Below are 83327 nucleotides of genomic sequence, written 5' to 3' on the forward strand. Positions count from 1 at the left end.
GGGGCCGGGATTTGCTCTACAACCGTTTGGAAAAGAGCATCCATGTTTTCGTCTTGCTTTTCTGGCGATAAGGATGCCGTCCCATTTATAGCAGAAGTGTAGACAACCGGAAAATCAAGCTGGTCTTCATCTGCTCCTAAATCGATAAACAAATCAATGACTTCATCCACGACTTCATTCGGCCGGGCTGCAGGACGATCAATTTTATTCACGACTACAATCGGTGCCAGCTTTTGCTCAAGTGCTTTTTTCAAAACAAAACGCGTTTGCGGCATGCAGCCTTCGTAAGCATCGACGACAAGAAGAACACCGTCAACCATTTTCATAATCCGCTCAACTTCGCCTCCAAAGTCGGCGTGTCCTGGCGTATCCATGATGTTGATACGTGTCCCTTTGTAATTGATTGCTGTATTTTTTGCTAAAATGGTAATGCCTCTTTCTTTTTCAATCGCATTCGAATCCATTGCTCTTTCTTGCACAGTTTCATGTTGCAAAAATGTGCCAGATTGTTTTAAGAGTTCATCCACTAATGTCGTTTTTCCGTGGTCAACGTGGGCAATGATCGCAATATTACGCAACTCTTCGCGTACAGTCATGTTTTTTCTCTCCTTCTATGTTAAGCCCATTTTGGTCATCCGTACTGGAAGGCATGGGCAATCATGGATGAAAGGTTCTCTCTCATTCAGGCTTTTAACTGTACAAGTATACCACAAATTGAGCCCCGTTCCTACTTCAATTGCTGAAGAATGTCGTAAAGATCGTGATTCGAAATGTTTTCCGTTTTGTCACAGTCTTTACTTTCCCTTTTTCGCGGATCACGGTACACTAATCAATAGCGAGGGAAGGAGGCCCGTTTTGAAAAAAGAAAATCTATTGTTTTTAACGCTTTCAATTATAACGGTATTGTGCATTATGGCAATTGGCGTTGCAGTGGCAGAGCGGAGTCTCGTTATAGCCATTGTTGCGATTTTAGGTATTTTCCTTTCAATGGGACTCGGCTTTAGCCGCAGAAAAAAAAATGAATCGAATCATAACTCTTTTTAAAATGAAAAGAGAGCCACTGACCGGTCAATGGCTCTCTTTTTTATGGCGTTTCACAATCGTCCCTGTTGCTTCTTCTAGTGGTCGAATAATAGCGCTCACATCTTGGTCTCCGTACTTTTCTTTTGCCTTTGCGACTTTTTCAGCCCCTAATTTAACGACGTCGAGTGGCATGCCAATGTCGTCTGCCAACTTTAAGGCCAAGCCGATATCTTTATGAAGCAAGTTAATGGAAAAACGGGCTTCAAACTGCCTGTCCAAAATCGCATTTACTGCCCAGTCCATGCTTTTGGAAAAGCCAGCGCTTCGCTTAATAACTTCGTAGGCAACTGCCGGATCAACACCAGCTTTTTCTGCCATGACATAACATTCTGCCAGCGCCGACTGATGAACGCCAATAAGCATGTTATTGAGCAACTTTACCGTCGTGCCGCTCCCTGTCTCGCCAACGCGGACAATGTAGTCGCCAAATGCCTTTAACACAGGCAGCGCCCTTTCGTATGCGTCTTCCTCGCCTCCACACATAATCGTTAAATTGCCGGCTTCTGCTCCCATTGGCCCACCGCTAATTGGTGCATCTAGAAACGAAGCTCCTTTTTCTTTTAAGCGGCTGCTCGCCCATTCGTTGGTCGCACGGTCCACAGTGGAATGGTCAATGACGATTTTGCCTGCGGAAGCACCGGCAATAAGTCCGTTCGGACCGTCATACACATCATGAATCGTTGACGGTAGCGGCAAACATGTCATCACAATATCAACGGTTTCCATTAACGCTTTTGGCGAGCTCGCTTCCACAGCGCCAAATGCAAGCGCTTTTTCAATCGGCCCACGGCTGCGGCTGACAACATATGTCTCATAGCCTGCCTCCACTAAATGGCGCGTCATCGGCAACCCCATTGTTCCCAGGCCAATAAATCCTACTTTCATGTGCTCTCCCCCTTATGCAAGTACGTGGATACTAATGTTTCATGCAAAGACGGTTTTGCGGCAACGATTGACCCTCTTTCCAGCAGCGACAATGCCTCTCCATTAAAGCGAGTTGTCTTGCATCCTGCTTCTTGCAACAAAACTGCACCGCCAGCATAATCCCATGGGGACAATTTTGGACTTATGTATGCATCCAGTAAACCGCTCGCTACATAAGCCATTTCAAGGGCAGCAGATCCATAACTGCGTGTTCCCCGGCATGTTTTAGCGATGTCTACCAAGTCAGGCTGGATCGGCAAGTTGTCCTTCACAAGCCAATTGCCATTAATGCCGATTACGGACTGAGCTAACTCATTTCCTTTCGCAGGCGATTGTTTTCTGTCATTGATGAAAAAGCCAACGCCTTCGATTGCGTGAAACAGCTCGCCTGACATCACATCATAAACAAGCCCGACTTTCCCTTTTCCGTTTTCGTAAATGCCTACAGAGATCGCAAAATTTCGTTTTTGATGGACAAAGTTCATTGTGCCGTCAATCGGATCGATAATCCAGACAATGCCATCTAGCGTATCAAGGCGATCGGCAATCCCTTCTTCGCCAAGGAAATGATGGGTTGGATACGTGGCTACAATATTGTCATAAAAAAACGATTCCGTGCTTTTATCCACATCGGTTACCAAATCATTAGGACCCGATTTGGCATCAATGTGAAACGGCCGGTGAAGCGCTTGCTTAATTGCGTCTCCCGCCTCAACGATCCACGCACGTGCTTGCCTTTCAAGTTCTACCCATGTCGTCTCCATACAAGCCTCCTATATCTTATCTACTGTTGCTTCTATTATGGCATAAATTGAAAACAAAACAAACGGAAAGGCAAAACAAGCGATTTGATCTTTTTTCTTCATCAAGCTATCCTATAGACGAAAGGAGTGTATACGTATGCCGCTACCTGGGTTTACAAAATCAGACTTTGAGACATTTTTAATCGATGGTCTAGAGGAAAGAATGGCCGCAATCCGTTCAAATATACAGCCAAAATTCCAAGTGATTGGCGCAGAACTTAGAGACGAGCTCTCGACGCTATTAGGGAATGAGATGTTTTTGCACATTGCCCAACATGCAAGGAGAACGACAAATCCACCGAATGATACGTGGCTTGCTGTTGCAGGCAATAAACGGGGCTACAAAAAACACCCCCATTTTCAAGTCGGGTTGTTTGATGACCATCTCTTTATTTGGCTAGCGTTTATTTACGAGCTGCCGGAAAAAGGCAACATCGCCAAAACCTTTTTGGAAAACAAACCGCTTATAGAAGAGGTCGTCCCTTCTGATTATGTTGTTTCCGTTGACCACACAAAAAAAGAAGCAAACCCACTGTCAGAGCTTGATTTAACCCAATCTCTTGAACGGTTCCGCGACGTCAAAAAAGCAGAATGGCTCGTTGGACGCCATTTTGCAAAAGGGAGCGAAACAGTCGAGAATGGCGAGCAGCTTATGGAGGCGATTCGCCAAACAGTCAAAACGCTGTTGCCTCTTTATCAGCTCTCGCTTACAGCTGGTGCCCCTACACGTTGACGAAAAGCCAGTCGATTCTTGTCCGACTGGCTTTTATCGTTAGCCTTTTATAAGTTCATGTTCGGCTGCTTCCAGTGCTCGCTTCACGATTTTATAACAGGAAATACCTAGTTGTTCATCTACTTCCCGAAAAAGCTGTTTTTCTTCAGACTTTGCAGGGATTACCCCTTTGAACCGGTTATAGTGAGCCTTGATTTCCCCGGCGGTCACGCCTTGCTCTACAGCAAGCGCGATACAGTCAAAAAACTCAGCGACAACGACAATCTCTTCTTGTGACCAGTCGTACCTAATCGGAATATTCATGTCCATCCCCCTTTCCTTTTTTCTATCCGTAGGCAAATGCGCTCCATTTTGCTATACTCTTCTTGTTTGCTTTGTATAAGCTTCAATTTCCTTAAGTGAGGTGGCCTTCATGGGACACGACCAAGAACAAACCCCGTTATTTACGGGTTTAACCGAATATGCCAAAAAAGAGCCAATCCCTTTTCATATACCAGGCCATAAACGAGGAGCAGGCATGGACGCCGATTTTCGCACTTTTATAGGCGAAGAAGCGCTGTCCATTGACTTGATTAACATTGCCCCTCTCGATGACTTACACCATCCTCATGGCATTATTGATCAATCTCAGCAATTGGCAGCCAAAGCATTTGGAGCTGATTATACATTTTTCTCTGTACAAGGCACAAGCGGGGCCATCATGACTATGATTATGAGCGTATGTGGGCCAGGCGATAAAATTATTGTCCCTCGCAACGTTCATAAATCCATTATGTCAGCGATTATTTTTTGCGGGGCATTGCCTGTGTTTATCCATCCAGAACTCGACTTTGAACATGGGATTGCTCACGGGGTAGCGACAGAGTCAGTTGCCAAAGCGATACGCGCTCATCCTGACGCAAAAGCCGTCCTTGTGATCAACCCTACTTACTACGGATTTACTTGCGATTTAAAGGCGATTGTCGAATTAGCCCATCAAGCGGGCATTCCTGTACTTGTTGATGAAGCACACGGCGTACACATCCATTTTAATGAGCGTCTGCCGGTAAGCGCAATGCAAGCAGGAGCAGACATGGCAGCGACGAGCGTGCATAAATTAGGAGGTTCGCTGACACAAAGTTCCATATTAAATGTTCGTGCCGGGCTTGTATCCGTTGAACATACAACGGCCGTTATGAGCATGCTGACAACCACATCGACTTCTTATTTGCTCCTTGCCTCCCTGGATGCGGCGAGAAAACATCTAGCTACAAAAGGAGCCCAACTCCTCGATGAGACCATCGACTTGTCGACTTGGATGCGCCATGCAATTAATGAGATTGACGGACTATACTGCCTTGGCAGCGAAAAACTCCATGGATCCGCTGTATTTTCCCATGACCCCACGAAGCTGTTAATTTCTTTAAAAGGCTTAAACATTTCTGGTTTTGCCGCAGAAGTTTGGCTACGGGACCATTACAATATTGAAGTTGAACTTTCCGACTTGTACAATATTCTTTGCATCATTACCATTGGCGATACAGAGGAAAAGCTTGCTTTGTTGCTGAGAGCATTAACGCAACTGGCGCTGGAATTTTCTTCAACAGCTAATCGTTGTGCGTCTTTACCCGTCCATGTCGCCAATATTCCAACGCTTGCCCTTTCGCCGCGTGAAGCCTTTTATGCGCAAACAGAAACAGTGCCATTTGATAAATCAGTTGGCCGGATTATTGCCGAGTTTATTATGGTCTATCCTCCAGGCATCCCTATTCTTAGCCCAGGGGAATTGATCAGTGAAGAAAACCTCGCTTATGTAAAAGAAAACTTGAAAGCTGGCCTTCCTGTCCAAGGTCCAGAAGACGCTACACTTTCCAACTTGAAAGTGATTAAAGAGCAACGCGCCATTCGATAAAATACGCACGTGCGTGTTGCTAGTGTTAAGCGAGAGTAGAGAAGCACAAAAAGCGTGCTGAAAATCGGACAGTTTCAGCACGCTTTTTTTGTTCTATTTAACACATTTCCAAAAGAAGCCCCTACTTCAAGCGACCTGCAAGTGTGATAAATGGTGGGTGGTTCACTCTGCATAAAAAACTAATTTGTCTCTAAGTTCTTCTTCATTTTCTGCATCCATTAGCGATAAGGCACTATCGCCGTAAGAATCTTCGTAATAAGGGTCTGCCCCGTAGTCAAGCAAAAGCAACGCTGTGTCATAATCATCGTAATAAACGGCGGAAACGAGGGGGCTATCATCTTGAAAATAATCATTTGGATCCGCACCCGCCTCAAGAAGCAATTCTACTAGCTCTTTGTTTTCATAAAAGGTTGCATGATAGAGAAGCGAGTTCCCATAACGGTCCATTTCGTTCACGTCAAAATTGCCCGTTTGCAAAAGTTGTTTCACTTTTGCATGGTCTTCTGCAATGACAGCTTGGAACAATGGCGACCTGTCGCTAGAACTTCTATCGACGGCGCCCCCAACATTTGTCGTATCCGTACTGCTCCAATTAAATTGCTTGTATCCAATAGAAAAGGATGGATCGAATTTATCATCAAACAATCCGTATGTGAGAGAGCCGAACACAATTGCGAGCAGGACCGCCCCATACACAAACACGCCACCTATAACGACCAATCCAATTCCGAGAACAATCACACCGTTATTTTGTCTATAAACACTGACTTCTTGTTCGTTGGCAAACAGAGCAATGGATTGAATCCGTTTTGGTAGCCTTGGGTGTGTCGACAACACTTCACTAAGCCAAACCGCTCCGTTTGAATCGGTTTCGATTTGTTGTCTAAACGCTTCCTCATTTAACTCTGGCGCTAAACGCTTGCCAATGCTAAAAATCGCTAAAGCCCGTTTTGCAGCAGCCACATTTCCTGTAAAGTAAGTAGCAGCACGGTCGCATGTATACTCACATGAGCGGCTATACGCTTGTGCTAAAAAAGGAATGAGCTTAGCTGGTGCAATAAGGACATTTTTCCATACATGATTGCGTTTCATATGGGTCAATTCATGGGCGATAATAAAATCGAGTTCCGCTTCACCAGCTCCCCTGGCAAGGTCAAATACGTCAGAGGTGAGTAAAATCATATGCTTGCCCCAAAAACGTGTTGCGAATGCGTTCATGAGACCTTCCGCTTCAACGACAAACACATCAGGTACGTTCTCAACACCCATCTTCTTTGAAATCGCGACCACACGCTCATAGACATCGCCAAATTGATGTTCGTGAATCCGGACGCCGTTCCCACGAATAGATCCGATTGCTAATAATTGAGTGACATACAAGATCGCAAAGACAGTCAATACAATAGCGATGCCAATAATGGAGATGACTGCAAGAATGTAGACGAGAATGCTAAATAAGAGGCAAATAATAAAATAGGGTGTCTCTCGTGGTGACTGAATAGCTGATTCATTCACTTGGTTCTTCCTTCTTTCCTCATGGTGATATTTGAACGCTATTTAGTATACGATTCGATAAATAGCGACACAATCCAGCATCGTCACATTTTAGAAATCCTTTAGAATTCGCCTAAATACCCGCATCAATAGAATTGGTTAATTGGAATCTATTTGAAAATAAAACGTTTATCTAAAAAGAAGTCAGCGCTTATGCGTAAACAATAAAAACACCTTGCAGTCATTCTTGCAAGGTGTTCATTATCGTCTATTTATTTGCGAGCGTTTCAGTCGTTTGTTGCTGGCAACGTGAGCAAGATGATACCGCGTACAAACGGCTGACTTTTTCCCCTTCGAAATGCTCCACGGCTTCATTACAATGTTGGCAAACAATTGTACCCACTTGCATCGCTCCTCTTCATTAGGTTGGAATCGCTTTCTATTGCTTATGTTTATAATAGTATGGCTCATTTAATTCGTCAAGGCTCTTTAGCATGTCACATTAAAAATAAATAAGCCACCCAGTTCGGGTGGCTTGAGCATTAGTTTAATTGGGCGGGGTCGACAAAGTCATAGCCTTTGTCCCGCAAACCAGTAACAATTTCTTCAAGAGCGCCTGCCGTCCATTCACGATCGTGCATTAACAAATTAGCGCCATTGGTAAGAAGTTCAGTATGGACCATAATGTCGGCGATGGCTTCTTCGCTTTGATATTCGCTTTCCCAATCATAACCATATGTCCAATTCATGTTTAGCATGCCTTCTTCCTCAACCAGGCTACGGGAATACTCCGTATTAATGCCATGAGGAGCCCTGAAAAAACGGGGGCGTTCGCCAATTACGTCTTCGATCCGGTCATTTAGTTCGACAATTTCTTGTTGCTGCACTTCCTCTCCCACATCATCAAGCTTTTGATGGCTCATTGTATGATTGCCGATGGCAAAACCCATGTCGTGAATTTGTTTGAGTTCATCCGCCCCCTCTTCATCCTCAATAAAATGGCCATTGACAAAAAAGATCGCCGGCACGTCGAGCTCTTCCAGTGTTTGCGCCATTTCGAGTCCGTAGGCATCAGGAGCATCGTCAATCGTTAGAAGCACCACTTTTTCATTAGCGTCTGTACCTTCAATCGGCTCTACTGTCCAGCTGTTTGAATTGATTTCGTATAAAGGTTCACTATCCTGATCCTGCTCTTCGACTTCATTTTCTTCTGGCTTTTCAAGATCCTCGCTGCTATTTTCATCTTCTGTCATAGCGTGCTCTTTGTCGCCTTCGTTCTCGTTTGCCTCTGTCGCCGTTTGCGATGAGTTATCAGACTCATTTCCGCAAGCTGTTAGCACGAGCAAGCAGACGGGAACTGCCAACCATTTTTTCATGTTAGTTCTTCCTCCCCTTTCAGTTGTAGCCATGTTAGCAAAGATTGCCTTCATCCGACAACTGGAAAGCCAACCATATATTTTGATAAATTGCGTTTATTCGCCCAATGAAGCGGGTATGATAAAGCGATCGCGATGAAAATCGGCGTATCTTCCCTTGGATTGTTTGCCATCCTATGGTATGATGACGACTTGTGGACAACAAGGAAAGGTTGAGATTGTACAAATGAAACAAACAACTTCAGTATTTGGAACGGCTGTTGCAATTGCAAGCGCCTTTATCCTTTGGGGAGTGTTTTTCCCTCAAAATATGGCGACCGTAATGGACTCCATCCAAGGCTTTATCTCATCTGAACTTGGTTGGTTCTATTTGCTCTCTGCCACTTTTTATGTAGGCGTGGGCATTTACTTAATTTTTAGCCCTTATGGAAGTATTAAACTCGGTAAACCTGAGGAAGAACCTGAATATAGCTATATGACATGGTTTGCATTTCTTTTTACAGCCGGCATGGGCATCGGCCTTGTTTTTTGGGGAGCGGCTGAACCACTGTCCCATTATTTTGCTCCTCCAGATGCTGCACCAGGCACGCAAGATGCAGCTGCCCAGGCGATGCGGTATGCGATCTTTCATTGGGGCATCCATCCATGGGCCATCTATGCTGTTGTGGCGCTGGCACTCGCCTATTTTCAGTACCGTAAAGACGAGCCTGCTTTATTTAGCTCGACATTCCGGCCGCTCATTGGCCACCGCATTACAGGGCCGCTTGGCAAGGTCATTGACGTCTTTGTCGTGTTCGCGACCGTTTTTGGAACGGCGACATCACTTGGTTTCGGAGCCGCGCAAATTACAGCCGGTCTTCGCTATTTGTTTCCTGCATTAAATTCGTTTTCCGATAATGTATTTCAGTTGGTTGTCATTGCCATTGTAACAATTCTCTTTTGTATTTCGGCGGCAACCGGCGTCGACAAAGGCATTCGCATATTGAGCAATTTTAATGTACGACTTGCTATTATTTTAATGGCCTTTGTGTTGCTTCTCGGTCCGACCAGTTACATAATGGGCGTTTTTACACAAGGCATTGGCAGCTATGCCCAAAACTTTTTTGGCATGAGTTTTAGCATGGATGTTTATAACCCAGAATCTTCTTGGGTGCAAGAATGGACATTGTTTTACTGGGCATGGTGGATTTCGTGGTCCCCTTTCGTCGGGGCATTTATTGCCCGTGTTTCACGAGGGCGCACAATTCGCGAGTTTGTCATTGGCGTTATCGCACTGCCGTCTTTGTTCGGCGCTTTTTGGTTTAGCGTATTTGGCGGCTCTAGCATCTTTTTTGAAAACGAAACAGGTGCCCTTTATGGGCAAATGCAAACAGGCGGCACGGAAATGGCATTGTTTGCCTTGCTTGAGCAATTCCCATTGACCTTTTTCGTTTCCATTCTTACCGTCATTCTAATCGCCTCCTTTTTTGTAACATCAGCCGACTCGGCAACGGTCGTGCTCGGTATGCAAACAACTGGCGGCCTTCTAAATCCGCCTAATGCGGTAAAGTTGGTGTGGGGCGTTATTATTTCCGGAACAGCTGCTGTACTACTGCTAACAAGCGAACAAGGTTTGGCCGCGCTGCAAACGGCATCGATTATTGGTGCTTTTCCGTTTGCTGTGATTATCATTTTAATGATTGTGTCGCTTTTTAAAGAACTCCGCAATGAAAAAGCAGCACTGGCAGTAAACCGTGAACGGCTCCGGCAAGAGCGCCTAGCTTTGCGCAATGAACGGGAACGCATTAAACGGGAACAGATGTTGCTTCGCAAAGAACAACAAAAACTTCGGCAACTAACAAAAGACAAGAAGAAGGACAGAAAAAAAGACTAACTTGGTGTGCTCCTAGATGCAATCGATCTAGGAGCTTTTTTTGCGATATTTACAATCGATTCACAGTCGTTTTACATTTTTATGACGCTAGAAAAAGACTGTTTTCCTTATGCTAAAATGGATTTCAGTTATTGCTGCGACTGCTTATTAACCAAAAAGGAGGAGAAGAAATGCAAAATAAAGGGGTACGCCTTCTGTTCATCGGCTGTTTCATCTTTTTTCTGCAAGGCTGTTCCATTTTACCTGCCTTTTCGTCTCCTCAGCTGCATTCTAACGAGAAAGAGGATCCCGTTACGCTTATTTTTTCCGATCCTGACAGACTTTCAGATGAAGCCAATTACTATGACGCGGTATTAGCAGTCCAACAGGATTTAGGAGAACAGGTAACAGAGTTAGTCATTTGTGACGCAAGCGAGCGCCATATTATCAACTATTATGACATAGATGAATTTCCAGCGATGCTTGTTTATAAGGGTGATGACGAAAAACTGCGCATTTCCGGCAAACACGACATCACAGACTTATACGCCCGGCTTGAAGGAGCCTTAAAACAATAAAAAAGAGCATAGCCACCGCGAAAAGCGTTGGTTTTGCTCTTTTTGCTCTATTACGCTTTTGAATCAAATGCGTCCCGGAGACCATCGCCAATAAAGTTAATGGAAAGAACAGTAAGCAAAATGCATAATCCAGGGGGCAACCAAGCTTCTGGATTGTTGCGTAGCAAGCGGACGCTTTGTGCTTCTGTTAGCATATTTCCCCATGTCGGTGTAGGTTGAGGCACGCCGAAACCGATGAAGCTTAATGCTGATTCGGCGACAATCATCGTCGCCATGACAATCGTTGCATTGACGATGATCGGTCCGACCGCATTAGGTAAAAAATGCTTGCGGATGATACGCCAATCGGAACAGCCGATACTTCGGGCGCTTAACACATACTCCTTTTCACGAATGGAAAGAAACGTACCTCGTAAAATTCGGCAAACTTGCGGCCAGGATGTAATCGCGATAACGAGAATAAAAATCGGTACTGTCGTCCGTTCTAGGATCGCCACAATCGTCATAAACAGCAAAATAAATGGGAAAATAAGGACAATGTCCGTAAAACGCATAATGACAGAATCGATTTTCCCGCCATAATAACCAGCAATTGAACCAAGTGTTCCGCCAATTAACACCGTAAACAACATTGCAAAAAAGCCAACCGTAAGAGAGATTCTCGCGCCATAGACAAGCCTTGAAAAGTTATCGCGGCCAGAACCGTCTGTGCCTAACCAGTTTTCGCCATCTGCTTTCGCTTCGATTTTGCTGAGCTGGGAAGCAGTCGGATCATGTGTCGCAATGACATCAGCAAAAATAGCGACCAACACGATAAACGATAAAAAGACAATGCCCGCTAGAGCCAATTTATTTTTGCGAAACCGGCGAAAAGCTAGGACCGTAGGGCTGACGCTTTTTTCTTCTGACAATGTTGGCGTCGGAGGGGACACACTCGGTGTTTCATTTAATCTCGGTTCCATTCTTCGTTCACCTCAATCAAGTCGAATGCGCGGATCAGCCACCGCATAAAAGATGTCTGCTAATAAGTTTCCGACTAAAACAGATAAGCCAATTAACAAGTTAATCGCCATAATGACTGGATAATCGCGATTGGCCATGCCGGATAAAAATAACGTGCCGATACCTGGATAATTAAATACGGTTTCGACAATGAACGCGCCGCTCAATAGCACGCCGATTTCCATACCAAGTAGCGTAATAATGGGAATCATCGCATTGCGGAGAGTATGCTTGTACAAAACCGACTTTGCGCCAACGCCTTTAGCCCGAGCAGTGCGGATAAAGTCGCTCCCTTTTACATCAAGCATTTCTGAGCGCATATACCGCATAAAAATCGCTGTACTTGATAAACCAAGTGTAAGGCCAGGCAAAATTAAGTGCTGAATCCGGCTCACAAAAGCATCAAACCCCGTTAAATTAGGGGAACCGATCGACCCTTGTGTTGGAAACCAACCAAGCCCAAAAGAAAACACATAAATCGCCAGCAATCCGGCAAAAAAGTTTGGCGTCGCTAGGCCAATAAAGGCAAATGACGTCGCCGCATAATCTAAAACAGAATATTTTTTACGTGCAGAATAAATACCAATTGGAATCGACACAATGAGTGTAATTAAAAGCGCAAATGCGCCTAAATAGAATGTATTGCCGAGCCGTTGCCCGATTAGCTCGCTGACAGACCTACCGGTGAAATGAGTCGACATCCCTAAATCGCCTGTCACTGCCCGTTTGAGCCAGCTCCAATATTGAATATGTACCGGATCGTTCAATCCTAATGCTTCCCGGCGTTCCTCAATTACTTCTCGTGGCGTATTTGGGTCAATCACTTCTCCACTCAACGCGTCCCCTGGAGCAAGGTATGCAAATAAGAACACGATTACTGATAAAATGAAGACCATTGGGATAAACTGCAGAACACGCCTCACAATATATTTAAGCATCCGGGCCACCTCTCTTATTCCAGCAAATTGAAGAAAGTTGAAGCAGCTTTTACAGCTGCTTCAATGTGCAGACACGCGCTATTCGGTTAAGTGCCACTCATGTGTCTCGTCTTTGAAGGTAAACGGTTTGATCGTCAAGCCTGCCAGACGTTTGTTGTACACATGAAGTTCTGTTTCAGCGTAAAGCGGAACTGTATAAGCATTGTCAATAAAGAGTTGTGCCCATTCTCCGTATTTTTCTGCACGGAACTCTTGGTTGTCAAATGCCAATTCTGGATTAACCGCTTCTTGCAACAATTTTTCTTGCTCTTCGTCAAGGAAACGCGAATAGTTATAACCTGCTGTGCCGCCATTAATTGGCCATGGGTCTGGGTCGCCAGAAGAAAGGGACCAACCTGCTAAGAATAAATCGACATCCGTGTCGTTTTGCTCAATGATTTCAAAATGAGCTGGCGCCTCACGCGGTGTATTTAAATTGACTTGAATGCCAACTGCCTCTAGCTGTTCTTTCATTACAGGCGCGACTTGTTCACGTACTGGGTTGCCTGTTGGATAATCTAAGTTGAGAACGAGTTCATTGCCGTCCGGATCTTCGACAAAGCCGTCGCCGTTGACATCTTCATAGCCTGCATCGGCTAGCTTTTGCTTGGCAAGGTCTGGATCATATGCTAAGCCTTCAACCGCATCAGGGTTGTATGCCCATGACGCACTTGGAAATGGCGCATCCAATAATTCACCGTGGCCACGTAAAAAGCCGTCAATAAATTCCTGACGATTGATCGCGTGCACAATCGCTTGGCGGAGCTCAACATCTTGCAGTTTTTCGTTTGGCTCCCAAGAATCTGGATTAGTTAGACTGTCATTAGGGCCATGATTGATTTTCATGCCTAAGTATTGATAGCCTAGCTGCGCTTGTTCAAAAACAGTCAAATTATCATTCCCGTCAATCGTATCGACATCAGCAGCTGGAAAATCCCGAGGCACGTAATCGAGCTCGCCTTGTTCCAACATCCCTGCGACAACAGAAGCAGAGACAACATTCCACGTGATCGTATCTAGTTTCGGCGCGCCTTTATAGTAATCTTCATTGGCGGTTAATACGTATTGCTCATTCTCAAGCATTTCAGTCAATTGGAACGGTCCTGTGCCAATCACTTCGCCAGCGTTAATCGACCCAGCATGAGATGGAATGTCAGCAACTGGCACGTCGCCAAATATGTGCTCAGGAATAATATCCATTGATGTATCGGCTAGTGCCTTTACACTCGGTTCTTCAAAAATAAATTTAACTGTATAGTCATCTATTTTTTCAACGCCAGCAAATGTGTCGCTTTCGCCGCTTACGTAGCCTTCATAGCCAGCAAGGGTGTTTACATAGTTTTGGCGTATCCCACCTGCACCGGCATAATCGGGATCGGCCATGGCCGTAAACGTAAAGACGACGTCATCGGCAGTAAAATCTTCGCCATCATGCCACTTTACATCTTCACGCAAAAAGTAAGTCAACTCACGGTTGTCATCACTAAATTCCCAGTCTTCTGCCAATTCAGGAATGAAATTAAATTCTTCATCTTGTTGGACAAGACCTTCATGAGTGATTTCAAGAATATGAGAGTCATACATAGATGTGTAAAAAATCGGATTGAATAAATTGTCTGGTGGTGACATCATTCCAAGATTGACATTGCCGCCTTCTACGGCCTCTCCTCCGTCAGTGCCTTCGTCTGAACCGCCAGTATCGCTGTTGCACGCAGCTAGCGTACCTGCAAAAGCAGTTGCCAGCAAAAACGTGTAAAATGGTTTTTTGTTCAACACAATTTCCCCCTTTTCTTTCATGAAACAAACCTTTTGTTCATTTAAGCTTGCTTGAATTGATTGAGCACCACCTCCTTCACTTAAAGTGAGCCATTATACTGGTGATGGGCTTGAATCCGTATAAAGATGGCAGGCGACAAAATGGCCGTCCTTTTGCTCCGTCATTTCTGGGCGTTCGTGTTTGCAACGTTCGTAAGCATGTGGGCAACGTGTATGAAACGCACAGCCTTTTGGAGGATTCGCCGGGCTTGGCAATTCTCCCTTCAAGGAAATCTTCTCTTTTTTAACTGTGACATCGGTTGAAGGCACAGCGGATATAAGTGCTTCCGTGTAAGGATGAAGCGGCGTTTCATACAAAGAGTCTTTCTGTGCAATTTCGACAATTCTACCTAAATACATAACGGCGACGCGGTCGCTAATATGTTTAACGACGCTCAAATCATGGGCGATGAACAAATACGTAAGTTGAAATTCATCTTGCAAGTCTTTCATCAAATTTAACACTTGTGATTGAATCGAAACATCCAACGCCGATACCGGTTCGTCGCCGATAATCAGTTTGGGCTTAGTGCTTAGGGCACGGGCAATGCCGACTCGTTGCCTTTGCCCACCAGAAAATTCATGTGGGTATTTATTGTAAGACGACTTCGGCAAACCAACAGTCTCTAGCAATTCTTCAGCCCGTTTTTTCCGATCCGCTTTTGTATTCATTGTTTTATGTACAAGCAGTGGCTCTTCAAGCAATTCACCAATCGTCATGCGAGGATTTAACGAAGCATACGGGTCTTGAAAAACCATCTGCATATCACGGCGATAAGGACGCATTTTTCTATTTGAAAGATTTGAAATTTGCTCCCCATTAAAATAAACTTCGCCTTCGGTTGGATCAAGCAACCTTAAAAGCATTCGCCCTAGTGTTGATTTGCCTGAACCAGATTCGCCGACAATACCAAGAGACTCCCCTTTATAGACGTTTAACGTAATGCCATCTACTGCTTTTACATAGCCGACTGTACGTCTAATCACGCCAGCTTTTATCGGAAAATGCATCTTTAACCCTTTTGCTTCTAGTAGCACATTGGACATTAGCTGATCGCTCCTTCTTTAAGCCGCTGCTTGTCAGGTTCTACACTGCCTTCTTTGTATAAATAACAGCGCACATCCCTCGTTTTGCTTACGTTCACTAGTTCAGGCATCGCTTCTGCGCATAATGGAGTGGCAAACTCACAGCGCGAGGCAAAGCGGCAGCCTTGTGGAAAACGATGGGCTGGCGGAACCATTCCGCTTATGGCCTCAAGCCTATCTTTGTTGTCTTCAAGCTTCGGCATACTTTTCAGCAACCCTTGCGTATACGGATGGAGCGGATTCGTAAACAAATCATAAGCAGGCGCTTCTTCCACGATTTGACCCGCATACATAACAAGGACGCGATCAGCTGTTTCAGCGACAACGCCAAGGTCGTGGGTAATCAACAGGATTGAAGACTGAAACTGATTTTTTATTTTTAACATTAAATCAAGAATTTGTTGTTGGATGGTGACATCAAGAGCCGTAGTGGGCTCATCCGCTATTAACAGCTTTGGGTTGCATGATATAGCAATGGCAATCATGACCCGTTGCCGCATCCCTCCTGAAAGTTGATGAGGATATTGTTTCATGCTTTCCTCGGCGCGGGCAAAGCCAACTAGCTTTAACAGTTCGACTGCCCGTTTATGCGCTTGTTTTTTTGAGACTTGTTTATGTTTTCTGATCGTTTCAATTATCTGATTTCCGATTGTAAAAACAGGATTCAAGGAAGTCATCGGCTCCTGGAAAATCATCGCGATTTGTGCGCCGCGGATGTGATCAAGTTGTTTTTCTGTTCGCTTTAACAGTTCTTGTCCTTCAAGCTGGATCGACCCCTCTACTTTTCCAGGTTCATCCACTAATCCCATAATCGACATGGACGTCATGCTTTTTCCGCTGCCCGATTCCCCGACTAGCGCTACCGTTTCATTTTCATGAATGGTAAACGTAACGCCGTCTACTGCTTTAACAGTGCGTGATTGGTTCAAATGAAAGTATGTTTTCACATCTTGCAGTCGAAGTAAAGGCTCTGCCATGTTTATCCTCCATCAGTACTAGGTAAATTTTGTGATAAGTATAGCACAAACGAATGATTTTTCGGCAAGTTTTTTTCTGTTTTTTTATTTTTCTTAATAGATTTTCTCACATTGCTTTTCTCTAAACGCAAAAAGCCCTTTAAGGAGAACCCTTAAAGAGCTTTTTATTTGCTATTTACAATGTATGAATTGGCGTGCCTAGGGCAACTTCAGCCGCTTCCATCGTAATTTCGCCAAGCGTAGGATGCGCATGGATGGTTAATGCAATGTCTTCAGCTGTCATGCCTGCTTCAATTGCTAAACCGATTTCAGCGATCATATCTGATGCATTTGGCCCAGCGATTTGTCCGCCAATAACAAGGCCGTCTTCTTTACGTGTAACGAGCTTCATAAAGCCGTCAGCATCGTTTAAAGACAAAGCGCGGCCATTTGCAGCGAATGGGAATTTCGCCACTTTAACGTCATAACCAGCTTCTTTTGCTTGTGCTTCATTGTAGCCAACTGTCGCCAATTCTGGCTCAGAGAAGCAAACGGCAGGAATGGCGAGATAATCAACTTCTGAAGGTTCGCCGCTGATCGCTTCTGCTGCTACTTTAGCCTCATAAGAAGCTTTATGGGCAAGAGCTGGACCTGGAACAATATCGCCGATCGCGAAAATGTTTTTCACGCTCGTGCGGCCTTGCTTGTCTACTTTAATATAGCCACGGTCATCCATTTCTACCCCGATGCCTTCAAGGCCGATTTCCTCAGTGTTCGGTTTACGGCCAACTGTCACAAGGACGTAATCAGCTTCGATCACTTTTTCTTCGCCTTTGATTTCGGCTGTTACTTTTACGCCGTTATCCGTTTCTTCCACGCCTTTGGCCATTGCTTCTGTATGGAACGTAACGCCATTTTTCTTCAACTTGCGCTCAACAAGTTTTGCCATTTGTTTTTCGAAACCAGGCAAAATTTGTTTTGTGCCTTCAAGAACGACAACTTCTGATCCAAGGTTTGAATAGGCACCTGTTAGCTCAATTCCGATATAGCCGCCGCCAATGACAACCAATTTTTTCGGCACTTCTTTTAAAGCAAGAGCGCCTGTGGAATTAATAACGCGATCTGTGTATTTGAAGTTTGGAATTTCAATTGGGCTTGAGCCAGTCGCGATAATGCAATGTTTGAACTTGTACGTGCTTGAGCTTTTCTCATCCATAATTTTCACAGTGTCTTCACCGGAGAAATAGGCTTCGCCACGGATGATTTCGACTTTGTTGCCTTTGAGCAAGCCTTCGACGCCGCCCGTTAGCTTTTTCACAACAGAGCCTTTCCATTCTTGGACTTTCTCAAAATCAATAGCAACGTTTTCAGCGCGAATGCCGATGTCTTCAGAAGACTTGGCAAGATGAGCGCGGTGCCCAGCTTGAATTAACGCTTTTGATGGGATACAGCCGACGTTTAAGCAAACGCCGCCAAGGCTGCCTTTCTCGACAATGGTTACTTTTTGCCCAAGTTGCGCAGCACGGATCGCCGCAACGTAACCTCCTGGGCCGGAGCCAACTACGAGTGTATCTACTTCTTGTGCGAAATCTCCAACAACCATCTGTTACCCCTCCATTAATAGTAATTGTGGGTCGTTTAGCAAACGCTTGATTTGGTTAAGCGCGCTTTGTGCTGTCACGCCATCAATCAAGCGGTGGTCATAGCTAATTGACAGTGCCAGCATAGTGCCCACAACAATTTCGCCGTCTTTTACAACAGGCTTTTCTTCAATACGGCCGATGCCTAAAATCATGACTTCTGGGTGGTTAATAATTGGCGTAAACCATTGTCCTCTTGCTGATCCAAGGTTGGAGATCGTTGCCGATCCACCTGACATTTCTGCACTTGACAGCTTGCCTTCACGGGCTTTTCCAGCCAACTCGTTAATTTCATCAGCAAGCGCAAAAATAGACTTACGGTCAGCATCTTTGACGACAGGAACTACGAGGCCTTGCTCAGTGTCTGCTGCAATTCCGACGTTAAAGTACTTTTTGTAGACGATTTCGCCTGCTTCGTCATCAATTGACGCATTTAAAGCCGGATATTTGCGAAGAGCGGACGTCAAAGCTTTGACGACATATGGAAGATACGTCAGTTTCGTGCCTTGGTCTGCAGCAATTTGTTTGTACTGTTTGCGATGGGCAACAAGGGCTGACACGTCCACTTCGTCGAGATGTGTCACGTGTGGAGCCGTATGTTTTGAGTTCACCATTGCTTTTGCAATCGCTTTGCGGATGCCTTTAAGCGGTACGCGCTCTTCCAACTGCTCGTTTCCGCCAGCTTGTGCTGTAGCTGCTGGTTTTGAGGAAGCAGTCTTTTCTTCTTCTTTCGGAGCCGCTGCTTCTTCCGTTTGCCCGCCTGATGCAAAGGCATCTACATCCTCTTTTAATACGCGGCCATTTTTGCCTGATCCTTTTACTTTAGAAATGGCAATGCCTTTTTCACGAGCATATTTGCGAACAGAAGGCATGGCAATGACGCGTGAACCTTCTTCTTCATCGCTTTCTTCAGAAGAAGATTGTCCTTTTTCAGGCTCAGAGGCTGCTTGTTTTTCTTCTTTCGGCGCTTCCTCTTTGCTTTCTTCTTCAGCGTCATCATCGCCAGAGCCATCATCAATGACTAAGATGACATCGCCAACATAGCTTGTCGTGCCTTCTTCCACTTTCACTTCAAGCACTTTTCCATCTACTGGAGAAGGAAGTTCAACGACAGATTTGTCATTTTGCACTTCAAGCAAAATGTCATCCTCTTTGACTTCATCCCCTTCTTTTACAAACCACTTCACAATTTCGCCTTCGTGAATTCCTTCACCCACTTCAGGCAGTTTATATTTATAAGCCACGGCTAAAACGCCTCCTTCATTATAACTCTAAATCATCTTCTATAAAAGAAAGAACGATACTGGTTTTTCCCCAGCTTCGTTGCTTTCTTTTTAATCGCTTATTTAGAAGTTGATAACTTCTTTAACTTTTTCTACGATCGTCTGGTGGTTTGGCAGCCATGCATCTTCAGCAGCAGCAAATGGATAAACCGTGTCTGGAGCTGTAACTCGAAGCACCGGCGCTTCCAAGGAAAGAATCGCCCGTTCTGTAATTTCAGCGACAATATGGGAAGCCACCCCTGCTTGTTTTTGTGCTTCTTGGACTACAATCGCGCGGTTTGTTTTTTCAACTGAAGCGACAACGGTTTCCACGTCAAATGGGCTAATGGTCATCAAGTCGATCACTTCTGCCTCAATGCCTTCCTGCGCAAGCTCTTCTGCTGCTTTCAAGGAAGCTTGAACCATTGCTCCATAGGCCACAATCGTGATGTCTTTTCCTTCTCGCTTAATATCCGCTTTGCCAAGCTCAATGGTGTATTCCTCTTCTGGCACTTCTTGGCGGAATGAACGGTAAAGTTTCATATGCTCTAAAAACACGACCGGGTCATTATCGCGGATCGCAGAAATCAATAATCCTTTTGCATCATAAGGGTTTGATGGAATAACGACTTTTACTCCTGGCGTTTGCGCCATTAAACCTTCGAGAGAATCAGAGTGCATTTCTGGCGTTTTTACGCCACCGCCGAATGGAGAACGTACGGTAATCGGCATCGTTTGTTTTCCGCCAGTGCGGTAACGCCAGCGTGACATTTGTCCAGCAATTGAGTCAAACACTTCAAACACAAAGCCAAAGAATTGGATTTCCATTACTGGCCGATGGTCTGTCAGTGCAAGGCCAATTGCCAGGCCGCCGATTCCAGACTCGGCAAGCGGCGTATCAAATACTCGGTCTTCGCCAAATTCTTTTTGCAAACCTTCTGTTACCCGGAAAACACCGCCATTTTGGCCAACGTCTTCCCCGAATATGAGAACATCTTCGTTCGTTTTTAATTCATTAGCAAGCGCGTTCGTGATCGCTTGAGCCATTGTCCAGTTACCCATAAGTTACTTCGACTCCTTTGCCGTATACTCTTCCAATTGTTCACGAATGTTTACAGGAGGGTTTTCAAACATAAAGCCAAGCAAGTCAGTTACTTTTTGTTTAGGCGTTTTGTCTGCTTCTTTCACCGCAGCTTTAATTTCTTCTTTTGCTTGTTCAACCACTTCGTTTTCTTTTTCTTCACTCCACAAGTTTTTGCTTTCTAAAAACTTACGGAAGCGAATAAGTGGGTCTTTTTTGCCCCATTCGTCTTCTTCTTCAGAAGTACGGTAGCGAGTCGGGTCGTCACCAGAAGTAGAATGAGCGCCATAACGGTACGTGAGCGTTTCAATCAATGTCGGCCCCTCGCCAGCAAGCGCACGTTTGCGGGCATCGCTTGTTGCTTTGTAAACAGCAAGAACGTCCATGCCATCAACTTGGATGCCTTCGATTCCAGCGGCAACGGCTTTTTGTGCTATTGTTTTTGCTGCTGATTGTTTTTCCACTGGAACGGAAATCGCAAAACGGTTATTTTGAACAACAAAAACAGCAGGAACATTGTAGGCACCAGCAAAGTTCATGCCTTCATAAAAGTCCCCTTGTGAAGATCCGCCATCGCCTGTATACGTGATGACAATGTTGTCTTTTTTCTTCCGTTTTAGCCCTAGAGCAACCCCTGCTGTTTGTACAATTTGCGCGCCAATAATGATTTGCGGCACAGCAATGTTTAGGCCGTCAGGAAATTGGCCGCCATGGAAGTGGCCGCGAGACCATAGAAACGCTTGATAGAGAGGCAAGCCATGGAAAACAATTTGCGGAATGTCCCGGTAGCCAGGCAAAATCCAATCGTCTTTTTCAAGGGCAAATTGAGAGCCAAGCATGGATGCTTCCTGACCGCCCATTGGCGCATAGAAGCCTAAGCGGCCTTGGCGGTTTAAAGAAACGGCCCGTTGGTCCCAGATGCGCGTATAAACCATACGGCGCATTAACTCTTGTAATTGCTCATCGCTTAAGTCAGGCATTGCTGACTCATTCACGATTTCGCCTTCCTCATTCAAGATCTGGAAGGTTTCAAATTGTTCTTCGACTTGCTCAATTGTTTTCGTACTCAATTTGTCCACCAATCCTTTCGTTAGTAAGCGGTAATTGTTCTTTATATCCATGACCTAATGCATCTATAAAATCCCCATTAGCATGCCCAAACCTAAAAGATACATTACCGCGGCTGGCCCCTTTTACACAAGCCATTGATACGGGGCTGAGCATTCGTTCAACTGTTACAAAAAAAATTGCTTATCAGTAGTACAACTCACCTTATGACATAAGTCTACATGAAAAGGAAACAATGCGTCAATCCTTTTGCTTGCTTTCTTTATTTCTCCCTAAAACAAATGATTAATTAGTAAGAAAATGAAACTGTGTTATACAATATCGAGACGGTGAACTAATACAGATACAAGATGTGCGCTTATTCAAAGCGCACATCTAAATCTGACGCTTCGTAAAATGCTTGTTTTGCGTCGTTGTATGTATTTGTATGTTCATTAAATAAGTCCGTCGCCTCTTGAAACTCCTCATATTTGGCGTTCGTTTCCTCTACTTGGTTTGTTAACGTCTCGACATCAAGGTCTTCTGTTTTTAACAAATTGTAAAGTTGTTCGTCTAGGTCAAGCGTCTCCGCATACACTTCATGCAATTTTTGATAACTTTCATAGCGAGCTTCCATCGCTTCTTTAAGAGTTTGTCCCAATTCAGCAAGCGGTTCCTCTTCCAAAGCAGCGAACGCCTCATTTGCTGCTGAAAATTCTTCGTACCCTTCTTCAATGCTTTGTTTCTCGTTGGCAGACAGTTCTCGCCTTGTTTCGATGGACGCAATCGCCTCATCAGCGAGAGAAACGATTTCTTCGAACTGTTCCATGTCCAGTTCCATTATTTGATTATATAAGTCAGCCTCATGTTCCTCGGCCTGAACGAGCGGTTCTTGCTGCACTTCAAACCCTTCTTTTTCAATTTGCGCAGCATTTTCTAAATGGTCATAAATGGTTTCCGTTACGTTTTCGCCACAGGCAGTCAGCAATAAAATCGATCCTACGCCGATTGTCGCAAGTTTTGTCTTCGACACATTTTCTCCTCCTTCGACGATTTAAGCTTTTTTCGCCTAAATACCACATTATCGGACATGGTCAAATTTGGCAAGATGCTTCAACTATTTTCTGAAAAACTGGGCGAATATCCAATCGTTTATTAGGTGGAGGCATATGATGTGTATTGAATCGCCTAACATATTTGCGATGACGAAAAAGGAGGAATTTTTTTATGGGTTACGGATATGGTGGTTACGGCTACGGCCCTGAAGCTTATGGTGGTTATGGTGGTTATGGTTATGGCTGCGGCGGCTACGGCGGCGGTAGGGGCTTTGCCTTAATTGTCGTTCTGTTTATTCTCTTGATCATTGTCGGCGCATCTTGGTTCGGCTACGGCGGCGAAGAACAGTGCGGCCCAGTAGGCCCAGGACCTGGCCCTCACAAATAACGCAAGCCATATGTGCGAGCAGCCTGTCGTCTGCTCGCTTTTTCTACTTGCGCCTGCTACTGAATATCCTTAAACTATATAGAGAAAATAAGGAGTGGTACATATGATTACGATGGACGACATTGTTCGCGAAGGCAATCCAATTTTACGTAAAGTCGCTGAGCCGGTCGAATTGCCATTAACAGATGAAGACAAGCAAACATTGGTCGACATGCTCGAGTTTATTAAAAACAGCCAAGACCCTGAAATCGCGGAAAAATACGGGCTCCGTCCTGGCGTAGGCTTAGCTGCGCCACAAATCGGCATTTCTAAACGGCTATTTGCCATCCATGCCACAGATGAAAACGGCAACCTCTACAGCATGGGAATCGCCAATCCGAAAGTCGTTAGCCATTCTGTTGAAACCAATGAACTTGAAAATGGCGAAGGTTGTCTCTCTGTTGACCGTGACGTTCCCGGCCTTGTGCCTCGGCGTGCCCGTTTAACGATCACTGGAGTCGACCATGAAGGCAACGACGTGCGTATGCGCTTGCGGGGATATATTGCCATTGTTTTTCAACATGAGTTGGATCATTTAGACGGCATTATGTTTTACGACCGAATTGAGGGACTCGAAGACCCTTTCAAAAAACCATTGCCTGGATTTGCGCTTTAACAGCTGCCAACAATTCCCTCGATTCTTCAATGCCTACGTGCATACACTACATGTACAAGGGCATTGAAAAGGAGTGGAACGGGATGTTAAGAAAGTGGCGGAAAAAACTAGTCAAAGGTTGCCGAAACCTCCTGCCGAAGTCATTATTGCTTGACGTTTAATGAATGTCGAACTTGGAAAAACTAAGAAAGCCAGCCTTTCAATCAGGTTGGCTTTTTATCATTGCAGCAGGGAATAAAGGAAACCATTCAAATATAAGCGAACTTCTATTATAATGGAAGGACTACATTTAAAGGAGAGGTAAGAATGATTTTTAAAGTTTACTATCAAGAAGATGCCGCGCAGATGCCTGTACGGGAACGGACAAAGTCATTGTACATAGAAGGCGAAAGCGAAGCAGACGTCCGCCTTAAGTTGGCCAAGCAAAACTTCAACATTGAATACGTAACAGCTGTAACTGGAGCATATTTAGAATATGAGCAGGCAAACAGCGACTTTAAGGTCGTGAACATCTAACCATGAAACAAGTAAAAAACAACCAAACAGCTGTTTTCGCTTTAGGCGGCTTAGGCGAAATTGGCAAAAATACGTACGGTGTTCAGTTCCAAGACGAAATTATTCTTATTGATGCTGGAATTATGTTTCCTCAAGACGAGCTTCTTGGCATCGATTATGTCATTCCCGACTATACGTACTTAATCAAAAATCGGGACAAAATCAAAGGCTTGTTTATTACCCATGGCCATGAAGACCATATCGGCGGAATTCCTTATTTGTTGCGGGAAATCAACATTGATGTCTATGGCGGCAAGCTTGCACTCGGCCTCTTAAAAGGAAAACTTGAAGAACACGGCTTGCTACGCAGCGCTAAGCTTCACGAGATTGCAGAAGACCAAGTCGTCAAATTCACGAAAACATCGGTGTCGTTTTTCCGGACAACCCATAGCATTCCTGACTCATACGGCGTTGTTGTCAAAACGCCACCAGGAAACATTGTCCATACAGGCGATTTTAAATTTGACTTTACTCCTGTTGGCGAACCGGCAAATTTAACGAAAATGGCGAAAATCGGCGATGAAGGCGTACTTTGCTTGCTGTCTGACAGCACCAATAGCGAAATTCCGACTTTTACAATGTCCGAACGAAAAGTAGGCGAAAGCATCAACAACGTTTTCCAAAAAGTCGATGGGCGCATTATTTTTGCAACGTTCGCTTCGAATATCCATCGCTTGCAACAAGTGATCCAGGCCGCAGTTGACTACGGCCGCAAAGTATGTGTATTTGGCCGTAGCATGGAATCAGCCATTACCATTGGCCAAGAGCTTGGCTACATCAATGCGCCTAAACATACGTTCATTGAGCACTCACAGTTAAACAAACTCCCTGATAACAAAGTAACGATTCTTTGTACAGGAAGCCAAGGTGAACCGATGGCAGCCCTATCACGGATAGCTTTTGGAACACACCGCCAAATTCAAATTATTCCAGGGGATACGGTTGTGTTTTCTTCTTCGCCAATTCCAGGAAACACGCTTAGCGTTGGAAAAATCATCAACCAACTATACCGTGTTGGCGCAAATGTCATCCATGGCCCACTTAGTGATATCCATACTTCTGGGCACGGCGGGCAGGAAGAACAGAAACTGATGTTGCGGCTTATGAAACCGCAATACTTCTTACCCATCCATGGCGAATATCGGATGCTGCGCACTCATAACCGCCTCGCTCAAGACTGTGGCGTTAAAGAAGAAAACTGTTTTATTATGGATAACGGCGATGTTCTCGCGCTCCATCCTAATGAAGCAGGGGTCGTCGGCAAAATTCCGTCTGGCTCTGTTTATGTGGATGGGAATGGCATCGGCGATATTGGCAATATTGTGCTTCGTGACCGCCGAATTCTCTCAGAGGAAGGCTTAGTCATCGTTGTCGTTAGCTTAGATATGAAGGAATTCAAAGTCACAGCTGGGCCAGATATCATTTCCCGCGGTTTTGTGTACATGAGGGAATCAGGCGATTTGATTCATGAAGCCCAAAAAATGCTCGCTAAACATTTAAACAGCGTCATGGAAAAGAAAACGTCTCAGTGGTCTGAAATTAAAAACGAAATGACCGAGCTTCTCGGACCATTTTTGTACGAGCGTACGAAACGCAAACCGATGATTTTGCCGATTATCATGGAAGTATAACAACAAGCCTGCTGACAATGAAAGCCATTGTCAGCAGGCTTGTTTAGCAGCTATTAGTTGGCAATAAAGTCTTTTTCAAATGCATAAATGGCTTTTTTTGGCCCGAGCAAAACAAGTACGTCCTCTGCTTGAATCACTTCATTGGCCTGAGGAGCAGCCATCAACCTCCCTTGCCTGCGGATAGCAATAATCGTACAGCCGTAAAGGGCGCGTATGTTAAGATCTTGTATCGTCTGCCCTATAAGTGAAGGCGTTGCTACTGCTTCAATGATCGTATCCTGAGACGATAGCTCGATGTAATCGACAATGTTGGCGGATAAAAGGTGATGGGCAAGCCGCGCGCCCATTTCCCGTTCAGGATGAAGGACGCGGTGGGCGCCGATTTTTTTCAACACTTTTTCGTGATGATCGGTTTCTGCTTTTACACAAATGTGTTTAACGCCCATTTCGCTTAATAATAACGTTGCCAAAATACTCGCTTCAATGTCATTGCCGATTGCAACTACAACATGCTCATACAACGGGATGTCTAGTTCCCTTAATACTTGCTCGTCTGTAGCATTGGCGATCACCACTTGTGTGGCAATGTCACGAAATTCGTCTGCCTTGGTTCGGTCGCTATCAATGGCCAGTACATCAGCGCCTTGCTCCACTAACTCTTTGGTGACACTTCCTCCGAAGCGTCCTAAGCCGATAATCGCAAACTGTTTTTTCATAATGGCCCTCCGCTGCTCAATCGTAACTTGACTGTACCAAACAATCGGCCAATAAGCAAAGACGCCCCTCCTTAAAAAGAGGCGCGCGTCTTTGCTTATTTTTCTTCTTTAATGCCGAGTACTCGGTTCACACGTTTGGTCAGCATTTTCATGCCGCCGCCTCCTGCTTGGAAGTGGCGCAGCTGCCCTTCTTTATCGAACACGTAGTAAGCTGGCACATATTCATTTTCAAAAGCATCTGTCAGCTTATGTTCACTATCAACAAAGATTGGTTGAGTGATCCCATGCTCATCGGCAACTTGTTTGATCTCATCAATGTTCAAGTCTTTTTCAGACCGCGGCATATGGACAGCAATGACATTTAGCTCGTCTTTGTATTGGTCACGAAATTCATTGACATTTGGCATTGCCTCTTTACACAAGCCACAGCTAATGGACCAAAAGTGGATGAGCGTTGGTTTGTCGCCAATTAAGTCCCCTTTCGCTACTTCTCCATTCAGCCATTCAGTCGCGCCTGTCAATTCTGGCATTTCCGACCGTAGTTTCAAAGCCATCTCGTTTCCCTCCTGTATAAAAAGCGCACACGCTCGAAACTTATTCTTTTTCCGAAAAACAAAGGCCTAACAACACGCTAGGCCCTTGCCACTATTCCTTTAAAGCGTAGCTTGTCCAGGCTTCCAGTTTGCTGGGCAAAGTCCGCCAGTTTGTAACGCTTGTAGCACGCGCAACGTTTCATCAACGTCACGGCCGATGTTGTTGTGGTTCACTACAGAATACATCAATTCACCTTCTGGGCTAATGATGAACAACCCACGTAGCGCCACACCTTCATCTTCAATTAACACACCATACTCTCTTGAAATGGCATGGTTTGTGTCAGCAGCAAGTGGATAAGCCAAGTCGCCTAATCCATTGTCATCACGTGACGTATTAATCCACGCTTTGTGTGTATGGATCGTGTCTGTAGAAACACCAATTACTTCAGCGTCCAAGTCTTCAAATTCGTCGTAGCGGTCGCTCAACGCCGTAATTTCAGTCGGACAAACGAACGTGAAATCCATTGGATAAAAGAATAACACTGTCCATTTGTCATTTTTCATATTTTCTTCTAAGCTAACTTTACCAAATTCTTTGTTTGGCAACACTGCGTCCATTTCAAAACGAGGTGCTTGTTTGCCAACCATACGTTTTTCAGTCATAAGTCTAACTCCTCCTTTGCAAATCCAATACAATCATTATTATAACGGGCTTGCTTTTTGGAGTCAATGTTAATTGAGAATGAATTTAATCTAGAAACATAAATCTTCACATTCCTGCCTTACTTACATAGCGGTCTTTGAAAGATTTGTCGATTTATGCTATTCTCAACAAAGCAATGATATTGAGGAAGGAGCGGGTTATCAGTGAACAGTACTATTAACGAATGGCTTTCCCATCCGCTTGTGCATACCGTTTGGAAAATTGCGCTTGTGGTCGTCATTTTTTTCATCGTCCGCGCCTTAGGGCGTAAACTGATCGCCGGGGCATTTAACCGTTCTATCCGCGCCTCACAAGCTCGACTGAAAACGTTAAAAAGCCTGACTCAAAATGTATTTTCTTATGTGTTGTTGTTTATTGTAGCAATGACGATCTTAGAAATACTCGGTTTCAATTTAGGGCCGATTTTAGCTGGTGCAGGTGTTGTAGGGCTTGCCGTTGGTTTCGGCGCACAAGGCCTTGTAAGCGATGTGGTGACTGGCTTTTTCTTATTGTTAGAACGTCAGCTTGAAGTCGGCGATTATGTGACTGCGGGCGGGGTGGAAGGGATTGTCGAGGAACTCGGCTTCCGCACGACGTTGATTCGCGGTTTTGACGGTACACTCCACTACGTGCCAAACCGCAACATTGCCAATGTGGACAACCATTCCCGCGGCAATATGCGTGCCCTCGTCGACATTTCCATCCCAGCTGGGCAAAAATTAGACGAATCGCTAGCAATGGTGAAAGAGGCACTAGAAAACTTTAGCCATCCAGCTATTGTATCTGGCCCTGACGTGTTAGGCGTCGAAAGCGACGATTTAGCGACGACGACAATCCGTGTGATTGCCAAAACGGATAATATGGAGCAATGGGCAGTGGAACGCGAAATCCGCCAAGCGATCCGGCAACGATACGATGCCTTTTCACAATCAGAAAATGAATAAAAAAAATACCAGCAAAAGCTGGTATTTTTTTAGTGTTGAGTCACAATTTCGTCGACACGTTGGCCGATTTCTTCTGCACTTAAACCTTCTGCGTGGATAATGCTCATTTGCCCAGGAACACTGATGCCGGCAACATCCGCATTTCTTCCAGAAACAATACAGCATTCGCAGTCTTGCCCGTCTTGTTCATTTTCAATTTGTACAACTTCATAGCCTTTAGACTGAAGCTCTTGCTGTACATCTGACAAATTGGATTGTACCCCTATTTTAGCCATATGGCACCCCCTCGTTTATTTCCACATTAGTATGCGCTGCAAACGAAGGCTTTATACCATGCTTATTAGCGGGGCTTTTTCGCGCTTAAAAAGGCGACCATATGCTCGATGGCAATCCCAATCGCTTCTTCGCTTGGTTGCAGGCGGCTATCATGCAAGCCGTACGGGCTATCAACGCCAAGCCAAAACATGACGCCGGGGTATTGTTTTAAAAAGTAGCCAAAATCCTCCCCTGTCATTGCTTCTTCTGCCTCTACAAACGTAATGCCTTTTCGTGTTTTTGAGAAAGCGGCAAACGCTTCTGCCAATTCTGGGTCATTGTAGACTTCGCAGTAATTGGAGCCGTAATCAATCGCAATCTTGCACGCAAAACTTGCCTCTATCCCAGCAGCAATCGCTTCAAGCCTGCTTTTGACAACTTCCATTGATGCCATCGACAGCGTCCGAATCGTCCCTTCTAACCGGGCCGTTGCGGCAATGACATTCTGTTTCGTGCCTCCTGCTATAACGCCGAGTGTTACAACTGCTGAATCAAGAGGATCAATGTTGCGTGCGACGACCGTTTGCACTTGTGTAACAAAATGGGCACAAGCAACCACCATATCGTTCGCTGTATGGGGATAAGCCGCATGCCCGCCTTTGCCCTGAAAATCAATAAAAAGCTCAGATGTATTGGCAAACAATAACCCTGGTTTCGTGGCGATTGACCCGACAGGAAGGTTCGGGTCAATATGGAGTGCATAAATTTCATCGGGCTGCCAAGCACCTAGTACATCTGCTTCTATAATCGGTTTTGCTCCTCCTGGCCCTTCTTCTGCCGGTTGAAAAATAAACAGCAAATGGCATTCTGGTTCGTGGCTGGCAAAATGGTCTAGCAAGCCAAGGGCAATCGTCATATGGAAGTCATGCCCACAAGCATGCATCGCTCCTTCATGCTTAGAGGCAAATGAATAGCCTGTTTCCTCGGTAATAGGCAGCCCGTCCATATCGGCTCTATAGGCAATCGTATAGTCTTGTCTGCCTTCGACGCGGACAAACACGGCTGTTTTCCACGTTTTGATTTGCAGGCGCGTTTGCTCCATGTTTGAAATGGTGTCTAAAAGGAGTTGTTGTGTTTTAAATTCGTTAAATCCGAGTTCAGGAATTTGATGAAAAGCACGCCGTATGTGAATGAGATCGTTCATCTTCATGATGCCACCACTCCGTCAATTTGCGCCAATGCGTTGCGGAAGTGGCCAGCAAACGTGTCGACTTCGGCTTTTGTAAGCGTAAGTGGCGGAAGCAAACGAACGATCGTTTGTTGGGTGACGTCAATGAGCACCCCTTGTTCCATCATCATTTGTTGAAGTTTTTTCGTGTTTTCCGCCGTTAATTTGGTCGGCAAGCCAATCATCATCCCTTTGCCGCGGAACGCTTCTAAAATGTTTGGAAATTCCCGTTGCAACTTTGTTAATGTATCATGCAAGTAGGCTGCTGTTTGTTGGCTAGCAGTGAGGACGCCTTGTTGCTGGAGCACACGGAGCACGGCAAGGCCGAGCGCACAGCTTAATGGCGAAGGAGCAAACGTCGTACCGTGGTCCCCAGGGGAGAACAACCCGCTCCAATCCTGCTTGACAATGATGCCACCAAGTGGCAGCCCTCCGCCTACTCCTTTTGCAAACAGGACAACGTCTGGGCTTAAGTCGGCATGCATGTAGGCAAACAACTTGCCTGTGCGCCCCATACCCGTTTGGATTTCGTCCATGCAAAATAGCATGCCTTCCTGATTACATAACGCCTGTGCTTCTTGTAAAAATGAATGGGATAATGGGATGACTCCCCCTGAGCCAAGCACCGGTTCCATAAGCAGTGCAGCAGGCTTGTTCTTTTTGATGACTGCTCGCAACTCATCGACATTTTCCCTCTCCACTTCATAGACAGGCAAATCATGTTTCGGAAAGTCTTGGTAGACGCCTTTTTGCCGCGTTAGTTTTAACGCGCCTAACGTTCGGCCATGAAAACTATTTTTTAAAACGACAATGCCTCGTTTCGCTGTCTTTTGTGCCATGCTCCATTTATGGATCAACTTAACAGCCGCCTCTGTCGCTTCAGCGCCGGAATTCGCAAAAAACACTTTGCCGCCAAGCGTAGCCTCACTCAGTTGTTCGGCAAGCTCAACCGCCGGCTTGTTTACATACAAGTTGGAAATATGCAGAAATTTTTGACCTTGTTCTTGAAGAGCCTTTATCACTTCAGGGTGAGAGTGGCCAACCACATTGACAGCAAGACCTGTAATTAAGTCTAAATAGGATTTGCCATTCTCATCAATTAAATAATTGCCTTCTCCCCGGTCTATAACAAGGGGCAACCGCCCATACGTCCCCATAATCGCCGCGTTATCCCGCGCAATCCAGTCCACTACCAATCCACTCCTTTTTTATGAAAACAGCTTTGCCTAAGGGCAAAGCTGCACACGATACGTTATTGGTCTTCATTTAAACGGCGAAGCTCCAGCTTTATTTCCGTTTTGCCTTTTGTTTTCTCATCAATTTCTTTAATCACGCGTGCTGGCGTCCCAGCAACTACTGTATTGGCAGGAACGTCTTCTGTTACAATCGCACCAGCTGCTACTACAGCACCAGCGCCTACACGGACACCTTCTAAAATGACGGCATTTGCGCCGATGACAACGCCGTCCTCAATGATAACAGGAGAAGCTGATGGTGGCTCGATAACACCAGCCAACACAGCACCAGCACCAACGTGACAATTTTTCCCGACAGTCGCACGCCCGCCAAGGACAGCATTCATGTCAATCATTGTTCCTTCGCCAATGACAGCGCCGATATTAATGCTTGCCCCCATCATAATAACGGCCCCTTTTCCAATTTCCACTTGGTCGCGAATAATGGCGCCTGGTTCAATTCGCGCTTCTACTCCTTTTAAATCGAGGAGCGGAATTGCTGAATAGCGGCGGTCATTCTCAACAACAGTATCTTCAATCAACGCAGCATTTTCGTTAAGGACAGCTTCAATCTCGCTCCATTCGCCAAAGACCACGCCCGTGTTGCCATTTATAAATGACTGCACGCCTTCGCCAAAGGAAAGGTTGTCAAGTTGACCCTTTATGTAAACTTTTACAGGAGTTTTCTTTTCAGATTTAGAAATAAACTCAATAATTTCGTTTGCATCCATCATTTTCATGTATGTAGCCTCCTTTGTTCTGTCATTATGATAAAGTGTCACGCTTAAAATTGCAATGGACTAGCTTAAAATCGCTAGAAAGAACGTCAGTGAAAACAAACTGACAAGTGTGGTGACGAGCGTAATCGAGGAGACAAGTTTTGGTTCTGAATCAAACTGGACCGCATACATCACGATTGTGGCCGCGCTTGGCATTGCCGCCGATATAATCAACACTTTGCTAAGGATTTCGCTAATAGGCAAAAAGGAAACGATCACAAACGCGACAACAGGGGAAATCGCCATCCGTATGACTGTCGCAACGGTCAGCTTTTCCCACGCAAACCCACGCAATGGAATCATTGCTAGTTGCATCCCTAAAATTAACATTACCGTCGGAATGGCCGCCTCCGCGACGATATCAATCGGTTGAAAGAGGTTTGGCGGCAGTGCGACGCCACCTACATTGAGTCCGAGTGCTAGAACCGTTGCATACGTTGCTGGCATTTTTAAAACCGCTAACACGGCCCCTTTCATAGCGGCTTTGCCTCTAGCTGCGTAATACACGCCGAAAATATTCATGATAATCGATTGCAACACCATAAATGAAACAGCGAGGTCAAAGGCACCCTCGCCATAAGCAAATAATATAATCGGCGTTCCGTAATTCCCTACATTCATAAAGGAAGTGGCTAAGATCATCCCGCTTTCTTCACTGAGACTTAGTTTGCGCAGTTTTGCATACCCTTTTGTAATGACAATTAACGACGCAAGCAAGAGAAGGGCAAACAAGGCCATATAGGCATATTGGGCGTCAAGATTCCCAGTATAAAAAGTACGAAAAACGAGGCACGGCGTCATAATATAAATCGCTACAGACGACACCGAACGTATGTCGAGCATAAACGCCCGCTGCAGCAAAAAACCTGCTGCAAAAATGGAACAAACGGGCAATACGACTTGCAAAAAAATCCCCATCAGAACACCTTCCTTAAAAACAAAAAACGAACGAAAACGTCCGTTTGCCTCGCTCTTATGCTTTAGAATAGTTGTGGCACAGGCAAGAAAACGTATTGCCCATAAACACGTTTCTTCGCATCTCCCCTCGCCATAAGCGCTCAGTCTGCGTGTGTTGCCAACGTTGTCAGCAACACACACGAACGAACACTTTCGTTTAAGAGATAATTTCCTCAATAAACACCGTATTCTCTTGAGCCAAATCAATCGTTTGCACTGTAATTTGTTGTCCTCCATTATTCGTATGCAAAATATGAATAACAGGGCGTTGCGGCAAACCGCTATTTTGGCTTACAACAATGCCGTGCAAGCCGTTGGACAACACGACTTGGCTTCCAGTTGGATAAAGGGCCACGCTCCGCAAAAAGTCATTCATAAACACATGGCTAAAACGTTTATTCGTAAAAGCCAACATAAATTCGCATGCTTCCCCAGGTTCCATTAATGCTTCTCCGTTACGCCGGTGGGTCAAATGGTCAAACGCGTTGGCGATCGCTACAATTTGCGCAAATTCATGGACAGCCGAAGCAGCCACTTTGCGGGGATGGCCTGTTTGCGAAAAGTCCTCATGGTGGCATAAGGCAACATGGGCGACAACTTTGCCAAACTCAGCGACCGTTTTCAAAAAGTTGTATCCTCTCCACGTATGGTCTGAACCATGCACAACGCCAGGCTCGTCATAGGATGCAGGCAGCACTTTTCCGATATCATGAAGCAGAGCAGAAATCGCCAGTTGCTCTAGCTTTTTATCTGAATACCCGTGCCGGGCACCGATCGTAGTCGAAATAAGGCCAACCATAAGCGCGTGGGCATAAAGAGAATCGCTTCCGTTTCGAATAAACTGAAGAAATTCCTGTGCTTTGGCGGTTTCCACTACTTTTTCCATCACCGCTAACACACGCTCTTTCCACTCCTCTTCCCCATAGCCAATAAAACGAAGGGAATCTTCTTCAAAAATAGAATCGATTTGCGTTTTAGGAGACGCCGCCTCCTCTTCAAAATTGCTTTCCTCTGGAAGATCAAGGGGCACTATATGGACACCAAATTTTCGCAATCTTGCAATATGGTTAGCTGTTAAAGAAGCCCCTTTACTTAGCAGAACCTGGCCGTCCATGGAAAATATCTCTTTCCCAAGGGATGCGCCAGGCAAAACATCTTCAATGTTGACATACCTCATACAAAGATACACCTGGCATCGCAACCAGGCCCCTCCTCTTTTTCAAATTACGTCACGAATGATTGCCTTTTCATTATAACGAACTCTTGTCCCGAAAGAAAGGGGAAACGCTAAAACGCCCTTCGGTAAAGGCATCTAAGCTAAAAAACCTTGCTGTTAGGCAAGGTTTCAAACTATAGACGAACGCTCGCATCCTTCATTGCTCCCCTCGGCTCCAAGCGTTCTCTATTCGTTCGGCTAAGATGATTCGCCAGCTTTTTGAAACTGTTCATCATCTTGTTGATCTAACACAACAATTGGCTTTAAGACAGATATTCCTTCGTCCTTTAAAATATCGAGAATGTCGTAGTTAATTTCCTGTTTAATCTCATGCCATTCAGACCAAGCGACTGTTTTCGTAAAGTAATATACAAAAATGTTATAGCTCGATTCACCAAATTCGTCAAAATAAACCATGACTGTATCTTGGACAACGCCAGGATGGTTAAGAATCCGTTCGCGAATCTCCTCCACGGCTCTTTGCAACTCGAATCTTGTTGCTTCTTGACCGACGCCTATCGAATAGTTTACACGCCGCATATTCATTTCCGACCAGTTGGTAATTGCTTCGTTAGACAACGTTTTGTTCGGGACAATCACCACCGCATCCGCAAACGTGCGGATTTTCGTGCTACGAAACGTGATGTCTTCTACAACGCCTTCAACAGATGGCGTAGAAATCCAATCCCCTTTTTTAAAAGGCTTTTCCAAAATAATAACTACACCGCCGAACAAATTGGCAACCGTTTCTTGGGCAGCTAACGCAAATGCTAATCCGCCAAGACCAAGGCCAGCGATAAATCCGTTTACGTTCACGCCCATCGCTGACAAGCAAGCAACGATTGTCAAAGCAATCACTACGAAACGAAGAATGTTTGAAATAAAGGGAACGAGCATATGGTCGTCTCTTAAATGCAATTTTTGTTTGGCAAACGCCATAAATGTCCCATGAGTGGAAACATAATTATAGAGCCCCCAACCGCCAAGCACAATCAATACACTGCCATAAACGTTGTTTAGTAAGGCCAGTTCTCTCATATTGATGCCCAGCGCATTTAAAGCAACGTAAGTGCCGATCACGATAAAAAAGACACGCAACGGCCGCTCAAACGAAAGGAGCAGCTGCGTTAAAAGAGACACATTGGTTTTTTTCGCAGTCGCTAAAATGACTTTAAACAAATACTTCGTGAATAGTTTGCGAAACAGGAGAAAAATAAGAAACAGCCCGATTGCTGTGAGCAGGTTCATCCACGGAAACTCAATCAAATAGTCCGTTATGTTCTTCCAGATGGTGTTCATGGCAAAAACCTCTCTTAACAAAATGTACCGCTTCATTTTAACATGATCTAGTGGACGAGGCTATTGCAAGAGTTGCCGTAGCAGCTTGCCAATGTGCGAGCTAGTTACTAGCCCATCGCTATCCAGCGGGTAAAACTCATTTGAAAATTCTTCGTTTCGAGGCACTGCCTGTCGTTTGATTGCCTCCTTTCGGCTTGCCCACTTGACAGCCAAATAGAAAGACACAACCGCTGCCGCCACCCACTGCCGTTTCACAGACATCCCCCTTTCCGATCCAGATGGAAGTAGCTTGCGCGTAAAAACAATCGTTTATGTGAACAGGAGATTGGCGGCTGACAGAAGCACGGTCCCTTATGAACGGGTTAACATTTGTCTATACTATGGTTATTAAGCGAAATGACCGCCTAGCTTGCATACAAGTTGTTAGTCCATTTACATTGTGAACAATTTATAAACAACGGCTAATTTCATTAAGTGCTCACAATTTCTTGTTATACTAACATCGCACTTAAAGATGAATGGAGGATATTCTTACATGTTTTTTAAACGGTTAAGTCTTGCAGTTTTTCTGTTGTTGCCATTGTTTGTTTTCCCACTCACAGCCGGGGCACACTCCCATTTTCAATCGTCAACACCTGGTGAAAATGAAGAAGTCAATGAACCTGTTACGGAAGTCCAAGTTTCTTTTGATGGCGGAATTGGCACAGCGGATATGACGATCACAAACACCGACACAGATGAAGAGGCAGCGATCGAGTCCATTGATGTAGATAACACATCGATGACAGCGATTTTGCAGGAACCTCTAAGCAATGGGGCATACACCGTTGAATGGCAAAACATTGGCGACGACGGCCATTCTTTGGATGGATCTTTTTCGTTTCAAGTAAATGCAGAGGAAGAAACAACTCCTGAGGATGAAAGCATAGCGGAAGAAAATGCCGCAAACGAAAACGAAGTGAAGCAAGATCGTGACCACGAAGCAAGTGGACCAGGAGAGGATGAAACAAACACAGCTGGCACGTCTGTTCTTTGGCTTTCTATCATTATTGCTGGCCTTTTTATTGTAGCGCTCGTCATTTTTACCGTGTTACGCAAACGCAAATCATAAAAATGACTCGGGCGGTTAGAAAACACTCGTCAAACAATGACGTATGGGAGTGTTTGTCTACAGTCTGAGCCAACCAAACAGCAAAAAAATTTTCTGCGTGATTCCAGTGCTTTTCGTTTTTAGATTGGACGGTTTAAGCTATAATGGAAAGAGGCACCTTTGTCCGTCGATCATTCTTTTTTTAAAAGGATGTTCTCATATCTAGGAGCACTTTCCATTTGTTTTGTATGCGTAGGAGGTTTTCAATAGTTGAACCGTTCACTCGTGAAGAAAATCTTTTTGATTGTTGTCATTGCAGCCGCTGGATTATTTGTCTACTTTAATCTTTCAGCGTTTATGCCGATTTTGCTGGCGCTGCTAACAGCGATGGTGTTTGAGCCATTCGTAAAATTTTTACAGAAGAAGATGAAACAAGAAAAACGGCTCTTGCCGGTGACGATTGTGTTTTTGAGCTTTTTGTTTGTCAGTGGTGTTCTTTTATACATAACGGTTCGCTATTTAATTGAATCTATTTATGGTTGGACATTACAGCTGCCCCAATATGCATTTGAAATCCAGCAGTTCGCTGACAAGCTTATTAGTGACTTCACAGATACGTTGGATCGTATTCCTCAAGGAGCGGCCATTGTTGCGGAACTGCAACGCCTTTCTGAGACAGCTGTTGACACCGTGCTAGGATTCACAGCCACAGTCATTACAACGATTGCAGCATGGCTTCAATCGATTCCTAACTTGCTGTTTGTTACTCTTGTATACATCATCACCCTTTTCTTATTTAGCCTTGATTTGCCGCGTCTGCTCAGCAACACGTTCAATTTATTTAAAGACGAAACGTCACAAAAGTTGCAATTCGTTTTTCGACGCATGGGCAAAGTATTTTTAGGCTATTGGAAAGCGCAATTTATTTTAAGCATCGGCGTCTTCCTAGCCTGTTATATCAGCTTATTATTTATTGCTCCAAGCTCTGCCTTGATTATGTCGATTTTGATTTGGGTAGTCGACATTATTCCATTGTACGTCGGACCTGCCCTTATTCTAGTACCATGGGGCTTGGTCGTTATCATACTTGGGAATACGGCAATGGGCATTCAATTGATGGTGCTTGCCCTCGTGCTGTTGATTTTGCGCCGTATCATTGAACCAAAAGTTTTAGGTGACTCAATTGGTTTAAATGCATTGCCAACCGTGCTGTCGATGTACTTTGGTTTTGTATTCTTCGGTGTCATGGGATTGATTTTTGGGCCTTTTGTTTACATTGCTGTCCGCTCGGCAATAGAAGCAGGTTTGTTCCGTTTAAATGCCCCAGAGGAACCAACAGCAAAAGGAGAAAATGTATAAAAGACAAGGGTCTCCAGCGATTGCGCTGGAGACCCTTTTTTTGTTTTATAGAGAAGAAAGAGCAGCTTCAATGTCTTCTTCCCCGCTAACCACATCGAACGACTTGCCGATCGTGTTCTTCATGTCTAACACAGCAAGAAGGACATTCGCGACATCTTCACGAGGAATGTTGCCACGCTGTAAATCTACCGCAACGTTGATTTTCTGATTTCCCTTTTCATTCGTTAAACCGCCTGGACGAACAATCGTATAATCAAGCCCACTGGCTCTTAGCCATTCATCCGCATAATGCTTAGCGGCGCTATAATAAGGGGCAGAGGACATCCATTTCTCCCGGTGGTGAACGCCAATCGCGCTGACAATCACAAAACGGCTTACGCCTGCTTGCTTTGCAGCTTCCATTGATTTAATCGCGCCATCCAAATCAATCATCATCGTTTTATCTGCGCCTGTGTGCCCGCCAGAACCTGCCGTAAAAACAATTACGTCACAGCCTTTTGCCGCTTCAGCCAATTCGCTAATTGGTCCTTCAAGGTTCGCCAGCACAGCGTCTACTCCTGCCTGTTGAAACGATTCCAACTGTTCTTTTGAACGTACCATCGCCCGTGCTTCATGAGGCGATTGCTGTTCAATCTTTTCGACAAGCTGTTTGCCAATTTGTCCGTTTGCACCGATTACAAGTACTCTCACTTGACCTACCACCTTTCCTCTATCTGTTTTTTCTATACCCTTTACATAGCTCACAAAACAATGCTATCAGCTGTTTTGACTTCCCGGTATGGCCCGAGCAAGCCCTAACGCCACAAGCCATACACGTTGCGGCCCTAAATAACTGTTCACCGGTTTGTACCATTCATTCAGCGAGTGGTAACCGCCGCCCTCTCCGCCCCCTCCAAGGGTAAGGGCAGGGATGCCTTTGCTAATCGGATAATTGGCATCTGTGCTACTTGGCGGTGCTAACTCTGGAGTAAGGCCGAGTGCTTCTGTTGCCAAAACAGCCATTTCAACGATTTCAGAGTCAGCTGATTGAACACCCACAGGACGATCGCCGACTTTTTTCGAAGATAAACGAATGGTTTGATCGCCTTCTCCTTCTTGCGAACAGGCGGTTTCGCACAACAAGAGCGCTTTTTCAGCAATGCTATCCAATTCAGCTCGGCCATTGGAACGAAGATCCAATTTAATCGTACACGTTTCAGCAATAGCTGTTGGGATCGTTCCCCCTTCCACCACACCAACATTAAACGTTGTTTTTGGCGTTTCCGGCACATCCAACGAAGCAATCGCCGCAATCGCCCGGCCAGCTGCGTGAACAGCGCTCGGCGTGCCAAAATGCTGGAAGCTATGGCCCCCCGTCCCAGAAAACGTTACTTCATAGCGGAAACTGCCAGTGCCTTGGTAAATGATTTCTTCAGGAGAAACCGAATCAATCGAAATAAAACTAGCAATATTAGCATTTCCATCAATAAATGCTTTTACACCACGCAAATCGCCAGGTCCTTCTTCGCCAACTGTAGCTAGAAAAACAATCGGAGCCTCCGTCTGAATACCTGTATGTTGGAAAGCACGAATAACGGACAGCAATGCCGCCAAGCCCCGGGCATCATCGGTTATGCCTGGCCCATAATAGACACCGTCCCTTTCCTTTACGGTGACATCCGTCTCTTCTGAAAAGACAGAGTCTAAATGGGCAGACACCACAATCGCCGGCACGTCTTTTTTTCCTGGCCTAAGCCCATAGACATTGCCTTCTTCATCTTGCTTTACGTTTGTTAAACCAAGCTTCTTAAACTGTTCTTGCACATAGTTGGCCCGCTTTTCTTCTTGAAACGGCGGAGCGGGAATTTCAGCGATCGTCATTTGTTCATGCAACGTTTGCCTGTCATCGTTTTTTAAAAAAGCCAACCCTTCTTGAACACGTGGTTCAGCAATCATCGTTGTAAACTGCTTATGTAATTCCTTCTGCAAAACGCTCCTCCTCCTTTTCACCAAAAGGCACGGTTTCCAACCGCAGCATGTCGCTCCACTAGCCTCGCCCTTTAGTCAAAAATGGCTTCTATAGATTCTAGTTAACCGTACTGAAACGCCCCCTTGCAAGCATTTTGCTTGAATTGCGGGCAACATCTCTTTACGATAAGCCTGAACAAACGAAAAATGGGAGGGGTTCTTTTGCCAAACTTAATGGACAGCTTTCAACTGAAAGAGCTTACGTTTAAAAACCGTGTCGTCATGTCGCCTATGTGCCAATATTCGGCTATAGGCAAAGACGGAATGCCGACTGACTGGCATTTGCACCATTACACGAGCAGAGCAATTGGCGGCGTTGGCCTAATTATTGTGGAAATGACCAATGTCGAGCCGAATGGGCGGATTAGCGATTACTGCCTTGGCCTTTGGTCAGACGCCCATCGCGATGCGTTTAAGCCGATTGTCGATGCAGCTCACCAATATGGTGCCAAAATCGCCATTCAAATCGCCCATGCTGGCAGAAAAGCGGAAGACGCACCTGAACCCGTTGCGCCATCCGCCCAGGCATTTGACGAAACATACAAAACCCCTCGAGCGCTGTCAGAGAACGAAATCGCTGAGATGGTACAAACGTTTAAGGCAGCAGCCCGCCGAGCAGTAGAAGCGGGATTTGACGCGATTGAACTCCATGGCGCCCATGGCTATTTAATCCATCAATTCCTTTCACCATATACGAATACACGAACAGACCGTTACGGTAAAGACCGCACGCTCTTCGCCAAAGAAGTCATTCGCGCGGTCAAAAGCGTCATCCCCGACAGCATGCCTTTATTGATGCGTATTTCAGCAACCGAATATGTCGATGGCGGCTACGATATAGAAGAAGCCATCCGCTTCTCACAGATTTTAAAAGACGAAGGAGTCGACGTATTCGACGTCAGCTCTGGCGGCGAAGGGCCAATCGGCTCTAGAGGGCTGCCTGGAAGCCACGCAGGTTACCAAACGCCGCTGGCAAAACAGATCAAACAGGCACTATCTGTCCCTGTCATCGCCGTCGGCCGCCTCGAAAACCCTGTTTTAGCCAATGCCGTAATCGGCAATGAAGAAGCCGATCTCATCGCCGTTGGCCGCGGCCTGTTAGCCAACCCATACTGGGCCCTTGGCGCTGCGTCTGAATTACAGCTTCCTGTTGAGGCTCCTACTCAGTATAAGGCTGGGTTTTAGAAAAAGAGAGGCATGTGTTAACGCCCCTGAAAGTCGTTTCGGGGGCGTTTTTATAGTTAAATGTAGTTTGGCCTATGCCAATCTCGCAAACCGATCAACAGACAAAGCCATAGGGATTCACTTGAGAAAACTAGAATTCGAGTACGGCCCACATAATGACTCTGTTAGGCGAACGATTAATACGAGGCATACTGTGTGATGTGCAGTGCCTTTAATCATTAGAGCGAATCCTTTCATAAAGGATAGCCCGTGAAGGATAGTGATTGGTCAGTATAGGCAAAACCGTAGTTATAGAGTGGGTAGTTAATGACTTGATAGTAATTTCCATAGTGATTATTGGCTAAAGGGTATTAGCGATGATACAATAAGTGGATTGACTACGGTGGGTAAAGGTTTCGAAATTTTCTTTTCATTCCACCTAACAAAAAACAACTTTGCTATTAAAGCAGGGTTTAAAAGTAAAGTAACCTTATGATATATATTAAATGACAATTTCTTTATTAGTAAATTAGAGACTCTTTTTATGAAATATAATAAATAGGTGATAAAGTTGGATGCTATAAGCACAGGATTTCAATTACTTCTAGTTATTGGTATAGTAGGGGTTTTCTTTTATCTAGTACGTTTATTCGTCGCAAAGTATTTTGAAGAATTTTATCAAAATTTATTAAAACAATTAACCCTATTAGTCAAAAAGATATTTAATAAAAGCAATTAAATCATTCGTTGTTTAGCCCAAGTGTAGATCAGGAGGAAAAAAGCCATCCCTAAGGGTGGGAAGAGCTGTTTGTGGAGGTTATCGCACATTAGTATGGTGTGTTTGATAAATTCGCTCGAAACAATGAAACTTCCACAACTCATTCAAAGCCACAGTTAAAACGAGTAAAATAGTTCGTCCCCAATTTGTCCCCGATAATATTTTTTGAGGTTACTTTCGGTTCATAACAAAAAGAAAAACCCTTATCACATAAGGGTTTCAACAGATGACCCGTACTGGGCTCGAACCAGTGACCTCTACCCTGTCAAGGTAGCGCTCTCCCAACTGAGCTAACGGATCCAATCAGTATGTATAAGCAATGCATCTCTTGGACATTTATAACTATAACCGATTTTTTCATAGAAGTCAACTGTTAAATTACTTGCCGAAGAGCGTGCAAGTAGGTGTCGTTCATGCTAAAATATGAAAAAAAGCATAAAGAGAGAGATGGTGACCACTGGTGGACAGTGAAAGTCGTTTTGAAACCCCTCGCTTGGTTTTGCGTAAACTTTTAGAAGGTGATGCAGAAGCGTTGTTTCCTTATTGGTCTGACGTGCGCGTGACAAGGTATATGAAAATTGACACACTCCGGACGATTGATGAAGCGCGTTCGCTGATCCGCACGATTGTGAAAGAAATGGCAGAAGGAAAAGCTTCGCGGTACGTAATCAAACTAAAGGACACGGGTCACATTATTGGCACATGCGGGTTTGAAACCTTTCAAACAGAACACCATAGTGCGAAAATTAGCTATGAACTTGGGAAACCTTATTGGGGCAAAGGTTATGCGTCCGAAGCATTGCGTTGTATTTTAGCGGATGGCTTTCGGACACGCCGTCTTCATCGAGTCGAGGCTTATATCGAACCGGATAATGACCGTTCTATTCATGCTTTACATAAACTTGGATTCATGCAGGAAGGCAGGTTGCGCGGAGCGTTATATAAAAGCAACCGTTACGTCGACCAACTCGTCTTTTCTCTCCTTCGGGAGGAAATGGAGTAAAAAACGAACCGCAGCGGACAAGCTGCGGTTTTTTTTGCCTTCAGGAGCCTAATTGACTTCGTACCCCTGGTCTTCGATTTCTGCCTTGATTTTGTCTTCAGCCACCGCTGTTTCATCGTAGGAAACGGCTACTTCATTTTTGTCGAGAGATACATTGACTTCTTTTACGCCGTTTAGTTCGCCAACCGCAGTTTGAATCGCTGTTACACAATGGTTGCACGACATTCCTGACACAGAAAGGGTTATTGTTGCCATCCTACTCACTCCTTTTCGTTGTTCTATTTAGCATAACACAATACCCCCGTTAGGTATATAGGGTGCACAAAAAATCAGCAGCTTATTTTGAAAAGCGGCTGATGATATCCATTAATTCTGAAATGGCTTCGTCGCCGTCGCCTTTTTTAATCGCATCTGCCACGCAATGTTTGGAATGGTCTTCAAGCATATGCATGCTTACTTTTTTCAGTGCGGCTTGGATTGCCGAAAGTTGTACAAGGACATCGACGCAATAGCGGTCTTCTTCAATCATTTTTTGGACGCCGCGCACTTGGCCTTCAATCCGTTTTAAGCGGTTTTGCAATTTTGCTTTATCTGTTGTATGGCGATGTCTCGTCCGGTCTGTGACTTGCTCTTCCAACCTTTTCACCTCATACCCGTTTTCTTGTTAGTATACATGCCTTAAGGGCAGAAGTAAAAAGTTATCGATCCGTCTGCTCATCAATTTCAATCGTCTCAATCCGCTTTACCGTATTGGTATTTACATACGTTCCTTGGATATTAACCCATCCTGTTTGTTGCTTTGTCCACTCGCTAATTTTTAAATTGGGGTTTTCTTCAAAGAGCCACTCATCCATCGTCCCGTCAATAAAACTGAGCACAACTTTATATGCTGGCATACGAATCACTCCTTTTATTATCATCTTACCCGCCAGCAGTGCCTATTAACCCCCTGTATCGCATTTGACAGGCAAAATCGAGTCATGTATTGTTTTCATTGACAGAGTGAAGGAGGAATCGATCGGATGGAGAGAGCAACTATTTTTTTTGATATTGACGGTACGTTGCTAGATGAAGAGAAGCGCCTGCCGCAATCAACAAAGCAAGCGATCGCTGCTTTAAAAGAGAAAGGACATGAAGTGGCCATTGCCACAGGGCGCGCGCCTTACTTTTTTAAGGAATTGCGCGAAGAACTAGAGATCGATTCATATATTTGCTTTAATGGCCAATACGTCGTCTTTAAAGGGGAATTGATTTACGAAAACACGCTTGATATGGACGCATTTACCGAGATGGAGCGTTATGCGTCTTCGCAGGAGCACCCTCTAGTGTTTATGGGTTCAAAAACGTATACCTCTAACCGTGAAGACCACCCTTATGTGATTAAAAGCATCAAGACATTAAAAATTGACTTGCCCCAATACAATCCTGATTTATACAACGAGCAACCGCTCCATCAAGCATTGCTCTTTTGTGAGGAAGGCGAAGAAAAAGACTATGAAACTCGCTTTCCAGCGCTTCGCTTCGTCCGCTGGCATCCACTGTCTGTCGATGTGCTGCCTCGCGAAGGTTCAAAAGCAAATGGCATTGCCAAATTTGTTCAGCGTGCAAACATAGACTTGGCCAATGTTTATGCTTTCGGCGACCAATTAAATGATTTAGAAATGCTTTCATTTGTTGAGCATGGAGTAGCAATGGGCAATGCGCCTGAAAAAGTGAAAGCACAAGCTCGCTACGTAACAAAGCCTGTGCATGAAAATGGCATTGATCATGGCTTAAAAATGGTTGGATTACTCTAATAGACAAAGCCCATTCGAAACGGAGAATGGGCTTTTTGTCTGCTTTTCTGATCACGGTTTGCCAAAATAAAAAAACACATCAGTGATGTGTTTTTTAAAAGACGCGCCTAGCAGGATTCGAACCCACAACGCGAGAACCGGAATCTCGTGTGATATCCCATTTCACCATAGGCGCCTATAAGTATTTTAACGACATGTATAAGTATACTTGATTGAGAGGGAGCTGTCAACAATCCATTTCTCCCTCTTTTTTATTATGACAACTTGGCTGCTTCTTCTCCTTCAGCAAACATTTGCTGGAAACGTTCATTAATATCTTCTTCTGTATAGCCTGCTTCGCCTAGTCGTACGCCGAAATTTTTCGCATAGAGCTGCAAGCGCTGGGACATTTTGCTGTATTTTTTTGCTTCTGCTCCCTTTGTCTCTTTGGCGCGCCCATCAGCATTGGAGATAATATTTTCAACGACAAATAGCGCTTTCCACAATGTAGCCTCGTCCATTCCTTGATGGGCTTTGCTTAATTCATTGATCACTTCTTTGTAGAAGTTTTGAAATTCTTTAAATGAAATTTCCTCATCCATATTTAAATATTGTTGGATTCGTTCATACTGTGCTTGCACTAGAAACACCCCTTTACACTTTGCCATTATAGCATATGCACTGCTTGCTTGCCATCTTAAGTTCATGTTTGCCAAGCGCATTTGAAGCATTGACCTACAGCAAAAATAAAGGCCTTCCCTTGTAAGGAAAGGCCCTATGCACACCGTTTCAGCGTACTCGCTTATGAGTTCTGTATAAGCGTTTTTGCTCGATGTCTGACTATGCCAAAACGGCTTATTTGCAGTACGTGTCGACTGCCTGTTCTAGCTTCTGCACCACTTCAATTGGCTCATGGCCTTCAATTTCATGGCGCTCAACCATTGTTTGGATTTGGCCGTCTTTTAGCAATGCAAATGAAGGCGAAGATGGTCCATATCCTGTAAAGAACTCACGCGCCCGTGCCGTCGCTTCTTTATCTTGGCCAGCAAATACAGTTACAAAACGATCAGGTTGTGTTTCGTAATTTTTCATATAAGCTGCCGCTGGGCGGGCAATCCCGCCTGCGCACCCGCATACGGAATTGACCATCACGAGCGTTGTTCCTTTTTGTGTTAATACCTCTTCGACTTCTTCAGCGGTTTTTAGTTCCGTATAACCAGCGTGAACCATATCATTGCGCGCCTCTTGGACGACGTCATTCATAAAAAAATTAAACTGTTGCATGTTTCGCCCTCCTTTTTGTTCTGACCTTATTGTAAGCTGCTCGCTTTTATTTCACAAGCAATGCGTTTCCGTGGTCCCCATTTTGTAGACTTAAGCTGCCAGGAACTGCTTGGTTAATAAATGGATGTCGAATCCTCGTTCATTTGTTCTAACCGACGTTTCATCGATGCGAGGAACCGGCCGCAAACGAGGCCGTCTAACACACGGTGGTCCAGCGACAAGCACAAGTTGACCATATGGCGAATCGCAATGACGTCGCCTTCTTCCGTTTCGCGGACAACGGGGCGCTTGACAATTGATTCGACTGAAAGGATCGCTGCTTGGGGGCTGTTTATAATGGGCTGTGACAAGATTGATCCAAACGAGCCTGTATTGTTGAGCGTAAACGTTCCTCCTTGCATGTCGGCTCCAGTCAATTTCCCAGTGCGTGCTTTTTTCGCCAATTCATCGGCTTTTTTGGCCAGCCCTTTTATTGTTAACTCATCGGCCTGATGAATAACAGGAACGTACAAAGCATCCTCCGTTGCCACCGCTAACGAAAGATTGATGTCTTTTTTGCGGACGATGGTTGTGCCGTTCCATTGGGCGTTGATTTCTGGAAATTCTTTTAGCGCTTCGACGCATGCTTTCATGAAAAAAGGAAAATACGTTAGCGAAATCCCCTCTTGTTCTTTAAATGCGGCCTTTTTCTTATCACGGAGCTTGACGAGATTGGTTACGTCCACTTCCACCATTGTCCAAGCATGAGGCACTTCCATTTTGCTTTTAACCATGTTTTCAGCAATCGCTTTGCGTACACCTGTGACTGGGATTTCCTGGTCGTGGGCTGCTATTGCTTGAGAAGGTGTGCTGCGAACGGGTTCCTGTTGCTTTGCCTGCGCTGGCGGTTGTTGCGGCTCCGGTGTATGGTTGCCAGCGATATAAGCTTCAACGTCTTTCCTTGTAATGCGTCCGCCTCTGCCGCTTCCAGAAATGGTCGTAAGGTCGAGCCCATGTTCTTGGGCCAATCGGACAACAGCTGGCGAATAACGGCTTTTTTGGCTAGCTTCCGCTTTTGTTTGCTCTTTCGCCGGGGGATTAGGCTTTTGTTCCGTTTTGATTTCCTTGTTGCTTTCCTCGGCCTCGCTGCTCGCTTCTTCTACAATGGTGCAAATGTCAACGCCGACAGCAACTGTTTCATTTTCGTCAACAAGCAACTGTTCAATCGTACCTGTATAGGAGGAAGGAATTTCTGCGCTCACTTTATCCGTTAACACTTCAGCAATCGGCTCATACTTTTGGACGGTGTCGCCTGGTCCAACTAGCCACCTGCTGATCGTCCCTTCCGTTACGCTTTCGCCTAATTGAGGCATCGTCATTTTTGTCGCCACGGTTCTACCTCCTTAAAACTCAGCAAGTTTGCGGATCGCACGCTCCACTTTATCAGGGTTAATCATAAATTCTTTTTCTAGCGTAGGCGCATAAGGCATGGCTGGGATGTCAGGCCCGGCCAGACGCTCAATTGGCGCATCTAAATCAAATAGGCAATGTTCCGCAATAATAGCGGCTACTTCACCAAGGACACTGCCCTCTTTATTGTCTTCTGTGATAAGCAAGACTTTTCCTGTTTTGCTTGCTGCTGCTTTAATCGCTTCCTGGTCAAGCGGATAAACAGTGCGCAAATCGAGAATATGGGTCGAAATTCCATCTTTTTCTAGTCTTTCAGCCGCTTGCAAGGCGAAATGGACAGCCAATCCATACGTAATGACCGTCACATCGTCTCCTTCCCGTTTTACATCAGCTTTGCCAATTGGCAACGTGTATTCCTCTTCAGGCACTTCGCCTTTAATTAATCGGTAAGCCCGTTTATGTTCTAAAAACAATACTGGATCATCGAGTTGAATCGACGCTTTCAAAAGACCTTTGACATCGTAAGGAGTCGAAGGCATCACCACTTTCAGCCCTGGCGTACTTGAAAACAGTGCTTCAATGCTTTGCGAATGGTAAAGGGCGCCGTGAATGCCGCCACCATAAGGAGCACGAATCGTCACTGGGCATGACCAATCATTGTTGGAGCGATAACGGATTTTGGCTGCTTCCGAAATAATTTGGTTAAAAGCTGGCATAATAAAATCAGCAAACTGCATTTCTGCGACTGGCCGCATGCCGTACATGGCTGCGCCAATTGCCACACCAGCGATCGCTGATTCCGCAAGGGGCGTGTCAATGACGCGTTCTTCACCGAAGCGTTCATATAACCCTTTTGTCGCCCGGAAAACGCCGCCGCGTTTGCCGACATCTTCCCCAAGCACAAATACGCGTTTATCTTTTTCCATTTCCTCTTCGAGTGCTCTTGTGACAGCCTCTATATAGGACATTACGGCCATTAGTTTGCCTCCTCGCTATACACATGCAAATAAGCGGTTTCCGGGGCAGCATAAGCAGCCTTTTCCGCATAATCAGTTGCTTCGTCGACGATTTGTTTCACTTCTTCTTCCAACGTTTCCATTCCAGTGGCATCGATTGTTCCTGACTCTAATAAATAGGTTGCAAATGTGGCAAGCGGGTCTTTTTCTTTTGCTTTTGCCACTTCTTCCCGTGAGCGATAAGCGCGGTCATCGTCATCGCTTGAATGAGGTGTCAAGCGGTAAGAAACGGTTTCGATCAAAGAAGGTCCTTCCCCACGCCGTGCCCTGTCCGCTGCTGTTTTGACTGCTTCATATACGGCAAGAGGGTCGTTGCCGTCCACCGTTACCCCTGGCATCCCGTAGCCTACTGCCCGGTCTGCGACATGCTCGCATGCTAATTGCTTTTCAATTGGGACGCTAATGGCGTATTTGTTGTTTTCACACATAAAAATGACAGGAAGTTTATGGACGCCGGCAAAGTTGGCCCCTTCATGAAAGTCACCTTGGTTAGACGATCCTTCGCCAAACGTTGTCAACGTGACGAAATTCTTGCCCTCTAGCCTGCCCGCAAGTGAGATCCCGACCGCATGGGGGACTTGTGTGGTCACGGGAGAAGAACCAGTGACGATCCGGTTTTTCTTCTGACCGAAATGCCCTGGCATTTGCCGGCCGCCGGAACTTGGATCTTCCGCTTTCGCAAAGCCAGAAAGCATCAAATCTCTCGCTGACATGCCAAATGCCAGCACCACGCCCATATCGCGATAGTACGGGAGAACGTAATCAACATCGCGATTTAAGGCAAAGGCAGCGCCGACTTGGGCCGCTTCTTGACCTTGGCAGGAAATGACGAATGGGATTTTACCGGCCCGATTTAAGAGCCACATCCGCTCATCAATTCGTCTTGCAAGCAACATCGTCTTGTACATTTCCACCACTTCAGCATCGCTTAATCCAAGCGTTTCATGTTTTTTGTTCGTCATCTTCCCATCCCCTCTACTTATGGATTGCATACCCATCAACTGCCAGCGCCGCTTCGCCGATCGCTTCTGCTAAAGTCGGGTGCGGGTGTACGGTTTCTGCTAGCTCAAAGTCCGCTGCATCAAGGAATTTTGCAAGCGCCGCTTCACTAATTAAATCCGTTGCGTGCGTGCCAATAATATGGACGCCTAATAAATCGCTTGTGTCTTTATCGGCAATCAATTTGACAAAACCGCCTGCCTCGCCATGAATAAGGGCTTTGCCGTTCATCGCAAACGGAAATGTTCCAATTTTCACAGCATGGCCTGCTTCTCTCGCCTGCGTTTCTGTCATTCCCACTTGTGCCGCTTCAGGAAAACTGTACACACATGAAGGAACAGCAAGCGGATCAACTGGTTCGACCTGTTTGCCAATGATATGGGAAACAGCGGCAATGCCTTCATGGGCAGCGACATGGGCAAGCTGCAAACCGCCGACACAGTCGCCAACGGCATAAATGTGTGATTCCTTTGTTTGCCCATATTCATTTACAGCAATGCAGCCATGTGCCAAGGCGATGTCTGTATTGTCAATGCCAATGTCAGAGACATTGGCGACACGGCCGATGGCGACAAGCATTTTATCTGCTTCAATGGTATGTTCTTCTTGATTTTGGTGCACAGTCGCCTTTATGCCTGAACTTGTCGTGGCCACCGTTTGTTCATCTAATTGGGCGTTCGTATAAAACACGACCCCTCGCGCTTTCAGCTGTTTTTCCATTTCTGCCGCTACCGCTTGATCTGCTGTTGGCAAAATCGTTTCACTTGCTTCGACAACGGTGACGCTGACGCCAAAGTCAACAAGCATTGAAGCCCATTCAATCCCAATCACACCGCCGCCAACAATCACCATCGACGCGGGTAGCTCTTTTAGCTGCAAAACGTCATCGGAGCTTAAAATTTGTTTGCCATCAAAGGGTGTATGCGGAAGTGGTCTTGGTACCGACCCTGTTGCCAAAATGACATTTTTGCCAATAAGCATTTGATTGTCGCCATTAGCCAAATCAACTGATATGGTGCCTGGACTCGGCGAAAAAATCGATGGCCCGAGCATCCGCCCTCTTCCTTCGTACACATCGATTTTCCCTTTTGACATTAACGCCTTTACCCCTTGCGCTAAACGATCAACAATCTCTTGTTTCCGTTTTTGCGCACCGGCAAAATCAAATGCGACTGGTCCCGTTGCGACGCCAAACACGCTTGCTTCTTTGGCGGTGCGCAGCACTTCCGCGCTTCTTAGCAATGCTTTACTTGGGATGCAGCCTTTATGCAAGCATGTGCCTCCTAGCAATGCTTGTTCCACGAGCGCTGTTTTCAACCCTTCTTGGGCGGCGCGAATTGCGCTCACATAGCCACCAATGCCGCCTCCGACAATGACAAGGTCGTAGTTTTCCGCCATTTAGCCCACCTCTTCCTGCTTACTTTTTCCTCGAAAGGATGTGATGCTCATTTTGCAAAAACGTCCCTCTTGCATAACGGACCCGCTCGATCCGCTGCTCGGCCATACGGTCAGCCGCTTGAAACGTTGGGATATTTTCTTCCTTGGCAATTTCAAACACACGGGCGACATTATCATAAATGCCCTCGACTTTTTTAAATGCCCGGTCACGATTATATCCGTTTAGCTCATCCGCTACATTAATGACGCCGCCAGCATTAATAACGTAATCAGGAGCATATACGATCCCCATTTCTTGCAGGCGAACACCATGCTTTTCTTCTTTAAGCTGATTGTTAGCAGCACCGGCAATGACTGATGCCTTCAGCTTGGCAAGGGAATCATCGTTAATGACGCCTCCAAGGGCGCATGGCGCGAAAATATCGCATTTGATGCTGTAAATCTCAGTTGGATCAACGGCAGTAGCACCAAAATCGGCAACAGCCCTCTCTACAGACGGTTTATGAATATCGGTTACAATCAGCTCAGCTCCATCTTTATGGAGGTATTTGCAGAGATTGTAAGCAACATTGCCTACTCCTTGGACTGCTATCGTCTTCCCAGCTAAGTCCTCAGAACCAAACCCTTCTTTCGCTGCCGCTTTCATCCCTACATAAACACCATAAGCGGTCACTGGAGAAGGATTTCCCGAAGCGCCAAATGCCGGCGAAATCCCGGTCACATAGTCTGTTTCCTGATGGATCATATCCATATCTTCAACGGTCGTGCCCACATCCTCAGCTGTAATGTAACGGCCATTAAGCCCTTGGATATAGCGGCCAAACGCCCGGAACATTTCCTCATTTTTATCTGAGCGTGGATCGCCAATAATCACAGCTTTTCCTCCGCCCAAATTCAGCCCAGCAGCGGCGTTTTTATACGTCATCCCTCTAGCCAGACGGAGCACATCTTCAATCGCTTCCTCTTCCGTGGCGTATTTCCACATTCTTGTTCCCCCTAACGCAGGCCCAAGTGTGGTGTCATGAATCGCAATGATTGCTTTTAATCCTGACGTTTTATCTTGACACACGACTACTTGTTCGTAATCGCGCTCTACCATCTTTGCAAATAATTCCATGTTTTGGTCCCCCTTCACTCAAGCTATGGCTCTATTGCCGCTTGGTCCTTAAACAAACATGCAAAAGATATGCCAATCTTTTAGGGATAAAAATACCTAACATTGGCTGCTATTTCCTGCACGTTTTTGCAGGCATGCATATTTTTGCAGGCAAAATTATGCGAGGTTGTATTTTTCAAGCTTGTAATAGAGCGAGCGAATGGAAATCCCAAGTAGTTTCGCCGCTTCTGTCTTTACACCATCTACTTCAGCAAGCGTACGTCGCAAATGTTCCTTTTCTTTTTCAGCTAAAAACGCCTGAAGTTGTTTTGGAGCTGCAGCATCGCTTTCTTCCCTTTTGCCTGACTGGCCAAATTCCTGGGGCAGCGAGACATCTGTTAATTCTGTCGCGCCAAGGTCCATGTAAATCATCGAACGGGCGAGGACATTTTCAAGTTCGCGAACATTCCCCGGCCAATAATACCCTTCAAAACGGGAAAGAACAAGTTTTGAAATCGACTGGATGTTATGGCCATAATCTAAATTTAACTTTCTAAGAAGATGGTCAATTAACGCAGGCAAATCACTTAGCCGCTCACGCAAAGGGGGAATCCGGATTGGCAATTTATTCAGCCGGTAATACAAATCTTCTCGAAATCGTCTTTCACGAATTGCTCCCTCTAAATCGACATTTGTGGCAGCGATAACACGGACATGGATAGGAATGGGCTTTGTGCCACCGACCCGGACGATTTCCTGTTCTTGTAAAACACGCAGCAGTTTGGCTTGTGTATTAGGAGACATTTCTCCAATTTCGTCTAAAAAAATGCTGCCATGCTCTGCTTCTTCAAACAACCCTTTCTTCCCAGACTTTAATGCTCCTGAGAAAGCACCTTGTTCATAGCCAAACAGCTCTGACTCAAGCAGCGTCTCAGTCAATGCTGCACAATTTACGCGAACAAATGGCTGCCCTTTCCGTTCGCTTTCGTTATGTATCGCATGGGCAAACAATTCTTTCCCTGTACCTGTTTCCCCTAACAGCAAAATAGGAAACGACGTTTTCGCGCCGCGCTTTGCTTGTTCAATCGCAAAGGCCATTTCTTTCGAAGTGCCGACAATTTCGGAAAAGGAATAGGTCGCCTCCAATGTTGCCAGCCGTTTTTGTGCATGTTGTAACTGGGACGATAGGCGATTCAATTCAGACACATCATGGATGACACCGATGCTTCCTTTCAGTTCGCCATCAACAACTACAGGGGCTACATTCACGATGACATCTTTTTTATGGGGCCCTAATTTCAACCGTGCCCCACGGACAGGTTTTTTCGTCCGCAACACTTGCATATGGATGCTTTCCCCTTCAGAGATGTCAGCTGTTGCCGGCTGACCGATTATTTGATCGCTGTCAAGCCCAGTCAGCTTTGTATAAGCGGGATTAACCATTAAGCCTGTCCCGTTCTCATCAACGACTGAAATCGCATCGTTGGATGAATTTATGATTGCTTCGAGCATCGTTTGAATGCTACGCAAGTCCGTGACTTGCTCGGCCAATTGCGTCGCTTCCGTCACATCTTTAAAGACTGCAATTGCGCCGCTACACGCGCCGCCAAAAATAAGGGGCACACGCGTCGTGACAATAACCGTGCCATTATCAAATTCATGCAATTGGTTATACTCCGGTTGTTGTGTTTCGATCACCCGTGGTAAGCCGCTCGAAGGCAAAAGTGTTTGAATTGGCTTGCCAATTGCTTTAGCAAGTTCAACGCCAGCCATATGTGCTGCGGCTTCATTCATAAATTGAACTTGGGCAAAACGATTGACAACAATCATCCCGTCTTGAATCGCATGAATTGCTTTTTTCATGAGCAAGTCGTCTTTGATTGCTTCCAGCACTTTTTCCCACGCCATTTGGAACGTCCATCTTTTTACACAGAATGAATCCCAGCGCGGATCATCGCTAATAGCAACGTCGGCTGGTTGTATCCCTTCTTGTGCATCAGGGTAACAAGGCAGTCGATGCTTTTTGGCAAGCACTTGAATCGGGGCATCATTTGATATTACTGCGATTGACGTAAACAATTCTAATTGCAAAAGCACGGCTAGCAACTGTTTTGATTCATTGCCAGAGCCTACAAAAATTGCGCTGTTCACTCTATCACCCCAAAATTAGGACTTGGTCATATACGCTGCTATTAGTTCTTTAAGTATCGTACAATTACGCCCAGGATGCAACTAATACATGTACTTTTTTGGCAAACTCCTTTACAATAGAGAAAGAATACTCCAGAAACAAAGCGACTTTTTGAAAGTTGGGATATCATGGGCAGAGTGATCGCTTTATGCATATTGCTTATTCCGATTATCGGCGCTGGCTATGGAATCAAGCTAATGCGCGACGCCTTTTTCTTTATTCAACAACCGCCTTATCCGGCCATTTGGGTTCAGTTTTTGGCAGGATTGCTCTTTTTTGCGTTAGGGATGTGGTTTTTGGCCGGTTTTATTTTTCACCGTGATAAAAAACGAGGAAAAGTCACTCGTTCATTTACGCGAAAAAAAGCATAGCGAGCTCGTTATGCTTTTTATTCATGCTTGTTTATTCCTAATTCGCCCATCCAGCGAAAAACACCTATTCTGCTAGGCAGTTGTGTCAACGGTATATACGCCAAAAATATGGATACGGCTAAACAAGCAAATTGCAGTGTCAAAGAATGGGTAGATATGGCCCAAATCGCCGCCATGCTTCCGAGAAACAACGCCCCGCTTGTACCAAAACAAGCTTCACGTTCTCCCTCCATTACAAAAGCAATATAAAACACAGTGACAACGTATAATACGTCGGCGAATTGAGGCGTCTCGATGACGAAAAAGACAACAACAAGAAAACAGAAGCTGGCTTTCCATAAGAAAAGTGGATGTTTGTTCATTTTTTGTCCGGTGTAAGGAAGCATCACCAACAACGCAATTGCAATGAGCCAATGCCAGAAGCTAGCCATGCTTGTCATCTGCCAAGCGAACAACATAGCGGCTAAAATCCCAAGAAGAATTAGTGGATCATTCCAAACGAAAACGTTTCTCGTGATATCGGTGCTCTTGCGCCAATCATAATAAAAACCAATTGCCCAAACAAGCGTGGCGTACGCTAACGGCAAATAAGAAAAAAAGGCCACCGACCCCGCTAGTTGGCTGCATAAAGCAGCATAGCTAAATAATATAAAAGCCCCTAGGCTAAATGGCATTTTCCTTTTGCCACCGCTGTCTGATAATGCCCATCCAGCATCAGCAAAACCAATATTCAGGGCAATGGAAAGGAGCGGCAATAATAAAAACAATGTAATCATTTAGGATCGACACGCTTTAATGGACGAACGTCTTTCGCACACAACCATTGATTGCCCGCATTAGCTCGTTCTGCCTTTGTACTTAATGGGTTCTTTCGATTTGTCCTTTCCGACAATAGGGGAAAGAACATCTTCCTTTTTGTAAGTGTCATAGCCACCACCTCTCCTTTAGTATGGGCCCATTCGTTCTTTTTACGCAAAAAAACCAAGACACTTCGGCTTAAGCGCTTGGTTTCTTGCCTATTCAAGTTTCAACTCACCTTATGTTCAATCCGTAGCTTGTCAGCAACCATTGCAATAAATTCAGAGTTGGTTGGTTTGGCCTTTGACTGGCTTACTGTATAGCCAAATAAATTTGAAATGGAGTCAATGTTTCCTCTGCTCCACGCAACTTCAATCGCATGGCGGATAGCCCGTTCGACTCGGCTCGCTGTCGTGTTGAATTTCTTAGCGATGTCCGGATAAAGCACTTTTGTGATCGAGCCAAGAAGTTCAATGTCTTTATAAACCATCGTAATCGCTTCACGCAAATACATGTACCCTTTTATATGCGCTGGAACACCAATTTCATGAATGATGCTTGTAATGCTCGCATCCAAGTTGATTTGCCTGTCTTCAGGGCGATGAGCAGTATGAAACGACAAAGAGGATGTTCTTGTCCGCTTCGCTTTTTTGCTGCCGCCTATCTCCCTGATCTTCTCCATTAACGCATCCATATCAAACGGTTTTAATACATAATAGGAAGCGCCAAAATCGACGGCTCTTTTCGTTACATCTTCTTGGCCAAAAGCAGTCAACATGATAATTTGTGGCTTTTTCTCCCGTTGACTTAAACGTTCCAGCACAGCTAGCCCATCCAAATGGGGCATAATGATGTCAAGCAGTAGTACATCTGGCATTTTTTCTTCTACAACCGTTAAACATTCTTGCCCATTAAAGGCCGTTCCGATTACTTCCATATCTGGTTGAGCACCTACATATTCACTCAATAAATGGACTAATTCGCGGTTATCATCTGCAATGCAGACTGTAACGTTGCTCATCTCGTTTTCCCCCAATTCCTTTTGGTGTATGTAATCGATTCGACAAGGATGGCTGCAATCCTTTAAATAATTTAAAATAGACCGTATTCTCCTAAAATCCCATTTGTTCGACATAAATTGTCCAGTACCATTGTATCAAAGAATGGCGCACAAAAAATAGGAATAAAAGGATTTTACACGAAAAGAAGCTAAAACGAGTAATTAACTCGCTTTAGCTTCAAGCAATCCTGTATGAATGCCGGCTTCTTCCAGCATCCAACCAATGTGGCAGCCATAACCGCTTGTCGGGTCATTGACAAATACATGCGTTACTGCGCCAATCAATTTGCCGTCTTGAATAATCGGGCTCCCGCTCATCCCCTGCACAATGCCGCCTGTCTCTTGCAACAATTTTTTATCGGTCACTTTAATGACCATTCCCTTTGTCGCAGGCCCATTTTGAGCCACGCTGCTGACGATTTCAACATCAAACTGTTCGACTTCTTCCCCTTCGAGAACGGTTAGGATTTTGGCAGGCCCTTCTTTCACTTCATCTGCTGTGGTAATTGCCATCGGTTCGTCATACAAGCCATTTTTCATCTTCGCTTTTTGATCCAGTTGCCCAAATACGCCAAAAGAACTGTTTTTGCTAATGGTGCCAAGAATGTCTTGGTCTTTCGCAATGCTCGCCAACTTTTCGCCAGGTTCGCCATGGAGCCCTTTTGAGATCGATGTGACAGAAGAGCGCATAATTTGCCCATCGTGAACCGAAATCGGCTTACGGGTGTCGACGTCCGAAATCACATGGCCCAGCGCCCCATATTTCATGCTTTGTGGTTCATAAAAAGTCATTGTCCCAACACCCGCTGCAGAATCACGAATATAGAGGCCTAAACGGTACAAATGGTCGCCTTTTGCTCTTTCTGGTTTAAGAACCGTTTTAATTGGTTTTTCATTGCGGAGTACTTCTATCGTCAGTTCTTTGTTTGCTTCCCCGGCATCTTGAACAAGCTTAGCCACTTCATTCATTGAGTGCATTTTGATGCCGTTGATTTTCGTAATCCGGTCACCCACTTCAATTCCAGCAAATTCCCCAGGTGATTTTTGTCCCTTTGCCGTTTCAATCAAATGGTGGCCAACGACTAAGACGCCTTCCGTGTTTAGTTTGACGCCAATCGACTGACCGCCAGGAATCACTTTTATGCTCGGTAAAACAGAAACGTCAATCGCTTTAACTGGCCACGGGCCAGCCTTTACAAGAACTTCTTCGCTGCCAGGCGATTTGCCATGCAAATAAGTGCGGTTATCTTGTTCCTTAATAACAACATGGCCTTTAGCAGTTGCGCCAGCCATTTCAATAACAGCATTGCTTCCTTCAAATATGGTCAGGTCAACAGGCGTATTGACAAATTGCCTTACTTGTGGTGAAAAACCTAGCCCTACCACACATAAAAAAAGCAAGACGCCAATTACATATCGTACACCCTCTTTTCTCAAACGTTTCACTCCTCGCTCCCAACCCACACCTCCATGCTGGCTGTACTATTAATGTTGCCTCCTACGGCCATATTTATAACCATGCAAAAGAGAAAAAAGCCACCCAAAATGGGTAGCTTTTCTACATTTTTTTTGTTTGAGCAAGCGCGAGCAATTCTTCTGCATTTTTCCTGGTCAAATCTGTCACTTCGACGCCAGAAAGCATCCGTGCCAGTTCGTCCACTTTTTCGTTTTCATTTAAAACCTTGACGCTTGTGAACACGCGGTTATCGATTTCGGTTTTGGAAATATACAAATGGTGGTCAGCTAATGCTGCCACTTGTGGCAAATGAGAAATACATAACACCTGTGAGCCAGCAGATATTCGTTGGATTTTTTCACCTATCGCCTGGGCGACTCTGCCACTCACGCCCGTATCCACTTCATCAAAGATGACAGAGGTCATTCCTTCTTTTGCGGAAAAAACGGACTTCAGCGCTAGCATAATCCGCGACAATTCCCCTCCAGAAGCGACTTTCGCAAGAGGTTTTAACGGTTCACCTGGATTCGCCGAAATCATAAATTCAATTCGGTCTTGGCCTAACCGTTTTAAGCTAGATAGATCTTCTTTATTTGGATAAGGCTCAATCGCTACTTGAAACTGCGCTTTTTCCATATACAGGTCCTGCAGCTGTTTTTCAATCGCTTCCATCAATTCAGCTGCTGCCGCCTTGCGCAAATCAGTTAATGCTTCCGCTTCAAGCAACAAGTCCTCTACAAGGGCGTCGCGTTTTTCGGTTAAATTCGCTAACCGGTCATCCTTATGTTCTATCGCTTCCAGCTCTTCCTCAATCGTGGCGGCATATTCCAATATCGTTTCAACCGAATCACCATATTTGCGTTTCAACTTGTCGATTTCAGCAAGCCTCGTTTCAATAAACGCAAGTGTTTCGGGATCAAAATCAATTGCTTCAATCGCTTCACGAATCGCATACGTACCTTCTTCAAGCATATAGTAGCTTGAAGACATTTGTTCATATAAAGGCGCTAATTCCTTGTCAATCGAGGCAGCAGTTTCTAAGTGGGAAAGCATGCCGCTCATGTAATCCAGGCCTCGTTCCTCGCCGTACATATGTTCATAACTACGGGTTAAGGCCTCATAAAGCTTCTCACTATTGGCTAGTTTATAACGTTTAGCCAGCAACTCTTCGTCTTCTCCTGGCGTTAACTTCGCTTGTTCGATTTCTTGTAGTTGATACGCATACAAATCGGCTTTTCTTGCCATTTCTTGCGAATTTTGATTTAAACTGTTGATCCGGTCCGTCATTTTTTGGACTTCATTAAACAACCTTGTATACTCAGCACGCGTTTTTTTTAAGGCCTCGCCACCGAAACTGTCTAATAGTTCAACATGTTCTTCTATCCGCATTAATGACTGGTGCTCATGCTGGCCGTGCATATCGATTAATGTCTGCCCGACTTCCCGCAACATGCCAATCGTTGTCAGCTTGCCATTTATCCGGCAAATGCTTTTTCCAGCGTCTGTAATATCACGCCGGAGAATGAGCATTCCTTCTTCGCATTCAACGCCAATTGGGTCGAGTTTTTTTAGAGCCGGGTGGTTCTCGCCAATCGCAAACAAGCCCTCAATTTCGGCTCGTTTTTCGCCAAAGCGGACAAACTCGGCTGACCCTCTCCCGCCTAACAATAATGCGATTGCATCGATGATAATGGACTTGCCTGCGCCCGTCTCCCCAGTCAACACGGTCAACCCTTTTTCAAAAGGGACTGTTAAAGAGCGGATAATGGCAAAATTTTTTATCGACAGTTCCATTAACATCCTCTCGCCACCTTCCTCAAAGCATATTCAAGAACCGTTCTGTTACAACTTGTCCATCTCGCTCGGTACGGCAAATAATTAAAATCGTGTCATCTCCACAAATCGTCCCCATTAATTCGTTCCAATCCAAATTATCAATTAGAACAGCGATGGCGTTCGCATTGCCTGGCATCGCCTTCATGACGACAAGGTTGCCTGTACGATCAATACTAATAAAACTGTCGGTTAAAATCCGCTTCAGCTTTTGCTGTGGGTTGAATTTTTGGTCTGCAGGCAGGCTATATTTATAACGCCCGTCTTGCAACGGTACTTTTACTAAATGAAGTTCTTTGATATCACGAGAAACCGTGGCTTGCGTGACATTGTAGCCATCGCTTTTTAGCCGATCCACTAAGTCATCCTGTGTTTCAATTTCATAATTGGTAATGATTTCCCGTATTTTAATATGGCGTTGCCCTTTATTCATGCCCTCACCTTACCTCAAATTAAATTCAATTTTTGCAACGAACAACGTCTTTTTTATATTATCTACGGTTTGCCCGCTTTCGGCAAGATTGATACACTTGCTTATCTACAAAAAAAGAAGGCCGCATGCCGCTGCCTTCTCCAAGATATCCAGCATGGCGGCCGGTTGGCAAGCTTGCCCGTTCTGCTGCCAGCTTGGCTTTCCTTTGTTTTTTAATGGTTTTTTAAACGTTGGGAGGACTCAACGACTTGGCGAATGACTCCCTCTTGTATATCCATGCGCCCACTGCCTTTTTGCAAATGGATTAAAAATTCGATGTTGCCTTCACCGCCCGTAATGGGCGAATAGCTTAAATTGACAACATCAAATCCAATCGAACAGCTAAAAGCGGCGATGCTTTCAATCACTTGTTCATGAATAGCCGGGTCGCGGACAATCCCTTTTTTCCCAACTTGGTCCTTCCCTGCCTCAAACTGCGGCTTTATAAGGGCGCATACATCCCCGCCGGTAGCGATAATTGCAAAAAGCGGCGGCAACATTAAACGCAAAGAAATAAAGGACACATCGATCGTCGCAAACTGGGGAATGCCGTTGCCAAAATCACTAGGTACAGCGTGGCGGAAATTCATCCTTTCCATCACCGTCACACGTTCGTCCTGACGAATTTTCCAAGCAAGCTGGTTATAGCCAACATCAACGGCATACATGTGCTCCGCTCCATGCTGCAAGGCGCAGTCAGTAAAACCGCCAGTGGACGCGCCAATGTCAAGGCCGACTTTTCCGGCGATAGGAAAATCGAACGTCTGCAGCGCTTTTTCCAGCTTTAAGCCGCCCCGGCTCACGTAAGGCATTTGTTCTCCTTTAATACGCAGCGGCATATCAACGGCTACTTTCATGCCCGGCTTGTCAAGCCTCTCGGAGTCACTATAGACAAGCCCGGCCATGATCGTTCGTTTTGCTTTTTCCCTTGTCTCACATAGTCCCCTTTCAACGAGGAGAACATCAAGGCGTTCTTTCACTGCCATTCGCTTAGGCCCTCTTCCGCTTTTGCGGCAACATGCTAATGAGCGTGTCGGCAATCCGCTCTGGCGTTAATCCAACTTCTTGATAGAGCTCACTTACGCTCCCATGCTCAACAAAATAATCAGGAATGCCCATCCGCTTCAATTCCACGTGCATGCCTTTCTCATTGTAAAACTCAAGTACAGCACTGCCAAAGCCGCCTTGAAGGACAGATTCCTCGATGGTCAGCAGGGGCAGCTCTTCTTCAGCAAGCGCTTCAAGCAATTTCTCGTCAAGTGGTTTAACAGAGTTCGCATTAATGAGACGAATGTTATAGCCTGCTTGTTTTAATTGCGCCAGCGCTTTTTCTGCCACTGGGATCATCGTGCCAAAAGTGAGAATAGCGGCATCTGTGCCTTCTTGGAGCACATTCCATTTGCCAATTGGCAGCCTTGAAAGGCTAGCGTCCATTTTCACGCCTGTGCCATTTCCACGGGGATAGCGGATCGCAATTGGGCCGTCGTCGTAGCAAATGCCTGTATAGAGCATATGCTGGAACTCGTTTTCATCTTTTGGGTTTAAAATCGTTATATTTGGCAATGACCGCAAAAACGCAATATCGAATACGCCTTGGTGTGTTTCCCCATCAGCACCAACAAGGCCAGCACGGTCAATCGCAATAAGCACATTTAAGTTTTGCCGGCAAATGTCATGGACGACTTGGTCATAGCCACGTTGCAAAAAGGTTGAGTAGACAGCATAAACAGGCTTCATTCCTTGTGTCGCAAGGCCAGCCGACATCGTGGCTGCATGTTGCTCAGCAATGCCGACATCAAACATGCGATCAGGAAACTCCTCAGCAAACAAGTCGAGCTTTGAGCCTCCTGGCATGGCTGGCGTAATCGCTACAACCCGTTCATCTTCGCGGGCAATTCGTTTTAATGTGTTTGCAAAAACGCTCGGATAGCTTGGCGGTCCAGGCTTTTTCACCATTTCACCGCTTTCCATCTTGTACGGCCCTGTCCCGTGCCAAGCTCCTGTCGCATCTTCTTCTGCTGGTTTATAGCCTTTGCCTTTTTTCGTTAGCACGTGCACCAATACTGGTCCTGATGTTTTTTTCGCATAGCTTAGCTGGTGTTTTAAATCGTCTAAGTCATGCCCATCTACAGGTCCTAAATAAGTGAACCCCATTTCTTCAAAAAACATGCCTGATACCATTAAATACTTTAAGCTGTCCTTTAATCGTTCGGCCGTATCTGCAAGTTTCCCGCCAAAGGCTGGGATTTTGCGGATAATCGTTTCCAAGTCCTCTTTTGCTTTTTGGTATTTCCCAGCCGTACGCAAGCGGCCAAGAATGCTGTGCAATGCACCGACATTAGGTGCAATTGACATTTCATTGTCATTTAAGACAACAATTAAATGTTTCTGTTCATGGCCAATATGGTTTAATGCTTCCAGGGCCATGCCCCCTGTAAGGGCACCATCGCCTATAATCGCCACAATGTTTTCATTGGTTCCTTTTAAATCCCGGGCTGTCGCCATTCCCATTGCCCCTGACAAAGAAGTGGAGCTATGTCCCGTCTCCCAAACATCATGCTCGCTTTCCGTACGTTTTGGAAAGCCGCATAAGCCTTTGTATTGGCGGAGTGTGTCAAATTGAGGTGCGCGCCCAGTCAAAATTTTATGCACATATGCTTGGTGGCCTACGTCCCATAGCAACTTATCTTTCGGGCTGTCAAAAAGCTGGTGGAGCGCAAGTGTCAACTCAACTACCCCTAAGTTCGGTCCAATATGGCCGCCTGTCGCCGAAAGTTTTTCGATCAAAAAACGACGTATGTCTGCAGCAAGCTCTTCCAATTGTTTATTCGAATAGTTCTTTAAAAAGCTCGGGTCTTGGATTTCTTCAAGGTTCATCGCTGAAACCCCCATTTTCTGTTCTGCTTCTCTCCTACAAATCAATCGCTGTTACCGGAGAATGAGTCTTGTCTTTGTTTAGGCAATTATAACAAAAAGATGGACGGAAAGAACAGCAATAACCTACGATCGCTGTTCATAAAAAAAACCAACCGGCTCCAGGTTGGTTCAGACTGCAGGCAAACGCTCCCATACGTCGTCGTTTGCCTCGTTGTATAAAGCCGTTCGATCTTCCTTCCAGCTTTCTCTTTTCCCTGTTTGGTGTTTAATGGTCACGTGTAACGATGTACTTAGCCAAATCCTCGAGCAACGTCCCCCGCAAATGAAGCTCATCGAGTACTTGTAAAGCCCGATCATAATGAGTGTGAAGCATTGTTTTCGCTCCATCAAGGCCAAGAAGCCCTGGATACGTGCTTTTATTATTGACAGCGTCACTGCCAACAGGCTTACCGATGGCGATTGAATCGCCTTCTACATCAAGAATGTCGTCCTTAATTTGGAATAATAACCCAATCTCCTGTCCAAATTCGTTTAATTTGCTCCGTTCCTCGTTTGACACCCCGGCAATAAGCGCTCCTGCTTCGATTGAAAAAGCCAACAATTCGCCCGTTTTGCGCTTATGAACGTTGGCAAGCTGTTCAACGGTAAGCTGTTTTCCTTCCGCAAACATGTCCGCAAGCTGCCCGCCAACCATGCCGCTAGCGCCAGCCGCTTTAGAGAGAGCAGCAATGATCGAAACTTTTGTTTTTGCCGAAAGGGGAGCGTCGGCATTGGCAATCAAGGCGAAACTTTGTGTCAATAGAGCGTCGCCGGCAAGAATCGCTGTTGCTTCTCCGAATACTTTATGATTCGTTGGCTGGCCCCGGCGTAAGTCATCGTCATCCATCGCAGGCAAATCGTCGTGAACGAGAGAATAGGTATGTACCATTTCAATTGCGCACGCTGTGTCGAGGCCATGTAAAATCGGTTGGTTATATGCCTCCAACACAGCCAACAACAACACAGGACGCACTCGTTTGCCGCCTGCTTCGAGTGAGTAAAGCATCGCTTCCTTTAACCGGTGCTCAGCCTCTAACTCCCGCACGTATTCAGGCAACTTTTTGTCGACAAGCTGCCTAGCCTCTTCTAAGAACGTTTGGAACAATGCGCTCACTCGTTTGCCTCCTCTTCTAAATTCGCTTCAACCAGTTCCCCATCCTCATGCATAATTTGGTCAAGCTGCTTCTCGACTTTCAGTAATTTTTCATGACAGCTTTGCGATAAGTCCATGCCTTCCTTAAACATATCAATTGCTTGTTCGAGAGGGACATTGCCTTCCTCTAGTTTTTCCACGAGCCATTCCAACTGCCTCATGGCCTCCTCAAACGGCAAATCCTTTGTTTCAGCCATTTGATTCACCTCCATTTTTCATTTCTCGTTTCCCCACTACTTGGCAGTGTAAGTTTCCATCTGCCAGTTTCACTACGATATCGTCTTCAATCTCCACGTCTTTTGCCGTCTTTACTAACGCCTCGTCTTTGTAAACGAGCGAATAGCCTCTGTCCATTACTGCTAGCGGGCTTAAGAGCTGAAGTTGTTGGATTACGGCAGACAGGCTTTGCCGTTTCCTTTGCGTCTCTGCCGCCATTGCTCGAACGAGACGGGCATGGTTTTGCCGTCGTTCTTTTTGCAATTGGCTCACCCTGGTAGCAGGATGTTGACGAAGAATGGCTTGGTTCATATGTTTAAACGCCAGTGTCTTTTGCTCCAATTTTATTTGCATGGCCCGGTTTAACCGTTCCATTAGCCCGTCAAGTTGCTGTTCTTTTTGGTGGACGAGCTGGACAGGGTAACGAAACGCATAGGAGCGTTTCAGCCGCTCTAGCTCTCTCCGTCTTGTTTTCACTTGCTCGACAAGCGAACGTTCTAGCCGCTTTTTCAAATGGCCGATATGCTCCATTAGTTCACGGGCATCAGGCACTGCAAATTCTGCTGCCGCCGTAGGAGTGGGAGCCCGTCTGTCAGCTGCAAAATCGCTGATCGTAAAGTCTGTTTCATGGCCGACAGCCGAAATGACAGGAACAGCAGCTTCTGCAATCGCCCGAGCCACCATTTCTTCGTTGAAAGCCCACAACTCTTCAATCGAGCCACCGCCCCTGGCGACAATGACGACATCAAATATATTGGCCATGCTTGCCTGTTCCAGCGCGCGGCTGATGGAAAGGGGCGCCCCTTCTCCTTGGACAAGTACAGGAAAAAGCGTCACGCGTATTTGCGGATAGCGCCGTTTTAATGTCGTCATCATATCACGGATCACAGCACCTGTTGGCGACGTAATAATCGCAATATGCGTTGGAAAACGGGGAATCGGGCGCTTACGTTCCTCGGCAAATAGCCCTTCTGCCTCAAGCGCTTTCTTTAAACGCTCGTACTCGGCAAACAAACTGCCGATGCCGTCAGGCTGCATTTCTTTGGCGTAAAATTGGTACTGCCCATATGGCTCGTACACATTGATTTCACCGCGAATGAGCACATTCATGCCATTCTCAGGCTTAAAGCGGAGGAAGCGGTTATAGCCAGCAAACATGACAGCTTGCATTCTCGATCCTTCATCCTTGATTGTAAAATACATATGGCCCCGCGTATGCTGTTTAAAATTGGAAAGTTCGCCGCGTATCCATATTTCAGGCAAATGGGGATCGTCTTCTAACAATTGCTTAATGTAACGTGTCGCTTCGCTTACTGTCCAAGCTTCAGCGACACCAGCATTTCCAGCCATCCCACGAGCCTCCTAATTTATTTGTTTTTCATTGCCATATCATATGAATTGGACAATACCCCATTGATAAAACGCCCCGCATCAGTCCCGCCAAATGCTTTTGCAAGCTCAATTGCTTCATTCAACGTTACATTTACAGGGATATCGTCTAAATACAACATCTCAAACAGCCCCATGCGGGCGATTGCCCGGTCAACGTGGCCCAGTCGGTCAAGCGTATACCCCTTTAAATTTTCGCTTAAATACCCGTCAATTTCATCTTGGTGTTCAAGCGTCCCATGGACAAGCGTATTGTAAAATTCGCTCGGTTCTTCTTCATCATTTAGCGTATTTTCGATCGCTTTGTCCACGTTGATATCAATTAAAGTCAGCTGGTAGAGTGTTTGCACAGCTCGCAGCCTTGCTACACGTCGGTTCATAATTAACTCCTTTATGATTTGTCTTGTTTAGTATAGCGCAAATCAGCGGCGACGTAAAAACAGAAAAAACCGGCAGTAGCCGGTTTTTCAGACTGTAGACAAACGCTCGCATACGTTGTGGTTGACAAGCGTTTTCTATTAGCCTGATCAAGTTTTTCGAATCAAGTCTCAAGGCGCTTATTCGTAGTCGTTATCCACTGAGTTTTGTGCTTCTGGGGACTCAAAGTAAACACCGACGACATGGACATTGATTTGATTTAAGCGAATCGCCGTCATTGTTTCCAGCGCTTGTTGAATATTAAGCTGGATTAATTTGGCTACTTCCGGCACAGCCGCGCCATAGGAAATAATAATGGATACGTCGACAATAATGCCTTCTTCCGTTAGTTCCACTTTAACGCCTTTTCCATGGTTCTTTCTCCCAAGGCGTTCGGCTACATCAGCAGCAAAGTTGCCTCTTAGGGCAGCCACACCTTCCACTTCCTGTGTCGCGATCCCGGCAATCACTTCAATGACTTCTGGAGAGATTTCGACTTTCCCAAGCCCGCCTTTTTGCTCGTCAAGTTCTAACAGTTGGTGGTCTTCCATGTTTAAACGCCCCTTTGCTTATTTTTTTACTGGCATCACATCATGTTCTTCAACAAACTTCGTATTAAAATCGCCAGAAACAAACACCTCATGGTTTAGAAGCTGGAGATGGAACGGAATCGTTGTATCAACACCGCTAATTTCAAATTCAGACAACGCCCGTCTCATCCGGGCAATGGCCTCCTCCCGAGTAGCGCCATGCACGATTACTTTGGCGATCATCGAGTCATAAAATGGCGAGATGACGCAGCCTGGGTAAGCAGCTGAATCAACGCGGACCCCAAGTCCACCAGGAGCAAGGTAGTCAACGATTTTTCCTGGAGATGGCATAAAGTTCTTTTCTGGATTTTCAGCGTTAATGCGGCATTCGATTGACCACCCATTATACGTGACATCTTCTTGCGTCAACGACAACTTTTCATTGTCTGCGATGCGGATTTGTTCTTTAATCAAATCAACACCGGTGACCATCTCCGTCACAGGATGCTCAACTTGAATGCGCGTATTCATTTCCATGAAATAAAAATCGCCCGTATTGTGGTCATAAATAAATTCAACTGTACCAGCTCCAGAGTATTGAACGGCCCTTGCCGCTTCTACGGCCGCGCGCCCCATTTCTTGACGCTTTTCCTCTGTAATTGCAGGAGAAGGGCTTTCTTCAAGCAATTTTTGCAAACGGCGCTGAATCGAACAATCGCGCTCGCCTAAATGGATAACATTGCCGTGGTTATCGGCAAGCACTTGGATTTCAACATGCCTGAAATCTTCAATATACTTTTCTAAATAAACGCCAGGATTGCCAAAGGCCGTCTCTGCTTCTTGCTGTGTCACTTTTATGCCCGATTCTAATTCTTTCTCATTGCGGGCGACACGGATCCCTTTACCGCCTCCACCGGCCGTTGCTTTAATAATAACAGGGTAGCCAATATCGCGGGCAATTTGTTTTGCATCTTCAATTGTTTCCACAATTCCATTTGACCCAGGTACGATTGGCACGCCAGCTTTTGCCATTGTTTCCCTCGCAACATCTTTTGTTCCCATCCGGCTTATCGCTGTCGGGCTTGGACCAATAAAGGTAATGTTACAGTCTGCGCAAATTTCCGCGAAATCGGCGTTTTCCGCTAAAAAGCCATAGCCAGGATGAATCGCGTCCGTTTCCGTTAATGTCGCCACGCTCATTAAGTTTGTGAAATTCAAGTAGCTTTTGGCAGACTCCGTTGGCCCAATACAAAATGCTTGGTCTGCAAGTTGGACGTGTAATGAATCAGCATCTGCTTCAGAAAAAACGGCCACTGTTTCAATGCCGAGCTCCTTACACGCGCGAATGACCCGAACGGCAATTTCGCCGCGGTTTGCTATTAAAATTCGTTTGATCATCGTTATCGCCCCTACTTATTCCGTTCAACAACCATCAGCGGCTGTCCATACTCAACAAGTTCACCGTTTTCTGCCACAATCTCCACAATTTTCCCTTTTGTATCGGCAACAATCGGGTTCATTAGTTTCATTGCTTCAACGATGCAGACAACCGTGTCTTCCTCAACGCTATCGCCTGTGCGCACATACGGATCAGCATCAGGAGATGGCGCAGCATAAAACGTCCCTACCATCGGCGACGTAACTGTAAACAAATCCCGGCCATCTGCATCGGCTTCTGGCTCTTTGCTTTCAACTATTTCTTCCGGCTGCGCCACTGGTGCCGGCGCTGCAGCAGGCGCTTTTTGTACAGCGGCTGTCGGCTGTTCGAGCGGCACTGCAACTTGACCATTGTTTTTCTTTAATACAAGTTTGCCATTTTCTTGCTCCAGTTCAAGTTCCTCAAGAGAAGAGGAATCAAGTGCTTCTATTAGACTTTTAATTTCTTCAACTTTAAACATCTTGTAGCAGCTCCTTTTCAATTGCTTCGTTTAGTGGTCATACCACTTCAGCGCCACCCGTCCCATACATCATGTACTAACGTTCGGGGTTCGCGAGGAAAAATCCTTTATTATGTAGTAAAATTGCAGGCGTAAGAGGGAGTGCTCCCCCTTACTCTTGTTCTTCTGTCGTTTGTGCGTCTTTTTTGTATTGCCGAAACACAGGAAATTCCGAGAGGTTGTCCGGTATTTTCCCATTTTCCAGCAAAATGATCTTAACAATATTTTTATTGCGGGCCATATGGTACTTTTCCCCGTATTCATTTTCCTGGGTATAACGCTTTAAGTTTTCGTAGTCTTCCTCTTGGATCGACACGCTCACACGGTCGCCGTCTTCGTCTTCGATTTCTTCAGAAAAGCCAACTTCAAATTCGACGATTTGAATATGGTCATTTTTTATATTGCGCGTCTGCTCGAGGACAGCTTTCGCTCCCTCTGTTAAATCAGACCATTCCATCTGCAATCTCTCCTTACTTCATTATACATTGCTGTATTATACCATGTGTAGAAGAGGAATGCATGTTGCAAAAAAAGCAGCTTGTGCAAAGGCTGCATCAAGCCGCTAATAACTAGTATTATTCTGCTATTTCGTCCAAATGGACCGAAATGTCTGCCGTTGTTTGCAAATGCTCTTTGGCAAGCTGCATAATGGAGTTGGCTTCGGCTTTTGAAAGGCTTTCAGCTTGAACCATGATTTGTACGCTATCTGCTTCAGACATGACGAGCGCATCATTATACCCTTCTGCACGCAAGAGTGATTCGAGCATTTGCTCATTGTCCCCTACGGCAAGGATTTCAATCGATTTGTCGTTCGCGGCTACCGCTTCCTCAGCTGAGCTGCCTTCAGCAGATGCTTCACGAGTATACTGCTCTGCTTCTTTGTGGCGTGCCTCATTCAATTTTAAACGCGCTTCCGTGTAATTGTCGTTACCAGAGAGGCTTGCGATCATATCACCATCAACCGTGCCATCTTCATTTACTTCGACTTCCACCCCTGCTTCTTCTGAAGCGATTGGGTCTGTCCCTTCATCCCCGGCGTTTTGATTACCTGGATAGGCATAGTACACACCAAGAACCAACATTAAGCTTAACATTGTCAATAGCCAAACCGTTTGCTTTTTAAGAACCATTTTTATTCCTCCTTCATTTTCTTCGGCATAACAGATACGCGATGGGGCGCTACATCTAACACACGGCTCACCGCTTCTACTACCCAAGCCTTTACTTGTACATTTTCCACTCCTTCCGCAACAACAAGCACGCCTGCTACCGCTGGTTTTTCTTTCGAGATGACAAGCGGCTCATCTTGATCGCCGTTGCGGGTAATTACAACATTTTCTTCTTCTTGCGTATCCTCTACTTGTCTGCTGCCGCCTTCACGGTCTGTCTCATTTGTCTCTTGGCGCCCGCGTTTTACATTTTTTTCATAGACTTGCTTTTCACTTTCCGCGAGATTGACAACGATTGAGACATTATTGACGCCGACTATCTCTTGCAGCGCCTCGCGCAATTGATTTTCATAGCGCATTTCATAGTCAGCCATTGAATTTTCTTCGACTTTCCGGCCAAACACAGGGGCTGTGTCCTCCTCGCCGTCTTCATTCGAGTCTGCCTCATTTGTAGTTGGCATTGCGTCATCATTTTCCGGTTGCAAAAATTGACTCAAAAGCATTAACGCTACACCGAGACAGCCTAGCAGTAAGATGTATTTGGGCGAAAAGCTGCGTTTTTTTTTATCTGGCTGTTTTGGTAGCCATTTTTTAAACCAATCGTCAGCTTTTTCTTTGTCATTCATTCACCCACCCCTCCTTCTCTTACCAATGTAATTGCGGACTCTGGAACACCCCATTCGTCGGCCAAAAACAGAGCAAGCTCATCCTTGTTTTCAACTGGCTTTTGCTGGCTACGCCCGTCGGTTGTGTCGATTTCAATGGATACAGGTTCAATGGGCTTCCCCGCGCCTAAGCTGGACTCTGGTTTTTCCGACGAACCTACATGGACTTCTATTGCCACTCCAGGTTCCTCTGCTGTCTCCGCCACGGCAATGTGCGTAATGGACATTTGATGACGACTCGCCAACTCTTCCTCAACTTGGTCTTTTAGTTGGACAGCCACTTGTTCAGATGTATATGCATCAAAGAACTGATCTATCTCTTTTTTTTGTGAATTTATTTTTTCCTCAATGTCAATGGCTTTTTCTTGTTGAGATGCCTGCTCTACCAGGCTGTAGAGCCATTTTTCTGGGTCTTGATGAAACAGGGAAAGCACAGGTTGGAGCATCATGACAAGCAGCATTAAACTAACAACCAGTTTGACATAGTTTTTTAACGCTGTATTTGGCAAAAGCAACTCTAGGACGACCGCAAGCAAAATCAACAGCACAATCGACGTTACCCACCCATTAATAAATTCGATTTTGCACGCCTCCTCACCTCATCAAAAAAGCGATGTTGCTGGCCGCAACCATTAATGTGATTGCTAAGAAAAACATGAAGCCGACGAGTGCAAGCGCCGCAAACACGTATAGGACGGCTTTGCCGATGATCCCTAAACAATCAATGATTGCCCCGTCGCCAAGTGGCTGTAGAACGGCAGCCGAAACCTGAAAAATAAACGCAATCGACAACACTTTAATCGCCGGAAAAGCGCATATAGCCAAGAGAATGACAAGCCCACTCATGCCGATCGTATTTTTTAAAAGCAATGAAGCGCTCGCAACAGTATCCGTTGCATCTGTAAACATCCGTCCTACTACTGGCACAAAATTGCTCGCGATAAACTTTGCGGTCCGCAACGTTAATCCGTCGACAGCGGCAGTTGTCGTCCCTTGGACTGAAACGACGCCTAGGAAGACAGTCATACAAATGCCCAGCAGCCCAACTGCTCCAGTCCGGAATAAATTCGCTAGTCGTGTGACTTTATAGTGGTCACTAAATGTACTGACGATGCCAAGAACAGCCGAAATGAACAAAAGCGGCAAAACGACAGCATTGACGATTAACCCACTCGTATGGACTAAAAAAATAATAATCGGATGAAACAATGCGGAAGTCGATGCGCCGCCAATGGAAGCCATCATTGCCAGCAACAGCGGCAGCAACGCAATTGTAAAGTGCACCATCGAATTAATCGCTTCTGTCGCATATGTAATGGCTGTATGAAAGCCATTCATTGCAATCATCGCTAATACCAACAGCGTGACCGCATAAGCGGTTTTGCTCACTGTCTGATGTTCGAATGCAGTTTGAAATGATTGAAGGATATAAGAAAAAATCGTTAACAACAGCAGCATTCCCATTAGTTTTCCATTGACGATCAATTCATGGAACAAGTATTTAACGAGGCCGACGCCCCATTCCTTTAGCTCAAACTGCTTGTCTCCTTTTAAAAAATCGATTAATTGCCCTTTTTGGCTTTCAGGAAGAAAGCCCCCGTACTCTTCTGAGACGGACTCCCAGTATTCTTGGATTTCATCAAGCTTTAATATATTTAACTGCTCGTTTACGAGCTCTTCTGCTGGCGGTTGGACGTTATTTTCTTCTGCAAACGTGTTCTCGCTTTGAAGGCCAAAGCAACAAACGATGCAGAAAAGCAAGGAAACGGCGATTTTTTTGCTTCCCATTACGCTTGTCCTCCTTATCCCGACATGGGCAAAAGCGACAAAATCATTTCAATGACAGCCTTAATGATAGGGATTGCCAGCACAAGAATAAAAATCTTCCCTGCCAGTTCAATTTTTGAAGCGATTGAGCTTTGACCGGCATCCTTGGCAATTTGTGCACCAAATTCTGTAATATAAGCAATGCCTATGATTTTTAAAATCGTTTGCAAATAAACCATATGGATGTTGGCACTTTCGGCAAGCTGGCTGATCATCTCAATCATGACGGCAATTTCGTCAATCAAGAATAGAAAAATAAAAGCGCCAACGAACATTGTCAGCAAAAAAGCAAATGCCGGTTTCTGCTCTTTTACGACAAGTGCTAGAAATGTGGCAATCAGCCCTAATCCAACTAGTTGGACGATTTCAATCGCAGCTCACCTCCTTGGCTACGCCTGGAACAAAAACACGCTGCGGATTTTTTGGAACAAGTCGTCAATGATTGTGGCAACCATATATAAAACAACGACAAAGCCGATTAGCGTCACCCAGTGGGCCCAATCTTCCTTGCCCATTTGCTTAAGCACGGTATGCATCATCGCCACGATAATGCCAATTCCGGCAATTTGGAATATCGTATTCACATCATATGCCACCTGCTCATCCTCCCTGCTTTCGCTTTTTATACAAATAAAATGACCAGTAACAGCCCTGCAAGCACGCCTAGCGTTTTTGCCATTTTTTCATAGCGAAGCTGTGTCTCTTTCGCTTCAAGCTCCTCCCGCTCCAAATGGGTTTGGGCGAGCTTTAGCTGTTTTTGTTGCTGGCTGCGGTCCATTGTTCCAAGCGTAGCGCCAAACTGATGCAGCACTTCCCGTTCTCCGCTTTTTAATGCCGTTTCTTCCCACACAGCCTCTAACGCTTCCCTCCAAGCGTCCATTGCCGTTTGCTTACGGGCCCGAAGATTGGCGGCGAAACAGGCAAACATGTCTCCGATTGCGCCTTCTAGTTGCTTGGCAATGTTTTCGCTAGCTTGAGCGAGAGGCGTTTGCCCGTAAAGCATTTCTGCTTCAAGCGCCTGTAATGCTACACGAAGCTGGCGAATTTGCTGAGGTCTGTCTCTTAGCTTTTTCGCCTGTTCTAACCCGTAAAGAGTGGAGCATAAAAGAATGAGCGCAGCACCGAACCATTTCATCGCATGATCCTCGTTTGCTGCGGGCGTCTTACTCGCTTAATGCTACCAGGGTGCGGGCTTTTCCCTAATTCAATGACACAAGTGAACGCCTCTTGTTCAAACAGCCCTTTAAAAACGGGGCGCTTGGCTACTTCTTCCAATGTATGGCCGTGAGCGGTGGCAATAAGGCTAACGCCTGCATGCCGTGCTTCTAGAATCGCTTTTGCGTCTTCTTCTCTGCCAATTTCATCGACGATGAGAACATCAGGCGACATAGAGCGGATTAACATCATCATCCCTTCTGCCTTTGGACAACCATCGAGAACATCCACCCGTACCCCGAGTTCATGCTGTGGCACACCAGCCACACAGCCAGCAATTTCTGAACGTTCATCGACAATGCCGACTTTGCAGGAGGGTATGTGGTTTTTTTTGCTTCCTGTGCTCACGATCCGAGCTACATCGCGCAACACCGTTGTTTTCCCAGTTTGCGGTGGTCCAATGAGCAACGCGTTCTGCCAACTACGTGTTTGTCGATCATACAGTTTGTCAATTACCTGTTCTGCAGCGCCTATTTTTTGGCGGGCAATCCGCACATTAAAAGAGCTGACTGGACGAATGGTCTGGACCGCGCCATTTTCCAAAACGGTTTTCCCAGCAAGGCCGACTCGGTGCCCGCCAGCTACGGTGATATAGCCTTTTTGCAATTCTTCTTCAAACGCATAGAGTGAATACTGGCTAAGTTGGTTTAAAACATAGCTAGCGTCAGCAACGGAAAATCGGTATAGCGGATTGGTTGAATAAACGGAACGGGAGGCAAACAGACATTCAACCGGTTGACCCACCCGTAACCGGATTTCTTCAAGCTCCTCCAATTCCGTTGTGCGAAGGCTTTCTATAAAGGATTGAACCGGCTGGGGAAACAGCCGCAGTAAGTCACGAAGCATAAGCGATCCTCCTATTTGCGGATGCCAATTAAAATGAGGGCAACGCCTGTGGCGATAAAGACTAATTTGCTTGGCGACAGTTTATCAGCAACGCTAATCAAGCCAATGGCGATCGATAGTAAAAAAATTGAAGGACCGACGATGGCAAGGACAGCATTGATCGCTACAGCGCGTTCAATGCTGTTGTATTTGAGCATTAGCAAGGCAGCGCTAATTTCAATCAAGCCAGAAAGCAGCCTCAACCCTACCATGACAAGAAGCGCCCATTTAATGGCAACAAACATATTCAATTTGCCGGTCACCCCATTTCGGTCTTTTCGAAAGACAAGCACTTTGTACACTCTATGAAAGGCATGGACCGTTTTAGAACAGGATAAAACGATTAAAAACACCAACAAAATGAATCGGACGGATAGAAAACGTTTGACAGACGAGGAGTGTAGGCGAGGGAAGATGCGAATAGAACGAGTGGTTCATAAACAACGGTTTTCTCGCAAATGAAACGACTGTTTCATAGCAGCCATTTACGGACCGAAGCAAGACTCAGCAAAAAGAACATTTTTATTGCCTTTTGGTTTTCCAATGTAACGGACAAAACCACTCAAAAATAAAAAAAGATACAAGAGAAAGCTCTCCGTATCTTTTAGCCAACAATCGCGCCCGGTTGTGGAAGCCACTATTTCCCAGTGACAAAAATATTTTTTATTGCCCCTATAATTCCAGGTACTAGAAAAAAGATACCAAAAAATATAGTAAGTAAATTCATATGTGGTTCTTCATAAAAAGCAAACCACTTTGTAAAAATGGGAGATCCAACGATTTTTCCATATAACGTTCCATCATCAAAATCCCTATAAGGGATCCAGCCTGTCGTCTCAAATATAATAAAAATTATTTGTGACAATAAAAATACACAAATAGAAGATAGCCAAGGCTTTTTTAGAAACGAAACAGGATTTTTTTTAGTAGCCAAAAAAGTTCTCTCCTTTGAATGAAGCTTCTCTACAGTTAATTGGCCCGTCTAAAACATTTTAGCCAATAAAATCAAAATGACATTATTTCAATTTAACGGATGTTCTCCTTTTACGCAAGCCCATCCTGCCGTTTCGTAAAAACGGGCATACGCCTCCCCACGCTGCTGATTTTTTTGCTATACTAAAAGCAAATTGATTGTAAAAGAGAGTGCCACCTATGAGAACTGAAGTGCCTTTAATTGAAAAAAACATTGTTTTAGTCGGGTTTATGGGCGTCGGCAAAACAAGCATTGGCCAAGCGCTCGCCAAAAAAATGTACCGTGATTTTATTGATATTGACGCCGAAATCGAAGCAAAGTTGAACATGAGCATTCCCACGATTTTCGAAAAACATGGGGAAGCTTTTTTTCGCCAACATGAAAAGGAAGCCGTTTTTTCTGCTTGCAATGAAAAATTGAAAATTATTTCCCTTGGCGGCGGCGCTTTTACACAAGAAGCGATCCGCCAGCGCTGCCTTGCGAACTGCATTGTCATCCATTTGGATCTTTCATTTGAGTCTTGGAAAGATCGTGTCCACATGCTGATTGACAACCGCCCGATTCTCCAAGGAAAAACGATGCCTGAATTAAAACAACTATACACGGTAAGACGCAAGGCTTATGAAAATTATCACTCCCGCTTTTCGACAGATGCGTTCAATGTCGATGAAGCCGCAGAGTATTTAAAAGAATCGCTCCACCTCGCCTATGAAATCGAAGGCTAAAAAAGCGGCTTTTCCTTGGTAGTCAGGAAAAGCCGCTTTCATTCTGTTATGCTCTTGATACGTAAGAAGCCGATCTTGTGTCAATTACAAGCTTATCGCCTTGGTTTACGAAGAAAGGCACCTGAACCGTCAAGCCTGTTTCTAAAGTTGCCGGCTTCGTACCACCTGAGGCTGTATCGCCTTTAATTCCAGGCTCGGTTTCCACTACTTCTAAAATGACCGTATTCGGCACTTCTACGCCCAGTGTTTCGCTTTCATACGAGATCACATGCACTTCCATGTTCTCTTTTAAAAATTTTAGCTCGTATTCAATTTGTGCTGTTTGCAATTCAAGCTGTTCATACGTTTCGTTATCCATAAATGTGTGCGTGTCGCCGCTAGCATACAAGTATTGCATACGGCGGTTTTCAATATGCGCTTTTGCGACTTTCTCGCCAGCACGGAACGTTTTTTCTTGGATTGCGCCCGTCCTCAAGTTACGCAGTTTTGAACGGACAAACGCTGCTCCTTTTCCCGGTTTAACATGTTGGAACTCCATCACTTGCCAAATGCCATTATCGACTTCAATGGTTAAGCCCGTTTTAAAATCATTCACTGAGATCATTTCGTTTCCTCCATTTGCACAATTTGCCTTGTTTACTATACCACAGCTTTCGCTCTGTGTCTTTATACACCGACATGAATGAGCGTCCGCGGCGAATGGGTCAGCGTCGAGTTCCCGTTTTCTGTAATGACGACGTCGTCTTCAATACGCGTACCACCAACGCCAGGTATATAAACACCAGGCTCAACCGTCACGACCATTCCTGGCTGCAAAACCATGTCCGATTTTGTTGATAAACTCGGTCCTTCATGTACTTCCATGCCGAGCCCGTGGCCTGTTGAGTGACCAAAATATTGACCATATCCTTTTTCAGCAATGTAATCTCGTGCAAGGGCATCGCCTTCCTTGCCAGTTATGCCTGCTTTAATGCCCTCAACAGCTCGCTCTTGAGCAACCCGGACCGTTTCATAAATAGCTAGCAGTTCATCCGATATATCCCCTACTGCGAGCGTCCGTGTTATGTCTGAACAATAGCCGTTATAATAAGCGCCATAATCGAGCGTTACCAATTCACCATGCTCAATCGTTTTTTCAGAAGCCACGCCATGAGGCAAAGCAGAACGAACGCCAGAAGCAACAATAATATCAAATGAAGACGACGTCGCTCCTTTTTTGCGCATAAAAAACTCCAGCTCGTTGGATACGTCTATTTCTCTTACGCCAGGTTTAATGTATCCTTGGATATGGGCAAACGCTTCATCGGCAATCGCTGCCGCTTTTTGCATAATTGCAATCTCTTCCTGTGTTTTAATGACACGAAGCGATTCAACCACTTGCGAAACGGGGATCAATTTCGTATTGTCCAGCAAGTTCTGATATGTTTCAAATTCTGCATATGTAAGCTGTGTTTTCTCAAAACCAAGGCGCTTTATGCGGAGGCGTTCCACTTGCGCGGCAACTTCCTGTGGTAGCGTGCCTTTTTGTTCCATTACAGAACAATCAACGACTTGTTTCATTGCTTGTTCAGTATAACGGAAATCGGTCAAAAACAGTGCGTCTGTTTCCGTAAGTAAAACAGCGCCAGCCGTTCCGGTAAAACCGCTGACATAGCGACGGTTAACGTTGCTGGAAATGAGCAAACCGTCCAATTCATAATCGCTTAGCTTTGCTTGCAATGCTTTTACAATCGACATGGCTATCCCTCGCTTCATCCTTGAATAAGCAAATTGTAGCACAATTTTTGCCACTGGGAAACGGGGCGCTAATTAATGGCGAGCTTCGTTTTGTTCCGAATACTCATAAGCAATCGAATAGCCGATAAACAATCCGTAAAGGATAAATAGACATAACGTTGTTACCAGTGTATTGACTGTGTACGATTGGACTGGTTTTAATTGTGGGATAAAAGGATTAAGAATGTAAAAAACAATCACCCATATCAATACGCCAAAACCAACTCCAGGCCAGATGCTATTTACTTTTTGCAGCATCCATTTGTACAAAAACGCAACCCCAATCGAGCAAATCGCAATGACGCCTACGCCAACAACTTGACCGATGTGGCCTGTTTTCCACTCTCCTAAAGCCCATGGCAATAAGACAAAGGAAGGCCCGACTTGTGTAAAATTGAAATAATAAGAGAAATAGCCGATCAACGACCAAATAAGCCCACCAAAAAACCCGATCAACATCGTTTTAGTAGTAAAGCTCATTTGTTTTTCTTCTTTTATTTTCCGATGCAACTCTTTTCTTCTTGACATGCTTGCACACCTCCATTTGCTAGCATGCCCTAAATGAAAAAATACTTGTACGCTTGTTCGTTTTTGCTAAAAAAAGGTATAAACAAGCATTTGCCGTACATACTTTTAAAAACCAATTTTCGTCAATTTGCCTTGCTCACTGTTCATAGACGTTTTATACTTTACTTATAAATGAATGAGCGATAAAATCAGAACTTCGTTTTCCCCATCTTGCATGTTCACGATCTTGTGCATGTGTCTTCCTCATTTGGCCGAATGTCCATGGAACCGCTTTAGACGATGGACGCTATTTTTGCGAACGTGTTTGCGCAAGCTTTAAGCTTTTATTTAGAAAGGGGACATGGACGTGAATAACCCAATGAAAACCATTTTTGTTGTCTTACTCGCACTGGCGGCAATTGGCATTTTCAGCAACATTGGCAGCTTCTTTGCAATGGTTGGCAAAGCGGTGATCGCCATCGCGGCAATTTACTTTATTTATCGGCTTGTGATCGCAAAACGGTACGGCACGAGTATTTTTCCGAAACGGAAAGACGGGCCGACACGCGCTCAAATAAAAAAAGCGCAACGAACGAGTTCTGCAAACAAGCAGGAACAAAAACGAGTGTTCAAACAAAACGGAGCCAAACCAGCGACAAAGGCAAAAAGCCCATTAAAAAAAGGAGCAAAACGCCGGTCAGGTCCCCAGTTAACTGTCATTGAGGGCAAAGGAACGAAACCGAAGCGCAAGAAAAAAGCGTAATGTTTATCCACCAAGTCAATTGGGGGAATAGTGGAACGGCCCATTGCGTTTAGCTAAAAACAGGAGGCTCTTTCGTGAAAGAGCCTCCTGTTTTTAAGGTGTCCAAGTCGATAGAAAGGCAGTTGTTTTTTCTCGACCGAGTTGAATCATATGCCGTTTTTCTTCATTCGTTAGCGAAAAATCGGTTGATTTGATGTCCTCGACTGGAATAAAGACGACATTTTTCGCATGCTTTTCACTAATATAGCGAACATCATGGGCGCTTGTCACCGTTTCGAACAGCGCTTTGTACATGTCAACAGCATTGTTAATCACCGCTGGCGGCCGCTCGTCAAGCCGGGGCGCTAATTGAAAGCCAATCACCGGCCGCCTCCAACCTCCTTGGCTGCCGTCTTTAAAAAGCCACATCGGAAAATTGCTCAGCAACCCACCATCGACCATATAAAACGTCTTTTTTTTCGTGGATCTGTCATTTAGCTTTACCGGCTCAAAAAAATACGGAATGCTACAGCTCATGCGAATGGCCTTTGCTACGCTAAAGGCGCCGGGGTCATATTTATATTTAGGCAAATCATCTGGGAGCACAACCATCCGTCCTTGAGTAATGTCGGAAACAATCACCCGCAATGAGCCGCTCGGAAGATCAGCAAAACGACGGATGCCTTTTGCCGCCAAAACGTCTTGCAGCCATGCTTCCAACTGATCGCCTTTATATAAACCGAGGCGAAAGTAAAGATTGATCCACTTGGCAACAGGCAAAGGCAAAAACGACATCCGTTCATCTTTCATTTTTACGACGTCAAGCTGATCTAACAGCCGATACAGCTCTTTACTCGTATAGCCAGCCATAAGCAGCGCTGCTATAATCGCACCTGCGCTTGTACCGGCAATCCGTGTAAAAGAAAGCTTGCGTTCTTCCGCTGCTTCCACTGCCCCTACAAAGGCAAACGCTTTAACGCCTCCTCCTGCAAACACGGCATCTACATTCACTTTCGTCACCCCCTTATCACCTATATGTGAAAAAAGAAGGATGGTTTCCTTCTTTTTGTGGGGGGCTATAAATGGAGTTAATAAACTGTGATCGTTACTCGTCTTCGGGAAAGTCGTTGCGCTTTTGGATTTCCCGCAAATCGTCGATTCTCGTTTGGTTTTCTTGGAAGTATTGGACAAGGTCGCCAATCCGGTCTATCGCATCCCAGCTGATATGATGTTCAATCCCTTCTACGTCTTTATAAATATGGGTATCGTCCACACCAATGATTTTCATAAAATCCTCAAGCAATTCGTGGCGATAAACGAGCCTTTTGCCGATTTTATTGCCCTTTGCCGTTAAAACCAAACCCCTATAACGCTCATACACCAAATAATCGCTTTTATCCAGTTTTTGAACCATTTTCGTCACCGACGATGGATGGACTTCAAGCGCTTCGGCAATGTCCGATACCCTTGCATATCCCTTTTCTTCAATTAACATATAAATCCGCTCTAAATAATCTTCCATGCTTGGTGTTGGCATGAAATCCCTCCAATCAAACAGGCGAAAGCCGTCACTTCTTATCTTACTATAAAATGGAGATAAGAGACAGGGGGATCACGTAAAGTACTCGATTTTTGCACGTGGAAAGTACTTGTCAATATAGCCAGTAAGAGTGTCTCGCAACTCGGCCGCCCGTTCATCTTTGTAAACATACTTTCCACGTCCATACCGGCCCCATTTGTATTTCCGCTCCTTCTCCTCCATTTCCAGCTTTGATTTCGGATAACGTTTGTTTATGACCCGTTTCGCCGTTTGTGTGAAACGGTGCTGGATCATTTCAAATGTCAAATCTTTCTTTGCATAGGAAGGCAAACTGGCCTCTAAGCGTTCAAACAATTCCAGATAACCTTCTTCCCAGCCTTCATGCCAAATAATCGGTGCGATGACAAAGCCGAGTGGATAGTCCGCTTTAGCGACTTTTTCAGCAGCTTCAATCCGTTCTAAAAAATTGGACGTTCCTGGTTCAAAATACTTAATAACATGTGCAGCATTGACACTAAAACGGAAACGCGTGTGGCCGTTATGTTTGGCATCGAGGAGGTGATCGACATGGTGGTACTTCGTGACAAAGCGAAGCCGGCCATGTTCACGCTCCCCAATAAATTCAATTGTTTTCTTTAATGAATGTGTTAAATGATCGATGCCGACAATATCGGATGTGCACGCCGCTTCAAAACGGGTGATTTCTGGCGCACGCTCTTTCATATAATCATCAGCTGCTGAAAAAATATCATCGAGGTTTACATATGTTCGGATGTATGGTTTATCTCCAAGCGTTGTTTGCAAATAACAGTAGTGGCAATGCCCCATACACCCTGTTGCCAATGGAATGGCATACTCTGCCGATGGCTTGGATGTGTCGAATTTTAATGTTTTTCGGACACCTACTACGAGTGTCGATTTGGCATTTCGGTATTGTTGATTTTCATTTTTCCCGGGAATGTTTCGTACCTGGTTGTGTGACGTTGTCTCCCGAATTTCGACATCTGCGTTTTTAAACTTCTCGTATAATTCCTTACCAAGTGGATAATTAAGTGCTTGTGGTTCAAAGTACACAAGTTGGGGATAAAATGGCCTCATCAAAACGCTCCTTTTTATTTTCCTATAGAATGTGTATCTCGGGTGAATTTCATTACTCCCATTGACAAACAAGCGTTCTTTTTGGAAAATAGAAGAGACATCAAGAAGAAAATATAGGAAACGAGGGCTAAAAATGAATCATATTATCGTGAATGACTCCATCGTCCCTGAAACAGAGGCCCATGTTTCATACAATGACCGCGGGTACCATTTCGGTGATGGCATTTATGAAGTTATACGCATTTATGAAGGAAGTTATTTTGCGCTCGATGCTCATTTAGATCGGTTGTATGCCAGCGCAGAAAAACTCGACATGCGCATCCCTTATCAAAAAGAAACGTTGGCTGCCCGCCTAAACGATTACAAGAACACCGAAAAAATCGAAAATGGCTCTGTTTACGTCCAATTTACAAGGGGCGCAGGCGCTCGCAACCATTTGTATACCCGTGAAGAAACGCCTGTTTTAACTGGCTTTGCACTCCCTGATAAGCCGATGCAAGCAAGTCAGGAAAAAGGCGTTTCCGTTTATGTAACGCCTGATATCCGTTGGCTCCGCTGTGACATAAAAACCATCAATTTGCTAGGCAATGTCCTCGCCAAACGGAAAGCAAGCGACCACGATTGTGCAGAGGCGGTGCTTTACCGTGATGAGGCGGTCACAGAAGGGTCTTCATCTAACTTATTTCTTGTTAACAATGAGACTTTATACACACACCCGGCAAACAATCTAATTTTAAATGGCATTACACGCCAAGAAATCATCTCGATTGCCAAGAACATGGGGATCGATGTTGTGGAAGAGCCGTTTCCAAAAGAAGTGCTTGCTCATGCGGAGGAAGCGTTCATTACTAGCACATCGATTGAAATTACGCCTGTCCATACGTTTAAAGGCGATGTAGTGGCTACACTGTCCGTCGGCCCTGTAACAAGAAAGCTGCAACAAGCACTTGCAGAGCATATTCACACCCAAACAAGCGCTTCCGTTTAGGAGAGCGCTTGTTTGGAGGTTGTCCCAAAAGCCTTTAAAATGAAGAAGGGGAGTCGAGATCTGACTTGATCTCGACTCCCCTTTATTTGGATGGATCGGTATTTCGGTGAATGATGGCGGGCAAGGCCCGCCATTTTCTTCAGATTGAGGGCCAACCCCAGCCAACCAAGCTCCACCGTCACCTTTTCCAACCCGCGAAGGTGGAATCGTCGAAACCCGAGATTTTGTTTGGCATGCCCAAATACACTCTCGACGTCCGTTTTTCTTTGCGCGTAGAGTGTGGCTCCTCTTTCACTATGTAGTTTGGCCGCTTCTTTGGCTTTGAGCTCCTCGTAGACAGGGTTGTAATGAATTTGGCGAGGCCCCTT

At 45.3% G+C, this 83327-nt stretch carries 91 protein-coding genes, 2 tRNA genes and 1 pseudogene (1 of these 94 only partly in view); 19 read left to right on the forward strand and 75 right to left on the reverse strand.

The features are described 5' to 3' along the window. Positions 1–596, reverse strand: partial view of a translational GTPase TypA gene (gene typA / locus BUC05_RS05600; RefSeq protein ID WP_011247244.1) — the beginning only. The gene continues 1243 nt to the left of window position 1, outside the view; only the first 596 of its 1839 coding nucleotides appear in the window; the start codon lies at positions 594–596; the stop codon falls past the left edge of the window. Positions 597–855: 259 nt separating this feature from the next. On the opposite strand from typA, the gene BUC05_RS05605 reads away from it, so the two are divergent. Beyond that, a complete protein-coding gene (locus tag BUC05_RS05605) occupies positions 856–1044 on the forward strand; it encodes a DUF5325 family protein (RefSeq protein WP_011247245.1) in 189 nt (62 codons plus the stop codon). Between the two features lie 24 nt (positions 1045–1068). Here the strand turns inward: BUC05_RS05605 and BUC05_RS05610 are convergent, their stop codons facing one another. Both BUC05_RS05610 and BUC05_RS05615 read right to left on the reverse strand, forming a co-directional pair. After that, positions 1069–1968, reverse strand: coding sequence for an NAD(P)-dependent oxidoreductase (locus BUC05_RS05610; RefSeq protein WP_035201582.1), 900 nt, complete (start codon positions 1966–1968; stop codon positions 1069–1071). Further along, entirely contained in the window at positions 1965–2771 is an 807-nt protein-coding gene (locus BUC05_RS05615; RefSeq protein WP_011247247.1) for an inositol monophosphatase family protein, read from the reverse strand. Before BUC05_RS05615 ends, BUC05_RS05610 begins: the two co-directional genes overlap by 4 nt. A 136-nt stretch (positions 2772–2907) precedes the next feature. On the opposite strand from BUC05_RS05615, the gene BUC05_RS05620 reads away from it, so the two are divergent. Beyond that, entirely contained in the window at positions 2908–3543 is a 636-nt protein-coding gene (locus BUC05_RS05620) for a DUF1054 domain-containing protein (RefSeq protein ID WP_035201583.1), read from the forward strand. Positions 3544–3582: 39 nt separating this feature from the next. Here the strand turns inward: BUC05_RS05620 and BUC05_RS05625 are convergent, their stop codons facing one another. Continuing rightward, complete coding sequence (locus BUC05_RS05625; RefSeq protein ID WP_244153281.1) at positions 3583–3846, reverse strand: UPF0223 family protein; 264 nt, start codon at positions 3844–3846, stop codon at positions 3583–3585. Between the two features lie 109 nt (positions 3847–3955). On the opposite strand from BUC05_RS05625, the gene BUC05_RS05630 reads away from it, so the two are divergent. Next, a complete protein-coding gene (locus BUC05_RS05630; protein WP_063609866.1) occupies positions 3956–5434 on the forward strand; it encodes an aminotransferase class I/II-fold pyridoxal phosphate-dependent enzyme in 1479 nt (492 codons plus the stop codon). A gap of 162 nt (positions 5435–5596) precedes the next feature. Here BUC05_RS05630 and BUC05_RS05635 read toward each other — a convergent pair whose 3' ends face one another. From BUC05_RS05635 to BUC05_RS05645, 3 genes are all read right to left on the reverse strand, one after another. Further along, the gene (locus BUC05_RS05635) at positions 5597–6949 is read right to left on the reverse strand and encodes a M48 family metallopeptidase (protein ID WP_073304272.1); all 1353 of its coding nucleotides are present in this window, start codon (positions 6947–6949) and stop codon (positions 5597–5599) included. Positions 6950–7196: 247 nt separating this feature from the next. Next, positions 7197–7337 carry a GapA-binding peptide SR1P gene (locus tag BUC05_RS05640; protein WP_081427630.1) on the reverse strand — a complete coding sequence of 47 codons (141 nt, stop codon included), beginning with the start codon at positions 7335–7337 and terminating at the stop codon, positions 7197–7199. Positions 7338–7470: 133 nt separating this feature from the next. Continuing rightward, positions 7471–8304, reverse strand: a complete 834-nt coding sequence (locus BUC05_RS05645) for a polysaccharide deacetylase family protein (RefSeq protein WP_073304274.1) — start codon at positions 8302–8304, stop codon at positions 7471–7473. 226 nt (positions 8305–8530) lie between these two features. Between BUC05_RS05645 and BUC05_RS05650 the strand changes: the two genes are divergently transcribed. Together BUC05_RS05650 and BUC05_RS05655 are read left to right on the forward strand one after the other, a co-directional pair. Further along, positions 8531–10177 carry a glycine betaine uptake BCCT transporter gene (locus BUC05_RS05650; protein WP_073304276.1) on the forward strand — a complete coding sequence of 549 codons (1647 nt, stop codon included), beginning with the start codon at positions 8531–8533 and terminating at the stop codon, positions 10175–10177. Positions 10178–10347: 170 nt separating this feature from the next. Next, positions 10348–10734: a hypothetical protein gene (locus BUC05_RS05655; protein ID WP_011247254.1), complete on the forward strand. Its 387-nt coding sequence runs from the start codon at positions 10348–10350 to the stop codon at positions 10732–10734. 50 nt (positions 10735–10784) lie between these two features. On the opposite strand, the gene opp4C is transcribed toward BUC05_RS05655, so the two are convergent. The 10 genes from opp4C to BUC05_RS05705 form a co-directional block, all read right to left on the reverse strand. Beyond that, positions 10785–11696, reverse strand: a complete 912-nt coding sequence (gene opp4C / locus BUC05_RS05660) for an oligopeptide ABC transporter permease (RefSeq protein ID WP_073304278.1) — start codon at positions 11694–11696, stop codon at positions 10785–10787. Positions 11697–11708: 12 nt separating this feature from the next. Continuing rightward, the gene (locus BUC05_RS05665; RefSeq protein ID WP_011247256.1) at positions 11709–12674 is read right to left on the reverse strand and encodes an ABC transporter permease; all 966 of its coding nucleotides are present in this window, start codon (positions 12672–12674) and stop codon (positions 11709–11711) included. Between the two features lie 78 nt (positions 12675–12752). Then, complete coding sequence (locus BUC05_RS05670; RefSeq protein WP_167369559.1) at positions 12753–14486, reverse strand: peptide-binding protein; 1734 nt, start codon at positions 14484–14486, stop codon at positions 12753–12755. 96 nt (positions 14487–14582) lie between these two features. Further along, positions 14583–15575 (reverse strand): ABC transporter ATP-binding protein, encoded by a 993-nt coding sequence (locus tag BUC05_RS05675; protein WP_011247258.1) that lies wholly within the window; start codon positions 15573–15575, stop codon positions 14583–14585. Beyond that, a complete protein-coding gene (locus BUC05_RS05680) occupies positions 15575–16591 on the reverse strand; it encodes an ABC transporter ATP-binding protein (RefSeq protein WP_011247259.1) in 1017 nt (338 codons plus the stop codon). Before BUC05_RS05680 ends, BUC05_RS05675 begins: the two co-directional genes overlap by 1 nt. 175 nt (positions 16592–16766) lie before the next feature. After that, entirely contained in the window at positions 16767–18173 is a 1407-nt protein-coding gene (lpdA, locus tag BUC05_RS05685; protein ID WP_011247260.1) for a dihydrolipoyl dehydrogenase, read from the reverse strand. 3 nt (positions 18174–18176) lie between these two features. Continuing rightward, on the reverse strand, positions 18177–19454 hold the full coding sequence (locus BUC05_RS05690; RefSeq protein ID WP_011247261.1) for a dihydrolipoamide acetyltransferase family protein: 1278 nt from the start codon (positions 19452–19454) through the stop codon (positions 18177–18179). Between the two features lie 102 nt (positions 19455–19556). Beyond that, positions 19557–20534: an alpha-ketoacid dehydrogenase subunit beta gene (locus BUC05_RS05695; protein ID WP_011247262.1), complete on the reverse strand. Its 978-nt coding sequence runs from the start codon at positions 20532–20534 to the stop codon at positions 19557–19559. Positions 20535–20537: 3 nt separating this feature from the next. Further along, positions 20538–21674 carry a pyruvate dehydrogenase (acetyl-transferring) E1 component subunit alpha gene (pdhA, locus tag BUC05_RS05700; RefSeq protein ID WP_050748978.1) on the reverse strand — a complete coding sequence of 379 codons (1137 nt, stop codon included), beginning with the start codon at positions 21672–21674 and terminating at the stop codon, positions 20538–20540. Between the two features lie 305 nt (positions 21675–21979). Further along, complete coding sequence (locus BUC05_RS05705; RefSeq protein ID WP_073304280.1) at positions 21980–22633, reverse strand: YkyA family protein; 654 nt, start codon at positions 22631–22633, stop codon at positions 21980–21982. A gap of 275 nt (positions 22634–22908) precedes the next feature. Here BUC05_RS05705 and BUC05_RS22130 point away from each other — a divergent pair. The 4 genes and pseudogenes from BUC05_RS22130 to rnjA form a co-directional block, all read left to right on the forward strand. Continuing rightward, positions 22909–22986 (forward strand): annotated as a pseudogene (locus tag BUC05_RS22130) (YjcZ family sporulation protein); the annotation flags it as partial. A 160-nt stretch (positions 22987–23146) separates the two neighbouring features. Continuing rightward, the gene (gene def / locus BUC05_RS05715) at positions 23147–23698 is read left to right on the forward strand and encodes a peptide deformylase (protein ID WP_011247266.1); all 552 of its coding nucleotides are present in this window, start codon (positions 23147–23149) and stop codon (positions 23696–23698) included. Positions 23699–24004: 306 nt separating this feature from the next. After that, on the forward strand, positions 24005–24214 hold the full coding sequence (locus BUC05_RS05720; RefSeq protein ID WP_011247267.1) for a DNA-dependent RNA polymerase subunit epsilon: 210 nt from the start codon (positions 24005–24007) through the stop codon (positions 24212–24214). A 2-nt stretch (positions 24215–24216) separates the two neighbouring features. Then, a complete protein-coding gene (gene rnjA / locus BUC05_RS05725) occupies positions 24217–25884 on the forward strand; it encodes a ribonuclease J1 (protein WP_011247268.1) in 1668 nt (555 codons plus the stop codon). 53 nt (positions 25885–25937) lie between these two features. On the opposite strand, the gene BUC05_RS05730 is transcribed toward rnjA, so the two are convergent. The 3 genes from BUC05_RS05730 to BUC05_RS05740 form a co-directional block, all read right to left on the reverse strand. Next, positions 25938–26600, reverse strand: a complete 663-nt coding sequence (locus BUC05_RS05730; protein ID WP_011247269.1) for a potassium channel family protein — start codon at positions 26598–26600, stop codon at positions 25938–25940. 95 nt (positions 26601–26695) lie between these two features. After that, the gene (locus BUC05_RS05735) at positions 26696–27154 is read right to left on the reverse strand and encodes a TlpA disulfide reductase family protein (protein ID WP_279626593.1); all 459 of its coding nucleotides are present in this window, start codon (positions 27152–27154) and stop codon (positions 26696–26698) included. A gap of 99 nt (positions 27155–27253) precedes the next feature. Continuing rightward, positions 27254–27799, reverse strand: a complete 546-nt coding sequence (locus BUC05_RS05740; protein ID WP_011247271.1) for a peroxiredoxin — start codon at positions 27797–27799, stop codon at positions 27254–27256. A 204-nt stretch (positions 27800–28003) separates the two neighbouring features. Between BUC05_RS05740 and BUC05_RS05745 the strand changes: the two genes are divergently transcribed. Beyond that, positions 28004–28783 carry a mechanosensitive ion channel family protein gene (locus tag BUC05_RS05745; protein WP_063609857.1) on the forward strand — a complete coding sequence of 260 codons (780 nt, stop codon included), beginning with the start codon at positions 28004–28006 and terminating at the stop codon, positions 28781–28783. A gap of 29 nt (positions 28784–28812) precedes the next feature. Here BUC05_RS05745 and BUC05_RS05750 read toward each other — a convergent pair whose 3' ends face one another. The 8 genes from BUC05_RS05750 to BUC05_RS05785 form a co-directional block, all read right to left on the reverse strand. Next, on the reverse strand, positions 28813–29058 hold the full coding sequence (locus BUC05_RS05750; protein WP_011247273.1) for a YkuS family protein: 246 nt from the start codon (positions 29056–29058) through the stop codon (positions 28813–28815). A 65-nt stretch (positions 29059–29123) separates the two neighbouring features. Then, positions 29124–30251, reverse strand: a complete 1128-nt coding sequence (locus tag BUC05_RS05755) for an N-acetyldiaminopimelate deacetylase (protein WP_095255566.1) — start codon at positions 30249–30251, stop codon at positions 29124–29126. Beyond that, positions 30245–31456: an aspartate aminotransferase family protein gene (locus tag BUC05_RS05760; RefSeq protein WP_073304282.1), complete on the reverse strand. Its 1212-nt coding sequence runs from the start codon at positions 31454–31456 to the stop codon at positions 30245–30247. The genes BUC05_RS05755 and BUC05_RS05760 overlap by 7 nt, the downstream gene beginning before the upstream one ends. A 62-nt stretch (positions 31457–31518) precedes the next feature. Continuing rightward, positions 31519–32241: a 2,3,4,5-tetrahydropyridine-2,6-dicarboxylate N-acetyltransferase gene (gene dapD, locus BUC05_RS05765; RefSeq protein WP_011247276.1), complete on the reverse strand. Its 723-nt coding sequence runs from the start codon at positions 32239–32241 to the stop codon at positions 31519–31521. Between the two features lie 60 nt (positions 32242–32301). Then, positions 32302–33198 (reverse strand): AEC family transporter, encoded by an 897-nt coding sequence (locus BUC05_RS05770; protein WP_035201624.1) that lies wholly within the window; start codon positions 33196–33198, stop codon positions 32302–32304. Between the two features lie 196 nt (positions 33199–33394). Beyond that, entirely contained in the window at positions 33395–34414 is a 1020-nt protein-coding gene (locus BUC05_RS05775; RefSeq protein WP_011247278.1) for an HD-GYP domain-containing protein, read from the reverse strand. Positions 34415–34651: 237 nt separating this feature from the next. Next, the gene (locus BUC05_RS05780; protein ID WP_073304284.1) at positions 34652–35752 is read right to left on the reverse strand and encodes a mechanosensitive ion channel family protein; all 1101 of its coding nucleotides are present in this window, start codon (positions 35750–35752) and stop codon (positions 34652–34654) included. Positions 35753–35812: 60 nt separating this feature from the next. Continuing rightward, on the reverse strand, positions 35813–36007 hold the full coding sequence (locus BUC05_RS05785; protein ID WP_035201630.1) for a hypothetical protein: 195 nt from the start codon (positions 36005–36007) through the stop codon (positions 35813–35815). 280 nt (positions 36008–36287) lie between these two features. Here BUC05_RS05785 and BUC05_RS05790 point away from each other — a divergent pair, with 280 nt between their 5' ends. Further along, positions 36288–36863, forward strand: coding sequence for a copper resistance CopC family protein (locus tag BUC05_RS05790; RefSeq protein WP_073304286.1), 576 nt, complete (start codon positions 36288–36290; stop codon positions 36861–36863). 249 nt (positions 36864–37112) lie between these two features. Continuing rightward, entirely contained in the window at positions 37113–38201 is a 1089-nt protein-coding gene (gene ytvI, locus BUC05_RS05795; protein WP_011247281.1) for a sporulation integral membrane protein YtvI, read from the forward strand. Between the two features lie 45 nt (positions 38202–38246). Here the strand turns inward: ytvI and BUC05_RS05800 are convergent, their stop codons facing one another. Next, complete coding sequence (locus tag BUC05_RS05800) at positions 38247–38891, reverse strand: SDR family oxidoreductase (RefSeq protein ID WP_073304288.1); 645 nt, start codon at positions 38889–38891, stop codon at positions 38247–38249. A gap of 66 nt (positions 38892–38957) precedes the next feature. After that, complete coding sequence (locus BUC05_RS05805; protein ID WP_011247283.1) at positions 38958–40169, reverse strand: M20/M25/M40 family metallo-hydrolase; 1212 nt, start codon at positions 40167–40169, stop codon at positions 38958–38960. A gap of 201 nt (positions 40170–40370) precedes the next feature. On the opposite strand from BUC05_RS05805, the gene BUC05_RS05810 reads away from it, so the two are divergent. Next, positions 40371–41393 carry an NADH:flavin oxidoreductase/NADH oxidase gene (locus BUC05_RS05810; RefSeq protein ID WP_073304290.1) on the forward strand — a complete coding sequence of 341 codons (1023 nt, stop codon included), beginning with the start codon at positions 40371–40373 and terminating at the stop codon, positions 41391–41393. Positions 41394–42377: 984 nt separating this feature from the next. Here BUC05_RS05810 and BUC05_RS05815 read toward each other — a convergent pair. Next, positions 42378–42450, reverse strand: a tRNA-Val gene (locus BUC05_RS05815). A gap of 160 nt (positions 42451–42610) precedes the next feature. Here BUC05_RS05815 and BUC05_RS05820 point away from each other — a divergent pair. After that, the gene (locus BUC05_RS05820) at positions 42611–43153 is read left to right on the forward strand and encodes a GNAT family N-acetyltransferase (RefSeq protein ID WP_035201637.1); all 543 of its coding nucleotides are present in this window, start codon (positions 42611–42613) and stop codon (positions 43151–43153) included. A 48-nt stretch (positions 43154–43201) separates the two neighbouring features. Here the strand turns inward: BUC05_RS05820 and copZ are convergent, their stop codons facing one another. The 3 genes from copZ to BUC05_RS05835 all read right to left on the reverse strand — a co-directional run bounded on the left by copZ (position 43202) and on the right by BUC05_RS05835 (position 44049). Next, positions 43202–43408: a copper chaperone CopZ gene (gene copZ / locus BUC05_RS05825; RefSeq protein ID WP_011247286.1), complete on the reverse strand. Its 207-nt coding sequence runs from the start codon at positions 43406–43408 to the stop codon at positions 43202–43204. A gap of 82 nt (positions 43409–43490) precedes the next feature. Further along, the gene (locus tag BUC05_RS05830; protein WP_011247287.1) at positions 43491–43790 is read right to left on the reverse strand and encodes a metal-sensing transcriptional repressor; all 300 of its coding nucleotides are present in this window, start codon (positions 43788–43790) and stop codon (positions 43491–43493) included. Positions 43791–43851: 61 nt separating this feature from the next. Further along, a complete protein-coding gene (locus BUC05_RS05835) occupies positions 43852–44049 on the reverse strand; it encodes a hypothetical protein (RefSeq protein WP_011247288.1) in 198 nt (65 codons plus the stop codon). Between the two features lie 126 nt (positions 44050–44175). Here BUC05_RS05835 and BUC05_RS05840 point away from each other — a divergent pair, with 126 nt between their 5' ends. Beyond that, positions 44176–44949 (forward strand): Cof-type HAD-IIB family hydrolase, encoded by a 774-nt coding sequence (locus tag BUC05_RS05840; RefSeq protein WP_063608415.1) that lies wholly within the window; start codon positions 44176–44178, stop codon positions 44947–44949. A 102-nt stretch (positions 44950–45051) separates the two neighbouring features. Here BUC05_RS05840 and BUC05_RS05845 read toward each other — a convergent pair. The 9 genes from BUC05_RS05845 to BUC05_RS05885 form a co-directional block, all read right to left on the reverse strand. Next, a tRNA-Arg gene (locus BUC05_RS05845) sits at positions 45052–45124 on the reverse strand. A gap of 79 nt (positions 45125–45203) precedes the next feature. Continuing rightward, positions 45204–45569, reverse strand: coding sequence for a hypothetical protein (locus tag BUC05_RS05850; RefSeq protein ID WP_035201643.1), 366 nt, complete (start codon positions 45567–45569; stop codon positions 45204–45206). Between the two features lie 214 nt (positions 45570–45783). Beyond that, entirely contained in the window at positions 45784–46212 is a 429-nt protein-coding gene (locus BUC05_RS05855; protein ID WP_011247291.1) for a BrxA/BrxB family bacilliredoxin, read from the reverse strand. Positions 46213–46325: 113 nt separating this feature from the next. Further along, positions 46326–47570 carry a dihydrolipoamide acetyltransferase family protein gene (locus BUC05_RS05860; protein WP_063608476.1) on the reverse strand — a complete coding sequence of 415 codons (1245 nt, stop codon included), beginning with the start codon at positions 47568–47570 and terminating at the stop codon, positions 46326–46328. Positions 47571–47594: 24 nt separating this feature from the next. Further along, a complete protein-coding gene (locus BUC05_RS05865; RefSeq protein ID WP_011247293.1) occupies positions 47595–48578 on the reverse strand; it encodes an alpha-ketoacid dehydrogenase subunit beta in 984 nt (327 codons plus the stop codon). Then, positions 48578–49579, reverse strand: a complete 1002-nt coding sequence (locus BUC05_RS05870) for a thiamine pyrophosphate-dependent dehydrogenase E1 component subunit alpha (RefSeq protein WP_011247294.1) — start codon at positions 49577–49579, stop codon at positions 48578–48580. The genes BUC05_RS05865 and BUC05_RS05870 overlap by 1 nt, the downstream gene beginning before the upstream one ends. Before the next feature lie 13 nt (positions 49580–49592). After that, positions 49593–51014, reverse strand: coding sequence for a dihydrolipoyl dehydrogenase (lpdA, locus tag BUC05_RS05875; RefSeq protein ID WP_011247295.1), 1422 nt, complete (start codon positions 51012–51014; stop codon positions 49593–49595). 19 nt (positions 51015–51033) lie between these two features. Beyond that, on the reverse strand, positions 51034–52131 hold the full coding sequence (locus tag BUC05_RS05880; protein ID WP_011247296.1) for a Glu/Leu/Phe/Val family dehydrogenase: 1098 nt from the start codon (positions 52129–52131) through the stop codon (positions 51034–51036). A gap of 156 nt (positions 52132–52287) precedes the next feature. Further along, positions 52288–54261 carry a sigma-54 interaction domain-containing protein gene (locus BUC05_RS05885; RefSeq protein ID WP_073304292.1) on the reverse strand — a complete coding sequence of 658 codons (1974 nt, stop codon included), beginning with the start codon at positions 54259–54261 and terminating at the stop codon, positions 52288–52290. 168 nt (positions 54262–54429) lie between these two features. Between BUC05_RS05885 and BUC05_RS05890 the strand changes: the two genes are divergently transcribed. Then, on the forward strand, positions 54430–54672 hold the full coding sequence (locus BUC05_RS05890; protein ID WP_011247298.1) for a DUF2627 domain-containing protein: 243 nt from the start codon (positions 54430–54432) through the stop codon (positions 54670–54672). A gap of 17 nt (positions 54673–54689) precedes the next feature. On the opposite strand, the gene BUC05_RS05895 is transcribed toward BUC05_RS05890, so the two are convergent. From BUC05_RS05895 to BUC05_RS06025, 25 genes are all read right to left on the reverse strand, one after another. After that, a complete protein-coding gene (locus BUC05_RS05895; protein ID WP_073304294.1) occupies positions 54690–55448 on the reverse strand; it encodes a hypothetical protein in 759 nt (252 codons plus the stop codon). Between the two features lie 251 nt (positions 55449–55699). Next, entirely contained in the window at positions 55700–56491 is a 792-nt protein-coding gene (gene spo0A / locus BUC05_RS05905; protein WP_011247300.1) for a sporulation transcription factor Spo0A, read from the reverse strand. Between the two features lie 201 nt (positions 56492–56692). Then, positions 56693–57967 carry a SpoIVB peptidase gene (gene spoIVB, locus BUC05_RS05910; RefSeq protein WP_011247301.1) on the reverse strand — a complete coding sequence of 425 codons (1275 nt, stop codon included), beginning with the start codon at positions 57965–57967 and terminating at the stop codon, positions 56693–56695. A 121-nt stretch (positions 57968–58088) separates the two neighbouring features. After that, positions 58089–59786 (reverse strand): DNA repair protein RecN, encoded by a 1698-nt coding sequence (gene recN / locus BUC05_RS05915; protein ID WP_011247302.1) that lies wholly within the window; start codon positions 59784–59786, stop codon positions 58089–58091. A gap of 16 nt (positions 59787–59802) precedes the next feature. Then, entirely contained in the window at positions 59803–60252 is a 450-nt protein-coding gene (gene ahrC, locus BUC05_RS05920) for a transcriptional regulator AhrC/ArgR (protein WP_011247303.1), read from the reverse strand. Positions 60253–60464: 212 nt separating this feature from the next. Further along, positions 60465–61277: a TlyA family RNA methyltransferase gene (locus BUC05_RS05930; protein ID WP_011247304.1), complete on the reverse strand. Its 813-nt coding sequence runs from the start codon at positions 61275–61277 to the stop codon at positions 60465–60467. A 4-nt stretch (positions 61278–61281) separates the two neighbouring features. Further along, positions 61282–63168 (reverse strand): 1-deoxy-D-xylulose-5-phosphate synthase, encoded by a 1887-nt coding sequence (gene dxs / locus BUC05_RS05935; protein ID WP_011247305.1) that lies wholly within the window; start codon positions 63166–63168, stop codon positions 61282–61284. Positions 63169–63433: 265 nt separating this feature from the next. Continuing rightward, the gene (locus tag BUC05_RS05940; protein ID WP_011247306.1) at positions 63434–64321 is read right to left on the reverse strand and encodes a polyprenyl synthetase family protein; all 888 of its coding nucleotides are present in this window, start codon (positions 64319–64321) and stop codon (positions 63434–63436) included. Next, positions 64318–64557, reverse strand: coding sequence for an exodeoxyribonuclease VII small subunit (gene xseB / locus BUC05_RS05945; protein WP_011247307.1), 240 nt, complete (start codon positions 64555–64557; stop codon positions 64318–64320). Before xseB ends, BUC05_RS05940 begins: the two co-directional genes overlap by 4 nt. Continuing rightward, entirely contained in the window at positions 64550–65926 is a 1377-nt protein-coding gene (xseA, locus tag BUC05_RS05950; RefSeq protein WP_011247308.1) for an exodeoxyribonuclease VII large subunit, read from the reverse strand. The genes xseB and xseA overlap by 8 nt, the downstream gene beginning before the upstream one ends. Before the next feature lie 17 nt (positions 65927–65943). After that, on the reverse strand, positions 65944–66345 hold the full coding sequence (gene nusB / locus BUC05_RS05955; RefSeq protein WP_011247309.1) for a transcription antitermination factor NusB: 402 nt from the start codon (positions 66343–66345) through the stop codon (positions 65944–65946). 177 nt (positions 66346–66522) lie between these two features. Further along, positions 66523–66933: an Asp23/Gls24 family envelope stress response protein gene (locus BUC05_RS05960; RefSeq protein WP_011247310.1), complete on the reverse strand. Its 411-nt coding sequence runs from the start codon at positions 66931–66933 to the stop codon at positions 66523–66525. Positions 66934–66951: 18 nt separating this feature from the next. Beyond that, the gene (gene accC, locus BUC05_RS05965) at positions 66952–68310 is read right to left on the reverse strand and encodes an acetyl-CoA carboxylase biotin carboxylase subunit (protein WP_035201653.1); all 1359 of its coding nucleotides are present in this window, start codon (positions 68308–68310) and stop codon (positions 66952–66954) included. 11 nt (positions 68311–68321) lie between these two features. Next, complete coding sequence (gene accB / locus BUC05_RS05970; RefSeq protein ID WP_011247312.1) at positions 68322–68810, reverse strand: acetyl-CoA carboxylase biotin carboxyl carrier protein; 489 nt, start codon at positions 68808–68810, stop codon at positions 68322–68324. Positions 68811–68961: 151 nt separating this feature from the next. After that, positions 68962–69306, reverse strand: a complete 345-nt coding sequence (locus BUC05_RS05975) for a hypothetical protein (RefSeq protein WP_011247313.1) — start codon at positions 69304–69306, stop codon at positions 68962–68964. A gap of 118 nt (positions 69307–69424) precedes the next feature. Further along, entirely contained in the window at positions 69425–69979 is a 555-nt protein-coding gene (locus tag BUC05_RS05980) for a SpoIIIAH-like family protein (RefSeq protein WP_011247314.1), read from the reverse strand. 2 nt (positions 69980–69981) lie between these two features. Next, positions 69982–70644 carry a stage III sporulation protein AG gene (spoIIIAG, locus tag BUC05_RS05985; RefSeq protein WP_011247315.1) on the reverse strand — a complete coding sequence of 221 codons (663 nt, stop codon included), beginning with the start codon at positions 70642–70644 and terminating at the stop codon, positions 69982–69984. Then, positions 70641–71231 (reverse strand): stage III sporulation protein AF, encoded by a 591-nt coding sequence (gene spoIIIAF, locus BUC05_RS05990; RefSeq protein WP_063608427.1) that lies wholly within the window; start codon positions 71229–71231, stop codon positions 70641–70643. The genes spoIIIAG and spoIIIAF overlap by 4 nt, the downstream gene beginning before the upstream one ends. A gap of 46 nt (positions 71232–71277) precedes the next feature. Beyond that, positions 71278–72471 (reverse strand): stage III sporulation protein AE, encoded by a 1194-nt coding sequence (spoIIIAE, locus tag BUC05_RS05995; protein WP_073304296.1) that lies wholly within the window; start codon positions 72469–72471, stop codon positions 71278–71280. Positions 72472–72485: 14 nt separating this feature from the next. After that, the gene (spoIIIAD, locus tag BUC05_RS06000) at positions 72486–72881 is read right to left on the reverse strand and encodes a stage III sporulation protein AD (protein WP_073304298.1); all 396 of its coding nucleotides are present in this window, start codon (positions 72879–72881) and stop codon (positions 72486–72488) included. Between the two features lie 18 nt (positions 72882–72899). Further along, positions 72900–73106, reverse strand: coding sequence for a stage III sporulation protein AC (gene spoIIIAC, locus BUC05_RS06005; RefSeq protein ID WP_011247319.1), 207 nt, complete (start codon positions 73104–73106; stop codon positions 72900–72902). 26 nt (positions 73107–73132) lie between these two features. Next, complete coding sequence (gene spoIIIAB / locus BUC05_RS06010; protein WP_011247320.1) at positions 73133–73645, reverse strand: stage III sporulation protein SpoIIIAB; 513 nt, start codon at positions 73643–73645, stop codon at positions 73133–73135. After that, entirely contained in the window at positions 73642–74571 is a 930-nt protein-coding gene (spoIIIAA, locus tag BUC05_RS06015; protein ID WP_073304300.1) for a stage III sporulation protein AA, read from the reverse strand. The genes spoIIIAB and spoIIIAA overlap by 4 nt, the downstream gene beginning before the upstream one ends. Positions 74572–74582: 11 nt before the next feature. Then, positions 74583–74855 carry a YqhV family protein gene (locus BUC05_RS06020; RefSeq protein ID WP_035201738.1) on the reverse strand — a complete coding sequence of 91 codons (273 nt, stop codon included), beginning with the start codon at positions 74853–74855 and terminating at the stop codon, positions 74583–74585. A gap of 392 nt (positions 74856–75247) precedes the next feature. Next, complete coding sequence (locus BUC05_RS06025; protein WP_011247323.1) at positions 75248–75544, reverse strand: YfzA family protein; 297 nt, start codon at positions 75542–75544, stop codon at positions 75248–75250. Between the two features lie 218 nt (positions 75545–75762). Between BUC05_RS06025 and BUC05_RS06030 the strand changes: the two genes are divergently transcribed. Then, positions 75763–76308 (forward strand): shikimate kinase, encoded by a 546-nt coding sequence (locus BUC05_RS06030; RefSeq protein WP_011247324.1) that lies wholly within the window; start codon positions 75763–75765, stop codon positions 76306–76308. Positions 76309–76354: 46 nt separating this feature from the next. On the opposite strand, the gene efp is transcribed toward BUC05_RS06030, so the two are convergent. From efp to BUC05_RS06045, 3 genes are all read right to left on the reverse strand, one after another. After that, positions 76355–76912: an elongation factor P gene (gene efp / locus BUC05_RS06035; protein ID WP_011247325.1), complete on the reverse strand. Its 558-nt coding sequence runs from the start codon at positions 76910–76912 to the stop codon at positions 76355–76357. 62 nt (positions 76913–76974) lie between these two features. Further along, on the reverse strand, positions 76975–78045 hold the full coding sequence (locus tag BUC05_RS06040; protein ID WP_011247326.1) for a M24 family metallopeptidase: 1071 nt from the start codon (positions 78043–78045) through the stop codon (positions 76975–76977). Between the two features lie 72 nt (positions 78046–78117). After that, positions 78118–78612 carry a YqhR family membrane protein gene (locus BUC05_RS06045; RefSeq protein ID WP_011247327.1) on the reverse strand — a complete coding sequence of 165 codons (495 nt, stop codon included), beginning with the start codon at positions 78610–78612 and terminating at the stop codon, positions 78118–78120. Between the two features lie 346 nt (positions 78613–78958). Here BUC05_RS06045 and BUC05_RS06050 point away from each other — a divergent pair, with 346 nt between their 5' ends. Then, complete coding sequence (locus tag BUC05_RS06050) at positions 78959–79354, forward strand: hypothetical protein (protein WP_011247328.1); 396 nt, start codon at positions 78959–78961, stop codon at positions 79352–79354. A gap of 93 nt (positions 79355–79447) precedes the next feature. Here BUC05_RS06050 and BUC05_RS06055 read toward each other — a convergent pair whose 3' ends face one another. The 3 genes from BUC05_RS06055 to splB form a co-directional block, all read right to left on the reverse strand. Then, entirely contained in the window at positions 79448–80344 is an 897-nt protein-coding gene (locus tag BUC05_RS06055; RefSeq protein ID WP_035201660.1) for a patatin-like phospholipase family protein, read from the reverse strand. Positions 80345–80438: 94 nt separating this feature from the next. Continuing rightward, on the reverse strand, positions 80439–80870 hold the full coding sequence (gene mntR, locus BUC05_RS06060) for a transcriptional regulator MntR (RefSeq protein ID WP_011247330.1): 432 nt from the start codon (positions 80868–80870) through the stop codon (positions 80439–80441). A gap of 75 nt (positions 80871–80945) precedes the next feature. Next, the gene (gene splB / locus BUC05_RS06065; RefSeq protein WP_011247331.1) at positions 80946–81971 is read right to left on the reverse strand and encodes a spore photoproduct lyase; all 1026 of its coding nucleotides are present in this window, start codon (positions 81969–81971) and stop codon (positions 80946–80948) included. A gap of 133 nt (positions 81972–82104) precedes the next feature. Between splB and dat the strand changes: the two genes are divergently transcribed. Continuing rightward, complete coding sequence (dat, locus tag BUC05_RS06070) at positions 82105–82959, forward strand: D-amino-acid transaminase (protein WP_011247332.1); 855 nt, start codon at positions 82105–82107, stop codon at positions 82957–82959. Here the strand turns inward: dat and BUC05_RS06075 are convergent. After that, positions 82956–83327, reverse strand: a 372-nt coding sequence (locus BUC05_RS06075) for a transposase (protein ID WP_142237519.1), incomplete at its 5' end; no start/stop codon positions are given. The two genes, dat and BUC05_RS06075, sit on opposite strands and share 4 nt — an antisense overlap.

It is taken from the genome of Shouchella rhizosphaerae, from assembly GCF_900142675.1.
Classification (GTDB): Bacteria; Bacillota; Bacilli; order Bacillales; family Bacillaceae_D; genus Shouchella; species Shouchella rhizosphaerae.

Excerpts from the sequence above, each read along its gene's own strand:
- BUC05_RS06045 (WP_011247327.1), bottom strand. The coding sequence starts at position 78,612 with ATGTCAAGAAGAAAAGAGTTGCATCGGAAAATAAAAGAAGAAAAACAA.
- spoIIIAB (WP_011247320.1), bottom strand. The coding sequence starts at position 73,645 with ATGAAATGGTTCGGTGCTGCGCTCATTCTTTTATGCTCCACTCTTTAC.
- opp4C (WP_073304278.1), bottom strand. The coding sequence starts at position 11,696 with ATGGAACCGAGATTAAATGAAACACCGAGTGTGTCCCCTCCGACGCCA.
- BUC05_RS05980 (WP_011247314.1), bottom strand. The coding sequence starts at position 69,979 with ATGGTTCTTAAAAAGCAAACGGTTTGGCTATTGACAATGTTAAGCTTA.
- copZ (WP_011247286.1), bottom strand. The coding sequence starts at position 43,408 with ATGGCAACAATAACCCTTTCTGTGTCAGGAATGTCGTGCAACCATTGT.
- BUC05_RS06030 (WP_011247324.1), top strand. The coding sequence starts at position 75,763 with ATGAGAACTGAAGTGCCTTTAATTGAAAAAAACATTGTTTTAGTCGGG.
- ahrC (WP_011247303.1), bottom strand. The coding sequence starts at position 60,252 with ATGAATAAAGGGCAACGCCATATTAAAATACGGGAAATCATTACCAAT.
- dxs (WP_011247305.1), bottom strand. The coding sequence starts at position 63,168 with ATGAACCTTGAAGAAATCCAAGACCCGAGCTTTTTAAAGAACTATTCG.
- accC (WP_035201653.1), bottom strand. The coding sequence starts at position 68,310 with ATGATCAAACGAATTTTAATAGCAAACCGCGGCGAAATTGCCGTTCGG.
- nusB (WP_011247309.1), bottom strand. The coding sequence starts at position 66,345 with ATGAACCGACGTGTAGCAAGGCTGCGAGCTGTGCAAACACTCTACCAG.
- recN (WP_011247302.1), bottom strand. The coding sequence starts at position 59,786 with ATGTTAATGGAACTGTCGATAAAAAATTTTGCCATTATCCGCTCTTTA.
- BUC05_RS05780 (WP_073304284.1), bottom strand. The coding sequence starts at position 35,752 with ATGAACACCATCTGGAAGAACATAACGGACTATTTGATTGAGTTTCCG.
- BUC05_RS05740 (WP_011247271.1), bottom strand. The coding sequence starts at position 27,799 with ATGACTGAAAAACGTATGGTTGGCAAACAAGCACCTCGTTTTGAAATG.
- BUC05_RS05625 (WP_244153281.1), bottom strand. The coding sequence starts at position 3,846 with ATGAATATTCCGATTAGGTACGACTGGTCACAAGAAGAGATTGTCGTT.
- dat (WP_011247332.1), top strand. The coding sequence starts at position 82,105 with ATGAATCATATTATCGTGAATGACTCCATCGTCCCTGAAACAGAGGCC.
- BUC05_RS05730 (WP_011247269.1), bottom strand. The coding sequence starts at position 26,600 with ATGAAAAAACAGTTTGCGATTATCGGCTTAGGACGCTTCGGAGGAAGT.
- mntR (WP_011247330.1), bottom strand. The coding sequence starts at position 80,870 with ATGCCAACACCAAGCATGGAAGATTATTTAGAGCGGATTTATATGTTA.
- xseA (WP_011247308.1), bottom strand. The coding sequence starts at position 65,926 with ATGGCTGGAAATGCTGGTGTCGCTGAAGCTTGGACAGTAAGCGAAGCG.
- BUC05_RS05775 (WP_011247278.1), bottom strand. The coding sequence starts at position 34,414 with ATGAGGTATGTCAACATTGAAGATGTTTTGCCTGGCGCATCCCTTGGG.
- BUC05_RS05665 (WP_011247256.1), bottom strand. The coding sequence starts at position 12,674 with ATGCTTAAATATATTGTGAGGCGTGTTCTGCAGTTTATCCCAATGGTC.
- BUC05_RS05835 (WP_011247288.1), bottom strand. The coding sequence starts at position 44,049 with ATGCCAGCATATAAAGTTGTGCTCAGTTTTATTGACGGGACGATGGAT.
- BUC05_RS05655 (WP_011247254.1), top strand. The coding sequence starts at position 10,348 with ATGCAAAATAAAGGGGTACGCCTTCTGTTCATCGGCTGTTTCATCTTT.
- dapD (WP_011247276.1), bottom strand. The coding sequence starts at position 32,241 with ATGAAAATGATGGATGCAAACGAAATTATTGAGTTTATTTCTAAATCT.
- BUC05_RS05880 (WP_011247296.1), bottom strand. The coding sequence starts at position 52,131 with ATGGAATTATTTGCAAAGATGGTAGAGCGCGATTACGAACAAGTAGTC.
- BUC05_RS05870 (WP_011247294.1), bottom strand. The coding sequence starts at position 49,579 with ATGACGAACAAAAAACATGAAACGCTTGGATTAAGCGATGCTGAAGTG.
- BUC05_RS05770 (WP_035201624.1), bottom strand. The coding sequence starts at position 33,198 with ATGGGGATTTTTTTGCAAGTCGTATTGCCCGTTTGTTCCATTTTTGCA.
- BUC05_RS05975 (WP_011247313.1), bottom strand. The coding sequence starts at position 69,306 with ATGGAATGGTCTGATTTAACAGAGGGAGCGAAAGCTGTCCTCGAGCAG.
- BUC05_RS05855 (WP_011247291.1), bottom strand. The coding sequence starts at position 46,212 with ATGCAACAGTTTAATTTTTTTATGAATGACGTCGTCCAAGAGGCGCGC.
- BUC05_RS05735 (WP_279626593.1), bottom strand. The coding sequence starts at position 27,154 with ATGGCTTTGAAACTACGGTCGGAAATGCCAGAATTGACAGGCGCGACT.
- BUC05_RS05790 (WP_073304286.1), top strand. The coding sequence starts at position 36,288 with ATGTTTTTTAAACGGTTAAGTCTTGCAGTTTTTCTGTTGTTGCCATTG.
- lpdA (WP_011247260.1), bottom strand. The coding sequence starts at position 18,173 with ATGGTTGTTGGAGATTTCGCACAAGAAGTAGATACACTCGTAGTTGGC.
- BUC05_RS05615 (WP_011247247.1), bottom strand. The coding sequence starts at position 2,771 with ATGGAGACGACATGGGTAGAACTTGAAAGGCAAGCACGTGCGTGGATC.
- BUC05_RS06040 (WP_011247326.1), bottom strand. The coding sequence starts at position 78,045 with ATGTCGATTGTAAAAGCATTGCAAGCAAAGCTAAGCGATTATGAATTG.
- spoIIIAE (WP_073304296.1), bottom strand. The coding sequence starts at position 72,471 with ATGGGAAGCAAAAAAATCGCCGTTTCCTTGCTTTTCTGCATCGTTTGT.
- xseB (WP_011247307.1), bottom strand. The coding sequence starts at position 64,557 with ATGGCTGAAACAAAGGATTTGCCGTTTGAGGAGGCCATGAGGCAGTTG.
- BUC05_RS05720 (WP_011247267.1), top strand. The coding sequence starts at position 24,005 with ATGATTTTTAAAGTTTACTATCAAGAAGATGCCGCGCAGATGCCTGTA.
- spoIIIAA (WP_073304300.1), bottom strand. The coding sequence starts at position 74,571 with ATGCTTCGTGACTTACTGCGGCTGTTTCCCCAGCCGGTTCAATCCTTT.
- BUC05_RS05695 (WP_011247262.1), bottom strand. The coding sequence starts at position 20,534 with ATGGGTAACTGGACAATGGCTCAAGCGATCACGAACGCGCTTGCTAAT.
- BUC05_RS05680 (WP_011247259.1), bottom strand. The coding sequence starts at position 16,591 with ATGGCAGAGCCTTTACTTCGACTGCAAGATGTGAAAACATACTTTCAT.
- splB (WP_011247331.1), bottom strand. The coding sequence starts at position 81,971 with ATGAGGCCATTTTATCCCCAACTTGTGTACTTTGAACCACAAGCACTT.
- BUC05_RS05610 (WP_035201582.1), bottom strand. The coding sequence starts at position 1,968 with ATGAAAGTAGGATTTATTGGCCTGGGAACAATGGGGTTGCCGATGACG.
- pdhA (WP_050748978.1), bottom strand. The coding sequence starts at position 21,674 with ATGGATATAAAGAACAATTACCGCTTACTAACGAAAGGATTGGTGGAC.
- BUC05_RS05675 (WP_011247258.1), bottom strand. The coding sequence starts at position 15,575 with ATGTCCAATGTGCTACTAGAAGCAAAAGGGTTAAAGATGCATTTTCCG.
- BUC05_RS05630 (WP_063609866.1), top strand. The coding sequence starts at position 3,956 with ATGGGACACGACCAAGAACAAACCCCGTTATTTACGGGTTTAACCGAA.
- spo0A (WP_011247300.1), bottom strand. The coding sequence starts at position 56,491 with ATGAGCAACGTTACAGTCTGCATTGCAGATGATAACCGCGAATTAGTC.
- accB (WP_011247312.1), bottom strand. The coding sequence starts at position 68,810 with ATGTTTAAAGTTGAAGAAATTAAAAGTCTAATAGAAGCACTTGATTCC.
- BUC05_RS05620 (WP_035201583.1), top strand. The coding sequence starts at position 2,908 with ATGCCGCTACCTGGGTTTACAAAATCAGACTTTGAGACATTTTTAATC.
- BUC05_RS05860 (WP_063608476.1), bottom strand. The coding sequence starts at position 47,570 with ATGACGATGCCTCAATTAGGCGAAAGCGTAACGGAAGGGACGATCAGC.
- BUC05_RS05645 (WP_073304274.1), bottom strand. The coding sequence starts at position 8,304 with ATGAAAAAATGGTTGGCAGTTCCCGTCTGCTTGCTCGTGCTAACAGCT.
- BUC05_RS05960 (WP_011247310.1), bottom strand. The coding sequence starts at position 66,933 with ATGGAAGACCACCAACTGTTAGAACTTGACGAGCAAAAAGGCGGGCTT.
- def (WP_011247266.1), top strand. The coding sequence starts at position 23,147 with ATGATTACGATGGACGACATTGTTCGCGAAGGCAATCCAATTTTACGT.
- BUC05_RS05895 (WP_073304294.1), bottom strand. The coding sequence starts at position 55,448 with ATGATTACATTGTTTTTATTATTGCCGCTCCTTTCCATTGCCCTGAAT.
- lpdA (WP_011247295.1), bottom strand. The coding sequence starts at position 51,014 with ATGGCGGAAAACTACGACCTTGTCATTGTCGGAGGCGGCATTGGTGGC.
- BUC05_RS06020 (WP_035201738.1), bottom strand. The coding sequence starts at position 74,855 with ATGTTTGTTGCCATTAAATGGGCGCTTCTTGTCATGGTAGGGTTGAGG.
- BUC05_RS05840 (WP_063608415.1), top strand. The coding sequence starts at position 44,176 with ATGGAGAGAGCAACTATTTTTTTTGATATTGACGGTACGTTGCTAGAT.
- BUC05_RS05650 (WP_073304276.1), top strand. The coding sequence starts at position 8,531 with ATGAAACAAACAACTTCAGTATTTGGAACGGCTGTTGCAATTGCAAGC.
- efp (WP_011247325.1), bottom strand. The coding sequence starts at position 76,912 with ATGATCTCAGTGAATGATTTTAAAACGGGCTTAACCATTGAAGTCGAT.
- BUC05_RS05890 (WP_011247298.1), top strand. The coding sequence starts at position 54,430 with ATGGGCAGAGTGATCGCTTTATGCATATTGCTTATTCCGATTATCGGC.
- BUC05_RS05640 (WP_081427630.1), bottom strand. The coding sequence starts at position 7,337 with ATGCAAGTGGGTACAATTGTTTGCCAACATTGTAATGAAGCCGTGGAG.
- BUC05_RS05750 (WP_011247273.1), bottom strand. The coding sequence starts at position 29,058 with ATGGCTAAAATAGGGGTACAATCCAATTTGTCAGATGTACAGCAAGAG.
- BUC05_RS05865 (WP_011247293.1), bottom strand. The coding sequence starts at position 48,578 with ATGGCCGTAATGTCCTATATAGAGGCTGTCACAAGAGCACTCGAAGAG.
- BUC05_RS05930 (WP_011247304.1), bottom strand. The coding sequence starts at position 61,277 with ATGGCAGTGAAAGAACGCCTTGATGTTCTCCTCGTTGAAAGGGGACTA.
- spoIIIAG (WP_011247315.1), bottom strand. The coding sequence starts at position 70,644 with ATGAATGACAAAGAAAAAGCTGACGATTGGTTTAAAAAATGGCTACCA.
- rnjA (WP_011247268.1), top strand. The coding sequence starts at position 24,217 with ATGAAACAAGTAAAAAACAACCAAACAGCTGTTTTCGCTTTAGGCGGC.